Annotated in this window: 81 protein-coding genes, 1 tRNA gene and 1 rRNA gene (1 of these 83 cut by a window edge); 42 read left to right on the top strand and 41 right to left on the bottom strand. The window is 73.8% G+C overall.

Features of this window, described 5'->3' with window-relative positions; translation table 11 throughout:
- Positions 1–1,319 carry the 3' portion of a DEAD/DEAH box helicase gene (sftH, locus tag LV78_RS24805; RefSeq protein ID WP_253848023.1) on the top strand. 1,078 nt of this gene lie to the left of the window's left edge, so 1,319 of the gene's 2,397 nt are visible here — the last part of the coding sequence; its start codon lies beyond the left edge, outside the window; the stop codon is at positions 1,317–1,319.
- Between the two features lie 554 nt (positions 1,320–1,873).
- Here the strand turns inward: sftH and LV78_RS24810 are convergent.
- From LV78_RS24810 to ssd, 9 genes are all read right to left on the bottom strand, one after another.
- A complete protein-coding gene (locus tag LV78_RS24810) occupies positions 1,874–2,479 on the bottom strand; it encodes a bifunctional DNA primase/polymerase (protein ID WP_253848024.1) in 606 nt (201 codons plus the stop codon).
- Between the two features lie 429 nt (positions 2,480–2,908).
- Complete coding sequence (locus LV78_RS24815; protein WP_253848025.1) at positions 2,909–3,238, bottom strand: Rv3654c family TadE-like protein; 330 nt, start codon at positions 3,236–3,238, stop codon at positions 2,909–2,911.
- A gap of 132 nt (positions 3,239–3,370) precedes the next feature.
- Complete coding sequence (locus tag LV78_RS24820) at positions 3,371–3,796, bottom strand: TadE family type IV pilus minor pilin (protein ID WP_253848026.1); 426 nt, start codon at positions 3,794–3,796, stop codon at positions 3,371–3,373.
- Positions 3,793–3,945: a DUF4244 domain-containing protein gene (locus LV78_RS24825; protein WP_253848027.1), complete on the bottom strand. Its 153-nt coding sequence runs from the start codon at positions 3,943–3,945 to the stop codon at positions 3,793–3,795. Before LV78_RS24825 ends, LV78_RS24820 begins: the two co-directional genes overlap by 4 nt.
- Positions 3,946–3,969: 24 nt before the next feature.
- A complete protein-coding gene (locus LV78_RS24830) occupies positions 3,970–4,527 on the bottom strand; it encodes a type II secretion system F family protein (RefSeq protein ID WP_253848028.1) in 558 nt (185 codons plus the stop codon).
- Entirely contained in the window at positions 4,524–5,279 is a 756-nt protein-coding gene (locus LV78_RS24835; RefSeq protein WP_253848029.1) for a type II secretion system F family protein, read from the bottom strand. The genes LV78_RS24830 and LV78_RS24835 overlap by 4 nt, the downstream gene beginning before the upstream one ends.
- A gap of 103 nt (positions 5,280–5,382) precedes the next feature.
- Positions 5,383–6,501, bottom strand: coding sequence for a TadA family conjugal transfer-associated ATPase (locus LV78_RS24840; protein ID WP_253848030.1), 1,119 nt, complete (start codon positions 6,499–6,501; stop codon positions 5,383–5,385).
- A 269-nt stretch (positions 6,502–6,770) separates the two neighbouring features.
- Positions 6,771–7,001: a hypothetical protein gene (locus tag LV78_RS24845; RefSeq protein WP_253848031.1), complete on the bottom strand. Its 231-nt coding sequence runs from the start codon at positions 6,999–7,001 to the stop codon at positions 6,771–6,773.
- Between the two features lie 96 nt (positions 7,002–7,097).
- Positions 7,098–8,159, bottom strand: coding sequence for a septum site-determining protein Ssd (ssd, locus tag LV78_RS24850; protein WP_253848032.1), 1,062 nt, complete (start codon positions 8,157–8,159; stop codon positions 7,098–7,100).
- 459 nt (positions 8,160–8,618) lie between these two features.
- Between ssd and LV78_RS24855 the strand changes: the two genes are divergently transcribed.
- From LV78_RS24855 to LV78_RS24885, 7 genes are all read left to right on the top strand, one after another.
- The gene (locus LV78_RS24855; protein WP_253848033.1) at positions 8,619–9,431 is read left to right on the top strand and encodes an HAD-IB family hydrolase; all 813 of its coding nucleotides are present in this window, start codon (positions 8,619–8,621) and stop codon (positions 9,429–9,431) included.
- A gap of 574 nt (positions 9,432–10,005) precedes the next feature.
- The gene (locus tag LV78_RS24860; protein WP_253848034.1) at positions 10,006–11,748 is read left to right on the top strand and encodes a glycoside hydrolase family 3 protein; all 1,743 of its coding nucleotides are present in this window, start codon (positions 10,006–10,008) and stop codon (positions 11,746–11,748) included.
- Positions 11,749–12,375: 627 nt separating this feature from the next.
- A complete protein-coding gene (locus LV78_RS24865) occupies positions 12,376–12,573 on the top strand; it encodes a hypothetical protein (RefSeq protein WP_253848035.1) in 198 nt (65 codons plus the stop codon).
- Between the two features lie 203 nt (positions 12,574–12,776).
- On the top strand, positions 12,777–13,955 hold the full coding sequence (locus LV78_RS24870) for an exo-beta-N-acetylmuramidase NamZ family protein (RefSeq protein WP_372494995.1): 1,179 nt from the start codon (positions 12,777–12,779) through the stop codon (positions 13,953–13,955).
- A gap of 156 nt (positions 13,956–14,111) precedes the next feature.
- Positions 14,112–16,076 (top strand): serine hydrolase domain-containing protein, encoded by a 1,965-nt coding sequence (locus tag LV78_RS24875; protein ID WP_253848037.1) that lies wholly within the window; start codon positions 14,112–14,114, stop codon positions 16,074–16,076.
- A 110-nt stretch (positions 16,077–16,186) separates the two neighbouring features.
- A complete protein-coding gene (locus LV78_RS24880) occupies positions 16,187–17,101 on the top strand; it encodes a MurR/RpiR family transcriptional regulator (protein WP_253848038.1) in 915 nt (304 codons plus the stop codon).
- Complete coding sequence (locus LV78_RS24885; RefSeq protein ID WP_253848039.1) at positions 17,098–18,024, top strand: N-acetylmuramic acid 6-phosphate etherase; 927 nt, start codon at positions 17,098–17,100, stop codon at positions 18,022–18,024. The genes LV78_RS24880 and LV78_RS24885 overlap by 4 nt, the downstream gene beginning before the upstream one ends.
- Here LV78_RS24885 and LV78_RS24890 read toward each other — a convergent pair.
- Positions 17,993–18,442 (bottom strand): Lrp/AsnC family transcriptional regulator, encoded by a 450-nt coding sequence (locus LV78_RS24890; protein WP_253848040.1) that lies wholly within the window; start codon positions 18,440–18,442, stop codon positions 17,993–17,995. The genes LV78_RS24885 and LV78_RS24890 overlap by 32 nt on opposite strands.
- A gap of 106 nt (positions 18,443–18,548) precedes the next feature.
- Here LV78_RS24890 and LV78_RS24895 point away from each other — a divergent pair, with 106 nt between their 5' ends.
- Together LV78_RS24895 and kynU are read left to right on the top strand one after the other, a co-directional pair.
- Positions 18,549–19,370, top strand: a complete 822-nt coding sequence (locus LV78_RS24895; protein WP_253848041.1) for a tryptophan 2,3-dioxygenase — start codon at positions 18,549–18,551, stop codon at positions 19,368–19,370.
- On the top strand, positions 19,367–20,488 hold the full coding sequence (gene kynU / locus LV78_RS24900) for a kynureninase (RefSeq protein WP_253848042.1): 1,122 nt from the start codon (positions 19,367–19,369) through the stop codon (positions 20,486–20,488). Before LV78_RS24895 ends, kynU begins: the two co-directional genes overlap by 4 nt.
- On the opposite strand, the gene LV78_RS24905 is transcribed toward kynU, so the two are convergent.
- Entirely contained in the window at positions 20,485–21,207 is a 723-nt protein-coding gene (locus LV78_RS24905; protein ID WP_253848043.1) for a Fic family protein, read from the bottom strand. The two genes, kynU and LV78_RS24905, sit on opposite strands and share 4 nt — an antisense overlap.
- A 91-nt stretch (positions 21,208–21,298) precedes the next feature.
- Here LV78_RS24905 and LV78_RS24910 point away from each other — a divergent pair, with 91 nt between their 5' ends.
- From LV78_RS24910 to LV78_RS24930, 5 genes are all read left to right on the top strand, one after another.
- Entirely contained in the window at positions 21,299–21,880 is a 582-nt protein-coding gene (locus LV78_RS24910; RefSeq protein ID WP_253848044.1) for a GNAT family N-acetyltransferase, read from the top strand.
- 221 nt (positions 21,881–22,101) lie between these two features.
- Positions 22,102–24,087: an acetate--CoA ligase gene (gene acs / locus LV78_RS24915; protein ID WP_253848107.1), complete on the top strand. Its 1,986-nt coding sequence runs from the start codon at positions 22,102–22,104 to the stop codon at positions 24,085–24,087.
- Between the two features lie 135 nt (positions 24,088–24,222).
- Entirely contained in the window at positions 24,223–25,395 is a 1,173-nt protein-coding gene (gene nhaA, locus LV78_RS24920) for a Na+/H+ antiporter NhaA (RefSeq protein WP_253848045.1), read from the top strand.
- A 71-nt stretch (positions 25,396–25,466) separates the two neighbouring features.
- A complete protein-coding gene (locus LV78_RS24925; protein ID WP_253848046.1) occupies positions 25,467–25,937 on the top strand; it encodes a phage holin family protein in 471 nt (156 codons plus the stop codon).
- An 8-nt stretch (positions 25,938–25,945) separates the two neighbouring features.
- Complete coding sequence (locus tag LV78_RS24930; RefSeq protein ID WP_253848047.1) at positions 25,946–26,872, top strand: alpha/beta fold hydrolase; 927 nt, start codon at positions 25,946–25,948, stop codon at positions 26,870–26,872.
- A 63-nt stretch (positions 26,873–26,935) separates the two neighbouring features.
- Here LV78_RS24930 and LV78_RS24935 read toward each other — a convergent pair whose 3' ends face one another.
- Genes LV78_RS24935 through nth form a run of 4 tightly spaced genes read right to left on the bottom strand, consistent with a single transcriptional unit; the run spans position 26,936 to position 30,254 of the window.
- The gene (locus tag LV78_RS24935) at positions 26,936–28,123 is read right to left on the bottom strand and encodes a MarP family serine protease (protein ID WP_253848048.1); all 1,188 of its coding nucleotides are present in this window, start codon (positions 28,121–28,123) and stop codon (positions 26,936–26,938) included.
- Between the two features lie 21 nt (positions 28,124–28,144).
- On the bottom strand, positions 28,145–28,840 hold the full coding sequence (locus LV78_RS24940; protein WP_253848049.1) for an NUDIX hydrolase: 696 nt from the start codon (positions 28,838–28,840) through the stop codon (positions 28,145–28,147).
- Positions 28,837–29,484: a TlpA family protein disulfide reductase gene (locus tag LV78_RS24945; RefSeq protein WP_253848050.1), complete on the bottom strand. Its 648-nt coding sequence runs from the start codon at positions 29,482–29,484 to the stop codon at positions 28,837–28,839. The genes LV78_RS24940 and LV78_RS24945 overlap by 4 nt, the downstream gene beginning before the upstream one ends.
- On the bottom strand, positions 29,481–30,254 hold the full coding sequence (gene nth / locus LV78_RS24950; RefSeq protein ID WP_253848051.1) for an endonuclease III: 774 nt from the start codon (positions 30,252–30,254) through the stop codon (positions 29,481–29,483). The genes LV78_RS24945 and nth overlap by 4 nt, the downstream gene beginning before the upstream one ends.
- A gap of 273 nt (positions 30,255–30,527) precedes the next feature.
- On the opposite strand from nth, the gene LV78_RS24955 reads away from it, so the two are divergent.
- The 5 genes from LV78_RS24955 (at position 30,528) to LV78_RS24975 (ending at position 35,703) form a co-directional block, all read left to right on the top strand.
- On the top strand, positions 30,528–30,776 hold the full coding sequence (locus tag LV78_RS24955; RefSeq protein WP_012782886.1) for a hypothetical protein: 249 nt from the start codon (positions 30,528–30,530) through the stop codon (positions 30,774–30,776).
- Between the two features lie 202 nt (positions 30,777–30,978).
- Complete coding sequence (locus LV78_RS24960; protein ID WP_012782885.1) at positions 30,979–31,653, top strand: Crp/Fnr family transcriptional regulator; 675 nt, start codon at positions 30,979–30,981, stop codon at positions 31,651–31,653.
- Positions 31,654–32,521: 868 nt separating this feature from the next.
- The gene (locus LV78_RS24965) at positions 32,522–33,775 is read left to right on the top strand and encodes an MFS transporter (protein ID WP_253848052.1); all 1,254 of its coding nucleotides are present in this window, start codon (positions 32,522–32,524) and stop codon (positions 33,773–33,775) included.
- Between the two features lie 41 nt (positions 33,776–33,816).
- Positions 33,817–34,914 (top strand): DNA polymerase III subunit beta, encoded by a 1,098-nt coding sequence (gene dnaN, locus LV78_RS24970; RefSeq protein ID WP_253848053.1) that lies wholly within the window; start codon positions 33,817–33,819, stop codon positions 34,912–34,914.
- Between the two features lie 144 nt (positions 34,915–35,058).
- Positions 35,059–35,703, top strand: a complete 645-nt coding sequence (locus LV78_RS24975) for a hypothetical protein (RefSeq protein WP_253848054.1) — start codon at positions 35,059–35,061, stop codon at positions 35,701–35,703.
- A 6-nt stretch (positions 35,704–35,709) separates the two neighbouring features.
- On the opposite strand, the gene LV78_RS24980 is transcribed toward LV78_RS24975, so the two are convergent.
- The 3 genes from LV78_RS24980 to LV78_RS24990 all read right to left on the bottom strand — a co-directional run bounded on the left by LV78_RS24980 (position 35,710) and on the right by LV78_RS24990 (position 38,159).
- Complete coding sequence (locus LV78_RS24980) at positions 35,710–36,345, bottom strand: hypothetical protein (protein WP_253848055.1); 636 nt, start codon at positions 36,343–36,345, stop codon at positions 35,710–35,712.
- Between the two features lie 213 nt (positions 36,346–36,558).
- Positions 36,559–37,359, bottom strand: a complete 801-nt coding sequence (locus LV78_RS24985) for an MBL fold metallo-hydrolase (protein ID WP_253848056.1) — start codon at positions 37,357–37,359, stop codon at positions 36,559–36,561.
- Positions 37,356–38,159 carry an NUDIX hydrolase gene (locus tag LV78_RS24990; protein ID WP_372494991.1) on the bottom strand — a complete coding sequence of 268 codons (804 nt, stop codon included), beginning with the start codon at positions 38,157–38,159 and terminating at the stop codon, positions 37,356–37,358. Before LV78_RS24990 ends, LV78_RS24985 begins: the two co-directional genes overlap by 4 nt.
- A gap of 44 nt (positions 38,160–38,203) precedes the next feature.
- Here LV78_RS24990 and LV78_RS24995 point away from each other — a divergent pair, with 44 nt between their 5' ends.
- From LV78_RS24995 to LV78_RS25005, 3 genes are read left to right on the top strand one after another with little or no spacing between them, the layout of a single operon-like run.
- Positions 38,204–38,578 (top strand): hypothetical protein, encoded by a 375-nt coding sequence (locus LV78_RS24995; RefSeq protein ID WP_253848057.1) that lies wholly within the window; start codon positions 38,204–38,206, stop codon positions 38,576–38,578.
- 20 nt (positions 38,579–38,598) lie between these two features.
- A complete protein-coding gene (locus LV78_RS25000) occupies positions 38,599–39,480 on the top strand; it encodes a Gfo/Idh/MocA family protein (protein WP_253848058.1) in 882 nt (293 codons plus the stop codon).
- Positions 39,477–40,301, top strand: coding sequence for a hypothetical protein (locus LV78_RS25005; RefSeq protein WP_253848059.1), 825 nt, complete (start codon positions 39,477–39,479; stop codon positions 40,299–40,301). Before LV78_RS25000 ends, LV78_RS25005 begins: the two co-directional genes overlap by 4 nt.
- Positions 40,302–40,317: 16 nt before the next feature.
- On the opposite strand, the gene LV78_RS25010 is transcribed toward LV78_RS25005, so the two are convergent.
- Genes LV78_RS25010 through sp36 form a run of 4 tightly spaced genes read right to left on the bottom strand, consistent with a single transcriptional unit; the run spans position 40,318 to position 42,854 of the window.
- Complete coding sequence (locus LV78_RS25010) at positions 40,318–41,592, bottom strand: hypothetical protein (RefSeq protein WP_253848110.1); 1,275 nt, start codon at positions 41,590–41,592, stop codon at positions 40,318–40,320.
- A gap of 38 nt (positions 41,593–41,630) precedes the next feature.
- Positions 41,631–42,242, bottom strand: coding sequence for a hypothetical protein (locus LV78_RS25015; RefSeq protein ID WP_253848060.1), 612 nt, complete (start codon positions 42,240–42,242; stop codon positions 41,631–41,633).
- Position 42,243: 1 nt separating this feature from the next.
- Positions 42,244–42,702, bottom strand: a complete 459-nt coding sequence (locus tag LV78_RS25020; RefSeq protein ID WP_253848061.1) for a RidA family protein — start codon at positions 42,700–42,702, stop codon at positions 42,244–42,246.
- Positions 42,699–42,854, bottom strand: coding sequence for a Sp36 family protein (gene sp36 / locus LV78_RS25025; RefSeq protein ID WP_012782872.1), 156 nt, complete (start codon positions 42,852–42,854; stop codon positions 42,699–42,701). Before sp36 ends, LV78_RS25020 begins: the two co-directional genes overlap by 4 nt.
- 557 nt (positions 42,855–43,411) lie before the next feature.
- Here sp36 and LV78_RS25030 point away from each other — a divergent pair.
- From LV78_RS25030 to bagB, 3 genes are all read left to right on the top strand, one after another.
- Positions 43,412–43,681 carry a hypothetical protein gene (locus LV78_RS25030; RefSeq protein WP_253848062.1) on the top strand — a complete coding sequence of 90 codons (270 nt, stop codon included), beginning with the start codon at positions 43,412–43,414 and terminating at the stop codon, positions 43,679–43,681.
- Positions 43,682–43,831: 150 nt separating this feature from the next.
- Positions 43,832–44,824, top strand: coding sequence for an ATPase BagA (bagA, locus tag LV78_RS25035; RefSeq protein WP_253848063.1), 993 nt, complete (start codon positions 43,832–43,834; stop codon positions 44,822–44,824).
- Positions 44,821–45,945: an ATPase BagB gene (gene bagB / locus LV78_RS25040; RefSeq protein ID WP_253848064.1), complete on the top strand. Its 1,125-nt coding sequence runs from the start codon at positions 44,821–44,823 to the stop codon at positions 45,943–45,945. The genes bagA and bagB overlap by 4 nt, the downstream gene beginning before the upstream one ends.
- A 26-nt stretch (positions 45,946–45,971) precedes the next feature.
- On the opposite strand, the gene LV78_RS25045 is transcribed toward bagB, so the two are convergent.
- Complete coding sequence (locus LV78_RS25045; protein ID WP_012782868.1) at positions 45,972–46,265, bottom strand: WhiB family transcriptional regulator; 294 nt, start codon at positions 46,263–46,265, stop codon at positions 45,972–45,974.
- 254 nt (positions 46,266–46,519) lie between these two features.
- Between LV78_RS25045 and LV78_RS25050 the strand changes: the two genes are divergently transcribed.
- Positions 46,520–49,006 carry a transglycosylase domain-containing protein gene (locus LV78_RS25050; RefSeq protein ID WP_253848065.1) on the top strand — a complete coding sequence of 829 codons (2,487 nt, stop codon included), beginning with the start codon at positions 46,520–46,522 and terminating at the stop codon, positions 49,004–49,006.
- 97 nt (positions 49,007–49,103) lie between these two features.
- On the opposite strand, the gene LV78_RS25055 is transcribed toward LV78_RS25050, so the two are convergent.
- Entirely contained in the window at positions 49,104–49,571 is a 468-nt protein-coding gene (locus LV78_RS25055) for a GatB/YqeY domain-containing protein (protein ID WP_253848066.1), read from the bottom strand.
- A gap of 63 nt (positions 49,572–49,634) precedes the next feature.
- On the opposite strand from LV78_RS25055, the gene LV78_RS25060 reads away from it, so the two are divergent.
- The 8 genes from LV78_RS25060 to LV78_RS25095 all read left to right on the top strand — a co-directional run bounded on the left by LV78_RS25060 (position 49,635) and on the right by LV78_RS25095 (position 56,826).
- Positions 49,635–50,594 (top strand): metallophosphoesterase, encoded by a 960-nt coding sequence (locus LV78_RS25060; RefSeq protein WP_253848067.1) that lies wholly within the window; start codon positions 49,635–49,637, stop codon positions 50,592–50,594.
- A 21-nt stretch (positions 50,595–50,615) separates the two neighbouring features.
- Positions 50,616–50,692: transfer RNA gene (locus LV78_RS25065), tRNA-Pro, on the top strand.
- A gap of 519 nt (positions 50,693–51,211) precedes the next feature.
- Entirely contained in the window at positions 51,212–52,069 is an 858-nt protein-coding gene (locus LV78_RS25070; protein ID WP_253848068.1) for a hypothetical protein, read from the top strand.
- A gap of 26 nt (positions 52,070–52,095) precedes the next feature.
- A complete protein-coding gene (locus LV78_RS25075) occupies positions 52,096–52,386 on the top strand; it encodes a hypothetical protein (RefSeq protein WP_253848069.1) in 291 nt (96 codons plus the stop codon).
- Between the two features lie 6 nt (positions 52,387–52,392).
- On the top strand, positions 52,393–52,986 hold the full coding sequence (locus LV78_RS25080) for a putative T7SS-secreted protein (RefSeq protein WP_253848070.1): 594 nt from the start codon (positions 52,393–52,395) through the stop codon (positions 52,984–52,986).
- A gap of 145 nt (positions 52,987–53,131) precedes the next feature.
- A complete protein-coding gene (locus LV78_RS25085) occupies positions 53,132–53,581 on the top strand; it encodes a hypothetical protein (protein WP_253848071.1) in 450 nt (149 codons plus the stop codon).
- Positions 53,582–54,199: 618 nt separating this feature from the next.
- Positions 54,200–55,015: a class I SAM-dependent methyltransferase gene (locus LV78_RS25090; RefSeq protein WP_253848072.1), complete on the top strand. Its 816-nt coding sequence runs from the start codon at positions 54,200–54,202 to the stop codon at positions 55,013–55,015.
- Positions 55,012–56,826, top strand: a complete 1,815-nt coding sequence (locus tag LV78_RS25095) for a S9 family peptidase (protein WP_253848073.1) — start codon at positions 55,012–55,014, stop codon at positions 56,824–56,826. The genes LV78_RS25090 and LV78_RS25095 overlap by 4 nt, the downstream gene beginning before the upstream one ends.
- 108 nt (positions 56,827–56,934) lie before the next feature.
- Here LV78_RS25095 and LV78_RS25100 read toward each other — a convergent pair whose 3' ends face one another.
- Positions 56,935–57,987 carry an alpha/beta hydrolase gene (locus tag LV78_RS25100; RefSeq protein ID WP_253848074.1) on the bottom strand — a complete coding sequence of 351 codons (1,053 nt, stop codon included), beginning with the start codon at positions 57,985–57,987 and terminating at the stop codon, positions 56,935–56,937.
- Positions 57,988–58,067: 80 nt separating this feature from the next.
- On the opposite strand from LV78_RS25100, the gene LV78_RS25105 reads away from it, so the two are divergent.
- Positions 58,068–58,634 (top strand): NADPH-dependent FMN reductase, encoded by a 567-nt coding sequence (locus LV78_RS25105; protein WP_253848075.1) that lies wholly within the window; start codon positions 58,068–58,070, stop codon positions 58,632–58,634.
- Positions 58,635–58,707: 73 nt separating this feature from the next.
- Here LV78_RS25105 and LV78_RS25110 read toward each other — a convergent pair whose 3' ends face one another.
- The 3 genes from LV78_RS25110 to LV78_RS25120 all read right to left on the bottom strand — a co-directional run bounded on the left by LV78_RS25110 (position 58,708) and on the right by LV78_RS25120 (position 61,351).
- Positions 58,708–59,184 carry a Dps family protein gene (locus LV78_RS25110; RefSeq protein ID WP_253848076.1) on the bottom strand — a complete coding sequence of 159 codons (477 nt, stop codon included), beginning with the start codon at positions 59,182–59,184 and terminating at the stop codon, positions 58,708–58,710.
- 32 nt (positions 59,185–59,216) lie between these two features.
- Positions 59,217–59,639: an organic hydroperoxide resistance protein gene (locus LV78_RS25115; RefSeq protein WP_253848077.1), complete on the bottom strand. Its 423-nt coding sequence runs from the start codon at positions 59,637–59,639 to the stop codon at positions 59,217–59,219.
- A gap of 257 nt (positions 59,640–59,896) precedes the next feature.
- The gene (locus tag LV78_RS25120; RefSeq protein WP_253848078.1) at positions 59,897–61,351 is read right to left on the bottom strand and encodes a catalase; all 1,455 of its coding nucleotides are present in this window, start codon (positions 61,349–61,351) and stop codon (positions 59,897–59,899) included.
- 153 nt (positions 61,352–61,504) lie between these two features.
- Here LV78_RS25120 and LV78_RS25125 point away from each other — a divergent pair, with 153 nt between their 5' ends.
- Positions 61,505–62,683, top strand: coding sequence for an MFS transporter (locus LV78_RS25125; protein ID WP_253848079.1), 1,179 nt, complete (start codon positions 61,505–61,507; stop codon positions 62,681–62,683).
- 60 nt (positions 62,684–62,743) lie between these two features.
- On the opposite strand, the gene LV78_RS25130 is transcribed toward LV78_RS25125, so the two are convergent.
- The 4 genes from LV78_RS25130 to LV78_RS25145 form a co-directional block, all read right to left on the bottom strand.
- Entirely contained in the window at positions 62,744–62,947 is a 204-nt protein-coding gene (locus LV78_RS25130; protein ID WP_253848080.1) for a cold-shock protein, read from the bottom strand.
- Between the two features lie 194 nt (positions 62,948–63,141).
- Positions 63,142–64,581 (bottom strand): gluconokinase, encoded by a 1,440-nt coding sequence (locus tag LV78_RS25135; protein ID WP_253848081.1) that lies wholly within the window; start codon positions 64,579–64,581, stop codon positions 63,142–63,144.
- 3 nt (positions 64,582–64,584) lie between these two features.
- Entirely contained in the window at positions 64,585–65,652 is a 1,068-nt protein-coding gene (locus LV78_RS25140) for an aspartate-semialdehyde dehydrogenase (protein WP_253848082.1), read from the bottom strand.
- On the bottom strand, positions 65,649–66,914 hold the full coding sequence (locus LV78_RS25145) for an aspartate kinase (RefSeq protein ID WP_012782851.1): 1,266 nt from the start codon (positions 66,912–66,914) through the stop codon (positions 65,649–65,651). The genes LV78_RS25140 and LV78_RS25145 overlap by 4 nt, the downstream gene beginning before the upstream one ends.
- A 76-nt stretch (positions 66,915–66,990) precedes the next feature.
- On the opposite strand from LV78_RS25145, the gene LV78_RS25150 reads away from it, so the two are divergent.
- Entirely contained in the window at positions 66,991–68,214 is a 1,224-nt protein-coding gene (locus LV78_RS25150; protein WP_372494992.1) for a putative hexosyltransferase, read from the top strand.
- Positions 68,215–68,240: 26 nt separating this feature from the next.
- Positions 68,241–68,888 (top strand): nitroreductase family protein, encoded by a 648-nt coding sequence (locus tag LV78_RS25155; RefSeq protein WP_253848084.1) that lies wholly within the window; start codon positions 68,241–68,243, stop codon positions 68,886–68,888.
- 27 nt (positions 68,889–68,915) lie between these two features.
- Here the strand turns inward: LV78_RS25155 and LV78_RS25160 are convergent, their stop codons facing one another.
- The gene (locus tag LV78_RS25160) at positions 68,916–69,221 is read right to left on the bottom strand and encodes a hypothetical protein (protein ID WP_253848085.1); all 306 of its coding nucleotides are present in this window, start codon (positions 69,219–69,221) and stop codon (positions 68,916–68,918) included.
- 227 nt (positions 69,222–69,448) lie between these two features.
- Here LV78_RS25160 and leuA point away from each other — a divergent pair, with 227 nt between their 5' ends.
- Positions 69,449–71,245, top strand: a complete 1,797-nt coding sequence (gene leuA / locus LV78_RS25165; protein ID WP_253848086.1) for a 2-isopropylmalate synthase — start codon at positions 69,449–69,451, stop codon at positions 71,243–71,245.
- 64 nt (positions 71,246–71,309) lie between these two features.
- Here leuA and LV78_RS25170 read toward each other — a convergent pair whose 3' ends face one another.
- Positions 71,310–71,900, bottom strand: a complete 591-nt coding sequence (locus LV78_RS25170) for a DedA family protein (RefSeq protein WP_253848087.1) — start codon at positions 71,898–71,900, stop codon at positions 71,310–71,312.
- 87 nt (positions 71,901–71,987) lie between these two features.
- Here LV78_RS25170 and LV78_RS25175 point away from each other — a divergent pair, with 87 nt between their 5' ends.
- On the top strand, positions 71,988–72,200 hold the full coding sequence (locus LV78_RS25175; RefSeq protein WP_253848088.1) for a hypothetical protein: 213 nt from the start codon (positions 71,988–71,990) through the stop codon (positions 72,198–72,200).
- 184 nt (positions 72,201–72,384) lie between these two features.
- Here the strand turns inward: LV78_RS25175 and LV78_RS25180 are convergent, their stop codons facing one another.
- The 6 genes from LV78_RS25180 to LV78_RS25205 form a co-directional block, all read right to left on the bottom strand.
- Entirely contained in the window at positions 72,385–74,460 is a 2,076-nt protein-coding gene (locus LV78_RS25180; RefSeq protein WP_253848089.1) for an N-6 DNA methylase, read from the bottom strand.
- A gap of 153 nt (positions 74,461–74,613) precedes the next feature.
- Complete coding sequence (locus LV78_RS25185) at positions 74,614–75,702, bottom strand: ABC transporter ATP-binding protein (protein WP_372494996.1); 1,089 nt, start codon at positions 75,700–75,702, stop codon at positions 74,614–74,616.
- A 50-nt stretch (positions 75,703–75,752) separates the two neighbouring features.
- A complete protein-coding gene (locus tag LV78_RS25190; RefSeq protein ID WP_253848090.1) occupies positions 75,753–76,748 on the bottom strand; it encodes an ABC transporter ATP-binding protein in 996 nt (331 codons plus the stop codon).
- Between the two features lie 5 nt (positions 76,749–76,753).
- The gene (locus LV78_RS25195; RefSeq protein WP_012782842.1) at positions 76,754–77,686 is read right to left on the bottom strand and encodes an ABC transporter permease; all 933 of its coding nucleotides are present in this window, start codon (positions 77,684–77,686) and stop codon (positions 76,754–76,756) included.
- A gap of 6 nt (positions 77,687–77,692) precedes the next feature.
- Positions 77,693–78,703 (bottom strand): ABC transporter permease, encoded by a 1,011-nt coding sequence (locus LV78_RS25200; RefSeq protein WP_253848091.1) that lies wholly within the window; start codon positions 78,701–78,703, stop codon positions 77,693–77,695.
- Between the two features lie 45 nt (positions 78,704–78,748).
- Entirely contained in the window at positions 78,749–80,434 is a 1,686-nt protein-coding gene (locus tag LV78_RS25205; protein ID WP_253848092.1) for an ABC transporter substrate-binding protein, read from the bottom strand.
- Between the two features lie 230 nt (positions 80,435–80,664).
- Between LV78_RS25205 and LV78_RS25210 the strand changes: the two genes are divergently transcribed.
- The gene (locus LV78_RS25210) at positions 80,665–83,931 is read left to right on the top strand and encodes an AfsR/SARP family transcriptional regulator (RefSeq protein ID WP_253848093.1); all 3,267 of its coding nucleotides are present in this window, start codon (positions 80,665–80,667) and stop codon (positions 83,929–83,931) included.
- A 104-nt stretch (positions 83,932–84,035) separates the two neighbouring features.
- Here the strand turns inward: LV78_RS25210 and rrf are convergent.
- A 5S ribosomal RNA gene (gene rrf, locus LV78_RS25215) occupies positions 84,036–84,152 on the bottom strand.
- Positions 84,153–84,284: the final 132 nt, after the last annotated feature.

The raw sequence follows: 84,284 nt of genomic DNA on the forward strand, positions 1-84,284 counted from the left end.
ACGCGCTGGAGCTGGGCGTGGACATCGCCGGGCTGGACGCGGTGGTGGTGGCCGGGTTCCCCGGCACGCTGGCGTCGTTCTGGCAGCAGGCGGGCCGGGCCGGGCGGTCGGGCGGGGACTCGCTGGTGGTGTTCGTGGCGCGGGACGACCCGCTGGACACGTACCTGGCGCACCACCCGGAGGCGGTGCTGCGGCGGCCGGTGGAGGCGACCGTGCTCGACCCGTCGAACCCGTACGTGCTGGCCCCGCACCTGGCGTGCGCGGCGGCCGAGCTGCCGCTGACCGAGGAGTGCCTGGCGGGGTTCGGGGAGGGCGCGCGCGAGGTGGTGGACGGCCTGGTCGCGGACCGCGTGCTGCGGCGGCGGCCCAACGGCGGCTGGTACTGGACGGCGCGGGAGCGCCCGCAGGGGCAGGTGGACATCCGGGGGTCGGGCGGCGAGCAGGTCGTGGTCGTGGAGGGCGACACCGGGCGGGTGCTCGGCACGGTCGACCCGGCGGCGGCGCACTGGACGGTGCACGAGGGCGCGGTGTACCTGCACCAGGGCGAGTCGTACGTGGTGGGCTCGCTGGACCTGGAGGCCGGGATCGCGCTGGTGCGCGCGGAGCGCCCGGACTGGAGCACGACCGCGCGGGACACGAAGGACATCGTGGTGGTGCGGGTCGAGCAGGAGCGGCGGTTCGCCGGGGTGCGGGTGTGCCTGGGCGAGGTCGAGGTGACCTCGCAGGTGGTGTCGTACCTGCGCAAGCTCCCGTCCGGCCAGGTGGTCGACCAGGTGCCGCTGGACCTGCCGCCGCAGGTGCTGCGCACGCGGGCGGTCTGGTACGCGGTGGACGAGTCGTTGCTGGGCAGCGCGCCGGGGGGCGCCGGTCTGGCTCCGGCGACCGTCCCCGGCGCGCTGCACGCCGCCGAGCACGCGGCGATCGGCCTGCTACCGCTCTTCGCGACCTGCGACCGGTGGGACATCGGCGGGGTGTCGACCGCGCTGCACCAGGACACCGGGGAGGCGACGGTGTTCGTGCACGACGGTCATCCGGGTGGAGCCGGATTCGCCGACCGCGGTTTCGCCGCGGTGGTCCCGTGGTTGGCCGCGGCGCGGGAGGCGATCGTCTCGTGCGCGTGCCCTGCGGGGTGCCCGTCCTGCGTGCAGTCGCCGAAGTGCGGCAACGGCAACGATCCGCTGGACAAGGCGGGTGGCGCGGCCGTGCTGGACGTCGTCCTCAGGGCGGTGGGAGAACAACCGCCACCCGACGCCCAGCCCGACCGGCTGGGTGGTGCTGGTGAAACCGGTGGAACCGGTGGTGCTGGCCTGACTGGTTGAGCTGGTACTGCGGGTTGAGCTGGTGGCGCCATGGCACTGGCGCCACGGGTGGTGCTGATCTCGCGGGAGGTGTTGATCTCGCGGGTGGTGCTGGCACTGCGGTGGTGCTGGCACTGCGGGTGGAGCGGTGGCGCCATGGCACTGGCACCACGGTGGTGCGGTCCTCTTCAGCTTCACCGCCACCGGGGTCGGGGTCCCCGGCGGCGGCACGAACACGTCGGGGGTACCGGTCCCCTCGGTGCCGCATCAGCGGTAGTGCTGGTCTTGCCCCCGGCAAAGGCCTGGGCCTTGGCCAGGGCGTGATTCTGGCCGTGGCCTGGTTCTGGCCGTGGCCCGGTTCTAGGCGTGGCCGTGGCTGTTGGCGCTGTTCGTGCTCTCGGCCGTAGTTCTGGCCGTGTTCCCGGCGTTCCCACTGACCCCGGCGTTCCCCGCCAGCCCCGGTGTTCCCGCTGTTCCCAGCACTTCCGGCGTTCTGGCGCTTCCGGTGTTCCCACCGCTCGCCGTTCTACCGCTCGCCGTTCGGCGTTCCCGCCGTTCGCCGTTTCCGCCGCTCGTCAGGACTCGACGGAGACGAGCCCCTCGTGACGCACGGCCAAGGCGGAGCCGATGGCGTCGAGCACGGTGCCGGGCGCGGGCAGCTGCCACCCGCACACCTGCGGCTTGACCCGCCAGTGCACGACCCCGTGCCGCGCGGGCGAGGGCGGGAGGGTGATGTGCTCGCCGCGCGCCCGGTGGACGACGCCGCGCGCGGCGAGGTCCTCCCGAACCACACCGCCGGACCGCACGAGGAACATCCACCGCCCGTCCGGGGTGGCCACGATCGGCGCGGGCGCACCGGCGGTGCGCAGCGCGACGGCGGCCCGCTTGCCCAGCTCGGCACCGACCTCGACGGCGTCCACGCCGTGCCCGGTGGCGAGCAGGATCGTGTAGGAGCCGCCGGTCCACCAGGTGGCGACCTGCTCGGGCCGCGTGCCGATCCGCTCGCGCCAGTCGGCGTGCACCGGAACGGGCCCGCTCGCCTCGACCTGGTCGCGCCCGAGCCAGCCGTCACCCGAGGGGTAGGTACCGGGGAGCACCGGCCATCCGTGCCACGCGAGGTTGACCGCCTCCGCGCGCAGCTCGATGCGGAACGCTCCGCGCCAGCTCTCCGACCACTCCATCTTGGGTTCGCCTCCTCGAAAACCGCGACTCTGCGTCGGGGCGGTGTTGACGCGACACCTTCGCGGTGCCGCCACTTGAACTAACGGCACGACCCACCCCCTCGGTAACCCGCGAGTCGACAACTGGTCGCTCGGGCACGGCGAGCGCCAAGACCGACTTCGCCGCGCTGAACGCCGCACACCCCCACCACCCCCGCGCAAACCCCCGATTCCCCAAACTGTGAACCCGCTCACCGTGGCGAGACGACCGCTCGTCGCGCCACAGCGGTGAAACGCGACCACGAGAACTGCGACAAACGGTTGGCTCAGCGAATCCGCACTGAGGCGGGATAGGACGAGAAGGGGAGAGGGAACCGCGAACCCAGGCACAGGAACCGCACCCACCGAGCAGAACTCGGGCGCACGCGAGGAAGTCACAGACAGGGAATGTCAGGGACCGGCTCGGGCAAGCCCGATGGGCGTGCCGAACAGGCTGGCGGGCCCCGACACCTCGACGGTCACCTCCCAACCGCGCACCGAACACCGCTCCAGCACCGCCCCCATCTCCCGAACGACCCGCTCAGCCCACCCGCAGGCCGCGTCATCGCCCTCCACCAACCGCCCGGCCGCAGCGAGCGCGGCGAGGTCAGCAGCCGCGACCACCCGGTGCCGCACCACGACCGCCGCACCGAACCGCACGCCGAGCACGGCCAACGACACCAGCACCACCACCATCCCCGCGCCCAGCACCGAGGCCGATCCCCGATCTCCGAGCCGCATTCGCATTCACCCCTCAACGGATCGCTCGCGGACAAGAGGAAAACGTTTGCCCCACCAGCCCCCAGGCCAGCCCCCAGGCGGTGGCCGCCCCTTGGGCGGCCACCGCCTTCCCGTGGCGCGCAGCGATCTGCTCTAGCCGCCCAACGGGACGTCGTCCGACGGGGCACGCCCCACCGGCGGGTCGCGGTTCCCCGGCGCCCGGTCAGCCACTCCCCCGGCAACGCCCGCCTCCGGATCCACGTCCTCCAGAACCGCGTAGGCGCTGGCCTTGATCCAGGACACCGCCACCACCACGGTCGCCGCGTCGGGTTCCCTGGTCACGGTCAGGGTCGCGTTCTCCGGTGCGATGCGGTCGACCGCTCTCCTCGCCTCGGATTCCGGGTCGCCCCTGGCGATGAGGCGGGCGGCTTCCCTCGCCGCGTCGGTGCAGCGCAGGTGGTCGACCACGGTCAGCACGCCCTCCGCGCAGCAGGCCAGGACCAGGAGCGCGGTGAGCATCGTCAGCGCCAGCTCGACGGTCACCGAGCCCCGGTCGTCCAGGCGGGCGCGGGTGCTCACGTCGCACCCGCCAGTGCTCGGTCCAGGATCGTCTTCAGGGCGTTCGCGGCCCAGCCCTGGGAGATCACGACGTATAGGACGCCCGCGAAAGCCGCTGCGCACAGGGCGCAGAAGGCGTACTCCAGCGTGGCCACACCTCGGTCATCCAACACTTCATCCTCCATTGTGGACTGTCATCGGCTCATCCCCGAGGCGATGCCGATCAGGACCGGCGCCACCCCCAGGCACAGGAACGCGGGCAGGAAGCACAGGGACAGCGGGCCAGCCACCAGGACCGCCGCCCGCTGGGCCCTGCTCTCCGCGTCGTCGGCGGCGCTCGCGCGGAGCCTCGCCGCCAGTTCGGCCACCTGGTCCGCCAGCGCCGCGCCCGAGCGGGCGGTCCTCCTGGCGGACCTGGCCAGCGGCGCGGTCGCCGGGTGGTCCAGGGCCGGGTCCCAGGCCGTCGCCGGGTCCGCGCCCAGTGCCAGCAGGTCGCGGACCTGGCCCAGGCGTTCCGCCGGGCCCGGCGGGGTCCCCGGCAGCACGGCGTGCAGCGCGCTCGGCACCGGGAGGCCCGAGCGCAGCGCCGCCGCGAACAGGTCCCAGGTCTCGGCCAGCGCCAGCGGGTCCGGTGGGGATCGCTTGGGGCGCTTCGGTTTCACGGTCGGCGGGGTGGGCGGGCGCAGGCGAGCGCCTGGGGAGCGCCTGCCCGGCAGGAGCAGCACGGCCAGCGCCAGCAGGAGGAAGCTCATGCCGCGCTCCCGGTCAGGCGCGCGCTCCAGCGCAGACCCACCACCAGGAGCAGCGCCCCCACCAGCAGGAGCGCTTGCCCCGGCGCGGTGTCGCGCAGGATCGCCAGCGGTGACGTGCCGGACAGCTGACCCAGCAGGACGCCGCACACCGGCAGCGCGGCCAGCACCGCCGCGCTCGTCCTCGGGCCCGCCATCCTGGCGTGGACGGTCCTGGTGAAGGCGGTTCTGCGCTCCAGGTCAGCGCGCGCGGTGTCGAGCACCTCGGCCAGCGGCACGCCGTGGTGGTCCGCGAGGCGCCACGCCCTGGCCAGGCGGGCGGCCGGGGTGCCCGCCAGCGCGGACACCACGTCGCCTCCCCTGGCCGTCGACGTCGCTATCGCGGTCAGCGCGGTCGCCGCGGGCTCGGCGGCGTCGTGCGCCGCCGCCAGCGCCGCGCCCGCCGGGTGGGCGCCGGTGCGCAGTTCGGCGGTGAACGCGCGCAGGCCCTCCGCCAGCGCGTCGGCCGCCAGGAGGTCGGCGCGCTGGGCGGCTCGGGCGCGGTGCGCGCGCCACAGGACCGAGGCCAGCACCGCGCCCGACACCGCACCCGCCGGGCCGAGGAGCAGGCCGAGCAGCGCGCCCGCCCCCACGACCAGCGGTGTGGTCGGGCGGAGGGTGAAGCGGGTTTTCCGGTTGCCGCGCAAGGCTTTCAGGCGGTCTCGGGCGGTGGACGGTAGGAGCAGCACCGCCACCGACAGCAGCAACAGGCTCATGCCGACACCCGCGAACGTCGAGCTGGAGCGCAGCACCGGGGAGAGGCGGATCGCCTGCGGGCAGCGGTGGCGCGGAAGCGCGGTGTGGCGGACTCCTCCCCGGTCATCGGTTCGGCTCCAGCAGCGCGCGGTTCAGCCAGCCGGTGTCGTGGCGCCAGGCGGGAACCACGCGGAGGTCGCCCTCCCCGCGCTCGAGCACGCCGATCTCCACCAGGCGGCGCCCCTCCGGGGTCCTGCGGACGTGCAGGACGGCTCGGAGGGCCGCGAGGACCTGGCTGTGCAGCGCCACCCGGTCGAGACCGCCGAGCGCGGCCAGCGCTTCCAGCCGGGCGGGGACCTCGGCCGGGGAGTTCGCGTGCAGGGTGCCCGCACCGCCCTCGTGGCCGGTGTTCAGCGCGCTGAGCAGGTCGCAGACCTCGGCGCCGCGCACCTCCCCGACCACGATGCGGTCCGGGCGCATCCGCAGCGCCTGGCGGACCAGGTCCCGGACGGTCACCTCGCCCGCGCCCTCCACGTTCGCCGCCCGCGCCACCAGGCGGACCACCTGCGGGTGGTCGGGTTCCAGCTCGCCCGCGTCCTCCACGCACACCACCCGCTGGTCGTGCGGGACGCAGCCGAGCAGCGCGGCCAGCAGGGTGGTCTTGCCCGACCCCGTCCCGCCCACCACCAGGAACGCGGTGCGGGAGCGGACCAGGGCGCGCAGGGCGTCGGCCACCTCCGCGCTGAACGCGCCCCTCGCCCGCAGCTCAGCCAGGTCGTGCGTCGCCGGGCGCAGGACGCGCAGGGACAGGCAGGTGTGCCGGGTGATCGGGGGCAGCACGGCGTGCAGCCGGACCGAGCCGGGCAACCAGCCGTCCACGTGCGGCACCGCCTCGTCCAAGCGCCTGCCCGCCGCCACGGCCAGCCGCTGGGCGAGCCTGCGGACCGCCCGCTCGTCGGGGAACACCACGTCGGTGCGGCGCAGGCCGTCCTCGCCGTCGACCCACACCTGGTCGGGGGCGGTGACCAGCACGTCCGTCGTGCCGGGCGCGCGCAGCAGCGGTTCGAGGAGACCGGCGCCCGCGAACTCGCGGCCCAGCTCGGACATCGCGCGCAGGACCTCCTCGTCGCCGAGCACCCCGCCCGCCTCGCCGCGCACCGCCGCCGCGACGGCGGACGGGGTCAGCTCGGCCCGGCCCTCGGCGAGCCTGCGGCGGACCCGCTCCACCAGATCAGCGCCCACGACGGCCTCCCCCCGCTCGGAGCGCGGGCGGAAAAACCACCCGTTCGAGGAATCCGCGCACCGATCGTGGAATCCAACCGCTGAGGAAATAAGGGTGCGCGGCCGTGAACGCGGGACATTCGCGCGACGCGGGACGCACGTGCGCCGCCATACCCGCGTCCCCACAAACCGAGGAATGACGCGGCGAGCCGGCTCGCGTGGAACCACCGCGCGCAGAACGGCACGACGCCGAACCGCTCGACGGCGAATGACGCGGACCCGAGGCGCCCTCACCCGTCAGGCAGCAGGAAACCGAACCGCCCTTCGCCGAATGACCCGGAATCGGACAGCACAGCCTCGAACAGCACCGCAGTGAACCTCCCAACGCCCGACAGCGCGGCGACGAGCCGTCCGATGCCGAACGGGTCGCCGGAGAACCGCTCGGCGGGAAGCCGCTCGGCAGCGAATCCTCGGACGGGCGGGTAGCCCACCCAGGGCCGTGCGCCGCCCCGGAACAGCACCGGCCGCCACCCCGCCGGTCCAGCGGCGCGGCCGGACGGCAGCGGTGCAGGATCTCCACCCGGATGAGCAGCGCGTTCACCCGGTCAGGCGCACGATCAGCCCGCACGGAGCACCTCCAGGACCCTGGTCGCCGCCTTCGCGAGTGGGCCTCGGGTCGACGTCGGGAAGCGGCCCCGGTCCAGGGTCGTGGCCAGTTGGCGCTGACCGCGCATCCTGGCCAGCAGCGGCACGCCCACCGCCGCCGCCACCTCCTGGGCGCTCAGGCCGCCGGAAGCGCGCACCCGCACGAGCGCTCGGGTGCGCGCGCCCCGCTCGGCCAGCCTGCGGGCCACGCCCAGGGCAGCCGCGCAGGCGCGCACCTCGGCGGGCACCACGAGCACGGCGAGGTCGGCGCGGTCCAGGGCAGCGTCGGCCGCCGGGGTCCGCTGGCGGGGCAGGTCGCACACCACCACCTGCCCCGACCTGCGGCCCGCCTCGACCACGGACGCCACCGCGCCCGCGCCCGGCCCCTCGCCGTCCCGACCGCAGGACAGCACCCGCACCCCGCCGCACGCGGGGAGCACCTGGCGCAGCGCCGCCGCCGGGACCCGGCCGGACAGGTCGAGGTCGGACCAGCGCATCCCCGCGCTGGTCTCGGCGCCCAGCGCCAGGTCGAGGCCGCCGCCCAGCGGGTCGCAGTCGACCAGCAGGGACGGGCCGCCCGAGGCGGCGACGGCCCTGGCCACGGCAGCCGCGAGCACCGACGCGCCCGCACCGCCCCGACCGCCGAGCACGGCCAGCACCCGCCCGGCCTCCGGGGCCGCCTCGGTCACGTCCCGCAGGAGCGCGACCAACCCGGCGTCCGGCGCCACCGCCCGCTCCACGCCCAGTTCGACGGCCCGAGGCCAGGTCGGCTCGCCCGGTGGACCGGTCGACACCAGCAGGACCCCCGGCCTACGCGGCAGCCCAGCCTCGGCGCACGCCACCACCGCCCGCTCGTCCAGCAGCACGACGGGCGCGTCGTGCCACCGGCCGCGCAGGGCGGTCACGTCCACCACCCGCTCCAGCTCACACTCGGCGACGGCAGCCAGCCGCAGCACCTCGTCCAGCAGCTCCGCCCCGTCCACCAGGACCACCGATCGCCCCACGTCCCGCTCCTCGCGCTCGTCAAAGCCCACGTGGAGAACGGTCGTCCCGCGTGAGCAAGGACACAACGGGTGCATGATCAATATGTGGACAACCGGACGACCTGTGGAGAACTCACGCGGCTCAACAGCCAGAAAAGCCGTCGGGGTGTACCGCGACGCGGACGCGCGAGCGCGCGCGGCGGAAGTCCCGAGAGGGGCGGGGAAGCGGGGCGGTGATCAGGTTCGCGGAGGCGGGCACCTGACCCCGGACATGGGACGACCCCCGCCAGGGGGGAGGGACGGGGGTCGTCATTGGTTCAGTCCCGGGGGGTCGGACTGAACCTGTCCGGTCGAGCCGGACCGCTCTACTGTATCCCCACAGACGTCAGTCATGCGTGTCTTCCGATAGAGGGACGCAGAAATTTCGGGAGACCGCACCACACTCGGTTCGTAAAACGCCGAACAGCCGCCTCCATTCGGCGGCGGTCGACCACCCCTAAGCTGGTCCCCGTGACCGATCCAGCCGCCGAGGGCACCCGAGTCGCCGCGTTCTTCGACCTGGACAAGACCGTCATCGCCAAGTCGAGCACGCTCGCGTTCAGCAGGCCCTTCTTCCAGGAGGGCTTGATCAACCGCAGGGCGGTGCTCAAGAGCGCCTACGCGCAGTTCGTCTTCATGCTCGCGGGCGCCGACGACGACCAGATGGACCGGATGCGCTCCCACATCACCGCCCTGTGCTCGGGCTGGGACGTGGAGCAGGTTCGCTCGATCGTGGAGGAGACGCTGCACGACATCGTCGACCCGCTCGTCTACAAGGAGGCGACCCAGCTCATCGCCGACCACAAGGCGCAGGGCCACGACGTGGTCGTGGTGTCCGCGTCGGGCGAGGAGCTGGTGTCCCCGATCGCCGAGATGGTCGGCGCCGACCTGAGCGTGGGCACCCGGATGGTGACGTCATCCGGCCGGTACTCCGGCGAGGTGGACTTCTACTGCGCGGGCGAGAACAAGGCCGTCATGGTCAAGCAGCTCGCCGCGGAGCGCGGCTACGACCTGGAGCGCTGCCACGCCTACTCGGACTCGGTGAGCGACCTGCCGCTGCTGGAGGCGGTCGGGAACCCGACGGCGGTCAACCCGGACCGGGCGCTGCGCAAGGCCGCGACCCAGCGCGGGTGGCCGGTGCTGGCGTTCACCGACCCGGTGTCGCTGCGGGCGCGCATCCCCCGGCCGTCGGGCGCGGCGGTGGCGGTGACCGCGATCGGGCTGGGCGCGACGGTCGCCGCGGGCGCCGCCTGGTACGGGCTGCGCCGGAGGCGGCGGAGCTGATCCGCACTACCCGGCGCCCGCGCCGAAGTCGACCGGACACGCTCCGCGTCTGGAGCGGTGCACCCCATCGAGCCCTTGATGTGACGGCCGACACGCACTAGAAAGGAAGTGCGGACCTCGGGTCGGCCAGGGGTGGGGCGGAAGAGAAGCCCTGCTCACCCCGACAGAGCTCCGTGCGCGGACTTCGAGCACCCACGCGCAGCACGCCGCGGGAGGCTTGTCGTCTAGGGCCTGCGTACCGGGACGCCGGACGCCGAGGACCAGGGTGATACGACACGAGTTGCACGCTTGGTAACTCGACAGCCCGCGCCGTTGAGCGGGACCCCGTGCTGGAGCACGGGGTCCCGCTTTTTTGTGCGCTTCGGCCCCCGCGGGGACGGCCCCGAGGGCGGTTCAGCGGGCTGCCCGGCACGAAGTTCACCCGAACGTGGCGACCTCGGGGGACTCCCGAACGACCGGTCCGCGGCCGGACGATGGTCACGCAACGCGATCCGTTGACCCACCTCCGTGACGTGGGTAACTTCCGAGACATGTGAGCTAAGCCGTGGGAGATTTCCGAAGTGGGGAGGCCACCGTGCACCGCCTCAGCCGCACCCTCCTGACCGCCGCCGTGGTCGCGTCGTCGACCGCGGCCCTCCCGAGCGCGCACGCCGCGCGCCCCGAGCCGCCCGCGCCGCAGTCGGTGACCTCGCTGGTGCGCGGCATGTCGCTGGAGGAGAAGGTCGGCCAGCTGTTCGTCACCTACGTGCACGGGCAGTCCGCCGACGAGGTCCACCCCGGCAACCGGCGGGACTTCGGCGTCGACACCCCGGCGCAGGTGGTGGCCAGGTACCGCCCCGGTGGCGTCATCTACTTCAACAACACCAGCTACGACAACATCGACACGCCCGCGCAGATCGCCGCGCTGTCGAACGGCCTGCAGCACGCCTCGCGCGTCCCGCTGACCATCTCCACCGACCAGGAGATGGGCATCGTGACCAGGATCGGGCCGCCGCTGACCCAGTTCCCCGGCAGCATGGCGCTGGGCGCGGGCCGGGACGAGCGGGCGGCCGAGCGGGCGGCGTCGGTGACCGCGCGCGAGCTGCGGGCGCTGGGCATCACGCAGAACTTCGCGCCGGACGCGGACGTGAACTCCAACCCGGCGAACCCGGTGATCGGGGTGCGCTCCTTCTCCTCGGACCCGGACCTGGCGGCGGCGATGGTGGCGGCGCAGGTGCGCGGCTACCAGCAGCGGCACCTGGCGCGGACGGCGGTGTCGGCGGCGGCCAAGCACTTCCCCGGCCACGGCGACACGGCCGACGACAGCCACACCAGCCTGCCGACCGTGGACCGCACGGTGGAGCAGTGGCGCGAGGTGGACGCGAAGCCGTTCCGGGCGGCGATCGCGGCGGGCGTCGACTCGATCATGACCGCGCACATCCGGATGCCCGCGATCGACCCGTCCGGGGAGCCCGCGACGTTGTCCGAGCCGGTGGTGACCGGGTTGCTGCGCGAGGAGCTGGGCTACGACGGCGTGGTGATCACCGACTCGCTGGCGATGGCGGGCGTGCGGCAGCTGCACACCGACGCGGAGATCCCGGTGCTGGCGCTCAAGGCCGGGGTCGACCAGCTGCTCATGCCGGTGAAGCTGGGCGAGGCGATCGACGCCGTGGTGGCGGCGGTGCGCGCGGGCGAGCTGTCGGAGCGGCGGATCGACCAGAGCGTGCTGCGGGTGCTGCGGATGAAGTTCCTGCGCGGCGCGCTGCCGGTGTGGCCGGTGCCGCCGAACCCGGTGGTCGGCACGCCGGACCGGCTCGCGCAGGCGCAGGAGGTGGCGGACCGGGCGGTGACGCTGGTGCGGGACGACGCGGGCGTGGTGCGGGCCGGGCGGGTGCCGGGATCGGTGCTGGTGACGGGCTGGGGCGAGGCGTCGACGGGGGCGCTGGCCGAGCGGCTGCGGGCGCGCGGGGCGACGGCGCAGGTCGTGGTGACCGGGTCGGCGCCGAACGAGCAGCAGATCGCCTCGTCGGTGGCCGCGGCGGGCGGGGTGGACTCGGTGGTGGTGCTGACCAACGCGCTGTCCAGGCAGCCCGCGCAGCGCGCGCTGGTGGACCGGCTGGTCGCGAGCGGGAAGCCGGTGGTGGCGGTCGCGGTGCAGAACCCGTACGACGTGGCGCACTCGAACGCGCGGGCGTGGCTGGCGACCTACTCGTACGGCGCGGTGTCGATGGAGTCGGTGGCACGGGTGCTGAGCGGGGAAGTCCGGCCGGTCGGGCGACTCCCGGTGGACGTGCCGGGGCCGGTGGCTTACCCGTTAGGCCACGGGCTGAGCTGGTGAACGGGCCGGTGGCGCTGGCGGGCGGAGCACGGCGGTGCTGGCGGGCGGAGCACGGCGGTGCTGGCGGGCGGAGCACGGCGGTGCTGGCGGGCGGAGCACGGCGGTGCTGGCGGGCCGGCGGGCTGGCGGGCTGGCGGGCTGGCGGGCTGGCGGGCTGGCGGGCTGAGCGTGGCGGTGCCGAAGGGCGAAGTCCGATGGCGCTGGTGAGCGGAGCACGCCAGCGCTGACGGGCGAGGTCCGGTGGCGCCGATGGCAGGGCACGGCAGTGCTGGCGGGTAGGAGCCGATGGCGCTGGCAGTGGAACACGACAGTGCTGGTGAGTGGGTTCGGCGGCGTTGATGGCGAAACACACCAGTGCTGACGGGTGAAGTCTGGCGGCGCTGGTGACTGGGATCCGGCAGCACTGGTAGCGGAACACGGCAGCGCTGGCAGGTGGGCCCGGCAGCACTGGTGGCGAAATACGGAAGTACTGGTGAGCGAGTCTGGCGGCGCTGGCGGCGGAACGCAGCAGCACGGTGAACAGGAGTCGACAGCGCTGGTGAGCGGATTCGGCGACGTTGGCGAGCAGGGTCAGGTAGCGCTGGCGGCGGAACGCAGCAGCACGGTGAACAGGAGTCGACAGCGCTGGTGAGCGGATTCGGCGGCGTTGGCGAGCAGGGTCAGGTAGCGCTGGCGGCGGAACGCAGCAGCGCTAGTGGGCAGGGGCCGGTGGCCGTGGCGGCGCAGCACGGCAGCACGGTGAGTAGTGGTCGACCGCTGCTGACCGCTGTCGACAGCGGCGGTGGGCAGGGTTCGGTGGTGCTGGTGAGCGGGGTCCGGCGGTGAGCTGAGGGGGACTCGTGGAGCGGAGGCGCTTCCTGGCCGCCGGTGCGGTTGGGGTGGGCACGGCGGTGTTCGGCGGGGCTGCGTCGAGTGGGGCGGTCGCGGAACCGGGTGGGGGTGGGCCGGGTGGCGCGGGCCTTGGCGGAGCAGGTCAGGGTGGTGTGGGGCGCGACGGCGTCGACCAGGGCGCTGTTGATCTTGATGCCGTGGATCAGGGCGACACCGGGCTGGGTGGTCCGGTGCGCACGGGGGCGGAGCAGCTCGCTGAGCGCGGGTGGCGGGAGTTGGGCGGGGCGCGGGTCGGGGTGTTGACCAATCCGACCGGGGTTCTGCTCGACCAGACGCACGTCGTGGACTCGATGGTCGCGGCGGGTGTGTCGCCGGTGGCCGTGTTCGGGCCCGAGCACGGGTTTCGGGGGACCGCTCAGGCCGGTGGGTCCGAGGGGGACTTCCTCGACCCGCGCACGAACATCCCGGTGTACGACGCGTACGGCGCGGACGCGGTGAAGCTCGCCGGACTGTTCACCAAGGCCCGCGTCGAGCACGTGGTGTTCGACATCGCCGACATCGGCGCCCGGTTCTACACCTACATCTGGTCCCTGTACACGGCGATGCAGGCGGCGGCTCGAACCGGTGCGCGGTTCACCGTGCTCGACCGCCCCAACCCGGTCGGTGGTGAGGCGCGCGGGCCGCAACTCGACCCGGCTTACGCGACCGGGGTGGGGCGCAAGCCGATCGTGCAGCAGCACGGCATGACCGTGGGTGAGCTGGCCGGGTTCTTCAACGCCGAGTTCCTGCCGTCGGACGGCGGCCCGGTGGCGGACCTGCGGGTGGTCGAGGTGCGCGGGTGGCGCAGGTCGCGGTTGGACACCGGGCTGCCGTGGGTGCCGCCCAGTCCGAACGTGCCGACCCGCGACACCGCGCTCGTCTACCCCGGAACCTGCCTGTTCGAGGGCCTGGTCTTCTCCGAGGGACGGGGCACGACCCGGCCGTTCGAGACGATCGGCGCGCCAGGACTGGACTGGCGCTGGGCCGAGGACCTGAACGCGCGCGGCCTGCCCGGGGTGCGGTTCCGGGAGGCGCACTTCACGCCGTGGTTCGGCAAGTTCGTGGGCACCGCGTGCGCCGGGGTCGCGCTCCAGGTCACCGACCCGGTCGGGTTCGACGCGATCCGCACCGCCGTGGAGATGATCGTGGTGGCCCGCTCGCGCTACCCGGCCGCGTTCGCCTGGCGGTCGGACAACTGGATCGACAAGCTCAGCGGCTCGGACCGGTTGCGCCGGATGGTCGACGCGGGCGCGGGGGCCGACGAGATCGTGGGCGCCTGGTCCGCCGAGCTGTCCGCGTTCCGCGCGAAGCGCCGCCGCCACCTGCGCTACCGGTAGAAGGGACCCGCGATGCGCCTGCCCGCACTGCCGACCGCATCGGCGACAGCACCAGCGACAGCACCGACGACCGCGCCAGCGACCGCGCCGCACCTGACCGCCTCGCCCATCACGACCACAACGGCGACCGCGCGGCGCCTGTCCAACAAGTTGATCATGGCCGCACGACGCCTGTCCGCCCTGCTGATCACGACCACGCTGCGCCTGCCCACCTTGCTGGCCACAACCGCGCTGCGCTTGCCAGCCTTGTTGGCCACAACCGTGCTGCGCTTGCCCGCCGTGTTGACCATCGCGCTACGCCTGCCCAACCTGCGGACCACGAGCACGACCGCGACCACAACCGCGCCCCCGACAGCGACCGCGACGCGCCTGCCCACCTTGCTGACCACGATCGCGACGCGCCTGTCCGCCCCGCTCGCCACCACCCCGCTGCGTCTGCCCGCCCCACTCGCCACCACCTCGCTCGCCACCACCCCGCTGCGCCTGTCCGCCCTGCTCGCCACGACCGCGCTGCTGTTGGGCACCCTGGCCCCGGTGAGCGCCGAGACCGCACCGCGTGCCCGGTTCGACCAGCCGAGGCCGGGGTTCGCCCCGGTCGGGACGGTGCTGCGTCCCGGCTCGCCCGAGCGCGCGGGCCTTGACCCGGTCCCGCTGGACCGGGCGTTGGCGGCCGTCCGCGATCACACGACCGGTGCGGCCCCGCTGTTCCCCGGCGCGGTCACCCTGCTGGCGCACGACGGGGTGATCGCGAAGCACGAGGCCGTCGGCTGGGCGGTTCGGAGCTCGGGCGCGACGACCGAGCTGCCGGAGGCCGACCGGGTTCCGATGAGTCCGGACACGATCTTCGACCTGGCCTCGATCTCGAAGTTGTTCACCGCGATCGCGGTGGTGCGGCAGGCGGAGCTGGGGCGGGTGCGGATCGATCGGCCGGTGGCCGAGCACCTGCCGGAGTTCGGCGTGGCGGGCAAGGGCGCGATCACCGTCCGGCAGCTGCTCACGCACACCTCGGGCCTGGCCGCGTGGCTGCCGCTGTGGTCGGGCTGGCCGGACCGCGACTCGCGGATCAAGGCGGTCATGGACGTCGCCCCGACTAGTCCGCCCGGCACGGCCTACCGGTACTCGGACCTGAACCTGATCGCGCTGGGCGTGCTGGTGGAACGGGTGTCGGGCCTGCCGCTGGACGCCGTGGTGCGCGAGACGATCACCGAGCCGCTCGGCCTGGTCGACACCGGTTACAACCCGCCGCCGGAGAAGCTGGGCAGGATCGCCGCGACCGAGTTCCAGTCGTCCCCGCCGCGCGGGATCGTCCGGGGCTCGGTGCACGACGAGAACGCCTGGTCGCTGGGCGGGGTCGCCGGGCACGCGGGCGTGTTCTCCACGGCGCGGGAGCTGGCCGTGCTCGCCCAGGCGGTCCTGAACGGCGGGACCTACGGCGGCAGGCGCATCCTCAGCGAGGAGTCGGTGACCGGGATGCTCACCAACCTGACCCCGGAGTTCCCCGGCAACGCGCACGGCCTCGGCTTCGAGCTGGACACCCGCTGGTACATGGGCGCGCTGTCCGCCCCGCGCACGGCGGGGCACACCGGGTTCACCGGCACCACGATGGTGCTGGACCCGGCGTCCCGGTCGATCGCGCTGCTGCTGACCAACCGGGTGCACCCGAGCCGCGACCGGGGGTCGATCAACCCGGCCCGTCGAACCGTGGCGTCCGGGCTGGCCGAGGCGCTGGCGGTGGGGCCGGTGCGCGGGCGCTCGGCGTGGCGCGGCGATCCGGGTGGGGTGCTGGCCACGAAGACCCTGCCCGAGGGCCCGAAAGCGCTGCGGTTCAGCGCGTTCACCGACCTGGACGCGGGCGAGTCGGTCACCGTGCAGGAGTTCGACGGCGTGGCCTGGCGGGACCTGCGGGTGTTCACCGGGGCGAGCTCGCGCTCCTGGGAGCGGGTGGAGCTGCCGATGACCGGGACGGCCGCGCGCTGGGTGCGGTCGGGCGCCGGCGCGAACGGCGCGCGGGGCGGGTACGTGGACGCGATCGAGGTGGTCGCGGGTCACCGGGTGCTGCTGGACGGCGAGCGCGGCACGGGCGAGGTGACCGCCTCCGGGTGGCGCGCGGTGGACCGTTAGTAACGGAAACGGCTTCCCGCCGACAAGGTGGGGTGAAGGGGTCGTGTCGATCAGGGCGGTTACCCGCAACTTGCGTTGACCGCCCGTGATGCGGTTAGTAAGTTTCCCACGTGTCCACCGAGAACACCGACGCCAGTCCACTCGTGAAGATCCGCTCCCTGCTCCCCGGTCTGGCCAGGGCGGAGCAGCGGGTGGCCAAGGTCGTGCTGGACCACCCGGCGACCGTGGCGCACCGCAGCATCACCGAGGTGGCCGAGGCCGCGGGCACCAGCGAGACCACCGTGACGCGGTTCTGCAAGGCCATCGGCGTCGGCGGCTACCCGGAGCTGCGGATCGCGCTGGCCGCCGACACCGCGCGCACCGCCGCCCGCACTGACCGGGACCTCGGCGGCGACATCGGTCCCGGCGACGACCTGCGGCAGGTGGTCGGCAAGGTGGCGTTCGCGGACGCCCGCGCCGTGGAGGAGACCGCCGAGCAGCTGAACGTGGAGACCCTGCAGGCCGTGGTGGACGCGGTCGCGGGCGCGGGCCGGGTCGACGTCTACGGCTTCGGCGCCAGCGCGTTCGTCGCCTTCGACCTCCAGCAGAAGCTGCACCGCATCGGCCGCACCTGCTTCGCCTGGAACGACACGCACATCGCGCTCACCTCGGCCGCCGTGCTGACCGGCGCCGACGTGGCGGTGGGCATCTCGCACACCGGCTCGACCACCGAGACCGTGGAGGCGCTGCGGGTGGCGCGCGAGCGCGGCGCGACGACGGTGGCGCTGACGAACTTCCCGCGCTCCCCCATCAGCGAGGTCGCCGACCACGTGCTGACCACGGCGGCCCGCGAGACCACGTTCCGCTCGGGCGCGATGGCCAGCCGCATCGCCCAGCTGACCGTGGTCGACTGCCTGTTCATCGGGGTGGCGCAGCACCACGTGGAGAGCGCGACGAGCGCGCTGGAGGCGACCTACGACGCGGTCGCCGGACACCGGCTGGGGGCCCGGCCGGACGGCAGGCGGCGGCGGGAGGCCGGGAAATGACCGTGCGGGGCGACGTGGTGCGGGTGGAGTCCCCGACCGAGGCGCGCAACCCGCGCACCGGGGAGATCGACCGGATGTCCACCCTGGACGTCCTGCGGATGATCAACTCCGAGGACCGGGGCGTCCCGGACGCCGTCGCCGCCGTGCTGCCCGAGCTGGCCCGCGCGGCCGACCTCGCGGTGGCCGCGCTGCGCGGCGGCGGCCGGGTGCACTACGTGGGCGCGGGCACGTCCGGCAGGCTCGCCACGCTGGACGCGGCCGAGCTGCCGCCCACGTTCAACACCCCGCCGGACTGGTTCGTGGCCCACCACGCGGGCGGCGCGGAGGCGCTGGTGCGGGCGGTGGAGAACGCCGAGGACCAGGCGGCCACGGGCGCCGAGCGCATCCGCGCGCACGCCGAGCCGGGCGACCTGGTGCTGGGGGTGACCGCGTCCGGCCGCACCCCGTTCGTGCTCGGCGCGCTGGCCGCGGCCCACGAGCTGGGCGCCCGCACCGCGCTGGTGTCGAACAACCCCAGCGCGCCGCCCGCCCCGGTGGACGTGCTGATCACCGTGGACACCGGCCCGGAGGCGATCGCCGGGTCGACCAGGATGAAGGCGGGCAGCGCGCAGAAGCTGGTGCTGACCGCGTTCTCCACGGCGGTGATGGTGCGGATGGGCCGCACCTACTCGAACCTGATGGTGTCGGTGCGGGCCACGAACGCGAAGCTGCGCGGCCGGACCGTGCGCATCCTGAGCGAGGCGACGGGCCTGGGCGAGCGGGAGTGCACCGACGCGCTCACCGCGTCCGGCGACGACCTGAAGGTCGCGCTGGTGCACCTGCTGTCCGGCTCACCCGCGCCGGACGCGGCCGAGGCGCTGACGGCGACCGGCGGGCACGTGCGGCAGGCGCTCACCCGGCTGTCAGCGGGCGCCACGGGATAGGCGTCGACAGCACCATCGCGCTGGACGTCTCGCCGTGGCCGCCCAGCCGCACCAGCAACCGCTCCAGCTCGCTGACCGAGGTCGTGACGACCTTGACCACCGAGCAGATGTCCCCGGTCAGCCGCACCACCTCCACCACCTCGGGGCAGTCGTCGAGCAGCTCGGGGTGCACGGTGATGCACCGGGGGCCATAGCACTTCATCCGCACCAGGGCGATCACCGAGCGGCCGACCGCCGTCGGGTCGACCACCGCGTGGTAGCCGGTGATCACGCCCGCGTTCTCCAGCCTGCGCACCCGCTGCGCCACCGTCGGCGGGGACACGCCGACCTTGCGGGCCAGCTCGTTGTAGGACAGCCGGGCGTCGGCCTGGAGGGCTTCGATCAGGGCCCAGTCGACCGGGTCGAGGTCCGTTCTCACGAACGACAAGCTAGCGCGCCGAACGCTTTCCGAACCTGAGAAGAAACCCGTTCGGAGCACGTCGACGCCCATTCCGGGCGAGGCGGAACCGCCCCATCATTGACGCATGGAACAGGTGTGCCCGGTCGCCCCGAAGCTGGACTTCGGCGGGACCACGCCGTACGAGGACTACGTGCGCGCCTCCGTCCTGCACACGCTGCAGCGGCAGGCCTCCGACGACCCGCGCGAGATGTCCTTCCTGGTGACGACCCAGGTGATGGAGCTGTACTTCGGCCTGCTGTGCTTCGAGTGGCGGCAGGCGCAGAAGGAGCTGCGGGCCGACGACGTGACTGCGGCGGTGCGCACGCTGCGCCGCAGCGAGCTGCACATGCAGGCGCTGAACGCGGCGTGGCGGCCGATCGCCCGGATGACGCCGGGCGAGTTCAACTCGTTCCGGGACGCGCTCGGCGAGGGCTCGGGCTTCCAGTCCGGCCGCTACCGCGAGGTGGAGTTCCTGCTGGGCGAGAAGTCCCGGTCGATGCTGGTGCCGCACCGGTCGGTGCCCGCGCAGCACGACGCGCTGGAGGCGCTGCTGAGCGAGCCGAGCCTGTACGACGACGTGCTCGCGGCGCTGCACCGGCGCGGGCTGGACGTGCCGGACGAGCTGCTCAAGCGCGACTTCGCCGAGGCGCACACCCCGGACGAGCGGGTCGAGGCGGTGTGGGCGCACGTCTACCGGGAGGGTCCGAGGGACCTGCTGGAGCTGGGCGAGGCGCTGACCGACGTGGCCGAGGAGTTCTCCCGCTGGCGGCACGACCACCTGCTCGCGACGCGGCGCTCGATGGGGTCCAAGGTGGGCACCGGCGGGTCGGCGGGCGTGGCGTGGCTGGAGAAGCGCGTGCGCCGGGCCGTGTTCCCGGAGCTGTGGACCGCGAGGAGCTACGTGTGACCGATCCGCTCGCCCACGTCAGGGAGCTGTTCGACCTGGCCGACGACGTGGTGTACCTGGACGGCAACTCGCTGGGCGCGCCGCCGAAGGCGGTGGCCGAGCGGCTGGACGACGTGGTCCGCAGGCAGTGGGGCCGCAGGCTGATCCGCTCCTGGTCGGAGGGCTGGTGGGAGGCCCCGCAGCGGATCGGCGACCGGATCGGGCGGCTCGTGGGGGCCGCGCCGGGCCAGGTCGTGGTGGGCGACTCGACCAGCGTGAACCTGTTCAAGGCGCTGGTGGGGGCGGTGCGCGGCACCGACCGGTCCGAGATCGTGGTGGACGCGGGCACGTTCCCGACCGACGGCTACATCGCCGCGTCGGCGGCCGAGCTGACCGGCCTGTCGCTGCGCCCGGCCGACCCGGACGACCTGCGGCTGGACGAGCGCACGGCGGTGGTGCTGCTCAACCACGTCGACTACCGGACCGGGCGGCTGCTGGACATGGCGGCGCTGACCGCGCGGGCGCACGAGGTGGGCGCGAAGGTCGTCTGGGACCTGTGCCACAGCGTCGGCGTGCTGCCGATCGAGCTGGACGCGCTGGGCGTGGACCTGGCGGTGGGCTGCACGTACAAGTTCCTCAACGGCGGCCCCGGCTCACCGGCGTTCCTGTACGTGCCGAGCGCGGCGCAGCCGGGGTTCCGGCAGCCGCTGACCGGCTGGACCGGGCACCGGGAGCCGTTCGCGATGGCCGCCGAGTACACCCCGGACGCCGGGATCGCGCGGGCGCGGGCGGGCACGCCGGACATCCTGTCGATGCTGGCCCTGGACGCCGCGCTGGACGTGTGGGACGGGGTGTCGCTGGCCGACGTGCGGGCCAGGGGGCTGGCGCTGACCGCGCGGTTCATGGAGCTCACGCGGGACCTGCCGGGCGTCGAGGTGCTCACGCCCGCCGACGGGCGGCGCGGCCACCAGGTGTCGCTGCGGCACCCGGAGGCGGCGCGGTTGATGGCCGAGCTGATCGCGGGCGGGGTGATCGGCGACCACCGGCCGCCGGACGTGCTGCGGTTCGGGTTCGCGCCGCTGTACAACACGTTCGACGAGGCGGAGCGCGCCGCGAAGGCCCTGCGCGACCTGCTCTAGGCGGCGGCGTCCGCGATGCCCTGCGCCTCGCGGGCGCCCGCTTCCAGCGCGGCGCAGCTGAAGGTGATCCACCGGGCGACGCCATCGGGCTCGCCGGTGGAGAACCCGTGCAGGGCCGCGTCGTACTCGGCGCGCCTGCGCAGGCACCACACCTCGGGCACGCCCAGGCTCTTCGGGTCGAGCCCGGTCGCGATGGAGGCCAGCCGGGACGCCGCGCGGGCGACCACGCCGTTCGCGGTGTCGAACGGGGTCAGGGCCATCAGCTCGCCGTGCACCACGGCCACCACGAGCGGGCCGGGGGCGGACGTGCCGCCGGTGACCAGGCCGGCCAGCAGGTCGAGCCGCTCGGCGACGCCGGGCACGAGCCTTGGCCTGCCCAGCTCGGCCCCCAGGTCGGCGGCGGCGAGCACGTGCAGCTTGGCCAGCGCCTGGAGCGGGGCGCGCTGCCAGGTCGGGAACACCACGCCCAGCGACTCGGCGACGCGCAGCGCGCCCGCGAGCACCGGGTCGGTGACCTCGCCGTCCTCGGGGATGGCGGTGGCGCCGCCGTCGAGCGCGGCGGACGCCCTGGCCGCGCGCACCGAGGCCTCGGCCGCCGTGGTGGCCCAGCCGCGCAGGTTGACGCGGTGCCGGTGCACCCGGAACACGGCGTCGCGGGCGGAGGCGACCGCGTCGGCGACGCCGGGCAGGTCCAGCAGCGGAGCGAGCGGATCGGTCACGCCGGGTACGGTACCCGCCGATAAGTGGCCCCCTGGACTTTCTCCCGGAGTGGTCGTTCTAGAAGTCCACATGTCGACTTAACGTCACGGCATGACCTGGTTCGACCGCCCCGTGCTCAGCGATCCCCGCGTCCGGCTGGAGCCGCTGACCCCGGACCACGCCCCCGGACTGCTGAAGGCGGGCGCGGCCCCCGGTGTGTGGACCTGGCTGAGCAGCCGCCAGCCGACCGACCTGCCCGCGATGGCGGCGTTCGTGGACCGGGCGCTGACCGACCCGGACCGGCTGCCGTGGGCGCAGGTCGACCCGGCCACCGGCGAGGTCGTGGGCACCACCTCCTACTACGAGGTCGACCCGAGGCACCGGAACCTCTGCATCGGGCACACCTGGATCGGCGCGCCCTGGCAGCGCACCGCGCTGAACACGGCGGCGAAGCTGCTCCTGCTGACCCGCGCGTTCGACGAGCTGGGCGCGCTGCGGGTGGGCTGGCACACCGACGCGCGCAACGAGCGCTCGCAGCGGGCGATCGCCCGGCTCGGCGCGACCCGCGAGGGGGTGCTGCGCGCGCACCGGATCAGGCCCGACGGCACGATCCGCGACACGGTCGTGTTCTCGGTGACGGCCCCCGAGTGGCCCGGCGTCCGTGACCGGCTCGTGGCACGACTGGCCGAGTGACCAGCCCCCACCGGGTGTGAGCGAGGTCACCACCCTTACCGCTGGTCGCAATTGAGGTGTCATTCGGCGGATTAGCGGTGGTCCGTGACGTGGGACACGGGTTACACAGTTACCCATGTGTTTCACAGCCGCCGTATTGGTCTGAACCATGTCGGGGTGCTGTGAGCGGGACCGCACTCAGGGTGCCCACCACGGCCAAGGATTCAGGAGGTCTGCCCGACATGACCCAGCCGAACGAGACCGGCCCGACCCTGGACAACCTGCTGACCGAGAGCCGCACGTTCCCCCCGTCCGAGGAGTTCGCCGCCCAGGCCAACGCCACCCGGGCGCTCTACGACGCCGCCGACGCCGACCGCGACGCCTTCTGGGCCGAGCAGGCCGAGCGGCTCACCTGGGAGCGGAAGTGGGACCAGGTGCTCGACTGGTCCGACGCCCCGTTCGCCAAGTGGTTCGTCGGCGGGAAGCTGAACGTCGCCTACAACTGCGTCGACCGGCACGTGGAGTCCGGTCACGGCGAGCAGGTCGCCATCCACTGGGAGGGCGAGCCCGGCGACAGCCGGACCATCACCTACGCCGACCTCAAGCGCGACGTCTCCAAGGCCGCCAACGCGCTGGCCTCGCTCGGCGTCGGCGCCGAGGACCGGGTCGCCATCTACATGCCGATGGTGCCCGAGGCGATCGTCGCCATGCTGGCCTGCGCCCGCATCGGCGCGCTGCACAGCGTCGTGTTCGGCGGCTTCTCCGCGGAGGCGCTGCGCACCCGCGTCGAGGACTCGCAGGCCAAGCTGGTGATCACCACCGACGGCCAGTACCGGCGCGGCAACCCGGCCCCGCTCAAGCCCGCCGTGGACGAGGCCGTGTCGAAGGCCGCGAGCGTCGAGCACGTGCTCGTGGTGCGGCGCACCGGCGGCGAGGTGGCCTGGACCGAGGGCCGCGACCTGTGGTGGCACGAACTGGTGGACGGCCAGTCCGACGAGCACGCCCCCGAGGCGTTCGACTCCGAGCACCCGCTGTTCATCCTCTACACCTCGGGCACCACCGGGAACCCCAAGGGCATCCTGCACACCTCCGGCGGCTACCTCACCCAGACCGCCTACACGCACCACAACGTGTTCGACCTCAAGCCGGACAGCGACGTCTACTGGTGCACCGCCGACATCGGCTGGGTCACCGGGCACAGCTACATCGTGTACGGCCCGCTGGCCAACCGGGTCACCCAGGTCGTCTACGAGGGCACCCCGAACACCCCGCACGAGGGCCGCCACTGGGAGATCGTGCAGAAGTACGGCGTCTCGATCTACTACACCGCGCCGACGCTGATCCGCACGTTCATGAAGTGGGGCGCGCAGATCCCGGCCGCGCACGACCTGTCGTCGCTGCGGGTGCTCGGCAGCGTCGGCGAGCCGATCAACCCCGAGGCGTGGATCTGGTACCGGGAGAACATCGGCGCGGGCAAGGCGCCGATCGTGGACACCTGGTGGCAGACCGAGACCGGCGCGATCATGATCTCGCCGCTGCCCGGCGTGGTGTCCACCAAGCCCGGTTCGGCGCAGCGCCCGCTGCCCGGCGTCGGCGCGAAGGTCGTGGACGACCAGGGCGTCGAGGTCGGCCCCGGCGGTGGCGGCTACCTGGTGCTCGACCAGCCGTGGCCGTCGATGCTGCGCGGCATCTGGGGCGACGACGCGCGCTACCGCGACACCTACTGGTCGCGGTTCGCCGAGGAGGGCTTCTACTTCGCGGGCGACGGCGCGAAGTACGACGCGGACGGCGACATCTGGCTGCTGGGCCGGGTGGACGACGTGATGAACGTGTCCGGGCACCGGATCTCCACCACCGAGGTGGAGTCCGCGCTGGTGTCGCACCCGACCGTGGCGGAGGCGGCGGTGGTCGGGGCGACCGACCCGACGACCGGGCAGGGCATCGTGGCGTTCGTGATCCTGCGCGGCGGGGTCGCCGAGGGCTCGGACGGGGCCGAGGCGATCAAGGCGCTGCGCGACCACGTGGCCAAGGAGATCGGGCCGATCGCGAAGCCAAGGCAGATCATGGTCGTGCCGGAGCTGCCGAAGACCCGCTCGGGCAAGATCATGCGCCGCCTGCTGCGCGACGTGGCGGAGAACCGCCAGGTCGGCGACGTGACGACGCTGGCAGACTCGTCCGTGATGGACCTGATCTCCTCCGGCCTGAAGAAGGGCTCCGGGGAGGACTGAGCACGCGGCCGAGCCGGACCCGACGGGCGTTCCACCACTTGGTGGAACGCCCGTCGTCGGTTACCCTTGGTCACAGGTGAGCCGGGAAGTCTGGTCGGCACGTCATCAGCCGTGCCCAGACTACGGAGCAGCCCCTTGTCCTCACCCGCCCGCAAGCCCGTCGCCGACTTCGCCCGCTACCTGCGCACCGAGACCACCGGCGGCATCGTCCTGCTCGTGGCCACCGCGATCGCGCTGCTGTGGGCCAACTCCCCGCTCGGCGACTCGTACGCCGCGCTCCGCGAGACCCACCTCGGCCCGCTCACCGTCGGTGACTGGGTCAAGGACGGCCTGCTCGCGGTGTTCTTCTTCGTCGCCGGGCTGGAGCTCAAGCGCGAGCTGGTCGTGGGCGAGCTGAACAGCCTCAAGGCCGCCGCCCTCCCGGTGATCGCCGCGGTCGGCGGCATGGTGGTCCCCGCCGTGGTCGCGCTCGGGTTCTCCTGGGGCGAACCGGGCGCGAGCCAGGCGTGGGCGATCCCGATGGCCACCGACATCGCGTTCGCGCTGGGCGTGCTGGCGATCGCCGGGTCCGCGCTGCCGAGCAGCGTCCGGGTGTTCCTGCTCAGCCTCGCCGTGGTGGACGACCTGGGCGCGATCGCGGTGATCGCGGTGCTGTTCACCTCCGGGTTGGAGCTGCTCTCGGTGCTGGCCGCCGTCGCGCTGCTCGCCCTGTACGCCTTCCTCCAGCACAAGCGGGTCACCTCGGCCTGGTTGTACGTCCCGATCGCGGTCGGCGTCTGGTTCGCGGTCCACGAGTCCGGCGTGCACGCCACGATCGCCGGTGTGGCGCTGGGGCTGCTGACCCGCGTGCGCGCCGACGACGGCGAGGACGAGGCGCCCGCCGCGCGCCTGGAGCACCGGTTGCAGCCGTGGTCGGCCGGGCTGGTGGTGCCGCTGTTCGCGCTCTTCGCGGCGGGCGTCCCGGTCGGCGGGGACGCCCTGCGCGCGCTGGTGGACGACCCGGTCGCGCTCGGCGTGGTCGCCGGTCTGGTGCTGGGCAAGGTGATCGGCATCCTCGGCTTCTCCGCGCTGGCGGTGCGGTTGAAGCTCGCCGTGTGGCCCAGCGGCGCGGGACCGCGCGACGTCGCGGCGGTGGGCGTGCTCGGCGGCGTCGGGTTCACGGTGAGCCTGCTGATCGCGGACCTCGCGCTCACCGGCGAGGCGGCCGAGCGGGCCAAGGCCGCGGTGCTGATCGCGTCCCTGCTGGCGTCGCTGCTCGCGGCCGTCCTGCTGGTGCGCCGGGGCAGGGCGCACCGGGAGTCGGACTGATCACCGGGTGATCGATCGCGTGATCAGCCGGTCGAGCGGCCTCGTGTCAGGGGGCGTGGCACGATTGTGCGGTGACCACCCCGAGTGAGAACACCCCGCCACCAATCCCGTCGATCCCGCTGACGGCGGAGAACGCCTCGACGATCGCCGGGGAGACCTCCATCGGCGGGCTGGTGCGCGACGCGACAGCCCACGTGTCGACGCTGCTGCGGGCCGAGGTGGAGCTGGCCAAGGCCGAGGTGACCCAGGAGGTCAAGCGGGGCCTGAAGGGCGGCGTCTTCTTCATCCTGGCGCTGGTCGTCCTGTCCTTCAGCCTGTTCTTCCTGTTCATCGCGCTGGCCGAGGGCATCGCGGTGTTCCTGTGGACGTGGCTCGCCTACTTCCTCGTGTTCGTCCTGATGGTCGTCGTCGCGGTCCTGTTCGCGCTGCTGGGCAAGCGGAAGATGTCCCAGCTGCGCCCGCCGACGCGGACCATCGAGTCCGCCAAGGACACCGTCGCGGTGCTGCGGCGCCGCGACGACGACCAGGACGACACCCCCTGAGCCGGGCCGTGGCGCCGCCGCCGGACCCGTCGTCCGCGCGGATACCCGGCCCGTGGGCGCACCGCGACGTGTCCGCCAACGGCATCCGGCTGCACGTGGCCGAGCTGGGCGACGGACCGCTCGTGCTGCTGCTGCACGGGTTCCCCGAGTTCTGGTGGTCATGGCGGCACCAGCTGGTCGACCTGGCCGAGGCCGGGTACCGGGCGGTGGCCGTCGACCTGCGCGGGTACGGGGACTCGGACAAGCCGCCGAGGGGGTACGACGGGTTCACGCTCGCCGGTGACGTCGCCGGGCTGGTCAAGGCGCTCGGCGAGCCCAAGGCGCACGTCGTCGGGCACGCCTGGGGCGGGATGCTGGCCTGGGTGGTCGGCGCGCTGCACCCCCGCCTCGTGCGGTCGGTGACGGCCGTGTCCGCGCCGCACCCGCTGGCGCTGCGCCGGGCCGTGCGGCGCAACACCGCCGGGCAGGCGCGCGCGCTGGGGCACCTGCTGCGGTTCCAGCTGCCGGTGCTGCCGGAGCGCTCGCTGCTGGCCGCGAACGGCGCCCGCGTCGGCGAGCTGCTGCGCGCCTGGGGTGGCGCGGAGTGGGCGGCCTCGCCGGAGTTCGCCGAGGTGGTCGAGCGCAACACCGCCGCCGTGCGCATCCCCGGCGTGGCGCACAGCGCGCTGGAGTACCACCGGTGGGCGGTCCGCTCGCAGGTGCGCAGCGACGGGCGGCGGTTCGTGGAGGCGGTGTCCAGGAAGCTGGAGGCCCCGGTGCTCCAGGTGCACGGCGCCCGCGACCCGGTGATGCTCGCGCAGACCGCGCTGGACTCGGTCCGCTGGCGCGGGCCGGGGTCGGTGCTGCGGGTGCTCCAGGACGTCGGGCACTTCCCGCACCAGGAGGACCGGGCCGAGTTCGGCCGGGTGCTCACCGGGTTCCTGAAGGAGAACTAGGGCCGGGCGCGCACGCCCGGCCCCCTGCGCTCGATCTCCCGCGCCTGATCCCCCGCGCCCCGGTCAGGACGCGCAGGTCTGCGTGGAGGCCCGCCGCACCAGCCCCGGCGCCTTGGCCACCTCGTCGGCGACCTCCTGCGGGGTCAGCACGAACCCGGTCTCCTGGTCGTCCACGGCCGCGCCGAACACCACGCCCATGACCCGGCCCTCCCGGTCGACCAGCGGGCCGCCGGAGTTGCCGCTGCGGACCTTCGCCCGGATCGTGTAGACGTCCCGCGTCACGGTCTGCGCGTCGTAGATGTCCGGCCCGCGCAGCATGGGGATGCGCTCGCGCACCCGCGCCTCGGACGCCGTGTACGGCCCGTCCAGCGGGTAGCCGAGCACGACCCCGTCCTCGCCCTGGTCGATCTCGTCGGTGCGGAACTGGAGCGGCTGCGCGTCCAGGTCCGGCACGGCCAGGATCGCCAGGTCGGTCTGCGCGTCGTAGTGCACGACGGTCGCGTCGAACTGGCCCCGGCCGACCTCGATGGTGACCTCGGTGGTGCCCGCGACGACGTGCGCGTTGGTCATGACCCGCTCCGGCGCGACCACGAACCCGGTGCCCTCCAGCGCCCGCGAGCACGAGGGCGCCCGGCCGCGCACCTTCAGCACGCTCGGCCGCAGCCGCTGCACCACGGGGTCGCCGCTGAGCGCCGGGTCCGGCGGGGAGACCTCCTTGAGCGGGGTGCGGCTGAACGGGTCCATCGCGGCCGGGAAGCCGGACACGTCGAACAGGCTCTGCAGGTCGGCGGACAGGTCGCGGGCCGCCTGCGGCATCGCACCGTCCACGGTGGACAGGATCGTGGACTGGTTGAGCCCTTTGGCCAGCGTCGGCAGTCCGGCCACCGAGGTGAGCGGCAGCGCGATCATCCACGCCACCACGAACACCACCGCGCCCTGCACGACCGCGCCGAGCGCGTTGTCCACGCCGCGCAGCGGGGTCGCGTTGACCTTGGACTTGACCGCGCGCCCGATGTAGACGCCCAGCGTCTCGCCGAGCGCGACCAGGAGCACCACCACGCCGACCGCGAAGACCACCTTGGTCACCACGTTGTCGAAGCGCGACACCACCACGGGCGCGAGCTGCGTGCCCAGCAGCAGGCCGACGAGCACGCCGACGAAAGCGGGCACGGCAACGACCATGCCCTGCCTGGCGCCCGACACCGCGGCGAACGCGGCTATCGCCAGCACCAGCAGGTCTACCCAGTTCACCCGGTTCCTCCGCCCGTCAGGCTAGGTGGCGCGCAGCGCCGAGTCGAGGTCTCGCACGTCGGTGGCGTCCCACGGGCGCTCCCAGCCGCCGAGCCGGAGCAGCCCGCTGACCAGTCCGGCGGTGAAGCCCCACACCAGCATCCCCGGTGCGGAGAACGCGGGTCCGGTGTAGCCGGACGGGTGCGAGACGCGGAACCGGTTCGCCGGGTCGGCGAGGTGCGCGACGGGCACGCGGGCGACCGCCGCCGTCTCGCCGGGGTCGACCGGCGCGACCGGGACCGGGGTGCGCCAGTGCGCGAGCACGGGCGTGACCAGGAACCCGGACACCGGGACGTGCAGCTCCGGCAGCAGCGCGACCGGGCGCACGCCCTCGGCGAGCACGCCGGTCTCCTCGAACGCCTCGCGCAGCGCCGTGCCCACCGGGCCGGAGTCCTCGGGATCGGCGGCGCCACCGGGGAAGGCGACCTGGCCGGGGTGCGAGCCGAGCGTGTCGGCGCGGCGCAGCAGGAGCAGGTCGGGACCGCGATGCCCTTCGCCGAACAGCATGAGCACGGAGGCCGCGCGGCCGGTGAAGGCGGGCGGCTTCGGGTAGTTGAGGAAGGTGTCCGCGTCGGCGTCCGACGCGGCGGCGGCCAGGCCGCGCATCCACTCGGGCAGCGCGCCGAGGTCGCCGTCGAGCGCCGGGTCGGCGACCGGCCCGGTCGTCCGGTCGGTCATCCGACCACCTCGCGCACCTGGTCGACGCTGCTGAACACCAGCGGGTCGGTCACCGGGGCGATGGAGCCGTCCGCGCCGACCAGGAAGCTGGCGGGCAGGGTGGGCGGGACCTTGAAGGCCTTGAGCAGCGCGTCGGACTCGTCGACCAGCGACGGCAGGTGCACGCCGATCCGGGAGAGCAGGTCGAGGCCGTCCGCCTCGCCGCTCTTGACCTGGACGCCGAGCACCGGGATCGCGCCGGGGCGCTGGGAGTAGTCGTCCAGCACGCGCAGCTCCTCGCGGCAGGGCGCGCACCAGGAAGCCCAGAAGTTGACCAGCACCCGGCCGGAGAGGGCCGCCGCGGCGTCGACCCGCTCACCGTCGCCCAGGCACACGGCGGTGGCGCCGCGCAGCGCCTCGGGACCCGCGCTCGTGCTCGTGGGAGCCGCGCTCGCCGAGGTCCCGCCGCCGGGACCGGCGAACTGGTCGCACGGCCGCAGCGCGGCCTTGTTGCGCGCCACGCCCAGGTCGGCGCGCTGGGACGTGTCGCGCTGGGGCTGGGGTATCACCGGGCTCGCCGCGTCCTCGCCCCTCGGCCACAGGGCGACCACGCCCGCGACCGCGAGCACCAGCACGACCACCGACCACCGCGCCGCCCCGCTCACCCGAGCCGCTCCCCCGCCCGCACCCGCTCGGCCAACCCGATCAGGTGCTCCGCCTCGTCGCCCTTCACCAGCTTGGCAGCCCGCACCGGGTCGGTGGGCCCCGTCCCGAAGGACGGGCACTGCGGCGCGAGCAGGCAGGCGCCGCACGCGGGCGTCCTGGCGTGGCACACCCGGCGCCCGTGGAAGATCGTCCGGTGGGAGAGCAGGGTCCAGTCCTTGCGCTCGACCAGCGCGCCGACGGCGTGCTCGACCTTGACCGGGTCCTCCTCGGTGGTCCAGCCCCAGCGGCGGACCAGCCGCCCGAAGTGCGTGTCGACCGTGATCCCCGGCACGCCGAACGCGTCGCCGAGCACCACGTTCGCGGTCTTGCGGCCGACGCCGGGCAGCTTCACCAGCTCGGCCTGGGTCCCCGGCACCTCGCCGTCGTGGTCCGCCACGATCGCGGCGGCCAGCCCGGAGATCGCGGCGGCCTTGTTGCGGTAGAAGCCGGTCGGGCGGACCAGCTCCTCCAGCTCGGCGCGCTCGGCGGCGGCGTACTCCTCGGCCGAGCGGTAGCGCTCGAACAGCGCCGGGGTGACCTGGTTCACCCGCTTGTCGGTGCACTGGGCGGACAGCACCACGGCGACGAGGAGCTCCAGCGGCGTGGTGAAGTCCAGCTCGCAGTGCGCGTCCGGGTAGCCGACGCCGAGCACCCGGACCGTCCGGCGGGCCCTGCGGACGAGCCCCAGCCGGGTTTCCGGCCGTGCTCCGCCCCGCGCGCCAACAGCCATGCCAAGAAGGCTACCGGTGGCGCGGACCACCCCGGCCCGACGGCCGGAGAGGTCACACGCGGCGCGGAGCCGTCCATTTCCGGCCCGGCTGTCCGCTTCCCGCTCGGCGGTGCGTCACCGTTCTTGCACGGGGCGTGTTCCCGGCGCGTTCGGGAACGCCCTGGCAACCTCCGACCGGTCACGGACGTCCATTTCTTCGCACGCGCGCCACGCGCGCGAAGAGGACCCCTGCCAGTGCGCCCGAAAACGGGATGCGCAAGGATCGGAGCCATCATGACTGCCTGGTTCGTCATCGCCGTTCCGATCGTGATCATGTTCTTCGCGCTCTTCATGGAGCGCGTCGAAGCCCGCCTGCGGCACGTCGCCGTGCAGGAGGACGAGGTCGAGGAGTTCCTCGAGTCCGCGCGCCCCGACGAGGTCAAGGCGCTCTACGGGCACGGCATCGGCCGCGCGCTGGAGCTGTTCCGCCTCCGCCGGTTCGGCGGTCGCTCGAAGAACCTGCGGTCGCGCCCCCGCCGCTAGGGCGGGCACCAGCGTTGATCAGGCCCAACGGGGCTCCCCCCGGTGGGCCGCATCGCGCTGTCCGGACTGTGCCGACGGCGCGCCCGAAAGGCGATCCCGACCACAGCCCTTAGACTGCACTCAGTGATCGACGGCAGGCGCTGATCCGCCAGAAGGCGGAACGCGCTCGACCACGCCGTCGCGTCTCGACAGGAGGGACGAGGTGGACGAGACCCTGGCCCGCGCGGGCATCTTCCAGGGGGTTGAACCGGCGGCAGCGGAGGCACTGGCGCAGACGCTGGAGTCCGTTGAATTCCCGCGCGGCCACGTGATCTTCGCGGAGGGCGAACCGGGCGACCGGCTTTACATCATCCAATCCGGAAAGGTGAAGATCGGGCGCAAGTCGCCGGACGGTCGGGAGAACCTGCTCGGGATCTTCGGACCGTCGGACATGTTCGGCGAGCTGTCGATCTTCGACCCCGGTCCGCGCACGTCCACCGCGACGACGGTGACCGAGGTGCGTGCGGTCAGCATGGACCGCCCGGCGCTGCGGCAGTGGATCTCCAACCGGCCGGAGATCGCGGAGCAGCTGCTCCGCGCGCTGGCGCGCAGGCTGCGCCGGACGAACTCCATGCTGGCCGACCTGATCTTCACGGACGTGCCCGGCCGCGTGGCGAAGGCGCTGCTCCAGCTCGCCCAGCGGTTCGGCAGCCAGGAGGCGGGGCTGCTGCGGGTGACGCACGACCTGACGCAGGAGGAGATCGCCCAGTTCGTGGGCGCCTCGCGCGAGACGGTCAACAAGGCCCTGGCGGACTTCGCCCACCGGGGTTGGCTGCGCCTGGAGGGCAAGAGCGTGCTGATCCTGGACCCGGAGCGGCTCGCGCGCCGAGCCCGGTAGTCCACAGCGCGCCCCGGTGTCGACGGGGTTCTCGGAAAACGACCCGCGTCGGGGCCGACCCCGCAGCGGAGCACTCCCGAGGTGAGGCGCGCCCCGCTTCCGACCGCGGCGGACCAGGTGTCCGCACGGCGGGAAGCGGGGCGCTCCGCCGCCCGCACCCGTGCGGGCGCCCCCGAGGCGCCGACCCGCCCGGTCGGCGTGGGCCGCGCACGCGGTTCGCGCCGGTCGACGCGGGAGCGGGGCACGACCGGTCCGCGCGGTGCGCGGGCGGAGTTCAGGCACGGACTGTTCAGCCGGTCCTCGACCGGGTGAACACGATCAGCTCGACGGCGGCCTGCCGGTGGTCCCGACCACCCGGCGGCGGCCGTCGTGCTCGTTCCGGGGCGGTTCTGCGGCGTCCCAAGGGCTGAGCGCGGCGGGTTGGGCGCTGAGCGGTGGGCGCGGTTCCCGGAACGGGAACAGCGGAGCCGGGCGCCGCCCCCGACGCGGCGCTCCGACCCCGCTGCTCTCGCGGCCCATCCCCCGACAGACCGCGTCTCCGCTTCCGGCGCCCGCAGGCCCCGACCCTCGTGGCACCGGACTGGAGTACCTGGGTACCCACGCGCCGGGCCTGCTGAAACCGGGGTCGCGCGGGTTCGTGCGCACACCATCGCACGGCCCCCACCCCGCGCCTCAAGGGCGTTCACCCTCGGGGAATGGCGGTTCAGCCCCTCCCCCGCGCCTTTTCACCCGTTCATCGCAGCGGGGCGCCCGGATCGGGCACAGCGCTCTCCCGGTGTGGACCGTTCGGGTCGCCCGGACGGGGCGAACGGGAGAACGCCGGGCAAAAAAATTGGTACTCGCGTACCAGGTCTGCATACTGGCACGCATGTCCCACTCCGCCCGGCTCTCCGACTACCGCGCCGCCCTCACCACGCCAGCGATGCGCGGCCCCGTGGTCGCGGGCCTGTTCGCCAGGCTGCCGATCGCGATGATCGGGTTCGCGCTGCTGCTCTACGTCCAGCGGGCCAGCGGCTCCTACGCCACGGCGGGGCTGGTGTCGGCCTCGGCGCTGATCGGCGTCGCGCTCGGCGCGATCGCGCAGGGCAGGCTGATGGACCGGTTCGGCCCGAGCAGGCCGCTGCTGGTGGTCACCGCGCTGTTCGCGCTGGCCGCCACCGGCGCGGTGGTGGCGGTGGAGAGCGGCGCGGGCGTGCTGGTGCTGGCGCCGCTGGCGTTCGCGGTCGGGTTCAGCGAGCCGATGGCCGGGTCGGCCTCGCGGGCGCTGTGGACGAGCATCGTGCCCGCCGGGCCGCTGCGCGACGCGGGCATCGCCTACGAGGCGATCAGCATGGAGGTCTTCTTCATCCTCGGGCCGGGGCTGGCGGGCGTGCTGGTCACGGCGGCCTGGCCGGGCACCGGGTTCGTGGTGGGCGCGGTGATGATGGTCGTGGGCGCGCTGTGGTTCGCCTGCACCCCGACCGTGCGCGGGCGGCGACCGGAGGGGGTGCGGGGCGGCGGGCTGCTCGGCGCGCTGGCGTCGCCGGGGATGCGGACCGTGGCGCTCGCGGCGCTCGGGTTCGGGCTGTCCATCGGGTTCATCGAGGTGGCGGTGCCCGCGGCGGCCGACGCGGCCGGGCACAAGGGCGTCGGCGGGCTGCTGCTGAGCCTGTGGTCGGTCAGCTCGGTGCTGTTCGGGGTGCTGTACTCGCTGCGCCCGCTGCCGCGCCCGATGCACCTGCGGCTGCCGGTGCTGCTGGGCGGGTTCTCGCTGCTCGCGGCCCTGCTGGCGATCCCGACGACGCTGGTGGGGCTCGCGGTGGCGCTGTTCGTGGTCGGTTCGCTGATCACCCCGCAGTCGACCGCGCACTCGGCGGCGATCGAGCAGGTCGCGCCCGAGGGGACGGCGTCCGAGGCGTTCGGGTGGGTCGTCACGGCGGTGACGCTGGGGCTGGCGGCCGGGCAGGGGCTCGCCGGGCAGATCGTGGAGGCTCGGGGGACCTCCGCCGCGTTCCTGGCGGCGGCGGTGTCCGGGCTGGCCGTCGCTGGGCTGGTGTGGCTGCTGCGCGGGACGGTCGCGGCGGGTGTTCCGGTCACCGCCGATGTCGCGCGGAAGGGTGAAGTGCGGCTCGCGGGCCGCTGAACCCCGCCGGAAGTGTCAGGGGCCCTCGCTAGCTTCCGGGGATGGACCTCACCGCCACCACCTCGGAACTGGCCTCCGCCACCGCCGACATCGCCCGCCTGCTGCCCGGTCGCGTGCTCGACCCGGTGCTGGCGGGCGTCGTGCTCAGGGCGGGCGCGGCGGGCGTCGAGTTGTCGGGCAGCGACCGGGAGCGGTCGCTGCGGCTGAGCCGGTCGGCCACCACGCACTCCGACGGCGCCGCGCTGGTGCCCGCGAAGCCGCTGGCCGAGACGCTGCGGGCGCTGGACTCGCCGCAGGTGCGGCTGGTCGTGGAGGGCTCGCGGCTGGCCGTGCGCACGGCGTCGGCGCGGTTCGCGCTGCCGCTGCTCGACCTGGCCGACCACCCCGGCATCCCCGAGCTGCCGCCGGTGGCGGGCACCGCGCCCGCCGGGGCGTTCGCGTCGGCGCTGGGCGCGGTGGCCACCGCGGCGTCCAAGGACGACGCGCTGCCGGTGTTCACGGGCGTCCGGGTGCACGCCTCGGGGGACCGGGTCGAGCTGATCACCTCGGACCGGTACCGGCTGGGGTTCGCGTCGGTGCCGTGGGAGGGCGGGGAGCTGGACGCGCTGGCGCCCGCCGCGCAGCTGGCCGAGGTGGCCAAGCAGGCCGGGCGGGACGGGCGGGTGGAGCTGCGCGCCGACGCCGACCGGTTGGCGCTGAGCTGGCCGGGTGGGAGCGCGGGCACGGCGCTGCTGGCCGCGCCGTTCCCGGACGAGCGGGCGCGCAAGCTGCTGGCAGCCGAGGGCGAGTGCGCGGTGCTGCTGGAGGCGGACGAGCTGGCCGGGGCGGTCCGCAGGGCCGCGCCGTACGCGGGGGCGCACGGGGCGGTGGAGCTGGCGGCCGAGGACGGCGAGCTGCGGGTGCGCGGGAGCGACCCGCAGGCGGGCGAGTCGAGCGAGTCGGTGAAGGCGTCGGTGAGCGGTGGGCTGCTGAGCCGGAGCTTCCAGATCCGGTACCTGTCGGACGCGCTGCGGGCGTTCGCCGGGCGGCGGGTGGAGCTGCGGATGCAGTCGGGCCTGCGCTCGACCGTGCTGGCGGCCGAGGAGGACGCGAACGGGGTGCGGCTGACGTACCTGGTGGTGCCGCTGCGGACGCCGTGAGCGGGAGGCCCGCCGGGCGGTGACCGCCGGACCCCCGGTCCCCGCCGGGTGGGGCGCACCACCGGACGGGCCTGCCCGTTCGGCCGTTCAGCGCAACCTCGGGCGGGTAGCGTGCGGCCGGTCCGCGTTCAGGGAGGCCGTGCGATGTCGTTCAAGAAGGTGGCGCCCGTCGCCGCCGCCACGTCCGCGCTCGCGCTCGTGCTCGGCGCGTGCACGATCCAGCGGACGGGCACACCCGTCGCCGGGGACGTGGTGGTCCCGGCCTCGGCGACCGCCTCCGGCAGCGCTCGGGCCAGCACGTCGGCGCAGGCGAGCGCGCGGCGGATCTCGGGCGGGTTCGACATCTGCTCGCGGATCGAGCCCGAGGGCGCCGCCGACACGCTGGGCTCGGTGCTGGACCGGTCCATCACGCTCACCTGCGAGGAGGACGAGCCGAAGACCGACGACTCCGGGGTCAGGCACCAGTTCGCCACCTACCGCGACCCGGCGGGCAAGACGGTCATGCGGGTGCTCTACAGCCAGCACCCCGGCGGCGCGGGGAAGGTGGCGGAGGTGCTGGAGCGGCTCAAGCCCAGCGGGAACATCCGGGTGGAGGAGGCGGAGATCGGCAAGGCCGGGTTCTGGTACCGGGCGCCGGACACCTCGGCGAAGTTCCACGTCGGCGGCGTGACCGCGATCGGCTCGGACGCGCTCGCCGTCGAGATCGGCACCACCGACGACCTGCCCGACGCGGCGTTCGCCGTGCCCATGCTGGGGCTGGTGATCGTCATGGGGTTCCTGCCCGCCTAGGGCGTGTCAGTCGTCGATGGTCAGCTTGAGCAGGAACGCGGTGGTGGACATCCCCAGCTCGTCGGGCTGCTGCTCCAGCAGGACCTGGCCGGTGTGCATGTCGCCGTTCACGCCCGCGGCGGCGCCCATGACGAACTTCAGGTCCTTGAAGTTCGACTGGCCCGAGTAGCCCGGCAGGCTCATCACGTCGTAGGCGGTCAGCTTGCCGGGGTTCTGGTCGAGCTGGAACTTGACGTAGCCCTGCATGTCCAGGACGCCCTGGTAGACGGTCATCACGATCGCCATGACGACCTTGCCGTCGATCGTGAACTGGCCCTCCTGGGCGGGGTAGCCGGCCTTGTTGAGCTCGGTCGGCTCCTGCGCGCAGGTCGCTTTCCCCTGCTTGCCGGTCACCTGGGGCACCAGCGTCATCAGGTCGGCGGCCACCCGGCCGCAGACGTCGATCTCGGTGAGCGCGGCGTTCGACGCGCTCGGCTTGCCGGACGCGCTCGGCTTGGCGGAGGTGCTGGGCTTCGCCGAGGTGCTCGCGGGGGCGCTCGCGCCCGGCGCGGCCACCGGCCTGCCCGGCTCCAGCGTCGTGCACCCGGCGAGCGCCAGCGTCGTGGCGGTGAGCGCGGTGAGCAGTGCGCGCTTGGTCGTCATGGTGGTCCCCCCTGCGTCGGCGGCAGGACGGTACCCAGCGCGGCGCGGGTGACGTGGGGGAACGGCGGAATCCGGCGAGTGGGCTGGCCCACGGGTCCGGCGCGGCGGCGGACCGGGTCAGCGGTGGACCGGGGCAGCGGTGGACCGGGGCAGCGGCGGACCGGGGCAGCGGCGGAGCTGGGCGGCGGCGGAGCTGGGCGGCGGCGGACCGGGTCAGCGGCGCAGGTGCTCCAGCTGGGCGCGCACCGACCACTCCGCGGCGGGCCACAGGGCGCGGTCCACGTCCGCGTACACCACCTCCACCACCTGCCGCACCGTCGCGCCCGGCCCCAGGGCCTCCAGGGCCGCCGCCACCTGGGCGAGGCGCTGCTCGCGGTGCGCCAGGTAGCGCCTCGCCGCCTCCGCCGCGTCGGGCAGCTCGGGGCCGTGGCCGGGGAGCACGGCGGTCCCCGGCGGCAGGTCGGCCAGCAGGCGCAGGGACCCCAGGTAGTCGCCCAGCCTGCCGTCCGGGTGGGCCACGATCGTGGTGCCCCGGCCCAGGATCGTGTCGCCGGTCAGCACGGCGTCCCCGACCAGGAAGCACAGCGAGTCCGAGGTGTGGCCGGGGGTGCCGACCACCCGGATCTCCAGGCCCGCCGCCGCCACGACGTCGCCGTGCGCCAGGCCCTCGTCGCCGAGGCGGAGCGCCGGGTCCAGCGCGCGCACCGGGGCGCCCACGCGCTCGCCGAACTCGCGCGCGCCCTCCGCGTGGTCGGGGTGCCCGTGCGTGAGCAGCACCTGCGCCACCGGGCCGAAGCCCGCCGCGCGGGCCAGGTGCGCCTCGTCGCTCGGGCCGGGGTCGACCACGACGCAGGACTCCTCGCCCGGCGCGCGCAGCACCCACGTGTTCGTGCCGTCCAGGGTCATCACGGACGGGTTGTCCGCCAGCAGGACCGCCGCCTCCGGCGTGACCGGCCGCAGGACGCCGTACGCGGGGTGCTCGAACCGCTCCCCCTCGGCGGGCCGCCCGCTCACGGGAGCACCACCCGCACGACGTCGCCGTCCCGCACCAGCTTCGGGATCACCCGGTCCACCTCCCGCTCCACGGACAGCACCTCGGCCACCGACCCCAGCTCGGCCAGGTCGGCCAGCGACACCCACGTGGGCGGCAGCAGGAGCCTGCGCCCCCGCTCCCAGTCGGCGATCGCGTCGGCCGGGCGCTGCCACACCGCGTCGGACGCCTCGCTGGTCACCCCGTCCGCAAGCTGGCCCTCGGGCAGGGCGGCGGTGAAGAACCGGGTGTCGTAGCGGCGCGGCTCCTGCACCGGGGTCACCCAGTTCGCCCACGGTCGCAGCAGGTCGGCGCGCAGCACCAGCCGCGCCCCGGCCAGGAACGCCGCCAGGGACAGCTCCCTGCGCTCCAGCGCCCGCCGCTCGGCGAAGTACGCGCCCGCGTCCGCGACCACCTCCGAGGCGGACGGGCCCGCCAGCAGCACCCCGGACTCCTCGAAGGTCTCCCGCACCGCCGCGCACACCAGCGCGCGGGCCACCTCCTCCGCGCACCCGAAGCGCTCGGCCCACCACGACGGGGGCGGCCCGGACCACTCCACCGAGGTGTCCGCGTCGCGCGGGTCGACCCCGCCGCCGGGGAACACCGTCATGCCGCCCGCGAAGGCCATCCCGAGCACCCTGCGCTGGAGGAACACCTCCAGCCCGCGCTCGCCGTCGCGGACCAGCAGCACCGACGCCGCGTCCCTGGTGGGGGCGGGCGGGTCCGGCGGCGTCTCGGGGACCGCGCCGGCGGGCAGGACGAGTTCCTCGGGGAGTTCTCGCACGACCGCGAGCGTACGGCTGATCACGCCCCGCGACACCGGGCAGGATGGAGATCGTGGAGACGAAGGGCAAGGGCTGTCTGGTCAACCTCGCCGCGCTGCTCGCGGGCGCCTTCGGCGGGGTGGCGCTGACCGCGGTGACGGGCGTGCTGCTGTTCATGCCCTCGACCAGCGTGATCAGCAGCGAGCCGACCGACGGGAGCAGGCCGGGGGTCTACGTGAAGGAGAGCACCCGGTTCTTCGGCGGCACCACGCACGAGGTGTGGCTGGGCTGCGTGGACCGGGCGCACGTGGTCGAGCTTCCCACCGGGTGGGAGCCGAATCCCGAGGTCGAGTACACCGAGACCGGGCTCGACCTGGTCTTCCCGGACGGGGGCCGGATCTCGGTCCCCGAGTCCAAGTACGCCGGGGACTACTGCTAGCGGGAGGTCTGGTGACGGTCGTGGGCGAACCACTGCGGGTGGGGCTGGTCGGCGCGGGTCCGTGGGCGAGGGCGGTGCACGCGCCGGGGCTGGCCGCGCACCCCGGCGTCGAGCTGGTGTCGGTGTGGGGGCGGCGGCACGACGTGGCCGCCGGGCTCGCCGCCGAGCACGGCGCGGTGGCCGTGCGCGAGGTGGACGAGCTGCTGGAGCAGGTGGACGCGGTCGCGTTCGCGGTGCCGCCCGAGGTGCAGGCGCCGATCGCGGTCGCGGCGGCCGGGCGGGGCAGGCACCTGGTGCTGGAGAAGCCGGTCGCCGAGTCGGTGGCGGGCGCGCGGGAGCTGGTGGACGCGGTCGACGGGGCTCGGGTGGCCGCGCTGGTGATGCTGACCAGGCGGTTCGCGCCGGAGACGCGGGAGCAGCTGGTGGACTGGCGGGACCTGGGCGGCTGGACCGGCGGCGCGGCGCGCTGGGTCGGCGGCGGGCTGCTGGGCGGGCCGTACTCGGCGTCGCCGTGGCGGCACGAGCGGGGCGCGCTGGACGACGTCGGGCCGCACGCGTTCGACCTGCTGGACGCGGCGCTCGGGGAGATCACCGGGGTGCGGGCGGCGAGCTGCGCGGGCGGGCTGTGGCAGGTGCTGCTGGAGCACGCGTCGGGCGCGGTGAGCAGCGCGGCGCTGGGCATGTCGGTGCCGGTGTCGCCCGGCGTGGCCGAGCTGGAGGTGTTCGGCGCGCACGGCAGGCGGGTGCTGGCCGGGCGGGGTTCGACGGCGCGGGACTGCTACGCGGCGCTGCTGGACGACCTGGTCGGGATGGTGGCGTCGGGCGCGGTGCGGCACCCGTGCGACGTGCGCAGGGGGCTGCACCTGCAGCGGGTGATCGCCGAGGTGAGGGCGCTGGCGTGAGCTCGGTGGACGGGTTAGCCCGCTACGCGGCGGGCCTGGCCTGCGCCGCTCGGGGCGCGTGGCGGGAGGCCGAGGCGCACCACGCGGGCGCGCTGGCGGTGTGGGGGCGGGACGGGCCGCGCGGCGGGCGGGCCGCGTCGGTGGACCGGGGGCTGGTCGAGCGGGCGCTGGACGAGGCGGACGCCTGCGCGTCCGCCGCCGAGGTCGCCGTCGAGCTGCACCGGCTGGTTCCCGCCGCGCACCGGCGCGGGGCGGCGCTGCTGGCCGCGTCGGGGGCCCGGTCGCCGCACGTGCGGGTGCTGGCCGACCTGGCGAGCCTGCTGGCGCGCGGTCCGGCGCCGCTGGGGGTGGTGCGCGCGCTGCACCGCCGCACGCCGGGCCTGACCGCCGCGCTGACCGACCGGGAGTGGCTGGTGGTGGGCGGGGACGTGCGGGCGACGCCGAGGTGCGCGGAGTTCCTGCGCGCGGTCAACGCGGCGCACGCCGAGGCGGTGGAGCGGTTGTGGCCGGACCCGCCGGTGGTCGAGCTGGTGGTGGAGCACCCGATGGCCGCCGCGCGCACGGGGACGTCGCCGCAGGCGCGGCTGTTCGACCTGCTGAGGGCGCTGCGCCACCACCGCGCGGACGCGCACCACGCAGCCGTGCGCCACGCAGCCGCGCACCCCGCAGCCGTGCGCCACGAGGTGGTGGCGGGAGCGGAGCACCGCTCGACGAGCGAGGACGAGCGGGTGACTGACCTGGCCGCGTCGGAGCCCTACCGGCAGCTCGACCAGGCGCGCAGGGCCGCGCTGGTGACCGACCTCCGGGGCCTGGCTGACTAGGCCCCGGAGGCGCGGGTCAGGAGAACTTGCCGTTGTTGGGCTTGGGCACGCCGTTGACGTACTCCGCCCCACCCGGCCAGGTCTGCTGCTCCCGCTGGGCCAGTTCCTCGTGCAGCTGCTGGAGCAGCGCCCGCTCGCGGTCGCTCAGCTTGGCGTCCACGGTCGGCGGCAGGTTGACCGAGGCGGGCGCCTGCCCGTCGGCCAGCGCCGCCTGGAGCGCCGCCAGGTCCTCCGGGTTGAGCTCCATCGTCACCTCGGCGCGCGAGAACGGCGAGTCCTCGGGCAGCGCGGGCGGCGGAGCCACCGGGGGCGCCACCGGCGGCGGGGCCGCCGGGGGAGCCGCCGGGACCACCGGCGGGGGCGCGGGCGCCGCCTTGGGGGCGGGCGGGGGCGCCACCGGCGGTGGGGGCGGAGGGGGCGGCGGCGGGGTCTGCTGCTTGGGCGTCGCGGGCGGGGCCGGTTCCTCCTTCTGGGCCTGGTCGCGCGCGGTGGTGCGCTTGACCGGCTTCGGGGGGAACGGCTGGATCGCCTCGAACGCCTCGTCGCGGCCACGTCGGGACTTGGTCGAGCCGTTCTGGTTGTCGTCGGCAGGCACCGGTTCCGGCTCGATGACCGGTGCCTTGTCCCGGACCTCGCCGTCGAACCAGGCGGCGTTGTCCGGTGCCTCGCCCTTGGCGCCGAGCGGCGCCGAGGGGAAGTAGACCTCGCGCGAGGACGACGACGCCGCGGCGTGGTACTCGTTCATCGGCTTGCCGACGGTGAGCACCTCCACCGAGGCCCGGATGCCCGCCTTCCGCAGCACCGCGTCCAACCGGTACGCGGTGGCGGTCGGGAAGCCCTTGGGGCCGATGTCCACCAGGACCACGCGCTGCGGCAGCGGTCCCGGTGTCGCGCCCGCCGGGCTGGACCGCCACGTGCAGCGCACCGAGCGCACGTCGGGCAGCGCCGACGCGGTCCGGCCCAGCACGTCGGCCAGGTCCTTCGTGGGGTCCGAGTCGGCCGTGAACCGGTGCCTGATGTGCGGCAGGGTCTCCACGGCCAGCAACCGGTCGGCCAGCAGCGGGTCCGAGCGGACCTCGCCCAGCAGCGCGCCCAGCTCCTCGCGCTCCTCGGCCTTGACCGGGATGCGCCCGGCGATCAGGCAGCCGACCACGTGGTCGACCGCGCGGTCCAGCTCCGAGACCGCCAGCATCTCCCGCGCCTGGGCGAGCGCGTCGTCGTCAACGCGGCCCGCCAGCGCCAACAGGAGGTCGTGCAGGCGGACGGGCAGTCCCGTTCCGTCTTGCGCCACGCCTGTTCTCCTTCCGGCCCGCTCCGCAGCGGCGACCATCAGACGGTCACCAGGTGTCCGTCGTCCTCGGCGCCGGTGCACACCAGCTCCGAGGACGCCAACGCCGCCCGGTGGTAGGGCGGCGGTTCGAGCCCGGCGGGCAGGACCTCCACGCAGGGGTCGTGCTCGCCGAGCGCCCGCAGCACGCGCTGCAGCTCGCCCGCGAGGCGCGCGCAGCCGGACGTGGCGGTGACCAGGATGACCCGGTTCGTCTTCCCGTTCTTGCCGCCGACCTGGCGCCAGGAGGAGCGGACCTCGCCGACCCCCGGCCTGCCGCGCAGGGTCGCGCCGAGCACGACCGTCGCCGAGTCGCCCATCGCCGCCCGGTCGGGCGACTCCGGGGTGAAGGCGAAGTCGGTCTCGGGCAGCTCGTCCAGCGCCCGGATGGAGCTGGTGGCCGCGCGGTCCGCGCCGTGCGGGACGAGGGCGCTCTCCAGCAGCCGCTGCTCGTGGTCGGTCAGGCCGATCCGGTCGTGCAGCAGGGTGCGGGGCAGCGTGCGGGCCAGGACGGACACGGCGTCGGTGGCGGCCCAGTCCCGGAACCGCCACATGACGTCGTCGGGGAGCCTCCCCGACAACCTCAGCAGCAGCTCGTGCAGCGTGTCCGACATCTCACTCCCGGATCTCGACGACCAGCTCGACCTCGACGGGCGCGCCCAGCGGCAGCTCGGCCACCCCGACCGCGGACCTGGCGTGCGCGCCCGCGTCGCCGAAGACCTCGCCGAGGAACTCGGAGGCGCCGTTGACGACGGCGGGCTGCCCGGTGAAGCCGTCGGCGGAGGCGACGAAGCCGACCACCTTGACGACGCGGGCCACCGAGTCGATCCCGACGAGGGCGTGCACGGCGGCGAGCGCGTTGAGCGCGCAGGTCCGGGCGTGGGCCTTGGCCTCCTCGGGGCTCACCTCGGCGCCGACCTTGCCGGTGGCGGCGAGCGCGCCGTCGACGAACGGCAGCTGGCCCGAGGTGAACACGAGCGAGCCGGTGCGCACGGCGGGCACGTAGGCGGCCACCGGGGCGGCCACCTCCGGCAGCTCCACGCCCAGCTCGGCGAGGCGGTCGGTCCAGGTCACGACTTGGGCCGCTTCAGGTAGGCGACGTGCTGCTCGCCGGTCGGGCCCGTCAGCACGCTGACCAGCTCCCAGCCGTCCTCGCCCCACTGGTCAAGGATCTGCTTGGTGGCGTGGGTCAACAGGGGAACTGTGGCGTACTCCCACTTCTGCATGACGGGAGCCTAGCCGCCGCGGCGGTCCCGGCGCGCCCGAGACCGGGGGTCGGCGACGGGTGGAGCGGGCTGCGGCGGGTGGACCAGCGGGCGTCCGCCGGGACGCCCGCGGGCGGTCCGCTGATTGTCCCGGCGGCGGCGCGGGGCGGGGTCGGGGCCGGGACGCGGGGGTTGCGCTGGGGCTTTGCCGTCCGGGTGATCGCGGGCCGCGCGCGAGGGGGCGCGCGGGGCGGTGGCGCGGTGATCGGCTCCCCGGCCCGCAGCGGCTTCCCGAACGATCTTCGTTTTGCTCTCGCAACGGCTCTCGGGACGCGCGTCGCCCCGGTCGGTCCGCGCGCACCGCCCGCGCACCGACCACCGGGGGTGACCGGATTCCAGGTCGGTTGAGTGGTTGGCGCGAACGCGGGACACCCGTCCGGGGGGTGGGGTGGCTGTCCGGAATGGCGGACCCCGGCTACCCCGGTCGGACGCGCGCGCCCGGCGGCCTGCCCGACCGTCCGGGTCACCTGCCCCTTCGGCCATTTCGCACCCCCGCCCCCGGGGCTACCTTGATCGGTGTGGAGACGTGGCGGGTCGTGGCCACCGGCGCCTTCATCGTCGGCGGGCTGGTGCTGGTGCTGGTCGGCATGGCGCAGGTGCGCGACCGGGTCAGACGGCGCTCCGAGCAGGACGCCAAGCACGCGCAGGTGCTGCGCGCGGCGCTGATCGGGCTGGTCGCGGTGGCCGCCGTCGCGCTGCTCATCGCGCTCTGGCTGCCGTCCACGGTGGCCTGGGCGCTGGTCGCCGCGAACGCGCTGGCGATCGTCTTCCTGACCACCGCCGACTGACCCCGCCGACCGGCCCCGGCCGGCCGCCCGGCCGAGCGCTCCGCCCGGTCCCCGCCCACCGGTCCCGGCGCGGACGATCACGGGAGTGATCTCGATCGGTGATCGCGCACCGCCCGGCGGAGTGGTGGGAACCGCGCATAGGCTGATCCGGTGACCGGCTGGACCGACGAACTCTCCCGCGCGCGGCTGCACGTCGTGACCGGCAAGGGCGGGACCGGGAAGACCACCGTCGCCGCGGCGCTCGCGCTGGCGCTGGCGACCGGGGGTCGCCGGGTGCTGCTCGTCGAGGTGGAGAACCGCCAGGGCCTCGCCCAGCTGTTCGACCGCCCGCCGCTGCCCTACTCCGAGGAGCGGATCGCGTCCGCGCCGGGCGGCGGGGAGGTCAGGGCGCTCGCGGTGGACCCCGAGGCCGCGCTGCTGGAGTACCTGGCCATGTTCTACAACCTGGGCTTCGCCGGGCGGACGCTGCGCAGGATGGGCGCCATCGAGTTCGCCACCACGCTCGCGCCCGGCCTGCGGGACGTGCTGCTCACCGGCAAGGTCAAGGAGTGCGTGCGCCGGGTCGGCAAGTCCGGCCGCCACGAGTACGACGCCGTGGTGCTGGACGCGCCGCCGACCGGCCGGGTGGTGCGCTTCCTGGACGTGACCCGCGCCATGGCCGACCTGGCGAAGGTCGGGCCGATCAAGGGGCAGAGCGAGGGCGTGGTCGCGCTGCTGCACTCCGGCGACACCGCCGTGCACCTGGTGTCGCTGCTGGAGGAGATGCCGGTGCGCGAGACGCTGGACGCGGTGGCCGAGCTGGACGGGGCCGACCTGCGGCCGGGCGCGGTGTTCGTGAACCGGGCGCGCCCGCACCGGCTGCCCCCGGACGCGGTGCTCAAGGCCGCCGAGGGCGGGGTCGACCCGGCCGAGCTGCGGGAGGGGCTCGCGGAGGCCGGGCTGGTGGTGCCCGACGAGGACCTGGCCGGGCTGGCCGAGCAGGCCGCCGACCACGCGCAGCGGGTGCTGGCCGAGGCGCGCGCGAAGGACAAGCTCGCGGAGGCGGACCTGCCGACGCTGGAGCTGCCCGAGCTGACCGGGGGCGTGGACGTGGCCGCCCTCTACGAGCTGGCCGAGTCGCTGGTCGAGCGGGGGGTGCGGTGAACAGGCTGGACGTGGACGCGCTGCTGGACGACCCGGCGACCAGGGTGCTGGTGTGCTGCGGGTCCGGCGGCGTCGGCAAGACGACCACGGCGGCGGCGCTGGCGCTGCGGGCCGCCGAGCGCGGCAGGCGCGCGGTGGTGCTCACCATCGACCCGGCGCGCAGGCTGGCCCAGTCGCTGGGGCTGCGCGAGCTGGACAACTCGCCGAGGAAGGTCGTCGTCGAGGGCTTCGAGCCCGACGGCGAGCTGCACGCGATGATGCTGGACATGCGCCGCACGTTCGACGACATGGTGCTGGCGCACGCGGGCCGGGAGCGGGCCCAGCAGATCCTGGCCAACCCCTTCTACCAGACGATCTCCACGTCGTTCTCCGGCACGCAGGAGTACATGGCGATGGAGAAGCTGGGCCAGCTCGTGGCGCGCGACGAGTGGGACCTGGTGGTGGTGGACACCCCGCCGAGCCGGTCGGCGCTGGACTTCCTGGACGCGCCGCAGCGGCTGTCGACGGTGCTCGACGGCAAGCTGATCAAGATGCTGTCGGCGCCCGCGCGGGCGGGCGGCCGGGGCATCATGAAGATCGTCGGGACCGGGTTCACCCTGTTCACGAAGGCCGTGTCGACGATCGTCGGCGGCCAGCTGCTCCAGGACGCGTCCACGTTCGTGCAAGCGTTCGACAGCATGTTCGGCGGCTTCCGGCAGCGCGCCCAGGCGACCTACGAGCTGCTGCGCTCACCGGGGACGGAGTTCCTGGTGGTCGCGGCGGCCGAACCGGACGCGCTGCGGGAGGCCAGCTACTTCGTGGAGCGGCTCTCCGCCGAGGAGATGCCGCTGTCCGGGCTGGTGGCGAACCGGACCCACCCGGTGCTGGCCGGTCTGGCCCCGGCGGGCGCCGAGGCGACCGCAGACCGGCTGGAGGAGCGGGCGGGCGGGCCGTCGCTGGCCTCCGCCGTCCTCCGGGTGCACGCGGACCGGGTCGCCGTCGCGGACCGCGAGAAGCGGCTGCTGGCGCGGTTCACCCGTGCGCACCCCGGTGTCCCCCTGGTCGGGGTCCCCGCCCTGCCAACCGACGTGCACGACCTGGACGGTCTGCGCGAGATCGGCCGCCGGCTGGCGGGCGAGTAGGAAAACCCCTGGTCGGCGCGGCGCGATCAGCCCGCTGCCGACTCCTCGTAGTGGTCCGTGCGCGCGGAGTCGAGCAGTTCGAGCCACGACGTCACGTCCGGTCGCCGCTTCAGCAGCGCCCTGCGCTCGCGCTCGGTCATCCCGCCCCACACGCCGAACTCGATCCGGTTGTCCAGCGCTTCGGCGAGGCACTCGGTGCGCACCGGGCAACCCAGGCACACGACCTTCACCTTGCGCTGTTCGGCCCCCCGGACGAAGAGCTGATCGGGCTCCCCGTCCCGGCACGCCGCCTTGATCCGCCAATCCCCCTGCTGCTGCATATCCCCCACCTCTGGTTCACACAGTGTCCGGTTCGAAATCCGCCACACCCCTGCCGCGGATGCCGTAGGCTCGCCACCGAAGTGGCCCGCCGTTGGCTGCTGTCCCTGGACGTTGACGGACTGTAGAGCGTTCCGGTTCCACCTCCAACCCTGGGATGCGCACCTGTTACCTGTCTTGAGTACGAGTACTCATCCCGGGTAATGGTGTTACTTGAGCCTGATCACTCGTTCCGGTCCCGGCTACGCTGATCCACGTGCGAGTCAGGAACAGCGTGCTGAAACTGCTCGGCCTGTGCGTGCTGGCGGGCGTCCTGCTGGCGGGCGCGTTGTTCCCCGCCGTCGGCGCGCTGGGCGTGGTCTCGAACCAGGCGAGCGACACCGTCGACAGCATCTCCTCGGACCTGGTGACGACCGACCCACCGCTGATCACGACGATCACGGACCGGGACGGCGCGCCGATCGCGTACCTGTACGACCAGTACCGGGTGCTGGTCCCACCCGAGGACATCTCCCCCACGATGAAGGCGGCCCTCGTCTCGGTCGAGGACCGCCGGTTCTACGAGCACCAGGGCGTGGACTGGAAGGGCACGACGCGGGCCGCGCTGACCAACCAGTTCAGCGGATCGGTCACGCAGGGGGCCTCCACGCTCACCCAGCAGTACGTGAAAAATTATCTTGTCCACGTCGTCGCGCGGAACAACAAGGTCGAACAGCAGAAGGCGCAAGAACAGACGATCGCGCGCAAAATGCGCGAGGCGCGCATCTCGTTGCAACTGGAGCGGAAACTGGGCAAGGAGGAAATCCTCGCCCGCTACTTGAACGTCGTCCCGTTCGGCTCGACGATCTACGGCATCGCCGCCGCCGCGCAGGCCTACTTCGGCACCACCGCGGACAAGTTGACCGTCGCGCAGTCCGCGATGCTCGCCGGGATGGTCAACAGCCCGTCCGCGCTCGACCCCGAGGTGTTCCCGGAGAAAGCGCTGGAACGGCGCAACCAGGTGATCGACAAGATGGTCGAGAACGACAAGCTCTCGCGCGACGCGGCCTTCGAGGCCAAGCGCGAGCCGCTCGGGCTGGCCGAGCCGGTGCGCACCCCGCCCAACGGGTGCGTGGGCGCGGGCCCGGAGAACGGGTTCTTCTGCTCGTACGTCGTGGAGTACTTGGAGCGCAACGGTTTCAGCATCGAGCAGCTGAAGATCGGCGGCTACACGGTGCGCACCACGCTCGACCGCGACATCACCCAGAAGGCCAAGCGCGCGGCCGAGGCGCAGGTCGCCAAGGACACCAGCGGGATCGCCAACACGATGGCGGTCGTGCGGCCGGGCAAGGAGAGCCACGAGGTCGTCGCGCTGGTCGCGAACCGCGACTACGGGCTCAAGGCCGACCAGTTCCAGACCCAGTTCGACCTGCCGAGCGGCGTGGAGAACAAGTTCGGCGCGGGATCGGTCTACAAGACCTTCACCGCCGCCGCCGCGCTGGAGAAGGGCATGGGGATCGAGAACGTCATCCCCACCCCGACGTTCTACGAGTCGCGCGTGTTCAAGGGCGGCGGGAACCGCTGCCGGAGCACCGGGGAACCGAACACCCGCTGGTACTGCCTCGGCAACGCCTCCTCCACGTACTCCTCGCAGATGTCGCTCCAGCAGGCGCTCCAGACCTCGCCGAACACCGGGTTCGTCATCCTGGAGGAACGGCTCGGAATGGACCCGGTGGTGGACATGGCCTCGCGGCTGGGGATGCGCGAGACGATGGCCACCAACATCTCCGGCACCCCGCCGGACCCCAGGTCCAAGCAGCGCGAGCTGCGGGTGTCGCAGAGCGAGTTCTACAAGCAGGACGGCGGGAACGCCTCGTTCACGCTCGGCCCGGCGTCGGTGAGCACGCTGGAGCTGGCCAACGTGGCGGCGACCATCATCAGCGGCGGCACCTGGTGCCCGCCGTCGCCGGTGGCCGAGGTGCTGGACCGCGACGGGCAGGCCGTGCCGGTCAACGAGGCCCCGTGCGAGCAGGTGGTCAACGAGCAGCTGGCCAACGGGCTCGCGGTGGGCATGTCCAAGGACGACCAGGGCGCGGGCACGGCGGCGGTGGCGGCGCGCAACGCCAAGTGGAACCGGCCGATGCTGGGCAAGACCGGCACGACCGAGGACTACAAGTCGGCGGCGTTCATCGGGGCCACGCTCGACTACGCGGGCGCGGTGCAGACCTACAACGACGGCCCCAACCCGCAGCCGATCTGCGTGACCGGCAAGCCGAGGCTGTGCGCGAACGGCGACATCTACGGCGGCACGGTGCCCGCGCGGACCTGGTTCGACACCATGTCGCAGATCCACGAGGGCCTGCCGGTGCGGCAGCTGCCGAAGGTCGAGCCGCGCTACCTCAAGGGCGGTGACGAGATCCGGGTGCCGGACGTGGTGGGCAGGAACGTCAACGACGCCACCAGGGTGCTCCAGGAAGCCGGGTACAAGGTGACCCAGCAGAGCCGGAACTCGGCGCAGGCCAAGGGAACCGTGGTGAGCCAGACGCCGCGCGGCAGCGCGCTGCAGGGCACGCTGATCACGCTGCTGGTGAGCACCGGCTACGTGCCGCCGCCCGCGCCGACCGAGCAGCCGACCCAGCAGCCGCCCACCCAGGGCGAGCCGCAGCAGCCCACCCAGCCGACCCAGCCCGGCGGTCAACCGGGCGGGACACCGGGCGCGCCCCAGCCGGGCGGGCCGACCAGGCCGACCAGACCGACCCGCTGAACGAGAGGAGCGGCGCCGCGAGATCCTCGCGGCGCCGCTCCTTCGCTCGGGGGCGGGGTTATCACCCCGCGACTGCTCCAGGAGCCCTGGCGGGGGCTCAGGCGCTCAGGCGGGCCTTCACCGCGGCGGCGACCCGGCCGCCCTCGGCGCGACCGGCGACCTTCGCGTTGGCGGCCTTCATGACCTGGCCCATCTGCTTCAGGCCCGGCTGCTCGCCGCCCTGCGCCAGCTCGGCGACGGCCTCGTCGACGAGCGCGGCCAACTCGGCGTCGTCGAGCTGCTTCGGGAGGTAGGCCTCCAGGATCGCCATCTCCTGGCGCTCCAGCTCGGCCTTCTCGTCCCGACCGGCGTTCGCGAAGGCCTCGGCGGCTTCCCGGCGCTTCTTCACCTCACGACCGATGACCTTCAGGACCTCGTCGTCGGTGAGCTCGCGCGCGGCCTTGCCCGAGACCTCCTCGTTGGTCACCGCGGTCAGCGCCATCCGCAGCGCGCCCGCCGTGACCGACTCCCTGTTCTTCATGGCGCCGGTCAGATCGGACTGCAACCGCGCCTTGAGCTGTGCCATGCGGGCAAACCTACCGGGCACCGCGTCGAGCCCCGAATCATTTGACCGCCTACCCTCGGGGAGGTGAACACGTTCGGCCGATCACTGCTCGCCACGACCGCACTCGGAACCGCGGCCCTCGCCTACGCGGCGGGCATCGAGCGCAGGCACTGGACACTGCGGCGCGCCACGATCCCGGTGCTGGCCCCAGGCTCGGCGCCGCTGAAGGTGCTGCACGTCTCCGACCTGCACATGACCCCGAACCAGAGCTCCAAGCAGCGCTGGGTCGCCGGGCTCGCCGAGCTGGAGCCCGACTTCGTCGTCAACACCGGCGACAACCTCGCGCACATGCAGGCCGTGCCCGGAGTGATCCGCGCGCTCAGCCCGCTGATGGACTTCCCCGGCGTGTTCGTGTTCGGCAGCAACGACTACTACGCGCCGCGCCCGAAGAACCCGGCGCGCTACCTGCTGCCGTCCGCGAAGACCAAGCGCTTCCACGGGCTCGACCTGCCGTGGCGCGACCTGCGCGCCGCCATGGTGGAGCGCGGCTGGATCGACCTGACCCACGTGCGCACCGCGTTCGAGGCGGGCGGTCAGCGGATCGTCGCGGCCGGTCTGGACGACCCGCACCTGAAGCGCGACCGGTACTCCGAGATCGCGGGCGCGCCCGGCAAGGCCGCGCTGCGGCTGGGCGTCACGCACTCGCCGGAGCCGAGGGTGCTGGACCCGTTCGCGGCCGACGGCTACGACCTGGTGCTCGCGGGCCACACGCACGGCGGTCAGCTGCGCGTCCCCGGCTACGGGGCGCTCGTGACCAACTGCGACCTCGACCGCGGCCGGGCCCGAGGCGTGTCCCGGTGGGGCGCGCACATGTGGCTGAACGTCTCCGCGGGCCTGGGAACGTCCCCCTACGCGCCGGTCCGCTTCGCCTGCCCGCCGGAGGCCAGCCTGCTGACCCTCGTGTCCCGCGACGTCGACGCTGGTCAGGACGACGCGGACGCGAAGAGGGGTGCCGATTTCGGAGTTCGTGGGACTGTGCGGTAGAGTTCACCTCGTTCGGCCCACCGGGGTGTGGCGCAGTTTGGTAGCGCGCTTCGTTCGGGACGAAGAGGTCGCAGGTTCAAATCCTGTCACCCCGACCAGTTCAGGCCGGGAGCTTCTCACGAAGCTCCCGGCCTGAACTGCTTTCAGGGCAAGGTTTTCCGAGGCTCCCCCCGGACGGCGGCGGCCGTTCTCGGAGTGACCTTCGTCTCACCGGCGGACCCCGCTCGTTCGCGAACCCCACAAAAACGATCGGGGCCCGTCCCCCCGGACGGGCCCCGACCTTCTCCGGAACGGCGCGGCGGCCCCACTTCCCCCTCCGCCGCCTTCCCCCGCGTTCCGGACCCTCCCCGCCCCGGTGGCCGACTCGCCACCGGGGCGCGAGGCCTACGCCATGTCGCGGTTGCGAGCCGTGCGCTCCCCCATGGTCTTTCCCCCCTCGGTTCCCCAGTGGTGTTTCCGACGCCTCCGAAGGTATTCGCACCGCGCCGATTCCAGCCACTCGATTTCCCGGCTCGCCACGCTCTCGCCAACCGCCGCGGTTGGCGAATCCGTGGCGAAAAGGCGCGGCGCGGCGAGTCCTTGGCAAATCACGAGGTCGGGTGCTTAACCTGGTGCGCGTGGACCAGGTCAAGCGCGCGGTCGACCGGGCGTGCTCGTTGCACAAGTCGACCGGGGTCCGGCGGACCGGGCTGGACCGGGTGCTGGGGGCCGAGCTGCGGGCGCTGTGGGGGATCGGCGGTTCCGACTCGCCCGACCGGGTCAGGGCCAAGGCGGTGCTCCAGCTGGAGCGGGTGTTCGGCGGGTTGGACGAGACCGTGGCGGCCGTCGCGCGGGGGTGGTTCAACACCTCGCTGGACCCCGGCTGGTGGGCGTTGAACCTGACCGAGCGCAAGCGGCGGCTGCACGCCGGGCTGGACCTGTCGCAGCGCACGCTGGAGCGCCGGTTCGGCGACGAGGCGCAGCCCGCGCTGATCGCGTCGCTGCGGGCCGGACCTGCGCCGGTGCCGCCGGGGGACGTGCTGGCCCGGCTGGACGCGGAGCGTCGGGCGGTGGCGGGCGACCCGCCGGACGACGGGGCCGACGAGCGGATCGGGCGCTTCCGCGAGCCGGTGTCGCCGCTGGAGCAGGCGCTGCGGTTCGCGCGCGAGGAGCAGCTGCACGGGCTGCGGGACGCGGAGGGGCGCCCGGTGGTGCTGGACGCGGGCGCGCACGGGGCGTGGATGCCGGTGTTCAGCACGCGCGCCCGGCTGCGGGAGTACCTGCTGGCGAACCCGGCGTTCGACGGGTTCGCGTTCACCAGCACCGGTCCGAAACTCGCCGCGGAACTCACCGCGCGACATCCCGGAGCGGGTCTCGCGGTGAATCCGGTGGCCGATCCCGAGGGGGACCTGGGGAGAACATTCACCCTTCTCCCCGAACAGGTGGAAAAGCTGCTGCCGATTCGGCGCTCACCCGGTGGAAACCGCGCCGGATAACTTCTCCTGCCGCTACAGTCCGCTCCGTGAGCGGTTTCGCGGTGGACACTCGTGAACTGTGCGACGCGGCCGAGTCGGTGCGCGCGGAAGTGGCCGAACTGGTGGGGAGCCCGGCGCTCAAGTACCGGGCGGACCCGACCAGGCTCGGGCACGAGGGGTTGGGGGCGGCGCTGGCCGAGTTCGACGACGCGGCGCGGGTCGGGATCGCCGCGCTGGCGTCGGACGCCTCGGAGCTGGCGCGCGGGCTGGACGAGACCGCCTCGACGTACGCGGACGCGGACGCCGAGGCGGCGCGGCGCTCCGACGAGCACGGGTAGCCGCCGGTGCCGGGGGACGAGGGGGAGCCGATCGCGGGCAGCGCTTCGGTGCTGGAGAACGAGGTCGTGCGGTTGCGGCACGTCGCCGACGCCCTGGGCGAGGTCGCGGGGGCGGTGTCGCGGGCGCGGGCCGACGAGTGGAGCGGTCGGGCGCGCGACGGGTATGACGGGGCGCGCGACGGGGTGCGGGCGCGGTGCCTGCGCGCGGCGGAGGAGTTCACCAGGGCGGCGCGGGCGGTCGACGGGTACCGGGCGGTGCTGCTGGAGCTCCAGCCGAGGGCGCGGTGGGCGGTCGAGGAGGCGCGCGGGCGGGGGCCCGCGGCCGAGGCGGTCGCCGAGGAGCGGGTGGACCGGTGGCGGCGGCAGCTGGACCGGGCCGGGGACGAGGCAGCGGCGGCGGTGCGGGCCGCGGTGCGCCGGATGGGTGACCTCGGCGGGATTTCCCCCCGGCAGGCGGTTGCTCCGATCGCCGCTCCGCGCGCGCCCGAGCGCAGGAGCGCTCCGGTCGCGCGACCGGACCTCGGGGACGGCCCGACGTACGAGTCGAGGCTCCAGGAGCTGAACAGGGCGCTGGTCGCGGCGTTCGCCGGTCTTCCGTGAACGGATCTTCACCCGATTACACACAGTTCCCTCTTTAGAGTGAACCTTTAATGTTGAACTGACTCTGCGTAACAGCAGGGCGGTCCGGAGCGAAAAACGAGACACGCGCGTCGCACAACCGCACCCGCTCCTGCGAGGAGTAGCAATGAGCACCGCCGCACCGTCAGGCCCGCACGCCGACCACCGCCACCCGGACCCCGAACCACCGGTCCGCGCACCACGATCCCCCGCGCAGAGCCCCCCGGTCCCGGTGACCACGGGCCTGGGGAGCGTCGCCCTCGCGCTGGCCGTGGTGGGCGCGGCGTGGCTGGTGGCGGACCTGACCTCCCCCGTCTTCGGCGCGGCCACCGGCGCGCTGCTGGTGCTCGGGGCGGCGGCGGTCCGCGCGCTGCGCCGGGCCGCGCGGACGGCGGACCGGATCTTCGCCGAGGAACTGCCCCCGGCGGGGCCGGTCCGGGCGACCGGGGTCCCCGTCCCGCGCGAACCCGAGGACGACCGCCGCGCGCCGGGCGCCCGGCGCACCGGTCCCCCGTCCCGCCGCAGGGCGGCCAGGGACAGGCGCAGCCGCCGAACGGCGGACCGGAACGGCCGCTGAACGCCCCACGACGGCCGGAACCCCCCGCAGACCACCCGGTGGCCGCCTCACGCTGACCGAGACGGCCACCGGGCTCCTGGAGGGCTTCCCGGACGGTGGAGGGCTGGGTGGCGAGAGCCGGACCGGCACAGCAGGCCGGGGGCGAGCAGAGTTGCGGCGAACTCGGCAGCGACGGAAGCCGGGCGCTGAAGCGCTGGGCGACGGCGAACGATGGCGAACCGGGCTGCGGGAGGTCTTCCCGCTGTCGGGCGCTGACGGATGAGCGGCTAGCGGCAGGCAACCAGCGGCCACTCCCCCGCAGCCACCGGCGGGCGGGAACAGCCACCGGCGGGCGGACTGGGCCATCGGCGGGCGGGATCGGCTACCGGCAGGCGGGAACAGCCACCGGCAGGCGGACTCGGCCATCGGCGGGCGGGAACAGCCATCGGCGGGCGGGATCGGTTACCGGCGGGCGGGATCGGTACTCGGCGATCATCCCGCCAACCGTTAACTGTCAACAGTTGGCAGTTGTTGGCGAAGTTGAGCCCCGGCGTCCTCCCGAAGTCCGCCTTGCCCCGAAGGGGTGGCAGGTGCGGGATCGGCTTCCCGCGCCCGTCCCAGGCCGCGCACAGTTCGCCCGTGGATCACGCCCCCTGGACCGGCCACCGCACCGACCACCGCACCGAGCTCCGCCGCGCCTACGCGGGCGGGAAGCTCACCGAGCTGCCCGTCTTCGCGGGCGGCTTCATCAACTTCGGGTTCTGGCGGGCCATCCCCCTCGACGGCCCGCTGACCGCCGAGGACCGCGTCGCCTCCCAGGCCGCCCTCTACGACCTCGTGCTCGACGCCCTCTCCCCCACCGGCCGCAGCACCCTGGAGGTCGGGTGCGGGCAGGGGGTCGGGGCCCGGCGGACGCTGCTCAGGTCGCCCGCCCGCTGCGCCGGGGTCGACCAGGAGCCCGAGCAGGTCGAGCGGGCCCGCGCGGCTGCGCCCGATGCCGAGTTCGCGGTCGGGTCGGCGGGCTCGCTGCCCTTCGGGGACGGCGAGTTCGAGCGCCTGCTGTCGGTGGAGGCCGCGCAGCACTTCGACGACCTCGGCGCGTTCGCCCGCGAGGCGGCCCGCGTGCTCTCCCCCGGCGGCCGGTTGGCCGTCACCACGTTCTTCGCCGCCGACGCGTCCGCCGCGCCCGAGCTGTCCCGGCTGCTGGCCACGTTCGCGAGCGGCCTCGACCTGCCCCACCCGATCGGGGGCTTCCTCGACCGGCTCCGCGAGGCCGGGTTCGACGGCGTCACGGCCACCAGCGTGGGCGAGCACGTGTGGCGCGGCCTGGACCGCTGGCTGGAGCTGGGGCCCGCGCCCGAGCGGTGGGACCGCAACTGGCTGGTCGCCGCCGAGCGGGGCCTGCTGGACTACCACCTGGTCACCGCGACGAAGCCGGCAGGATCGGGGGCGTGACGACGCACCCGACAGCTCCAGTCCCGGACCCGCTGTTCCCCGCCCCCGAGGCGGAGGCCCGCTGGCGGGACCGCTTCACCGCCCCCAGGGTGAGCCTGCCCCAGTGGGCGGAGGACGCGCCGGACCGGAACCTGTACCTGTCGAACTCCAGCGGCGTGTGGGAGGTCTACGCCTGGGACCGGGCGTCCGACGAGCACCGCAAGGTCACCGACCGCCCCAACGGCACCTCGCACGCCGCGCTCCCCCCGGACGGCGAGCGGATCTGGTGGTTCTCCGACACGGACGGCGACGAGTTCGGCGTGTGGGTGACCGAGCCGTTCACCGCCACGGGCGAGAAGGCCGAGCCCGCGGTGCCCGACGTCCCGGCCGCCTACCCGGCGGGCCTGGGCATCGGCGACGAGGTCGTGGTGATCGGCGCGTCCACCGACGACGGCACGACCGTGTACCTCTCGCGCTCCGGCGGCCCCGCCGAGGTGCTCTACCGGCACGCGAACGACGCAGGCCTCGGCGCGCTGTCCAAGGACGAGTCGCTGGTCGCGATCGCGCACTCCGAGCACGGCGACAACCGGCACACCGCGCTGCGCGTGCTGACCACGTCCGGCGAGACCGTGGCGGAGAAGTGGGACGGCCCCGGCAAGGGCCTGGACGCGATCGCGTTCAGCCCGGTGCGCGGCGACAACCGGCTGCTGGTGATGCACGAGCGCCGGGGCCGCGAGGAGCTGCTGGTGTGGGACGTGGCGGCGGACGCCGAGACCGAGGTCGTGGTGGACCTGCCCGGCGAGATCTCCGCCGACTGGTACCCGGAGGCGGACGCGCTGCTGGTGGTGCACACCTTCCAGGCGCGCAACACGCTGCACCGCTACGACCTGGCGACCGGCGCGCTGACCGCGCTGGAGACCCCGCACGGCTCGGTGGGCTCGGTGGGGGTGCGGCCGGACGGCGACGTGGAGTACTCGTGGTCGTCGGCGGCGCGCCCCGGCGTGGTGCGGGTGCTGACCGCGTCCGGTGAGGACCGGGTGCTGCTCTCGCCCCCTGGGCACCGGCCGCCGCCGTCGGCCGAGCTGCGGGACGTGTTCGTCGGCGACGTGCACGCGCTGGTGGCCAGGCCGGAGGGCGCGCCGGACGGTCCGCTGCCGACGGTGTTCAGCCTGCACGGCGGGCCGCACGCGGCGGACGAGGACCGGTTCTCGGCGTACCGGGCGGTGTGGCTGGACGCCGGGTTCGCGGTGGTGCACGTGAACTACCGGGGCTCCACCGGGTACGGCTCGGCGTGGCGGGACGCCATCGAGGGCAGGCCGGGGCTGACGGAGCTGGAGGACGTCGCGGCGGTGCACGACTGGGCCGTGCGCGAGGGCTTCGCGGACCCGGCCAGGTGCGTGGTCAACGGGGCCTCGTGGGGCGGTTACCTGTCGCTGCTGGCGCTGGGGACGCAGCCGGAGCGCTGGGCGGCCGGTGTGGCGGGCGTGCCGGTGGCGGACTACCTGGCGGCGTACGAGGACGAGATGGAGCCGCTGCGGGCGTTCGACCGGGCGCTGTTCGGCGGGTCGCCGCAGGAGGTGCCGGAGCGGTACCGGCTGTGCTCGCCGCTGACCTACGTGGACGAGGTGCGGGCGCCGGTGCTGGTGCTGGCGGGCGAGAACGACCCGAGGTGCCCGATCCGGCAGATCGACAACTACCTGGACCGGCTGGCCGCGCGGGACGCGGCGTACGAGGTGTACCGGTACGACGCCGGGCACGGGTCGCTGGTGGTGGCGGAGACGATCGCGCAGACGGCGGCGGAGGTCGACTTCGTGCGGCGCAGGCTGGGCTGACCACCCTGGTCGGTTGACCACCCTGATCGGCTGAACCGGAACGGGCCTGCGGCTGGACTCGCCGCAGGCCCGTTCCGCGTCCAGGCGCCCGCGTTCGAGCCCTCGGGCTCACGCCCCCCGCAGCGCGAGCCCGGTGCGCAGCGCGCCGATCGCCTCCGCGACGGCCTCCCGCCCGGACGTGCCGACGCCGAGCGCGTTGGCGAAGCCGTGGATCAGCCCCTCGTGCCTGCGCAGCACGACGGGCACGCCGCTCTCCGCGAGCCTGGCCGCGAACGCCTCGCCCTCGTCGCGCAGCGGGTCGAGCCCGGCGGTGGCCACGTAGGTCGGCGGCATGACCGACAGGTCGGGGGCGAGCAGCGGCGACAGCCTGGGGTCGCGGTGGGTGGCCAGGTCGGGGGCGTAGTTGCCCATGAACCAGTCCATCTTGGGCCGGGTGAGGAAGAAGCCGCGCGCGAACAGGTCGCGGGAGCCGCCGGTGGCGGTGGCGTCGAGCGAGGGGTAGAGCAGCAGCAGGAACGCGGGCCGGTGGTCGGCGTCCGCGGCGCCGAGCGCGGCCGACGCGGCCAGGTTGCCGCCCGCGCTGTCGCCGCCGAGCGCGATGCGGGCGGGGTCGGCGCCGAGCCGCTCGGCGTTGGCGACGGCGAACCGGTAGGCGGTGTCGGCGTCGTCGGCGGCGGCGGGGAACCGGTGCTCGGGGGCTAGCCGGTAGTCGACCGACAGCACGCGCACGCCCGCGCCCGCCGCGAGGTGGCGGCACAGGTCGTCGTGGGTGTCGAGGTCGCCGCTGACCCAGCCGCCGCCGTGCAGGAACAGCAGCAGCGGGGAGCCCTCGGGCAGCCCCTGCGGGGTGTAGTGCCGCGCCTTGAGGTGGTCCGAGACGAGCACGGGCTTGGTGGCGACCCTGGTGAGCCGGGGGCCTTCGACGAGCGCGGCGGTGCGGCGGAGCGAGGCGCGGCTGGTGGCCGGGGACGAGGTGGCCCAGCCCGTGCCGGACAGCTCCTGCATCCGCAGCAGCAGCTGGGTGTCCGGGTGGAGGGGCTGGCCGTCGACCACGCGGGGAGGGCCGGTGAGGAGTCGGCGGACCGGGGCGGGCAGGGCGAACGCGGCGCGCAACCCTGCGGCCAGCACTCCGGTGGGGACCCTGTCGGCGAGCTTCGGCATGTGACCGACGCTACCTGCGGGTAGGTCCGGAGGGCGAGAGGTTGGACCTCGACCTAACTGGAGGTGGCAGGATCGGGCGCATGACGGTCACCGTGGTGGGCATCGGCGGTTCGCTCCGCGCCAACTCCTCGTCCGAGCGCGCGCTGCGCCTGGTCCTGTCCGGTGCGGCGGAGACCGGCGCGCGGATCGTGGAGGTGTCCGGCCCGGACCTGGTGCTGCCGTTCTACGACCCGGCCGAGAAGACCCGCCCGGAGGCCGCCCGCAGGCTGGTGGAGGCGCTGCGCGTCGCGGACGGCGTGGTGCTGGTCTCGCCCGGCTACCACGGGACGGTGTCCGGGCTGGTCAAGAACGCCCTGGACTACGTGGAGGACCTGCGCGAGGACGAGCGCCCGTACCTGGACGGCCGGGCGGTGGGCTGCGTGGCGACCGCGATGGGCTGGCAGGCCTCGGTCACGACGCTGACCTCGCTGCGCTCGATCGTGCACGCCCTGCGCGGCTGGCCGACCCCGCTGGGGGCGTCGGTGAACACCCGCGAGGTGAAGTTCGACGAGGCGGGCGAGTGCTCCAGCGCCGAGGTGGCCGAGCAGCTGCGCACGGTCGGCAGGCAGGTGGGCGAGTTCGCCGCGAGCCGCGCGAAGCGCTGGTGACTTCGGGGAACCGCCGGAGCACGCGGGAGGGCCCGCCCCGGTGACCGGGGCGGGCCCTCCCGCGTGACTCACCTCAAGCTTGCTGTGCCTGCCACATCCAGTGGGCTTCCTCGAGCTGCTTCGTGATCTCGATCAGCAGGTCCTGGGTGACCGGGTCCGGCTTGTCGGTCTCGTCGATGCGCTCGCGCAGCCGTGCGACGAGGGCTGCGAGGGTGGTGACGACGGCGCTGACGACGTCGTCCTCCTTGAGCCAGCCGTCCGGGAACTCCGGCACCCCGGAGGACTCCGCGACGGTCCTCGCCTTGCCGTTGGGCGTGACGCCCAGGGCGGCGGCGCGCTCGGCCACCTGGTCGGCGTAGGTCCGCGCGGTGGTCACCAGCTCGTCGAGCTGGAGGTGCACGCTGCGGAAGTTCTTGCCGACCACGTTCCAGTGCGCCTGCTTGGCGACCAGGGACAGGTCGACCAGGTCCACGAGGGTGGCCTGCAGGACGTGGCCGACCGCGTCCTTGGCCTCGTCCGACAGCGGACTGGTGATCGGGGACTTGCTCATGGCGTCCAGCTCCTCCTTCACACGGTGGCGCGTCACACGGTGGTGGTGAGAGCCACCTCGATGTTGCCTCGGGTCGCGTTGGAGTACGGGCAGACCTGGTGGGCGGTCTCGACGAGCTTGTGCGCGGCGGCCTCGTCGGCGCCGGGGATGTGCACGGCCAGCTCGACGGTCAGGGCGAAGCCGCCCTGGTCGTTGGGGCCGATGCCGACCTTGGCGGTGACCGTGGAGTCGGTGATGTCCGCCTTGGCCTGGCCGGCGACCCGCTTGAGCGCGCTGTGGAAGCAGGCCGCGTAGCCCGCCGCGAACAGCTGCTCGGGGTTGGTCTTGTCACCGCCGGGGCCGCCGAGCTCCTTCGGCATGGCCAGCTGCTCGTCGATCACGCCGTCGGAGGACCGGACCTCGCCGTTGCGCCCGTCGCCCACTGCGATCGCCTCAGCGGTGTACAGCACGTTCATAGTCGAGTCTCCTGTGTCAGGTGTCATTCCCAGAAGCGGAGGCCTGAGTGCGCACGGGGAAAAGCGCCCTGCGCGCACTCACCGCTCCGCTTCAAGCCGGTAACGGCGGGATCTTGTTGCCCCGCAATGGCGTCAACACCACCGTCCACGCGTCCTTACCCGGTCGTGCGGCAGCTCACGCGCCGCAGCGGCTGAGTACCCGCGCCGGACTGGATCAACCGGGGTGAGACCCGCGCCACCGGCAGGCGGCCGTCCGATCAGGACCGGTCCTCGAAGGCGGCGGCGATCCGGTCGCCGACCCCCTTGTCGATGTTGCGCCAGTACTCGAAGACGCGGCGCAGCACGGGCTCGGACACCCCGTTGCCCGCGTGCGCGACGACCGTCTCGACCAGCCGGTCGCGCTGGGCGTCGTCCATGACCTCGCGCACGAGCGTGCCCGCCTGGCCCCAGTCGTCGTCCTCGGGGTGCAGCCGGTACGCGGAGCGCACGACCGCGTCCTCGACGCCGTAGGAGGTGGTGGCCTCGGACCCGACCGCCGCCGAGGCGTGCGGGCCGCCGTAGGAGTTGGGCGCGTAGACCGGGTCGCTGGCGTTGCCGTAGCGCATGGCGCCGTCCTTGGCGTACGAGTCCACCCGCGACTTGGGCCGGTTCACCGGCAGCTGCGCGTAGTTCGCGCCGATGCGGTACCGGTGCGCGTCGGGGTAGGCGAAGATCCGGCCGAGCAGCATCTTGTCCGGGGAGGCCCCGATGCCGGGCACCAGGTTGGTGGGCTCGAACGCGGCCTGCTCGATCTCGGCGAAGTGGTCGGACGGGTTGCGGTCCAGCACCAGCTTGCCGACCTCGATCAGCGGGTAGTCGCCCTGCGGCCAGACCTTGGTCAGGTCGAACGGGTTGAACCGGTAGCCCGCGGCGTCCTCGTACGGCATGACCTGCACGTGCAGGGTCCACGAGGGGAACTCGCCGCGCTCGATGGCGTGCCACAGGTCGGCGCGGTGCGCGTCGGCGTCCTCGCCCGCGATCCTGGCGGCCTCGTCGGCGGTGAGCGTCTCGATGCCCTGGTCGGTCTTGAAGTGGTACTTCACCCAGTGCCGCTCGCCCTCGGCGTTCTCCCACAGGTAGGTGTGCGAGCCGTACCCGTTCTGGTGGCGCCAGGTGCGCGGGATGCCCCGGTCGCCCATGAGCCAGGTGACCTGGTGGGCGGTCTCGGGCTGGAGGGTCCAGAAGTCCCACTGCATGTCGTGGTCGCGGCGGCCGGTGTCGACGCGGCGCTTCTGGGAGCGGATGAAGTCGGGGAACTTGATCGGGTCGCGCAGGAAGAACACCGGGGTGTTGTTGCCGACCAGGTCGTAGTTGCCCTGGCTGGTGTAGAGCTTGAGCGCGAAGCCGCGCGGGTCGCGCCAGGTGTCCGGGGAGCCGAGCTCGCCCGCGACGGTGGAGAAGCGCAGCAGCGCCTCGGTCTTCACGCCGGGCTGGAACAGGGCGGCCTTGGTGTAGCGGGAGACGTCGCCGGTGGTCGTGAAGTGGCCGAAGGCGCCCCCGCCCTTGGCGTGAACCACCCGTTCGGGGACGCGTTCGCGGTTGAACTGGGCGTTCTTCTCGATGAGGTAGTGGTCCTGGAGCAGGATCGGCCCGTTGGGGCCGAGGGTCAGCGAGTGGTCGTCGCTGGCGATCGGGATTCCCGCGTTGTTGGTGGTGGGACGTGCGTCGGTCACGGTGCTCGTCGCTCCCTCTGGCGGTCGTCGGTCGGTCCGGTCCCCCTGGGTTCCCACCCGCGCGGTGGGCACAACCCACCCAACGCTCTTTTCTGGAGCAAGTCAAGAAAGCGAGTGGCTAAAGATGTTGCGCGTGAGAGCGAGGATGTCCCGGTGAGCCTGAACGCCTACCGGTCCGTGCTGCGCACCCCGCGAGTCGTCCCCACCATGCTGGTCGTGCTGCTGGCGCGGATACCGATCACCGGCGTCGGCATGACGCTGACCATGCACGTGCTGCTCGCCCTGGACCACGGCTACGGCGCGGCGGGCCTGGTCGGCATGGCGGCCACGGCGGGCAGCGCGATCGGGTCGCCGCTGCTGGGGCGGATGCTGGACGGGCGCGGGCTGCGCGCGGTGGTCGGCGTGTCGATCGTGGTGGAGGCCCTGTTCTGGCTCACCGCGCCGCTGCTGACCTACCCGGTGCTGCTGGTGACCGCGTTCCTGTCGTCGCTGGCCGCGCTGCCGGTGATGAGCCTGGGCAGGCAGGCGCTGACCGCGCTGGTGCCGGAGAGCGGCAGGCGCACCGCGCTGGCCCTGGACTCGATGGCGGTGGAGCTGGCGTTCATGGCGGGCCCTGCGCTCGGCGTGTTCCTGGGCACCCACTTCACCGGGCGGCCCGCGATGTGGGCGATCGGCACGGCCGTGGTGCTGTCCGGGCTGCTGCTGTGGGTGGTGGACCCGCCGCTGCGGGCCGGTGGCGCGGCGCCCGGCGGGCAGGCCCCGCGCGGGTGGCTGGACCGGCGGCTGGTCGGGGTGCTGATCAGCGCGGGCGGGGCGACGTTCCTGCTGACCGGGGTGGAGCTCGCGACGGTGGCGCAGATGCGCGCGCAGGGCCTGACCGAGTGGACCGGGGTCGCGATCGTGGTGATGTGCGCGGCGTCGCTGGTCGGCGGGTTCTGGTACGGCGGGTTCGAGCGGCCGGTGCCGGTGTGGGCGCTGATGGCCGGGATGGGGGTGCTGACGCTGCCGCTGGTGCTCGCGGGCGGGTCGCCGTGGCTGCTGGGGCCCGCGCTGGCGCTGTCGAGCTTCCTGTGCGCCCCGACGCTGACGGCGACCGGCGAGGCGATCACGACGATGGCCCCGGAGGGGGCGCGCGGGACGGCGCTGGGGCTGCAGGGCGCGGCCTTCACGCTCGGGTCGGCGCTGGGTCAGCCGGTGGCCGGGTGGGCCATCGACGGCGTGGGGCCGTCGGCCGGGTTCGCGGTGGCGGCGCTGGGCTCGCTGGCGATCGCCGGGCTGGTGGTGCTGCTGGGCGCCCGGAACCGGGCGCCCGAGCCGGTGGTCGTGGGCTGAGCGCCCCGACCACCCGAGGGTGGCCTCCGCCGGAAGCGGGGCCACCCTGCGCGGCTCGGATCAGGCAGGCTGGACGTTCTCGGCCTGCGGGCCCTTGGGGCCGCTGGCCACGTCGAACGTGACCGCCTGGTTCTCCTCCAGGGAGCGGTAACCCGAAGCGTTGATCGCGGTGAAGTGCACGAAAACGTCCGGCCCACCGCCGTCCTGCTCGATGAAACCGAAGCCCTTTTCAGCGTTGAACCACTTCACCTTGCCAGTTGCCACTGCCTTCTCCTCTGCCGTGAAACATGTCGAACAGCCACCGCTCCGGTCGAACACCCCGGGGCGCGGGCGCGATCCTGCACAGACCTGGCCGGTGTCGCTGGGCGACACGACGCGGACCGCGCGGGCTTCCCCCGATCGTGACTGCGGGGCTGAGCCTAAAGCAGATCGGCCGAATTAGCGCGCTCGCGTAGGTCTCAGATCGCTCGCAACGCTTCGTAGAGCCGCTCCACACCCGGTCGCGCCGCCGCGTAGTGCGCCGCCGCGGCCGGGTCCGGTTCGTACCGGCGCTCGGGAACCACCAGGTCAGCGGTCCCCGCCAGCGAGTCCAGCTCGCCCAGCGAGCGCCACGCCAGCAGCGCCGCGCCCACGGCCGAACCCCCGGTGTCCTCGGTGATCTCCAGCGGCACGTCGAGCGCGGCGCACAGCACCGACGCCCACAGCTCGTGCCGCAGCGCGCCGCCCGTGGCGCGCACCAGGCGCACCTCGGCGACCGACCGCACCGCGTCCAGCACCAGCGCCAGCTGCTGCGCGACGCCCTCCACGAGCGCCCTGGTGAGCTCGGCCCGCCCGTGCTCGCGGCGCAGGCCCACCACGGCCGAGGTCGCGTCAGCGTCCCACCAGGGGGCCCGCTCGCCCAGCAGGTACGGCAGCGCCGTCACGCCGGACGCGCCGACCGGCACGCGCGCGGCCTCGTCGAGCAGCTCGACCACGTCGGCCCCGAACGACTCGGCCGCCCAGGAGGCGACCACGCCGCCGTTGCTGACCGCCCCGCCGACCGTCCACAGCCCGTCGCCGATGGCGTAGCAGAACACCCGGCCGCGCTCGTCCACGGCGGGCTCGGGGCTCACCACGCGCAGCGCGCCGCTGGTGCCCAGCGACAGCGCGGCCACGCCGGGCACGATCGCGCCGACGCCCAGGTTGGCCAGCGGCCCGTCGCCGCCGCCGAGCACGACCGGCGTGCCGGGGGCGACCCCGTCGACGACCGCGCGCAGCGGGAACGAGGCGGTGGGCGCGTGCAGCTCGGGCAGCTGCTCGGCGCGCACCCGGGCGTGCGCGAGCGCGCCGGGGTGCCAGTCCAGCGCGCGCAGGTCCATGAGCCCGGTCGCCGACCCGGACGAGTGCTCGGTCGCGAGCACCCCGGTCAGGTGGGCGAACACGTAGTCCTTCAGCCCGCACCACCGGTGCGCCTGAACGCCGTGCTCGGCGAACCAGCGCAGCTTCACCAGCGGCGACATGGTGTGCACGGGCGTGCCGGTGGCCCGGTGCAGCGCGACGCCGTCCCCGGCCCGCAGCCGCGCCACCTGCTCGACCGCGCGCCGGTCGGCCCAGCTCAGCGACGGGGTCACCGGCCTGCCGGACCCGTCGAGCCCGAGCAGCGTGTGCAGCGCGCCGGTCAGCACCAGGGCGCGCACGCCCTGCCCGTCACCGGCGCAGGCCAGCGCCACCTCGGACACCGCCGCCAGCGCGGCGGCGAGCACCTCGTCCGGGTCCTGGGTGGCCTCCCCGGACGGCGTGGTCCGCATCGGGTACCCGCGCTCGGTCGAGCGCAGCACCCGTGCTCGGGGGTCGACCGCGACCACCTTGGTCGCGGTCGTCCCCAGGTCTACCGCGAGCACAACCCCCTTGTCGCGCAACGCCTACAGCCTGCCCGCCAGTTCCTCGGCGATCTCGTAGGTGTTGAGCGCGGCGCCCTTGCGCAGGTTGTCCCCGCACACGAAGAAGTCGAGCGCGTTCGGGAAGTCCAGCGCCTGGCGGACCCGGCCGACGTAGGTCGGGTCGCCGCCCACGACGTCGGCGGGCGTCGGGAAGCGCAGGGCCTCCGGCTCGTCCACCAGGACGACCGACGGCTGCTCCTCGAAGATCTTGTGCGCCTGCTCGACGGTCACCGGCCGCTCGAACACGGCGTGGACGGCCAGCGAGTGCGTGGTCACCACGGGCACCCGCACGCAGGTCGCCGAGACCTTCAGGTCCGGGATGCCGAGGATCTTGCGGGACTCGTTGCGGACCTTCAGCTCCTCGCTGGTCCACCCGTCGTCCTTGAGGGACCCGGCCCACGGCACCACGTTCAGCGCCAGCGGCGCGGGGAACGGCGAGTCGGACACCGGCAGGCCCGCCGCGTCGAGCACCTCGCGCACGTCGCCCGCGCGCTCGCCGACCTGCTTGCCGGAGACCGCCTCGACCTCGGCGCGGAGCCGGTCGATCGCGGCCTGCCCGCCGCCGGACGCGGCCTGGTAGGAGGCGACGACCAGCTCGCGCAGCCCGAACTCGCGGTGCAGCGCGCCGATCGCGGCCATCATCGACAGGGTCGTGCAGTTGGGGTTGGCGATGATCCCCCTGGGCCGCTCGCCGATCTTGTCCGCGTTGACCTCGGGCACCACCAGCGGCACCTCGTCGTCCATGCGGAACGCGCCGGAGTTGTCCACGGCGACCGCGCCGCGCGCGGCGGCGATCGGCGCCCACTTCGCGGACACCTCGTCGGGCACGTCGAACATGGCGACGTCGACGCCGTCGAACGCCTCGGGGGTCAGCTCGACGACGGTGAGGTCCTCGCCGCGCACGTGGATCTTCTTGCCCGCCGAGCGCGCGGAGGCGATCAGCCGGATCTCACCCCACGGCACGGTCTCCCGGTTGTTGATGATCGAGATCATCACCGTGCCGACCGCGCCGGTCGCGCCGACCAGTGCCAGAACCGGACCGCCGCTCATCGGCCGCTACCCCCGTACACGACAGCCTCCTCGTCGCCACCGAGCTCGAACACGTCGTGCAGCGCGCGCACGGCGTCGTCGAGCTGGGTGTCCCTGCAGATGACCGAGATGCGGATCTCCGAGGTGGAGATGATCTCGATGTTGACGCCCGCGCTGGCCAGCGCCTCGCAGAAGGTGGCCGTGACGCCGGGGTGCGAGCGCATCCCCGCGCCGATCAGCGACACCTTGCCCACGTGGTCGTCGTAGATGACCTTCTCGAAGCCGATCTCGCCGCGCGCCTTCTCCAGGGCGGCCACCGCGCGGGGGCCGTCGTCCTTGGGCAGCGTGAACGTCACGTCGGTGCGACCGCTGACGGCCTGCGAGACGTTCTGCACGACCATGTCGATGTCGATCTCGGCCTCGGCGACGACGCGGAAGATCCGCGCGGCCACGCCGGGGTGGTCGGGCACCGCCGTGACCGTGACCTTGGCCTCGGACCGGTCGTGCGCGACGCCGGTGATCATCGCCTGTTCCACGGGAAGGTCCTCCACTGATCCGGAGACCGTGGTCCCCGGCTTGTTGCTGAACGAGGAGCGGACGTGCACGGGCACGTTGTAGCGGCGGGCGTACTCGACGCAGCGCAGCATCAGCACCTTGGCGCCGCAGGCGGCCATCTCCAGCATCTCCTCGTAGGAGATGCTCTCCAGCCGCTTGGCGTTGGGCACGATGCGCGGGTCGGCGGTGAAGACGCCGTCCACGTCGGTGTAGATCTCGCACACGTCCGCCTTGAGGGCGGCGGCCAGCGCGACGGCGGTGGTGTCCGTGCCGCCCCGGCCGAGCGTGGTGATCTCCTTGGTGCCCTGGCTGACGCCCTGGAAGCCCGCGACGATCGCGATGTGGCCCTCGGCGAGCGCGTCCTGGATGCGGCTGGGCGTCACGTCGATGATGCGCGCCTTGCCGTGCACCTCGGTGGTGATCACGCCCGCCTGCGAGCCGGTGTAGGACCGGGCGGACGCGCCGAGGGAGCTGATCGCCATGGCCAGCAGGGACATCGAGATGCGCTCGCCCGCGGTGAGCAGCATGTCGAGCTCGCGGCCCGGCGGCACCGGGGCGACCTGGTGGGCGAGGTCGAGCAGCTCGTCGGTCGAGTCGCCCATCGCGGAGACCGCCACGACGACGTCGTTGCCCGCTTTGCGCGTCGCGACGATCCGCTCGGCCACCCGTTTGATCCGCTCGGCGCTCTCCACCGAGGAACCGCCGTACTTCTGGACGACGAGCGCCACCGCGTTCTCCTCCCAGGTCAGGAAACCCCTGTTCGCCCGGCAGACTACCCGGACCACTGAGTGGACAGGCCCCGCCGTGGCCGGCACTACCCTCGTCGCCGTGCCGACCGTGGACGCAGGACCAGACACCCCCGAGCGCGCGCCCTCGTCGCGCGGCCCCCTGGCCGGCCTGGCGGAGCACCGGTTCGCGCCGGTCATCGCGCCGGGGGCGCTCTACCTGCTGGTGAGGCTGCTCGGGGTGCTGGTGCTCGCGCTGATGTCCGCCCACTGGGACAAGGACGTGGCGAAGGTGCTCACGTCGTGGGACGGGCAGTGGTTCCTGGCCATCGCGCAGGGCGGGTACGGGGGCGTCACCCCGGCGCTGGTGGACGCGTTCGGCAGGCGCTCGGCGGAGACGCCGCTGGCGTTCTTCCCCGGCTACCCGCTGCTGGTGGGCTGGGTCGAGGCGCTGCCGGGGGTGTCGGCGGTGGGCGCGGCGTTCTCGGTGAGCCTGGTGAGCGGGGTGTTCTGCGCGTACGGCCTGCACCGGCTGGGGCGCGCGGTGCGCGGCGGGTCGGAGCGGGCCGGGCTGGTGCTGGTGGCGCTGTTCGCCGCCTCGCCGATGGCCGTGGTGCTGTCGATGGCCTACTCGGAGGCGCTGTTCTGCGCGCTGGCCGCGTGGTCGCTGGTGGGCGTGGTGGAGCGGCGCTGGGTGCTGGCCGGGCTGTGCGCGGCCGGGGCCGGGCTGGTGCGGCCGACGGCGGGCGCGCTGGTGCTGGCGGTGGGGCTGGCCGCGCTGGTGGCGGTGTGGCAGCGGCGGGACGGGCTGCGGCCGTGGATCGGCGGGGTGCTGGCCCCGCTGGGGATGCTGGGGTACCTCGCGTTCGTGGCGGTGCGCACCGGGCAGCTGGACGGCTGGTTCGCGGTGCAGCAGCGCGGCTGGGGGTCCAAGTTCGACGGTGGCGCGGCGACCTGGCAGTTCACCTGGGAGATCCTGGCGAACCCGAGGTCGGTGCTGGAACTGGTGACGGTGTGGCTGCTGCTGGGCGCGCTCGCGCTGGTGGTGGTGTGCGTGCGACGGCGGGTGGAGTGGCCGCTGGTGGTGTACGCGGTGGGCGTGATCGTGATGGACCTTGGCTCGAACGGGCTGATGAACTCCAAGGCCCGCCTGCTGCTGCCCGCGTTCGCGCTGCTGCTGCCGATCGCGCTGTCGCTGGCCAAGCGCAGGACCGGCACGGTGGTGTCGGTGCTGGCGGGCGTGGCGGTGTTCGGCGCGTGGTTCGGGGCCTACTCGATCACCGCGTGGCAGTACGCGATCTGAGCTGACGGGGAAGGCGGGAGAGGGCTGTGGCGCGGAACGGCGCGGAGCAGGACGGTTCCGGGCAGGACGAGCCGGGGCAGGACGGGCTCGGACTGGCCGGGGTGATCGCGGACCGGTGGAGCCCCAGGGCGTTCGACGCGGGCGCGGTGCTCGGCGACGACGAGGCGCGCTCGCTGTTCGAGGCCGCGCGGTGGGCAGCCTCACACGGGAACACCCAGCCCGCCCGGTTCCTGCTCGCCAGGCGCGGCGAACCGGCGCACGAGCGGGTCTTCGCGGCGCTGAGCCGGGGCAACCGGAGCTGGGCCGGAGCGGCGTCCGCGCTGGTCGTGGCCGCGCTGGCCACCTCGGACGCCAAGGGCCCGCTGCCCAACGCGGAGTTCGGCCTCGGCCTCGCGGTGCAGAACCTGGTGCTCCAGGCCGTGCACCTCGGACTGGTCGCGCACCAGATGGGCGGATTCGACCCCGAAGCGCTGCGGGAAGCGTTCTCCATTCCCGAGGACGTGCGCCCCGCGGTGGTGATCGCGGTCGGCCGGGAGGGCGACGGCTCGGATTTGCCGGACGACCTGCGCGCGAAGGACGAAAGGCCGCGCAAGCGCAAGCCGCTGACCGAGACGGTGTTTTCCCAGGAATGGGGAAAGGCCGCTTTCACCCCGGAAGCTCCCGCCACGTCGTGACGGGAGTCCAGGTTCGGGCGAACTCGGTCAACGAGCGATCAGCCGCGCCAGCACACTGGTCACGACCAGCCAGAACACGGCGGCGAGACCGTAGTTGACGATCAGCTCGACGCTCTCGTCGGCGAACTGGAACAAACCGGGGAAGAACAGTGCCAGCGGATTGGCCAGCTGCGAGATGAACTGGAAGAACGCGTTGGTCGACTCGGCCCCGAGGAGCACCATGAGGATGAACAGGACCTCGATGACCGCGAAGACGACCCCGACCCCGCTGATCACCCTGGCAGCGGTGTAGCTACCGCTGCTCGCACGAGTGGTGGAACGCCATCTGGACATGGCACGGAAATTCCCGAGCCCCGTTCCGGTGAAACACGATGGGGTGAAATTCCACCATCTGGGCTCCCCCTCGCACCAGTCTGGGGGTTGTGGTTAACCTGGTGAGCGTGCAGCGCAACCTCCTGCTTCGCCGCCGTGACGGGGTCTGACCAGACCGGCCCCCCGTCGCGGGTCCGAGCGTTGCCGCCGGTCGTCCTCCCGAACCGGCAGCAGGAGACCCTGACCCCATGAGCACCATCTCGCCCGACGCGTTCAGCACCGGCGCCAGCCGCATCCGCCCCCCGGCCCGCCCGGCTCCCGAGGGCCAGCCCGCGTGGAACCCGCAGCGCGGCACGTCCATGCCGGTGCACCGCTACCGCCCGTTCCACGAGCTGGTCGAGACCGTCGACCTGCCCGACCGCACCTGGCCCGCCAAGCGGATCACCCAGGCGCCGCAGTGGTGCGCGGTGGACCTGCGCGACGGCAACCAGGCGCTGATCGACCCGATGTCGCCCGCCCGCAAGCGCAAGATGTTCGACCTGCTGGTGCGCATGGGCTACAAGGAGATCGAGGTCGGCTTCCCGGCCGCCTCGCAGACCGACTTCGACTTCGTCCGCGAGATCATCGAGGACGGCGCGGTCCCGGACGACGTCACCATCCAGGTGCTGACCCAGTGCCGCCCGGAGCTGATCACCCGCACGTACGAGTCGCTGCGCGGCGCGCACAAGGCGATCGTGCACTTCTACAACTCGACCTCGGTGCTCCAGCGCAAGGTCGTGTTCCGCGCCGACCGCGACCGGATCAAGGCGATCGCCACCGACGCGGCGCGGTTCGCGCTGGAGGAGGCGAGGAAGTACCCGGAGACGGAGTTCCGCTACGAGTACTCGCCCGAGTCCTACACCGGCACCGAGCTGAGCTACGCGCTGGAGGTGTGCGACGCGGTCTCCGAGATCATCGCGCCCACCCCCGAGCTGCCGATGGTGATCAACCTGCCCGCGACCGTCGAGATGGCCACGCCGAACGTGTACGCCGACTCGATCGAGTGGATGTCGCGCAACCTGGCCCGGCGTGACTCGATCGTGCTGTCGCTGCACCCGCACAACGACCGGGGCACCGGCGTGGCCGCCGCCGAGCTGGGCTACCTGGCGGGCGCGGACCGCATCGAGGGCTGCCTGTTCGGCAACGGCGAGCGCACCGGCAACGTGTGCCTGGTGACGCTGGGCATGAACATGTTCAGCCAGGGCGTGGACCCGCAGATCGACTTCTCCGACATCGACGAGATCCGCCGCACCGTCGAGTACTGCAACCAGCTGCCCGTGCACGAGCGCCACCCGTACGGCGGCGACCTGGTGTTCACCGCGTTCTCCGGCAGCCACCAGGACGCCATCAAGAAGGGCTTCGAGGCGCTGGAGGCGGACGCGAAGGACGCCGACGAGCACGTCGACGAGTACCCGTGGGAGGTCCCGTACCTGCCCATCGACCCGAAGGACGTCGGCCGCAACTACGAGGCCGTCATCCGGGTCAACTCCCAGTCCGGCAAGGGCGGGGTGGCGTACGTGATGAAGAGCGAGCACCACCTGGACCTGCCGAGGCGGCTGCAGGTGGAGTTCTCGCGGGTGATCCAGGAGGTCACCGACACGCAGGGCGGCGAGGTGGGCCCGAAGGAGATCTGGGACGCCTTCGCGGACGAGTACCTGCAGGGCGTCGTGCCGCTGCGCCTGCTGAAGCACGAGCTGTCCAGCGACGGCACCGGCTCGGAGTCCATCAAGGCCGTGCTGGTGGTCGACGGCGAGGCCCAGGACGTGACGGGCACCGGCAACGGCCCGATCGCCGCGTTCGTGGACGCCTTGGCGTCGGTCGGCTACGACGTCCGCGTGCTGGACTACTCCGAGCACGCCCTGTCCTCGGGCGACGACGCCCGCGCCGCCTCGTACGTGGAGTGCTCGGTGGGCGACCGCGTCCTGTGGGGCGTCGGCATCGACAGCTCCACCGTGGCCGCCTCCCTGCGCGCCCTGGTGTCGGCCGTGAACCGCGCCAACCGCTAGTCGTGCTCCGCCGCGCCCCCCTCGGTCACCGGCCGAGGGGGGCGCGGCGCCGTCCGGGGGTCGTTCAGGCGGCCAGGGGCTCCGGTCCGCCGCTCCCCAGCGCTTCCCCGCGCAGCGCCTCCCTGCGCTGCGCGGCCCGCACCGCCACGCCCGCGGGCACCCCGATGAGCGTCGCGACCGCGAGCGAGGCGATCAGGGCCAGCACCGGGTCCTCCAGGAGCGTGCCGCCGAAGTACCCCAGCAGTCCCACGTACGCGCTCCACAGCAGCGACCCGACGGCCGCGATCGGCAGGAACCGCAGCGCCCGCCAGCGCAGCGCGCCCACCAGCAGCGCCGCCACCACCCCGCCGCCGGGCACGAACCGCACCGCCACCAGGACCGCCTCGCCCCGCCCCGCCAGCCGCGCGCGGGTCCAGTCCAGCACCGCGCGGGACCCGGCCCTGCGCTCGAACCGCGCCAGCGCCCGCCCGCCGAGCGCCCGCCCGATGGCGAGGTTGACCAGGTCGGCCACCGTGCACCCCAGGGCCGCGACCAGGATCACGGCGCCGAGGGGCAGCTCGCCGGACGCCGCCAGCACGCCGCAGGCGATCAGCACGGCCTCGGTCGGCGCCAGCGGCACGGCGGCGACGGCGAACAGCACCAGCAGTGGTGTCACACCGGGTCCAACGCCGCAGGCCGCCCGGTTGCTCCGCCGAACGGACTACGTTCAGGTAACCGACAGGCTTCACCGACGGAACCCACCGTGATCACCGCAGCGCGCAGGCCCCCGAAGGAGCGGCGCGACGGCACCACGGCGGGACGGGACGGCGGCGGGGCGGCGCACTTGGGCCAGCGGCTCGCGGGTCCACGCCCGAGGCCCGACGGGTCGGGTCGGGTCGGGGCTGGCGGCTGGCGGCTGGCGGCTGGCGGCTGGCGGCTGGCGGCTGGCGGCTGGCGGCTGGCGGCTGGCGGCTGAGGAGCCTGTGGCTCAGTGGGCACTGGGGTCAAGCGGATCTGCGGCTGGCAGGCCCGAGGCTCAGCGGGTCCGAGACTCAGAGCACCCGAGGCTCAGGGCATCTGGCTCGGACGCCTGTGCTCAGGGCGCCTGCGGTTCGACAAGTCCTGGCCCCAGCGCCCCAGGAGCCCGGTGAGCCTGCGGCTCAGCGGGCCAGGGTCAGGGCCGCGAAGGCCAGGTCGCGCAGCTCGCGCTCCGCCACCTCCACCCGCCGGTGCAGCGCGAGCCGCCCGTCGACCGCGTCCAGGGCCGCCGCGATCGCGGTCTGCGCCGCCGGGGGCGGCAGCCGGACCACCAGCTCCCCCATCGCCCGCGTGGTCACGTGCGGGACCGCCCCGCCGGACAGCAGCCGCTCCAGCGCGGTCGCGCCCTCGGGCGAGTTCAGGAAGTGCGCCAGGTAGCCGGGGACCACGCCCGCCCCCGGCCGCAGCCTCAGGCAGCCCGGCCCGAGCAGCCACCCGTCCTGGTCGGCCCCGACCACCCCGTACCGCCCGAGCGTCCCGGTCCGGGCGCACACCACGTCCCCGGCCCGCAGCGCGTGCCGGTCGTGCCGCGCGGGCGCCCGGTCGTGCGCGCCCCTGTCGACCCGCCCGCCGCCGATGTTGCGCGGCAGCACCACCGGCACGCCCTCGCCGCGCGCCAGGGTCGCAGGCCCGGCCAGCACGTCGGCGATCCGCCCGAGCGGGACCTCCGCCCACGGCGCGCCCCCGGTGGCGGCGAGCGCGGCGGCGAACGCCCGCTCCCCCTCGGCCTCCCGCGCGGCGATCGCGCCCCGCAGCCCGCCCAGCTCGGCGTGCAGCGCGTCGACCTCGGCGAGCAGGTGCTCCAGCGGCGCGGGCTCGGCGACCGGCCGCTCCACGTACCCGGCGGGGGCGAGCCGGAAGTCGGCGCGCGCGATCTCCGCGGGCGAGGCCGACCGGCTGAACCCGTCCTGCCCGGCGAACCTCCGCCCGCCCCGCTCGGCCCACCGCCGGTGCTCGCCGACCACCCGGTCGACGAGCGCGTCGTCCACCGCGCGCCCGCCGCTCCCGACCGCGTCGACGAACAGCACCTCCCCGTCGTCCGGACCGGAGCCGGGCGCGCGCAGCACCCACACCACCGCGCGGGACGACCGGCCGGGCAGGGCGATCACGCACTCGACGGCCCCGGCCTCGACCAGGTCCCGCCGGACCGCCACGTCCCGGCCCGACTGCCCGGACGTGGTGCTGCCCGGCAGGAGCAGCGCGGCACGACCACCGGGCGCGAGCGCGCGCAGCGCGCGCTGGAGCCAGGCCAGGCCCGCGCCGCGCGCGGACGACTCGCCGCGCGGCGACCCACCGCCCCCGTCGACGGGCGGGGCCGGGGTGACCGGCGGGTGCGCCACGACCACGTCGAACAGCTCGCCCCGGAACCCGTCCCCGTGCGCGCGCAGGTCGGCGGACGCGCCCCTGATCCCCAGCAGCGCCGCGCAGGCGCGCGCCGACGCCTCGTCGGCGGCCTGCCCGGACAGCGGCCCGGCGCTCCCGCGCTCAACGGTCGCGACCAGCAGCCTGCCGTCGCCGCAGCACGGGTCGTGCACGGTCTCGCCGGGCCTGGGGTCGACCAGCTCGACCAGGCAGCGGGCCAGCGGCGGCGGTGTCCGGCGCCCCGCGCCCCGGTCGGACCGGGCGAGCAGCGCGTCCGCGACCCGCGCGGGCTCCTCGGCCTCGTCGGCGGCGAGCACGGCCTCGGTCAGCGCCCCGCCCACCTCGGCGTCCGGCTCGAGCAGCCGGGCGGCCACCAGGGGTCCGCGCACCTCGGCGACCACCCCGCCCCGCGCGGCGGCCACGAGCGCGGCCCAGCCCGCCGGGTCGGCGACCCGCAGGCGCAGCAGCCCCAGCAGGAAGTCGACGCCCAGCCCGGAGGCGGCCCGCAGCGGTTCGACGTGCGCGAGCAGCGCGGGCGCCTGCTCGGGGGCGGCGGGCGGCGGCCCGGTCACCGGCGCGGGCTGCCCGGCGCCGCGCAGGAACCGGTGCTGGTAGGTGGCGCCCTCGGTCTCGTCCTGGCGCAGCGCGGTGCGCGGGACCCGCCGACCGGCCAGCCAGCGCCCGACCTCGGCCGCGTCGAACAGCTCCTGCCCGGCGGCCTCGCGCGGCCGGGGGAAGTCCCGGTGCCGCTTGCGCCAGTTGCTGATCGCGCTGGCCCGCACCGACAGCAGCTCGGCGATCTCGCCCGCCGTCAGCAGCTTCGGCTGCAAGCCCACCCGGCCTCCTCGTCGCCGGGAACACTACCGCCGACGCCGAGCGCGGAGCAAGTACGCTCCACACTCACCTCTGTGAACTCATCCCGCCCACCTGCGAAAAAAGGCCGGGGCGGGGACCTCGGTCCCCACCCCGGCCGACTTCACAGCACAGCCCTACGGGTTCAGCACCTCGGTCACCGAGGCGGGCCCGACGAGCGGGACGTCCGGGGAGATCCCGTCCTCCTCCACCAGCACCGTCTCGACCTCGTGCGGCTTGATCGCCCCGGACCGGATGTCCTCCGCCCAGTGGCACGCCACCCGGTGGCCGGGCAGCACCTCGCGCAGCGCGGGCCGCTCGGTGTCGCACTTGGTCGCCTGCCGCCACGGGCACCGGGTGTGGAACCGGCAGCCGGTCGGCGGGTTGGCGGGCGAGGGCAGGTCGCCCTTGAGCAGGATGCGCTCGCGGCGGTCCTCCACCACGGGGTCCGGCACCGGGATCGCCGACAGCAGCGCCCTGGTGTACGGGTGCAGCGGCTCGGCGTACAGCGCGTCCGAGCTCGCCTCCTCCACGATCCCGCCCAGGTACATGACGCCGACCCGGTCGGCGATGTGCCGCACGACCGCGAGGTCGTGGGCGATCACCAGGTAGGTCAGCCCCAGCTTCTCCTGCAGCTCCTCCAGCAGGTTCACCACCTGCGCCTGCACCGACACGTCGAGCGCGGACACCGGCTCGTCGGCGATGATCAGGTCGGGCTCGACCGCCAGCGCGCGGGCGATGCCGATGCGCTGGCGCTGGCCGCCGGAGAACTCGTGCGGGTACTTCCGCAGCGAGGTCGACGGCAGGCCGACGGCGGCCAGCAGCTCGCGCAGGCGCTTGCCGGTGGCCTCCTTGCCCTTGTCCAGCCCGTGCGCGCGCAGGCCCTCGACCAGGATCGACTCGACCGACTGGCGCGGGTCCAGCGAGGACATCGGGTCCTGGAAGACCATCTGCATCCGCTGCCGCATGGTGCGCAGCGACTCGCCCTTGAGCGTGGACAGGTCGGTGCCGTCGAACACGACCCGGCCGCCGGTCGGCTCGGTGAGCCGCAGCACGGCCCGGCCGAGCGTGGACTTGCCGCAGCCGGACTCGCCGACCAGGCCGTACGTCTCGCCCTTGCGGATGCTCAGGTCCACGCCGTCGACCGCGTACACGTGGCCGACGGTGCGGTCCAGGAAGACGCCCCGCTTGATCGGGAAGTGGACCTGGACGCCCTCGATCGAGATGAGGGCGTCGCCCTCGGGGGCCCGCTCGGCCTGAACGGGTTCTGCCGCGGTCACGCGCCCACCTCCTCTGCGACCTCGGGCCGCACCGGGTTGTGGCAGCGCAGCAGCCTGCCGCCGCCGAGGTCCTCCTGCTCCGGCGTGGTCGTCACGCACACGTCCAGCGCGTTCGGGCAGCGCGGCGCGAACGCGCAGCCGCTCTCCCACGGGATGTTGTCGGCGACCGAGCCCTTGATGGGCACCAGCCGCTCGCCGCGCGGCGCGTCCAGCCTCGGGATGGAGGCCAGCAGGCCGTGGGTGTACGGGTGGCGCGGCTGCGCGAACAGCTCGTGCCGCTGCGCCTTCTCCACGACGCGACCGCCGTAGAGCACGTTCACCTCGTCGCACAGGCCCGCGACGACGCCCAGGTCGTGCGTGATCATGACCAGCGCGGTCCCGGTGTCCTGCACCAGTTCCTTGAGCAGGGCCAGGATCTGCGCCTGGATGGTCACGTCCAGCGCCGTGGTCGGCTCGTCCGCGATCAGCAGCCGGGGGCGGCAGGCGAGCGCGATGGCGATCAGCGCGCGCTGGCGCATCCCGCCGGACAGCTGGTGCGGGAACTCCGAGAGCCGCCGGGTCGGGTCGGGGATGCCGACCTTGTCCAGCAGGTCGGCCGCCTCGACCATGGCCTGCTTGCGGGGCATCCCCCGGTGCCGCTCCAGCACCTCGGTGACCTGGAGGCCGATCGGGATGACCGGGTTGAGCGAGGACAGCGGGTCCTGGAACACCATGCCCAGGTCGCGCCCGCGCCGGTCGCGCATCTGGCGGTCGGACAGCGTCAGCAGGTCGGTGCCCTCGTAGCCGACCGAGCCGGTGATCCGCGCCCCGCGCTTGGGCAGCAGGCCCATGATCGCGAGGGAGGTCACCGACTTGCCGCAGCCGGACTCGCCGACCAGGCCGACGGTCTGGCCGGGCTCGACGTCGAAGCTGACCCCGTCCACGGCGGTGAAGGGCTGCTCGCCCTTGCGCTCGAAGACGACGGTGAGGTCGCGTACTTCCAGCAGTGCCATCGGGATCACCGCCTGTTCTTGGGGTCGAGCGCGTCGCGCAGGGACTCACCGACCAGGGTGAAGCCGAGCGCGATCACGATGATGCAGCCCGCGGGCCAGAAGGCCAGGTGCGGGTGGCTGTCGATCACGGTCTGGGCGCTGCCGAGCATCTGACCCCACTCGGGGATCGTGTCGTCGGGGTTGCCCAGGCCCAGGAACGACAGCGCCGCCGCGTCGATGATCGACGTGGCCAGCACCAGGGTGGACTGCACGATGACCGGGCCGAGCGAGTTCGGCAGCATGTGCCGGAACACGATCGGGCCGGGCTTCACGCCGAGCGCGGTGGCGGCCAGCACGTGGTCGCTGGAGCGCTGGGCGAGCATCGAGCCGCGCAGGAGCCGGGCGAACACCGGGATCTGCACGATCGACACCGCGAGGATCACGGTGAGCAGGCTGGGCCTGGCGAACAGCGCGCCGATGCCGAAGGCCAGCAGCAGCTGCGGGATCGACAGCATGACGTCGACGACGCGCATGACGAGCGAGTCGACCCAGCCGCCGAACGCGCCCGCGAGGATGCCGAGCACCATGCCGCCCGCGAGGCCGATCAGCGTGGCGAACACGCCGACCAGCAGGGTCTGCTGGGCGCCGACGAGCAGCCGGGACAGCAGGTCGCGGCCGACCAGGTCGCCGCCGAGGGGGTACCCCTCCTGCGGGCCGGGGATCTGGTTGCGGGCCTTGATGACCTGGTCGATCAGGTCGCGGGCCGCGGGGTCGTGCGGGGCGAGCCACGGCGCGATCGCCGCGACGACCAGGAACAGCGCGATGATCGCCGCGCCGAGCAGGAAGACCGGGCTGCGCCGCAGCCGCTTCCAGGCGCTGGCGGCGAGGCTGACGCCGGAGTCGGAGGCCGAGCTCTCGGCGAGAGCGTCGATCCGCTCCTTCTTCGTGGTGGGGGTCATGAGCGGCTACCTCGCCCTGATCCGAGGGTCGATGAGCGCGTACGACAGGTCCACCAGCAGGTTCACCAGCACGTAGATCATGGCGGCGACCAGGATGAACATCTGCAGGACCGGGTAGTCCCTGCGCTCGAACCCGATGGCCAGCGCCTCGCCGACGCCGGGGAAGGCGAACACCTTCTCGGTGAGCACCGCGCCCGCCAGCAGCGCGCCGATCTGCAGGCCGATGGTGGTGACCACGGGCAGCATCGCGTTGCGCAGGACGTGCCTGCGGCGGATGACGCTGCCCAGCAGGCCCTTGGACTCGGCGGTGCGCACGTAGTCCTCGTTCAGCACGTCGAGCACCGCCGCCCTGGTGATCCGGAAGATCACCGCGAACGGGATGGTGGCCAGCGCGCACGCGGGCAGGACCAGGTGCGTCAGCGCGTCGAGCGCGGCGTCCCACTCCTGCGTGAGGAAGCCGTCGAGGACGAAGAAGCCGGTGACGCGGGTCGCGTCGATGCCCGCGGACTGGCGGCCCGCGGAGGGCAACCAGCCGAGCTGGGACGCGAAGAGGTACTTGAGCAGGTAGGCCAGGAAGAAGACCGGCACGGCGACGCCGATCAGCGACCCGCCCACGCTCAGGTTGTCGAACAGGCCGCCGCGCTTGCGGGCGGCCAGGTAGCCCAGGGGGATTCCCAGCGCGATCGCGATCAGCATGGCGAAGGCGCTCAGCTCGATCGTGGCGGGGAAGCGCTGGAGGAAGATGTCCACCACCGCGTCGCCCGGCTGCACGCCGGTCGAGTTGCCGAAGTCCCCGGTGAGGGCGCGGCCCAGGAATTTGAAGTACTGGACGAAGATCGGCTGGTCCAAGCCGAGCTGCTTGCTCAACGCCGCCCGTGACTCTTCCGTGCCGCGCTCCCCCAGGAGGGCCGATGCCGGCCCTCCCGGGAGTGCGCGCAACCACGAGAAGACGAGCAACGAGAGCACCAGCACCACGACGACGAGCTGGATCAGCCGTCGGATGGTGTAGCGGAGCACTGGTTCAACCCCGTTGTCTCTGTGGTGGAGTGGTAGTCAGTCCGGTCAGTTGACCGTGACGTCGACGAACTTCTCGTCGGTCAGCGGGCTCGGAGTGATGCCCTTGACGGTGTTCTTCACGACCAGCGCCGGCGGCGAGTGCGAGATCGGCAGCGCCGGGACGTACTCGGCCATGATCTTGCGGTTGATCTCCTTGTAGAGGTCGTACCGCTTGGTCCGGTCCGGCTCCGCGTCGGCCGTCTTCAGCTGCGCGGCCAGGTCGGCGCCCCACGCGGAGGCCCCGGTGTTGAAGCGGTTGGCCGGGTTGCCGAAGAAGGTGCCCACCCAGTTGTCCGCGCTACCGGTGTCGCCGGTCCAGCCGAGCAGGAACAGGTCGGCCTGCTCGCCCTGGTCGACGTCGGTCAGGTAGCCGCCGTTCCACGGCTTGGTGACCGCCTCGACCTTGATGCCCGCCGCCTGCAGGTCCGCGGCGATGGCGCCGTAGAGGTCCTTCGGGTTGGGCATGTACGGGCGGGTGACCTCGGACGGCCAGTAGAACTTCAGCGTCAGGTCGGACGCGCCCGCCTCGGCGAGCAGCGACTTGGCCTTGTCCGCCGAGTACTCGTACTTCTGCACGTCGTCGGCGTAGCCGCCCACGGTCTTCGGGATGAACTGGGTCGCGACCTCGGCGCCCTCGGGCAGCTGGGACTTGACCAGCTGCTCGCGGTTGATCGCGTGCAGCAGCGCCTGGCGGACCTTGAGGTCCTGGAGCTTCGGGTTCCGCTTCTGGTTGATGCCCACGTAGAAGACGTTGAACGCCGGGCGGACCTCGACGTTGAAGCCACCGCTCTTCAGGCTGTCCCAGTCGGCGGCGTTCGGGAAGTCGAAGCCGTCGATGTCACCGGACTGCAGCGCCTGCTTGCGGGCGGTCTCGTCGGGGATGATCCGGAAGACCAGCTTGTCCAGCTTGGTCTTCTCGCCCCAGTAGTCGTCGTTGCGCACGAGCTCGACGACGTTGTTCGCCTTGTCGTACTTGCCGAACTTGAACGGGCCCGTGCCGGTCGGGTGCTCGTTCGCGTAGGCCGGGAAGACGAAGCTGTCGCCCTGGGCCTTCACGTCGTCGGCGTTGAACTCCTTCAGCGCCTTCGGGCTCTGCATGGAGAACGAGGGCAGGCCCAGGATGTCGGGGAACTTCGACGTCGTCTTGGTCAGGGTGACCACGGCGGTGTCGGCGCCCTCGGCGGCGCAGCTCTTGTAGAGCGACGTCTCCGGCTTGTCGGAGAAGCCGCCGAAGTTGTCGACGTAGTACTGGGAGACGGCGTCGGACTGCGCGTCGCCCTTCAGGTTGTACCAGCGGTCGAAGTTGAAGCAGACGGCCTCGGCGTTGAAGTCGGTGCCGTCGTGGAACTTCACGCCCGTCTCGAGCTTGAACGTCCACGTGAGGCCGTCGGGAGTGCTCGACCACTCCTTGGCCAGCGAGGGCGCGGGCTCGGCGGTGCCGGGCTTGAACGTGGTCAGGCCGTCGAACATCTGCCTGGCGACGCGGAAGGTCTCACCGTCGGTCGCGAACATCGGGTCGAACAGCTTCGGGGCTCCCGCGGCCCCGAAGGTGAACGTCCCGCCCGCGGCGCCGCCGGTCCCGGAGTCCTGGCTGCGCTCGGACTGCACGCAGGAGGTGAGGACGAGCGCGGCGGCACTGGTGAGACCGATCGCAGCCACCCAGCGTCGCTGGGCCGATCGGGAATGAACCATCAAACACACCCCTATGGGAATTCCGGGATCTCACGGTGTGGTCACGGACGATAACCGGTCCTCACAACCTTCTAGACCGGCCGAGGTCACGATCCGGCCACGTGGAAGTTGATTGTCGTACGTCCGGCGCACCTCCGCTGACCCGGCGTGATCATCGTGGGTCGGGCAAACGCTCTCCTACGCTGTAGAACGGAGGGTGGCCAGGACCTCGGCGGGAAGGGGGGAAACCGGTGGGCGAGCAGCTCGAACTGGGCGTCCTCGGACCGCTGCGGGTGGTGGTCGGCGGGCGGCCCGTCGCGGTGCGCGCGGGCAGGCAGCGGTGCCTGCTGGCCTCCCTGCTGACCAGGCCGGGCGCGCCGATCTCGGTGGACGAGCTGGCCGAGCACGTGTGGGGCGACCGGCCCCCCGCCCGCGCGCGGCAGACCCTGCACACCTACGTCATGCGGCTGCGCCAGGTGCTCGGCCCCGAGGTGCCGATCCGGACCGTCCCCGACGGGTACCTGGTGGACGTCCCCGCCTCCTGCGTGGACGCCGCGCGGTTCGCCGAGCTGCTCGCGCTCGGCGACCGCGAGCAGGCGGCCGGACGGCTCGCCGAAGCCTCGTCCGCGCTGGCAGCGGCCCTGGAGCTGTGGCGGGGACCGGCGCTGGCGGACGTCCCGTCGGCGGTGCTGCACCGCGACGAGGCGCCCCGGTTGACCGAGTCCGCGCTGCACGCGCGCGAGCGCCGCGCGGAGATCGACCTGGCCATCGGGCGGCACGCGGAGCTGGTGCCGGAGCTGACCGCGCTGACCGCCGAGCACCCCCTGCGGGAGCGCCTGTGGGCGCAGCTCGTCGTGGCCCTGCACCGCTCGGGCAGGCGGGCCGAGGCGCTGGCCGCGTACGACCGGGTGAGCGCTCTCCTGGCCGAGGAGCTGGGCATCGACCCCGGCGGGGAGCTGCGCCGCGTGCACCGGGCCGTGCTGGCCGACGAGGGCGGTCGGAGCCCCGCCCCCGAGGGGGCGGAGAGCGGTCCGGAACCGGGCGCGCCGTCCCAGCTCCCGGCGCGCGCCGGGGACTTCGTGGGGCGCTCGAACTCGGTTCACCTCGTGGAAACACTGCTGCGCAGATCACACGGTGTGCCGGTCGTCACCTTGTCGGGGCAACCCGGAGTAGGTAAAACGGCCCTCGCCGTGCACGCCGCGCACCGGTTGCGCGGGGACTTCCCGGACGGCCAGCTGTACGTCAACCTGCGCGGACACGCCCAGGGCCCGCCGCTGAGCGCCGTGGACGTGCTCCCGAGGTTCCTGCGCGCCCAGGGCGTCGCCCCCGAGGCGGTGCCGCTGGACCCGGACGAGCAGGAGGCCCTCCACCGCTCCCGGCTGACCGGCAAGCGGGTGCTGGTGGTGCTGGACGACGCGGCGAGCGCCGAGCAGATCCGCCCGCTGCTGCCAGGCTCCCCCGGTTGCGCCGTCCTGGTGACCAGCCGGGACGCGCTGCGCGGCCTGGCGGTCAGCCACGCGGCCACGAACGTGCGCCTGGACGTGCTCGACGACGGCGAGGCGAGGGCGCTGCTGTCCGGCGTGCTCGGCGCGGACGTGGTCGGCGGGGAGCACGCCGCCACCGGCGAGCTGGTGGCCCTGTGCGCCCACCTGCCGCTGGCGCTGCGGATCGCCGCCGCGAACGTGCTGAGCAGACCCGGCACGACCGTCTCCGGGTACGTGGCGGAGCTGCGCGCGGGCAACCGGCTGGCGGCGCTGAGCGTGGCGGGCGACGAGCGCACCGCCGTGCAGGCCGCGTTCGACCTGTCGTACGCCGCCCTCAAGCCGGAGCTGGCGCAGCTGTTCCGGCTGCTGGCGGTGGCGCCCGGCGACCTCACCCCGGACCTGGCTGCGGCGCTGGGCGGCCTGCCCGCCCAGGAGGCGCGCAGGCGCCTGGACCGGCTGGCCACGGTGAACCTGCTCGACCGGCCCGCGCCCGGCCGCTACCAGTTCCACGACCTGCTCAGGGACTACGCGGTCCAGCGCCTGGTGGCCGAGGACGGCGAGGCGGGCCTGGACCGGGTGTTCCGCAGGCTGCTCGACTGGTCGATCCGCTCGGTGGACAGCGCCACCGGGGCGCTGAAGAGCACCCTGGTCCGGCACCCGCGCGACTCGGACGTGCCCGGCGTCGAGCCGAAGCGGTTCGACTCGCCCGCCGAGGCGCTGGCCTGGCTGGACGCGGAGCGGGCGAACCTGGTGGCGCTGGTGTCCCACGCCGCCGCGAGACCCCCGCACGAGGACTGCTGGCAGCTGGTGGACGCGCTGCGCCGCTACTTCTACCTCGCGGCGCTGCCGGTGGAGTGGCAGGCGACGGCGGGCGCGGGCCTGGCGTCGGCGCGGGCCGCGCGGGACCCGGTCGGCGAGGCGGCGATGCTGTCCTCGCTGGGGGTCCTGTACTGGTCGGTCGGCAGGCACCCGATGGCCATCGACCGCTTCCTCGCGGCCGTGGGCGTGCAGGAGCGCGGCGGGGCGTGGCCGAGGGCGCGGGCGCAGGTCCTGTCGAACCTGGGGGCCGCGTACATCGACGTGGGCGAGCTGGAGCGCGCGACCGAGCACCTGGAGCGGGCGCTGGCCATCACCAGGGAGACCGGCGCGCTCCAGCAGGAGGGCATCACCCAGCTGAACCTCGGCGGCGTGCGCCTCCAGCTGGCCGAGCTGGACCTGGCCGCGGCGTGCTTCCGGGGCGCGCTGGACGTCGGGACGCGCCTGGGCGCCTGGATGACCCAGGCGGACGCGCTGCACGCGCTGGCCGAGGTGGAGCTGCTCAGGGGCGCGCCGGAGCGGGCGGCGGGCCTGTTCGAGCGCGCGGGCGAGCTGTACGGGCTGGCCGGGGCGCGGATCTTCGCGCACATCCCGCACGAGGGGCTGGCCCAGGCGCACCTGGCGCGGGGCCGCTACGCGGAGGCCATCGCGGAGGCGGGCCGGGCGCTGGAGTTCGCGCAGGAGCGGGAGAACCTGAAGGGCCGCTGCGACGCGAAGAACGTGCTGGGGCAGGCCCTGGTGGGCGCGGGGCGGCTCGTGGAGGGCGCCGGGCGGCACACCGAGGCGCTGGGCATCGCCGGGGAGACCAGCTACCCGTGGGGCATCGTGGCCGCGCACCGGGGCCTGGCGACGGCGCACCACGCGGCCGGTCGCCTGGCCGAGGCCGAGGAGGCCGCGCGGAAGGCACTGGACCGCGCGGCGGACTACCGGCTGCGGCTGCCCGAGGGCGACGTCCTGGTGCTGCTCGGCCGGATCGAGCTGGACCTGGGCGAGCTGGACCGGGCGCTGGACAGCGCGAGCCGGGCCGCGGCGGCCGGAGCGGCCTCGGGAAGGCGCTTGCTCGCGGCCCAGGCCGACCACCTGCTCGGCGACCTCAGGGCCGCAGGAGGCGATTCCAGGGCCGCACGGGCCCTCTGGGGCGCCGCTGCGGCGGGCTACGAGTCCGTGGGAGCCCCGGAGGCGGCAGCCCTCAGGACTCGCCTGCGCCGGGTCTCCTGACCGGCCGGGGCGTTGTCCCACTTCCCCGCGCCCGATTTCCCCGTGAACGCAAAAAAGCCCTGTGGGGGCGCACGGAAAACCATGCACCCCCACAGGGAAAAAATGTTCGGCGGCGTCCTACTCTCCCACACCCTCACGAGTGCAGTACCATCGGCGCTGGAAGGCTTAACTACCGGGTTCGGAATGGGACCGGGTGTTCCCCAACCGCAATGACCACCGAAACACTATGAAGATAACCAACCACACAGCACCACCCTGTCGCGCCCAACCCCCCAACCAGGGGATCAGTCAGCGACCGGTGATGGTCGGTTCGGTTCCTTCAGAACCGCACAGTGGATGCGTAGCGTCTTCAT

This window comes from Actinosynnema pretiosum, from assembly GCF_024171695.1.
GTDB lineage: Bacteria > Actinomycetota > Actinomycetes > Mycobacteriales > Pseudonocardiaceae > Actinosynnema > Actinosynnema pretiosum.

Bases quoted from the DNA above. Each gene is read 5' to 3' on its own strand.
- LV78_RS24810 (WP_253848024.1), bottom strand. From the start codon at position 2,479: ATGGAGTGGTCGGAGAGCTGGCGCGGAGCGTTCCGCATCGAGCTGCGC.
- LV78_RS24815 (WP_253848025.1), bottom strand. From the start codon at position 3,238: ATGCGGCTCGGAGATCGGGGATCGGCCTCGGTGCTGGGCGCGGGGATG.
- LV78_RS24830 (WP_253848028.1), bottom strand. From the start codon at position 4,527: ATGAGCTTCCTCCTGCTGGCGCTGGCCGTGCTGCTCCTGCCGGGCAGG.
- LV78_RS24835 (WP_253848029.1), bottom strand. From the start codon at position 5,279: ATGAGCCTGTTGCTGCTGTCGGTGGCGGTGCTGCTCCTACCGTCCACC.
- LV78_RS24875 (WP_253848037.1), top strand. From the start codon at position 14,112: ATGGCCGCACGACGCCTGTCCGCCCTGCTGATCACGACCACGCTGCGC.
- LV78_RS24885 (WP_253848039.1), top strand. From the start codon at position 17,098: ATGACCGTGCGGGGCGACGTGGTGCGGGTGGAGTCCCCGACCGAGGCG.
- LV78_RS24895 (WP_253848041.1), top strand. From the start codon at position 18,549: ATGGAACAGGTGTGCCCGGTCGCCCCGAAGCTGGACTTCGGCGGGACC.
- LV78_RS24910 (WP_253848044.1), top strand. From the start codon at position 21,299: ATGACCTGGTTCGACCGCCCCGTGCTCAGCGATCCCCGCGTCCGGCTG.
- acs (WP_253848107.1), top strand. From the start codon at position 22,102: ATGACCCAGCCGAACGAGACCGGCCCGACCCTGGACAACCTGCTGACC.
- LV78_RS24940 (WP_253848049.1), bottom strand. From the start codon at position 28,840: ATGACCGACCGGACGACCGGGCCGGTCGCCGACCCGGCGCTCGACGGC.
- nth (WP_253848051.1), bottom strand. From the start codon at position 30,254: ATGGCTGTTGGCGCGCGGGGCGGAGCACGGCCGGAAACCCGGCTGGGG.
- LV78_RS24955 (WP_012782886.1), top strand. From the start codon at position 30,528: ATGACTGCCTGGTTCGTCATCGCCGTTCCGATCGTGATCATGTTCTTC.
- LV78_RS24965 (WP_253848052.1), top strand. From the start codon at position 32,522: ATGTCCCACTCCGCCCGGCTCTCCGACTACCGCGCCGCCCTCACCACG.
- dnaN (WP_253848053.1), top strand. From the start codon at position 33,817: ATGGACCTCACCGCCACCACCTCGGAACTGGCCTCCGCCACCGCCGAC.
- LV78_RS24975 (WP_253848054.1), top strand. From the start codon at position 35,059: ATGTCGTTCAAGAAGGTGGCGCCCGTCGCCGCCGCCACGTCCGCGCTC.
- LV78_RS24980 (WP_253848055.1), bottom strand. From the start codon at position 36,345: ATGACGACCAAGCGCGCACTGCTCACCGCGCTCACCGCCACGACGCTG.
- LV78_RS24995 (WP_253848057.1), top strand. From the start codon at position 38,204: ATGGAGATCGTGGAGACGAAGGGCAAGGGCTGTCTGGTCAACCTCGCC.
- LV78_RS25015 (WP_253848060.1), bottom strand. From the start codon at position 42,242: ATGTCGGACACGCTGCACGAGCTGCTGCTGAGGTTGTCGGGGAGGCTC.
- sp36 (WP_012782872.1), bottom strand. From the start codon at position 42,854: ATGCAGAAGTGGGAGTACGCCACAGTTCCCCTGTTGACCCACGCCACC.
- LV78_RS25045 (WP_012782868.1), bottom strand. From the start codon at position 46,265: ATGCAGCAGCAGGGGGATTGGCGGATCAAGGCGGCGTGCCGGGACGGG.
- LV78_RS25055 (WP_253848066.1), bottom strand. From the start codon at position 49,571: ATGGCACAGCTCAAGGCGCGGTTGCAGTCCGATCTGACCGGCGCCATG.
- LV78_RS25085 (WP_253848071.1), top strand. From the start codon at position 53,132: ATGAGCACCGCCGCACCGTCAGGCCCGCACGCCGACCACCGCCACCCG.
- LV78_RS25100 (WP_253848074.1), bottom strand. From the start codon at position 57,987: ATGCCGAAGCTCGCCGACAGGGTCCCCACCGGAGTGCTGGCCGCAGGG.
- LV78_RS25105 (WP_253848075.1), top strand. From the start codon at position 58,068: ATGACGGTCACCGTGGTGGGCATCGGCGGTTCGCTCCGCGCCAACTCC.
- LV78_RS25110 (WP_253848076.1), bottom strand. From the start codon at position 59,184: ATGAGCAAGTCCCCGATCACCAGTCCGCTGTCGGACGAGGCCAAGGAC.
- LV78_RS25115 (WP_253848077.1), bottom strand. From the start codon at position 59,639: ATGAACGTGCTGTACACCGCTGAGGCGATCGCAGTGGGCGACGGGCGC.
- LV78_RS25140 (WP_253848082.1), bottom strand. From the start codon at position 65,652: ATGAGCGGCGGTCCGGTTCTGGCACTGGTCGGCGCGACCGGCGCGGTC.
- LV78_RS25160 (WP_253848085.1), bottom strand. From the start codon at position 69,221: ATGTCCAGATGGCGTTCCACCACTCGTGCGAGCAGCGGTAGCTACACC.
- leuA (WP_253848086.1), top strand. From the start codon at position 69,449: ATGAGCACCATCTCGCCCGACGCGTTCAGCACCGGCGCCAGCCGCATC.
- LV78_RS25190 (WP_253848090.1), bottom strand. From the start codon at position 76,748: ATGGCACTGCTGGAAGTACGCGACCTCACCGTCGTCTTCGAGCGCAAG.
- LV78_RS25195 (WP_012782842.1), bottom strand. From the start codon at position 77,686: ATGACCCCCACCACGAAGAAGGAGCGGATCGACGCTCTCGCCGAGAGC.
- LV78_RS25205 (WP_253848092.1), bottom strand. From the start codon at position 80,434: ATGGTTCATTCCCGATCGGCCCAGCGACGCTGGGTGGCTGCGATCGGT.